Here is a 115,343-nt window from a genome sequence, read left to right on the forward strand (position 1 = left end):
AGGTAAAGAAACCTAACAGCGTAAGCTGTTTTATCATAGTGAAGTAGTGGTTAGGATCTTCAGGTTTTTTATTTTTTGAATACTCCTTAGCCTCTTTGTCTAACTCGGTAAGTAACTCGGTGCGTTGTTTTGCATCAGCTTCCATAAAGCCTTTGTTATACTTTTTCTTTGATGCATCATTAAGGTCTGTTAAACCCTTTTTGAAGATCTTTTGATCTGCATCAACATAACAATCGCGCACCATTACAGCCATAAAGGCACCCACTTTAGCAGCTTTTGCACCCGGGGTTGAGGTTTCAGGCAAGATGGTTTCTGCTACTTCGTCCATGTAAGCTGTAGTATCAGCATTGAACAGGTCTTCGGTATTTACCGACCCGCCCGATTTACAGCCAGACATGAAGAACTCGGCACCGATAACGGCACCACCAAGTATCAAACCCACTCTGCCTATCGCGTCTCTTCTATTCATTGTTTTATAGAATTAATGAGTTAATTTTTTAATTATTTAATGTTACGCTTTCAGCTCAAAACCCGCAGGGTATTGGCGTTTAACGTATTGGTTAACCTCGTCAAAGTTGGTAACCTTCATGGCTTTATTATCCCATGTGTATTTGAACGCACCATTTTTAAGGTCGTGGCCGCGTACAGCAAGGTTAGCCATTAATAATGCCTCGGTAAGCGGGCCTGCAACTTCAAACGGAGAGCTTACTTCCATTTTACCGTAACCTGCCAAACATGCCTCAACCCACTGCGCGTAGTGGCCGCTTGCACCGCCCGGAACGCGTTTGTATTTCTGCGGAGCTTTAGCATCTTTAGTGCGCTCTTTTGGTAACAAGGTAGCAGCATCAGAATAAGTGCTGGCGTACATTTTACCTTTTGTACCGATAAATAATGTACCGTTACCGTCTTCGCCGCCCCATTTCTCGTTAGGGCCAAGCTCCTCTGGTCTCTCCGGCTGTATGCCACCGTCCATCCAGTGAAGGGTAACATCACCTTTTGTTTTAGCAGTTTTAGGGAATGTTAACGTGATGTGGCTTGACGGAGGGCAGCTCTCAGGGAACACACCTTTCTTAAACTCATCAACAAATACGCTACCTACACTTGCCTGTACATCTTTAACATACTGAAGGCCTAACACGCGGAAAGGTGCTTCAACAAGGTGGCAACCCATATCGCCTAATGCGCCGGTACCGTAATCCCACCAGCCGCGCCAGTTAAACGGAACCAGTTTATCTACGTAATCTTTACGCGGTGCTGTACCTAACCACAGGTCCCAATCCAGCTCTTTCGGGATCTCGGCCTTAGTGGTTGGCCACTGGATACCTTGCGGCCATACAGGGCGGTTTGTCCAGCAATAAATGCTTTCTACATCGCCAATAAGGCCTGCATCATACCACTCTGCCATTAAGCGGGTACCATCGTTTGATGCACCCTGGTTACCCATCTGCGTAACTACTTTAAATTTCTTAGCAGCTTCGGTCAATAAACGTGCTTCCCAGATATCATGCGTAAGTGGTTTTTGCACGTAAACGTGTTTACCCAATTGCATAGCATGGTAAGCTATAACAGCGTGGTTATGGTCTGGTGTTGATACTGATACAGCATCGAAATTCTTATGATCTTTTTCTAAAAGTTCGCGCCAGTCTTTAACGTACTTAGCCTTAGGGAAAGATTTTCTTGAGTTAGCTGCACGACGGTCGTCAACATCACACAAGTAAGCAATATTAGCTTTACCGCTTTTTGCAAAAGCAGCAATATCGCTTTCACCTTTACCACCGGCACCAATGCCGGCAACATTCAGCATATCGCTTGGTGCAATAAAGCCTTTGCCGCCCAGCACATGGCGTGGTACGATCATAATTCCGGCAGCAGCAACAGAAGTTGATTTAAGGAAATCCCTTCTCGAGGCGCCGTTTGCAGTTGTTTCTTTTTTTTCAGTCATTGGTAGTCGAATTTCAATACTGTATTATAGGTTACCTTTTTTAAGTTCTTCAACAGCGTGGTTCGCAGCACGTGCGGTAAGCGCCATGTAAGTTAATGACGGGTTTTGGCAAGCGGCAGAAGCCATTGCAGCACCATCGGTAACAAACACGTTCTTAGCATCCCAAACCTGGTTCCACTCGTTCAGAACTGATGATTTTGGATCGCGGCCCATACGTGCAGTACCCATCTCGTGAATACCACGGCCCAACACAGGGTCTGATGTATACGTTTGTACATCTTTAACACCTGCATTTTCCAGCATCTCTTTTGCATCGTTCATCATATCGATACGCATTTTGCGCTCGTTTTCTTTACACTCCGCATCAATAGCCAGGATAGGCAAGCCCCATTTATCTTTCTTGGTTTTATCCAGGTAAACACGGTTCTCGTGGTAAGGAAGCGTTTCACCGAAACCACCCATACCAAAGCTCCAGCTGCCTGGTTCTGATAATGCATCTTTAAAGTCGCCACCGATGTTAAGCTCGGCAATATCACGGCTCCAGCTTGCGCGGCTGCCGCCACCCTGATAACCAAAACCACGGATATAATCGCGTTTTTCGCCGTTTAAGTTACGATAACGAGGGATGTAGATACCATTAGCACGACGGCCAAATGTGTATTTATTTTCAAAACCCTCAATACGGCCGCCTGCACCTACACCTAAGTGGTGGTCCATAACGTTGTGGCCTAACTGGCCGCTGCTGCTGCCTAAGCCGCCTTCCCAAACGTCGGTAGCCGAGTTCATTAACACCCATGCACTGTTTAGTGCCGATGCGTTAACGAAAACGATCTTAGCGAAGAACTCATAAGTTTTGTTGGTTTCAGCATCAAGTATTTCTACACCTTTTGCTTTCTTGGTATCTTTATCGTAAATGATCTTAGTTACGATTGACCATGGGCGAACGGTTAAGTTACCGGTTGCCATAGCTGCAGGCAAAGTAGCCGACTGCGTGCTGAAGTATGCACCAAACGGACAGCCTAACCAACACTTGTTACGGTACTGGCAGTTTGTACGGTTGTTATGCGGTACGGTGATATTAGCTGTACGGCCAATAACGAAGTGCCTTGCATCTTTATAAAATTCTTTAAAGCGTTTTTGAACGTCTTTTTCTACGATGTTCATATCCATTGGTGGCATAAAATCGCCATCAGGAAGGATCGGAACGCCATCGCGGTTACCAGAGATACCCGCAAATTTCTCTGCATGGCTGTACCATGGAGCAAGGTCTTTGTAACGGATAGGCCAGTCAGTTCCTATACCATCTTTTAAGTTTGCTTCAAAGTCGGTATCATGCCAACGGTATGATTGTCTGCCCCACATTAACGAACGACCACCCATGTGATAACCACGGAACCAGTCGAAACGTTTAATTTCGGTGTACGGGCTTTCTTTTTCGTTGGTCCAATAGTCAAGGTTGGTCTCATTCAGAGGGTAATCGCGCTTCAATACGGGATAATCCTCGATCATTTTTTGCGTGCGACCGCCACGGTGTTCAAATTCCCACGGACCTTTGTTGGCGTTAACATAGTCTTTGATGTGTTCTATGTTTTTACCACGCTCCAACATGATGGTTTTTAAACCCTTCTCAGTCAGTTCCTTTGCAGCCCAGCCGCCAGAGATACCTGAACCAATGACTATCGCGTCATAAGTGTTATTAGACATAAAAGTATAGCGTTTATATTAGTTTTTAACAATTGGTTGTCTCGCCTAATGTATGAATAAAATTGTTTTTACAAGCATTTTTTCATTGTGTTTTTTTTACACATTTAGCCCCCTATCCCCCTAAAGGGGGTAATCCCTATTTTGCTCCCCCTTCAGGGGGTTGGGGGGCTAAATATTCCCCTTCTTCATCTCTCCTACCGCGTGGTCAACTGCGCGGGCGGTAAAGGCCATATAGGTAAGCGATGGGTTCTGGCATGAGGTTGATGTCATGCTGGCGCCATCGGTTACATAAACATTAGGGCAGGCGTGTAAACGATGCCATTTATCTAACATTGATGTTTTAGGATCTTTACCCATACGCACACCGCCCATCTCATGGATATCTAATCCCGGAGCGCGTTTGTCTGAGCGTGTTTGTATATTGGTGAAGCCCGCCGAGGTGAACATCTCTGTCATCTGCTCAAGGTAATCCTTCTTCATTTTCTCGTCGTTATCATCATAATCAACCGAGATCTTTAACTGAGGGATACCCCAAGGGTCTTTCAAATTCTTATCAAGCGTAACGTAATTACTCTCTTTAGGGATGGTTTCGCCCATCATGTGCGAACCAACGTGCCAGCCGCTCAGCTCTTTTTTAACCAGGTTATCTTTCAATTCCTGCCCTATGCCATCGCCGCTTTGCATGCGGCCACGGTAAGCGTAGAAACCGGCAGCGTATCCGCGAAGGAAATCAGTCTCCTGCTTATATACGTTCCTGAAGCGAGGGATATAACCACCGCCTGCCGGGTTACGGCCATCGGTAGTCCATTCTTTAGCGCCATCATACTCTGCACTTATACCTGCCGAATAGTTATGGAAGGCCACGTATTTACCCAGCGTACCACTATCATTACCCAAACCATTAGGAAAACGGCTTGAGGTTGAGTTAAGCAGTACCAAGTTACTGTTCAACGCAGCAGCGTTCACGAAGATCACCGGTGCGTAGTATTCAATAGCTTCTTTGGTTTGTGCATCAATAACGCGCACACCGGTCGCTTTGCCTTTTTTATCATCATAGATAATAGATTCCACCACCGAATGCGGCCTTAAAGTACAAAGTCCTGTTTTTAACGCCCACGGGATGGTTGACGAGTTGGCGCTGAAATAGCCACCAAACGGACAGCCGCGCTGGCAAAGCGTACGCTCCTGGCACTGCCCCCTACCCTGATCCAGATGGATCTGGTTTGGTTTAGACAAGTGTGCACAACGCGCACTTATCACGTGCCTGTTCTTATACTTTTCCTTAACGTGATTTTTAAAATAGGTTTCTACTGCATTTAACGGAAATGCGGGCAGGAACTCACCATCAGGCAGTTCTGCCAAACCATCGTGATTGCCTGAGATGCCTGCAAATTTCTCTACATAGCTATACCATGGCGCAATATCTGCGTAACGGATAGGCCAGTCGACCGCGAAACCGTCACGGGCGGGGCCTTCAAAATCAAATTCGCTCCAGCGCTGGGTTTGGCGTGCCCAAAGCAATGATTTACCACCGGTTTGGTAGCCACGGATCCAATCGAAAGGTTTTTCCTGTACATAAGGGTGCTCGGCATCTTTCACAAAAAAGTGTGCCGCATCTTCGCCGAAGGCATAACAACGGTTTACTATCGGATTGGCTTTCTGCACTTCATCGGGCAAAACACCGTGGTGCGGAAACTCCCATGGATACAGGTTAGTGGTTGGATAATCTTTTAAGTGTTTAACATCGCGACCACGCTCTAAAACCAGGGTTTTAAGTCCTTTGCCGGTAAACTCTTTGGCAGCCCAGCCACCACTCATGCCCGAGCCTATTACAATGGCATCAAACGTGCGCTCTTTTATACTATCTATATTTAAGTTTGCCATTGTTATGCCATTGCTTTTTTAGCCGGATACATGGCATTATACCTGCCCGGCACCAGTTCATAAACTACCTGCTTGGTCATGAAATATTTAGATGTGGTATATCCAAATATGGTTTGGCCTTTCACCATCTGGTAAAACGCCAGCGACTTCGCATTATCCTTATAATTCTTGTCTTTGCTGTGCTGCTCCATTTGGGTTACAAAAGCAGTACGCTCTTTATCAGTACCTTCGGCAAATGGTTTGCCCATTTGTTTTTTCGCTTCATCCGCAAAGCCGGCAAGGCCGGTTATAAAGTCGGCCTGCTGCTCTTTGCTTGTACAATCATCAAGCATTTTAAACACAAAAAGGTTAATACCCAGCTCAGCAGCGCCGGGGGTATCTGTTTTTGGCAAAATGGTTTCAGTAAGGCTGTTCACCAGTTTTTCTTGGTCGGCATCTATTTTAAGATGCTTCAGCTCTACAACTGCTTTGCCCTTATCATCGTGCAGGCATGATGGCAATACCACTGCACTACCCATTATGAGTGCCATGTTGCGGATAGCCGCCCGCCGGTTCATGTTTAAATTCAACGTATTTTAAGTTTATAATTGTTAGAAATACAATTGCAAGGGTTAAGGTATGCTTTACTCCTTAATATCCCCATTTTTTCATGGTTTGTAAATCAATTTTTACACAATCCATTGGGTCGAGGCCTTGATATGACTCCTGCTCAATGATCAGGTAAACCGTTCCGCCAATCTTTTTCGCCACTTTCAACGTCTCCTTAACCGGCAATACACCTTTACCTAAAATGGTACTCTCGTAACCGGTGCCTTCGGTATTGGTAGCGCTTTTCACCTCGTCCTTAACGTGCATTGAGATAAAGCGCCCAGGGTATTTTTCTATCAGGGAGATGGCGTTGTTCTCGCGGCCGTACATGTTACCGATATCTAACTGCTGTGATACCTTGTCAGGATCGGTGTTCTGCATAATATAATCGAACAAACGCATATCGCCCACCATGGTGGTAAATTCAAAATCGTGGTTGTGGTAACCAAACTTCATGTTATACTTTTGGCACAGCTCGCCGCTTTTGTTAAACTGATCCATAGTGCGTTTCAGCAGATCTGTATCATGGCGAACTTTTTCATCCATCCATGGGCTTATCACAAACTTTTGGCCCATGTAGGCAGCATCCTCAACAGTTGCTTTCCATGCATCGGTAAAATCGTTGGTGGCGGCATCCCAATGGGTTGGCAGCATTACGGTGTGGCCGCTTGGCATTTGTAAACCCAGGTCATCCAGTACCTTTTTAAATTCTTTGGCTGTCCATCCGTAAAATTTACGGTTAACATAGTTGGCATGTTCTACTGTTGTGTAGCCCATGTCTGCCAGTTTCTTAAGAGTTGCCATCGGGTCTTTACCCATCGCATCGCGTACCGAATATAACTGTAAACCTACACGCTGCATTTTAGCAGGTTCGGCAAACAAGCTGTTTGGCAAAAGAGCGGTTGCGGCAACGGCTACAGCGCTGTTTTTTAAAAAGGTTCTTCTGGATGATGTCATCTTATTGAGATTTAGTTGATTGTTTAGTTTTTACTTAAAGGATACACCGGAAACAACAGATCGGTATTACTCACAAAGGCAATATGCTTGCTATCCGGCGACCATGACGGCGTGTTGATAGTGCCCTGCCCACCATATAAATAGGCCACCACTTTTGCAGGCCCGCCACCAATTGGCATTACGCGGATGTACACATGCTTATAAAAAGGATGATCGCCTGCAGCTACCTCGTTTTTAAGGAAAGTGATGAATACGATCTGCTTACCATCGGGTGAGATATGCGGGAACCAGTTGTTGTTATCGTCGTTAGTGATCTGCGTTTGTTCTGAGCCATCAGCTTTCATGCGCCATATCTGCATCAGGCCGCTGCGTACCGAGTTAAAGTAGATGTACTGACCATCGGGGGTGTACTCGGGGCCATCGTCAAGGCCGGGGGTATTGGTGAGGCGCTCTTCCTGGCCGCCCTCTGCCGGGATGCGGTAAACATCGTATTCTTTATTACGTTCGCCACAAAATACCAGCCACTTACCATCCGGCGACCAGCCATGCATGTATGATGCACCTTTACCCAACTGTGTAACCCTGCGGGCTTTGCCGCCATCAATTGGTACAACGTAACCAATTGATGGGCCACCATCGCCGCTGCTGATGGTTAACCACTTGCCATCAAATGATATCACGTGGTCGTTATTATTATTCTTAGCCGGATCAGTATTTAATGCGGTTGGCTTGTTGGTTGCAAGGTTAAATTTGTAAAGTGTACCATCGCTATTGTAGATAAGCGATTTATTGTCGGTAGTCCAGTTTGGGGCCTGCAGCGATTTTGGGGATTGGTAAACCACGCGGCTGTTTTGCGTGCCCATATCCAACAGTTCGATATTACTACCTAAGTATTGTTTATAAGCCACCAGATCAACCGGGGCTGGCTTTACTATACGAACGTTCCTGAAAACGGCTGTCTCGGTAACATCGGAGTTATGCGAACAGACAAAGATGCCTACATATACATCATCACCCAGAGCAATATCTACCTTTTCTTCAGGGCCGAACACATCACCATTGCGCGCCGCCGACATGGTATAGGTATTTCCGCGTCTTTCTAACTGGATGACATCGGCACCGGTAACGGCTAGCTTTTGTTCGCGGGTGCTATCGGCTTCGGCTTTACGGTATTGTAACGAGGTTAAACCGTCGCCGTGCACAACTGCACTTGCATGGGCAGATTTTGCATCGAGCGATTTACGCACCATTAACCCAAACTTGCGATGCGCCTCAACACCCTTACCTAAAAAAGCAGCATTGGTACGCAGAATAAAATCACCTTTGATCTTTCTCCATGCAAAATGGATATCATCGGCACTGAACCACATATTGCCGCCCGCGCTTTTTACGGTGTACTGCTGTGAAGTGGAATTATAAACAATGCTGCCTTTGCTTTTTGATTTGCCAACATCGGTACTTCCTTCAAAAATACCGGTAGCTGATTGGGCAAAAACACTTGCAGCAGCAAGCATATTCACCAGCGTTACAGCGAGCAAACAAACCTTAATTTTAGGCATGGGCGTTTATGTTTTATAATTGGGTTCACTAAGTTATTATTTCATTTGATAAAAACGCAGCCTAAAACGGTTTTTTAAACAAAAAAGGCGCATACCGTAATGGTATGCGCCTTTTTGATGAAATTTATATAAGGATTATTCTGTCGCAAATATTTGCTTACCGGTTACCGGGCAAAAAACAGGCTCCACAATATTTTTAATATCGGGCCTTACATAGTCTTTATAAAACTGTGGTTTGGCATCATGGTAATGACTTACCGCGCCAATAAAGCTCATAAACTTTATGTAGTACCAGGCACTATCAACCTGGTAAGGTTTAAAACCCGAGCGTGCACTTTTTGGATAAAGGTGATGGTTATTATGCCACTCGCCTGCTACGATGCCCGGCCAAACCTGGTTTATCGACATATCCTTCTTATTGTAGTCTACCCCCTCGCGGCGCTTATCTTCGCCTTTGCCATGGCCTTCGTAATTAAAAGTACGCACACCAACAGCCCAAACGCCTGCCGCACCAAATATGGCACAAACCAAACCAATGCCGCCCAACAGATAAAATACAGCAAACCAAAATGCCCAATTGGCAATTACACCCAATATCATGTGAAACGGATGTGCAATTGAACCCCATTTCTGGTATTGTTTGTAGTTATTAGTAGTTACGCCGGTGTGTTTCATCAGTTTAACACAACGCTCAAAATGTTTTTCGCTAAGGCTACGGTTTACAGGCTGATGATTAGCATCGGCCAGGAAACAATAAAGAAAACCGCCCTGCGCGTTGTAAGGGTCGCCCGGGGTATCTGAAAGGGCATGATGCACGTGGTGCGATATAGCATAGATCTCCTCAGGAATGATCTTTAGCGTAAGATTTTGCGTAACAAAGCGCCAAAAGTTATTACTGAATTTGTATGCGCCATGAGTACAGTAACGATGGTACCAAATGGTACCGTGCGTGCCCATTACCATCATGCTATACACAAAAGCGATGATCAAACCGGTTAAACTAAAATACTTGAATATAAAGAGATAAAGGAACGGAGCCAGGGCTACTACCATCATCCAGGCGGTAAAAGACAACCAGTTCTTTTTATTTTTAAAGATGTTTAATCGTGATGTAAATTCCTTGAAAATTTGTTTGTTGGTTGGCTGGGATAATTCGCCATCAGCGTTCTTCCAGCCGTAAGATGGTGCCTCAAGCACATCGTGTATAAATGCCATTAAAGAGAGAGATTAGTTTATTAATCGGGGTTTTGAGGATATACGGATGTAAGGTATGGTTTAGTTTTCAGATAACTTTAATTTTTTTAATAAATAATTAATTTGTCATTAAAATGTCTGTTAAATTGCAACATTTGTATGACATTGGCTAAACCGTTAAACTTACTGATACATTGAAGGTCATTAAGGCAAACCCACAATTGTCATGACCAGATATTTACTGCTCCTGTTGCTTATACCATTTATAGCATTAAAAGGTTACGCACAACAACAATCACCACGTGCCGTAACCGGCACTGTTGCCGATAGCCTCGGCGCTGCGCCGGGCGTTACTATTAGATTAAAAACAAGTACCGACAGTGCTGCAACTACCAGCGATGCTAACGGCAAATTCACCTTCCCGACGGTTAGCAGTAAAAACTTCAGCATTACCGTAAGTGGTATTGGCTATCAGGCTATCACCCGTAAATATGTAATGGATAACAATACAGGGCCGGTAGTTTTAGACCCCATAAAACTGAAATTACAGCTTAATTTTCTGCAGGCGGTTAACATTATCGCTATTAACCCCATCACTATTAAGGAAGATACAATAGAATACAAAGCATCGGCATATAAGGTGCGCGAGGGTTCGCCGGTTGAGGATGTGCTGAAAAAGCTGCCCGGGGTATCAGTAGATAAAGATGGCAACGTTACCGCCCACGGCAAGCAGGTAACCAAAGTGCGCGTAAATGGCAAAGATTACTTTAGCGGTGATGTGCAAACCGCTACTAAGAACTTACCGGCAGATATTATTGAGAACATACAGGTAATTGACGATTACGGCGATCAGGCCAATCTAACCGGTATCAAAACCGGCGACCCGGAGAAGATCCTGAATATTACTATTCAGCCCGGCAAACGCACGGGGCACTTTGGGCAGGCCAGTGTGGGCGTGGGTAACCAGGAACGCTATGAGGCCCGTATATCGGCCAATACTTTTAAAGAAGACAGGCAATTATCTGCCTTAGGTACATGGAACAATACCAACAACAACTCCTTTAACCTGGGCAGCCAGGGCGGCGGCGGTGGGCGCGGCGGGCGTGGTGGCGGCGGCGGATCTACGGGTGGGGTAAGTACGGCTAATGGTGTTACCACCAACCGCTCGCTGGGTTTTAACTATCGTGATGATTGGAGCAAAAAAGTAACAGCTTATGGCAGCTACAGCTTTGCCGACCGCGACAGGCTCATCAGCAGCACATCGCAAACGCAAAACCTTTTCCAGAGCGGGGCTTTATTAAATGATGATAACACCGTTGGCCGCAACAATACCATCAATCACCGTTTTGATTTTAACATCGAATACAAAATTGATACGGCCAATTACCTGAAGATAAACCCCAACTTCTCTTACAGCAGTTCAAGCGATAATACCACCGATATTTTCACCAATACCCGTAATGGCAAAATCATAAGCGGCAATGAATTAGCGTTAACCAACTCCACCTCGCCGAGTGGTGGAGTGAGTGTTTTGTATAACCATAAGTTTAAAAAGAAGGGCCGCAACTTCAGCATCAATACCGGCATCAGCCTATCCAAAAGCGACCAGGAACTTAACGATCAATACACTACCAAACAGGACAGCGTTATTACCCCGCTCTTCCAGCAGATAAATACAGATAATAAAACCTCGAGGGTTAATGTTAATGTGAGTTATATTGAACCCTTGGGCAAAACCACATTCCTTGAAGGCAACTATACGTTCAATCGCAGTAATACCGATAACAACCGCTACAACTACCGTATAGACCCTGAGACCGGCGCACAAACTTATATTGATAGCCTGAGCACACTTTATAATTACCAGTTTACTACCAATAAATTTGGACTGAACCTGCGCGGCATTAAAACCAAGTACAACTATACCATTGGTATGGCAGTGCAGCCAGCTACGTTGAGCGGGCAATCGCATAATTTTTCTACATCAACCAATACCTTCAATTACATCCCTACTGCAAGGTTTATTTACAACTTTAAACGTAACCATTCGCTATCATTCAACTATACCGGCAGCAACAACCAACCAAGCTTTACGCAACTGCAACTGCAGCCAGATTTCTCTAACCCGCAAAACCGTATCTACGGCAACCCCGACCTGAAACCTGAGTTCAGCAATAACATCGCTTTGCGGTATAACCAATTTGATATAGCCAGCGGTAACTCGTTGTTTGCCAACCTGTCGTTCAATTCAACACAAAATAAGATAGTTACCAATACGCAGCCTATTACCGGCACGGGCTTAGATACTACACGTTTTATACAGGAAACACGCTATTTAAATACCAGCGGTTTTTACAGCGCCAATGGTAACTACTCGTTCTCTAAACCATTTGCCAATCGCAAGTTTACGGCTACACTTAGCGGTGGTGCAGGGTTCAATAACAACATCAATTTTATTGAGGGCCAGCGCAACGAAGGCAAAAACTGGGTATTTAACCAGGGAGCTAAGCTGCGGATAGATATAGACAGCCTTATGGATACCGAGGTGAGCGGCAACTACAGCATCAACTCTACCCGCTATAGCCTGCCATCGTCCATTAACACCGATGCCAAAACCTGGACTTTAGGTTTGGATGGCCGCAGCTATTTCTTTAAGGATATAGTATTGGGATACAATCTCACCCAAACCATTAACCATGGCTTCAGCGCCACGGTAAAGGCCAACCCTACCCTGCTGAGCACTTACGTGGAATACCAGTTTATGAAGAACCACCTGGCAGCGCTACGTTTCCAGGCATTTGATTTGTTTAACCAGAACACAGGCGTATCGCGCGTGGTATCCGGCAACCAGATCATCGATACGCGCAGCAACCGTTTGGGCCGGTATTTCATGGTATCGTTCAGCATGCGTTTGCAAAAGTTTGCGGGCAGGCAGGGCGGCCGCGGAAACTTTGGCGGCGGTGGCGGCAGGCGTGGCCGTAACGGGGGGTAACAAATAAAACCTTATATTTAGGTCATGACAGCAAGCGTACAAATTTATCAGTCAAAAAAAGGCTGGGTGATCTATATCCCCTTTCTTATAACAATAGCCGTAGTAGTGCTAAGCATAGCGAGCGGTAAATATTTACCGGCAATTATTTGCCTGGTGGTAGTACTGGGCTTAACACTACCTATGTTACTGAACACCAAGTATACCATCAGCAATAACAACCTAAACGTACGCTGCGGTTTCATGATAAACATTAATGTAGATATAGCTGCCATTACTAAAATAGAACATACCCGCAGCCCGCTGAGCGCACCTGCCCTGTCACTTGACAGGTTGGAGATATTTTATAATAAGTTTGATTCGGTAATGATATCTCCGCAGGATTCTGATAATTTTATAGCCGAGTTAAAGAACATAAACCCCGTTATAGAGGTTAAATAATTACAATTATACCAAATGCGTTACCGCTTCTACCTCGTTTTATTTTTTGCCTTATCACATTTAAAAGTTTCTGCGCAGGAAACCACAAAAGTAACCCGTAAACTAACCAACACTATTACAGAAAATTTCCTTGTACTTAATAATGGCAATACACGCCATGGAATGTACCAGGCGCTGTATAAAAAGAAAATTGCAATTGCCAGTGGCGCCTACAACAATGGCAAACGGGTGGGTTTATGGCAGTTTTACAATAACCGCGGCACGGTAGTACAAAGCTATAATTTTGATAAGCAGCAATTTGTATTTGAAGCACCGGAAGACTCAACTTCAAACATACATTACTTTATCGACCGCACTTTTGATACCATTCAAGTGGCTAACGCCAAAGCCGATAAGCCTTTGCGTATTGGCGGTTGCTATTACGGATATATGCCTTATGTTTCCTTATTCAGGATACCGAAAAGATATACCCGTGCCGATTATGATTTCAGTAAGATAAAAGTTGTTGTTGAATTACTGGTGAGCCAGGGCGGCCGCCTTGCCGATTATACGGTGCACCTGGTTTATCAGCCAACAAACGAACTGATGGAGGATATTCGTATGAACCTGAAACTTCCCAACCCTGATGACCTTATTTTTACGCCTGCAACCTACAACGGGGAACCTGTGGCATGCAGGATCATGATAGAATGTACATTGAATGATAACGGTACAATAGATTTTCTGAAATAACAATAACGGCGCTATATAGCGCCGTTATTGTTTAATATTAATTGAGTTCTTTCTCTTAGTGACCGTGATGACCATCCGGGCCATGTGCATGGCCGTGAGATAGCTCTTCTGGAGTAGCCGGACGAACGTTGATGATCTCGCCTTTAAAGTGTAACTCCTGGCCTGCCATTGGGTGGTTAAGGTCAACAATTACCGAGTCTTCTGTGATAGAAACCACCTGGCCCTGGAAACGGTTACCATTATTATCCTGCAGAGGCAATATTTCGCCTACCTGTGGTAGATCTGCACCCTGACCCTGGAACATTTCTTTTGGTAGGTTAGCAACAGCTTCCTGATCGTACTCGCCGTAACCATCCTGTGCTGATATGCGGAAATCATAAGCATCGCCGGTTGATAGCGTACTTAAATTCTCTTCAAATTTTGGGATCATCTGGCCTGCGCCAAACAAAAATGTAAGCGGCTGCTCTTGCGTTGCGCTTTCTACAAGACCTTCTTCACCGTCCTCTTTCTTTACATACAGATCGTATGTTAGTGACACTACGTGTTGTGGTTGAATTTTCATGCAATTGATAGTTTTGGCCGGCAAGGTGCTAATTTTTTTTAACACCGCCTATTTATTATTAAATACTAATTAGTTGGCTATTTGTTTTAGTGCATCGCCCACGCTAAAGGTTGGCAGGCCACAGGTACGGTCGCGGCAAATGAAGATACGCGTGTTGTCGCCCAAACGGCCCTCAAGCAACGGAAGTGTGCCTGTTTCGCCGCCCAACATCACCTTATTGGGTAGGTAATGCTGTTCAAATTCGCGGCGCACAGCTTCATTTTCGGGGCCGGTAATGGCCACCTCATTTACGCCGAAAATCTCATCCAACAACAACATTGTCCAGTTTGGATAAGCGGTACCGTATTTAGCCAGATGCGGAATAATATTACGCAGTAATTGCGCCGACACTTCATGGTAACCATCGTTATCGAACAGCAAGCCCAGCTTTTTAAGGTTACGTGCCATTACAGAGTTTGACGCAGGTATCACCCCATCCATAATTTCAGATTTACGGGCAATGAGCTGCTCATCGTTATCAGCGGTATAATAGAATATCCCACCTTCTTCATTATAAAAATGCTGCAGGGCATAGTCGGTTAACTTTTGTGCCTGGATCAGCCAATGCTCGTTAAAGGTGACCTCATATAAGGCAATGAAAGCGTCGGCAACGTTAGCGTAGTCATCAAGGAAAGCTACAGCCTCTCCCCGGCCTTCTCCAAAGGAGAGGGAGTTGTTGTAAACACGGGCAAGTTTACTTCCGCTCATCATTTCGGTGCTGATAAATGCAGCATTCTGCAAAGCCAGTTCAAGGTAAGCCGGTTTGCTAAACGTGCGGTAAGCCTCGCAAAGGCCTTTCAGCATAAGGCCATTCCACGATGCAAGGATCTTGTTATCCAGACCCGGCCTTATGCGTTGGCTGCGGGCGGCTAATACTTTTTGTTTGGCTGCATTTACACGGCTGCGTAACTCATCGGTTGTGATATCAAATTGTGCTGCAATGGCATTCTCATCATCCCTGCGGAAAAACACATTACTCTGCTCCTCTTCCCAATTACCTTCTTCGGTTACGTGATAGTAAGCATTAAATAAGGGTGCATCATCGCCTAAAATGTCGGCCAATTCATCCTGAGTAAATATATAGAACTTGCCTTCTTTTCCTTCGCTATCCGCATCAAGTGCCGAGTAAAAACCGCTTTGGGGCGATGTTAATTCGCGTTTCACAAAGCTGATGATTTCTTCAGCTACTTCTGCATAAAGAGGGTCGGCATTCCAGGTATAAGCTTCGGCGTACAGGCTCAGTAACTGGCCGTTATCATACAGCATTTTCTCGAAGTGCGGTACGTGCCAAACACCATCAACCGCATAACGGGCAAAACCGCCGCCTATGTGGTCGTAAATACCACCATAGGCCATTTTTTGCAGGGTGAGTTTTACGTTTTCGGCAATGCCTTCATCTTTCATCAGGTGGGCATAACGCATCAGGAAGATCCAGTTGGCCGGCATCGGGAATTTTGGCGCGCCGCCAAAGCCACCTTCAACGGGGTCGATATATCGGCGCCAGGTTGCCATGATAGGCTCCAGCATTTCTTTGTTGTATTCTGCCGACTGTGCCACAAAAGGCACTGATTCATATTGTTTGATACCCTCTGTGAGTTTTACGGCATAATCTTCAGCTTCCTCGGGCTTGGTTTTGAAAAAATCGGCGAGGTTAAGCAGTAATGACGCCCAGTCGTTTTTACGGAAATAGGTACCGCCGTAGATAGGCCGCTGATCTGGCAGGCAGATACAATTAAGCGGCCAGCCGCCTCTGCCGCTCATGAGTTGCACAGCACTCATATATATCTGGTCGATGTCCGGGCGCTCTTCGCGGTCTACTTTTATACAAACGAAGTACTCGTTCATCAGCGCGGCTACGCCATCGTCCTCAAAGCTCTCATGCTCCATTACATGGCACCAATGGCAGGCCGAGTAGCCTATGCTCACCAGTATCAGTTTGTTCTCTTCTTTAGCCTTTTGCAAAGCCTCGGGTCCCCATGGGTACCAGTCGACCGGATTATTGGCATGCTGCAAAAGATATGGCGAAGTAGCATTGGCGAGGCGATTCATAAGCGGTGGATGATTTAATAAACAAAGCCCGAAATTGTTAATTGTTTTAGGGATATGCAAAGGTGGCCGCTTTATTATTTTACTCACCCCGCGACACTTCGTGCGCGACCCTCTCTTCGCTGCTCGAAAAGAGGGTTTTAATAAATCAAAACTTCTTCACCCTCCTTGCGAAGCAGAGAGGGTCGACAATCCGCCACGGCGGAGATGTCGGAGTGAGTTCAGTTGCCTGCGTTATTTAAGACATTTTATAATATTAGTAACTGAGAACGTATACTTGTACAAACAACCTTTGCATGAATCGCAGCACCTTATCATCCTTAGTCTTAACTTTCTTTATATTGACCGCTTGCCAACACACAGCAACCAAAGCACCGGTAAATAAAGCCGCCAAAAGCAACTCGCAAAAAGTTCTCGACGCCGAAATTCTTGGGCTTGTACTCAATCCAACGATTTTTGATCATCATTATATAAGGGTAAGAGGTTATTTACATATCGGACAGGAACAAAATGTTTTATATGACGATAAATATGATTACGACAAATCAATACAAGAAAATGCTTTGTGGATTGACACAACGACTCTAAAAAGTAAGTTTCCAAATTTTAAGTGGTTTTCAGCAAAGTATGTATTGATAGAAGGGAAATTTGACGCTCGCAATGCTAACGATGCAGGTAGATGTGCCGGCAAATTAACCGACATAAAAAAGATAGAATTTTGGGCCCCGGCTAAGTAGCTGCAAATTCAAAACTGCCCGAAACGAATAACCTAAATTAGTGCTAAATGGAAGAAACTATATTATTTGGAGATAAAGAAAAGTTTGCTATAGAATTAGGATTTGCTAAAAAGAAAAGCAGATACAAACTACGATTTTGGACGGAAGGAATAGCGTATGGTTCATTCACGAAATCTTCGGAATTGGGAGATTCAATTACCCAATACCAAAAGTTTATAAATGAAAAAGAAAAATATTACCGGGCTGTATTCGATGATTTTTCACCAAAAGAGATAATGTATTTTCTCGTTGATTTCTTTTTACTTGGCGATACAGATGGCATCACCGATGAGGAGATAGAAAAACGCATTGAATTATACATTTTTTTTGGTGAACAGTTTACCAATCAGACAAGTAGTTTGTTATTGCTTTATAAAAAGCCGAACGTGATTTTCATCATACAACGCCCAAACGACGGCCCGGTTGACCGGTATAACATTTCATTTGATACATTCTGTCAGGTTTTTGAAGAATATATCGTTTATGCTCAAAATAATAACTTCGTTTAAACGACACCTTTTTAAGAAACCTCACTCGTCATCATGCACACCAAACTCAAAATTGCCAAAATCATCATGTATCTGGCGGCTGCGTACAATATTTTCTGGGGAGCAGTGATATCACTCAAACCGGAGATTATCCTGTTTGGCAACCCGCCTACTGATTTCCTGCTCATTATTTTGCAATGTGTGGGTATGCTGGTGGGCGTTTACGGTGTGGCCTACTACTTTGCCGGGCGCGATCCGCAGGCATATTGGCCGCTCATATTGGTGGGCTTTATTGGTAAACTGCTGGGGCCTGTAGGCTCAGTTTATTATATCTGGTTGGGTAAGCTTGCTCCCGCTTTCTTTTGGGTAAATGTTTGGAATGATATAATCTGGCTGGTACCATTCGGGTGGATAATTTACCAGGCCGTAACAGGTAAACTGAATGAGGTAACGCAAAGCGATAAAAGTTTATATCAACAATTGCTGGGCGACGCTTTTGACAGCCTGTCTCAAAATCTGAAAGCATTTCATCAATCAAAAAAACCGATAAAAGCGTTAGGCCAATTTAAAGTTACAAGGGGGACTAATCCTGTTTGTAAAGCGCTTGCTTACATTGCCGATATGCCAGCAAACGCTGAAGCAGCCGTAGCAGAGTTAATAGTTACGCCTGCACCTGCCCATGAAATATGGAGCCGTAGGCTTGGCGATAAAAGGGTGATATCTAAACAATGGCTTACCGGAAAATTCCTGACAGAGCGATTCAAAATTGTAAATATATACCTCAAGGCAGATGTAATAAATGGCGATCTTATTATTTATGATACAGCCACCAGCATTTTAGGTATCCCGATGCCGCGTTTTTTCACACCCTGCGTATACGCCACAGGTACCGATGCCGGCGACAGCATAGAAATAGAGGTTGAAATAGGTTTTAAACCTTTCGGGCGTATTGTAAATTACAAGGGGCCGGTAAAAATTCAACAACTTATTTGATAAGTGGAAAATTTGCCTTACCAATTTTGTTAGCTTTCCCTGCCAAAGTGTTAATTTCGCAGACACAGAAAAGAGGAACTGGATTTGGATTACTTACAGGGGTTAAATCCCGAACAAAAAGCTGCCGTTTTACAAATTAAAGGCCCGGTGATGATCATTGCGGGCGCAGGATCGGGCAAAACACGTGTTATTACCTATCGTGTGGCGCACCTTATCCGCAGCGGTGTAGATTCTTTTAACATACTGGTACTTACCTTTACCAACAAGGCCGCCAAAGAAATGCGCGAGCGTATCAACCACATTGTTGGCCCCGAGGCCAAAAATATCTGGATGGGTACCTTCCACTCCGTGTTCGCCAAAATATTACGTGTAGAGGCCGATAAACTGGGCTACCCAAGTAATTTTACCATTTACGATACCGACGACAGCAAGAGCGTTCTGCGTGCCATTTTGAAAGAGATGCAATTAGACGACAAGCTTTACGCTGTAAACTTTGTACTCAACCGTATCTCGGCCGCAAAAAGTGCGTTGCTAACGCCGGCTGCTTACCAGGGCAACCCGCAGATACAAGCCGAAGACGATTCGCAAAGGCGCCCGCTGTTGGGTAAAATATATGAGACCTACGCCCAGCGCTGTTACCGTGCCGGTGCCATGGATTTTGACGACTTGCTGCTAAAAACCAACGAATTGCTTAGAGACCACGCCGATGTTAGAAATAAATATCAGCATAAATTCAAGTACATCATGGTTGATGAGTACCAGGATACCAACCACTCGCAATATAGCATTGTTAAGCGCCTGGCATCGGTTAACGAAAACCTTTGTGTGGTGGGCGATGATGCGCAGAGTATCTACGCATTCCGCGGAGCCAATATTCAGAACATCTTAAACTTTGAGAAGGATTACCCTGACCTAAAAGTTTTCAAATTGGAGCAGAACTACCGCTCTACCCAAAACATTGTAAATGTTGCCAACAGCATCATCGCCAATAATAAAGATCAGCTGAAAAAGAATGTTTTCTCTGAGAAAGATACCGGCGATAAGATAAAGATAATGCGCGCCTTTAGCGATAACGAGGAAGGTAAAATGGTGGCCGATGCGATTATGCACCAGCGCAGCACCAACGGTTTAAAATGGAAAGATTTTGCCATTCTTTACCGCACCAATGCACAATCGCGCTCAATGGAAGAGGCTTTGCGTAAGCTGAACATTCCTTACAAGATCTACGGGGGCATGTCTTTCTATCAGCGTAAGGAAATAAAAGACATGATAGCCTATTTCAGGCTTACATTTAACCCTAACGATGAGGAAGCGCTAAAACGTGTTATCAATTACCCAAAACGCGGCATCGGCGATACCACGGTTGACCGTGTTATTGTTGCGGCCGATCAACACCAGATAACACCTTTCGAGGCAATTTTGGATGCGCCACGCTATGTAGAAAAAGCACCGGCATCACTGATGGCATTTGCCACCATGATCCAGAGTTTCCAGGTGATAACCAAAACTTTAAGTGCGTATGATGCAGCATTACATATTGCGCAACATTCGGGTTTATTAAAAGACCTATATGCCGATAAATCTGTTGAGGGACTTAACCGGTACGAAAACATCCAGGAGTTATTGAATGGTATAAAAGAGTTCTCAGAACGGGAAGATATTGAGGAAAAAGGCCTCGATATTTTTATGCAGGATGTGGCCCTTTTAACCAATGATGATAACGACAAAAACAAGGATGCAGATACCGTTTCATTGATGACCATCCACTCCTCAAAAGGGCTCGAATTTCCGCAGGTGCACATTGTGGGATTAGAAGAAAACCTGTTCCCGTCGCAGATGTCATTAAACTCGCGCAGCGACCTTGAGGAAGAGCGCCGCCTGTTCTATGTGGCCATTACCCGCGCCGAGTACAAACTCACCATCAGCTACGCTACATCGCGCTTTAAATTTGGTACGCTCATTAACTGCGAGCCAAGCCGTTTTATTGACGAAATAAACGCCAAATACCTTGAGCTCGACTTTTCTGCCAAGCCTGCCCCTGCCGCAAGTTCATCTTTTGGCGATGAGCGCAGTGCCTGGAGTCGCAAGCCCGCTGATAGTTTTTCTAAACCAAAACCCGCTACCGCACCGCCTGTTAAAACCACATCGATGCTGGCCAAAGCGCACGTACCATCGGCTGGATTTAAGCCTTCTGATACTTCAAATTTACAGGTTGGTATGCAGGTAGAACATGAACGGTTCGGTTTTGGTAAGGTAATAAGTCTTGAGGGTAACAAACCGGATATAAAAGCAACCATTTTCTTTAAGGAAATTGGTCAGAAACAACTACTTCTGAAGTTTGCAAAACTGAGTATTGTTACTGAGTAAAATAGTGGAAATACCCATTTTTTGGGGAACATATTCCACATCAAAAAATCGCCATCGTTAACTAAACGTTAATTTGACGCAATAGAGGCACTTTTCGCCATTGGCATCCATATTGGTTAAAGGTTAATACCCTTATTCCCTTAATTAACTATTATGTACATGATGAGCGAGACTATTAAGAAAAAGACCAACAAATCGGCTGGCAAGAATATAAGAGCGTTACGCCACGAGCACGGTTGGAGTCAGGAAGATGTTGCGAACCGTTTAGGTATCTCTATCCCGGCGTTTTCAAAAATTGAAACCGGTGTTACCGACATTAACCTGTCGCGTTTAGAGCAGATCGCAAACATATTTGAAGTGAGTGTGGTAAACCTGCTTTCGCTTGACCATGCAGAAGAAGCTCCCGTGCAGGACCAAAGCCTTAACATTGTTCAGAAGAAATTGCTTGATCGCGAGACCGAAATTGCAAGCCTGCAGCGTAAAGTGATATTGCTTTACGAAGAATTGTTGAACAAAAACGGTGTTGCCCATTGATTATAGATACCCCTGCTATAGTTATAAGCACCCCTACTGTTCAAAAAACAAAACAGGTATCCTGTTTTTTAGTTCGGTAACAGATTCTCAGTATTTTACGTTAGTGGTAATAAATTTAAGCCAGTCTTAATTTTTTACATTAAATGAAATAAAACGAGGTTCTGTTACCGTTTTTTTATTCAATCTGGTTTTAAGCTATAAAGTTTGGCCTATTTGGTTGCATTGTTGTAATATACAGGTACATCTATAAAAATGCACTGTATGTCTAACTACATGATATCAATACCAAACACTGCTAAAAACAACAACGGCACTATACACGACCGCCGCAGCAATTTAAAAGTGAAGGTATTTGATATGTTTAAATCAAAGGCAAAACAACGTGCTGGCGAAGTAAGGTTTTTTGTAACCGCCGGCGACCAAACCCTGGCCTTTGAAACCGAAGGCTACAAACGCCACAGGCAATTACTCATTCTGCAAATGATATCAAGGTATTGCGTATACTTGGGCTTAATGGAAGCACAGATCCACAGTAGTTATCCGGCTGCATAATTAGCCGCAATTCATCACTTATTGTCTTTCTCCATTACCTTGCGCACATAGCCGATCTTGTCCTTCTCACCGGCGTCGATCTTTACATCGGGTTTTACACCGATATTATCGATCGGATGTTCGGGCAATCGCATAGAGCGTGCGATCGGGATTACGAGATTGAATTCTTTAGCAGGAATATCAAAGAACTGGGTATTGCTATAATCTAACGTACCTGCTGAGTGTTCGCCATATACTTTTACCTTCTTACTTTGAACAGCACTTAGCAGAAATGATTCGGCAGAGCTTGCGGTGTAGCGGTCGATAAGTATTGCTATCCGTGCGGGATATTGGTGAACCGAATCCATTTTTATCTCAAATTCATCTTTCCCTGATGGGTTGACAAATTGGTTTGGATGATTCTTCATTAGAGCAATCAGATTTCCTAAAAAGTCTTTACCCGCTTTAGACATATCATCGCCTTTTAGGTTTTCGGTCAAGATCCGGATGTTCTCTTCTGAGGAAAGATACTCGTCGGGTTTTATCTTTATCGGGTTTGTATAAACATACGGCATCAGGCTACTGAAGGCATAGTCGGTACCGCCGGTGTTTTCACGCAGGTCAATTATCCAGTTAGCAGAGTGCTTCAACTCTTTCTCGTACAGTTTAAACAGGCTGTCAATACTTTTCTTTTCAGACCACTCAAACGAGGGCAGCCTTAATAACATCATTTGATTATCAAGTACCTTGAAATTAGTTTCGGGATCGGGTTTATCGGCTGATGATGTGGCTACGGGTTTTGCAAACTGCTGATTAAGTTTCTTTGCCACCTCTGGATATGCCTTCCTGTATCGCCAATCTAACTGCACGCGAAGGTGATTATCTTTGAAGTAGTTAGTCCAGGTTCTTAAAAGCACGTAGCAAGAATCAACACTGTTTGTTGTTAGCGCTTTACTCCTCAGCAAAGCTGTAAATTTCTCAAACGCCTTAATGTTGCTTTTTTTGACCTTATCATTAAAGCCGGCATAATCAGTTCTTACATGATTTACGGTATAATCAAAATTTACCTTACAATCGCATTGCTGGGCAAGCACAATATTGGGGATAGATAAAATGAGGATTACAAGAAGTATTTTCATGGATATGCAGAATGTACTATAATGACGCTGCAATGCCTATTTTAGTTGCAGGCAAAAAAGCAGGTTTTGATAAATATGCGTTTTTAAACAATGGTCTTAGGCCCATCGTTAAGCATTTCGCTCATTTCGATGATCTTTTGGTCGATATCTGATACACATTTATCCATCATGGTAATGCATTCTTTCTCGTCAACAAGGCCTTCTTTCTCGAGGTTCATTAAACCGCGCAAAGTGGCTATAGGCCCACGGATCTGGTGTGAGAGATATGAAGAGTAATCGGAAAGCTTTTTATTCTTCACCTGCAGGTCTTTAGTACGCTCATCAATAATCTCCTCGAGGTGATGGTTAACCCTGTCAAGGTTATCCTTTTGGCGCGATACTTCCTCGTTAAGGCCGGTAAGCTGCTCGTTGGTGGCTGCTTTGCGTTTTACATTGCTAACCAGCAAGCCAATTACTACCAACAGCAGGCCCGCAACAACGGTTACTGCCCAAAATTTTATACGATCGTTTTGCTGGTTTACCAGCAACAACTCAGTGTCGCGCTGTTTGGCTTCCTGTTTAAACTGCTCTTGAATGAGGTTTATCTGGGTCGATTCGTTTGACTGGTGGATAGAACTATCCTGCTTAAAAATGAGTTGAAGGTAATGCAATGCCTTCTCGTAGTTCTTCTTTTTTGATTCTAACTGGTAAATGGTGTAGTTATAATCGTTAGTCAGCTTTTCATCTTTAAGAGCCACGGCATAAGCTTCGCCCTCGCGTACAATGCGCTCGGCTTCGTCAAACTTACCCTGGGCTATGTAAAGCGAGGCAAGCGTGAGGTTTGTGCTGGCCACCGGCTTATTCAGGTCAAGCTGTTTGGCCGATTTATTTGCGGCTAACAGCAGTTTCTCCGCCGCATCATACTGGTTAAGCCAATAGTATATCACCCCCCTGTTTTGCAAACACTGCACCAGGTTGGCCGAGTCTTTAAGGCTTATGAAAAGCGCATTACTCTTATCGTAGTAGTTAAGTGCCTGGTTAAAACTTTTCTTGCGGTAATAAACGTTACCAATGTTCATATATAGCGAAGCTGTAAGGCTGCTATCATTTAAACGTTCGGTTATAACAAGCGATTTTTTGAAATACTCTAAAGCCTTTGTAAGGTTATTATCAAGGTAAAGGTTACCAATATTGTTATCTACCCGTGCTTCGCTGCGCAGGTCTTTTGCTTTCTCGAAAGTGCTTAGGGCATTAAGGTAATCATTAATAGCGGCGGTGGCCTGGTTTAAGTAGTAATAACCAATACCTCTAACACGGTAAGCTTCGCCTATACCTGCCTTATAATCAAGCTTAACTGCCATATCCAAAGCTTTGCTTGCATCGGCTATGGTTTGCTCGGGGCTGGTTAAGCGATTGGCATAGGCCTGCTTGTTGAGTTTTATAATTTCAGTAGTATCCTTCAGCGTAACATCATCATTACCCTTCGCGTATACGATAAACGTAGTTAACAGGAAAAAGAGAAGAGTAAAGGTTTTATTCATCAGCACTCTATACGGTAATATATGGGTGAAAGTTATGAAATTAATTGCACATAATTATAGTGGTTAAAATTAACGAAAATTTGGGCAATAATTTTTTTTTAACAGTTGCTTGAAAATTAAAAAACATATTTATATTTGTATTGTTAATTTATTGATTGTTAATAAGTTAGACTGATATTGGCGTATTATTACGTTGCCGAAAATAATATTCCATACGGTAAACTTTATCAACCTATAATTACATCAGGAATTAAAAGTGTGTAGTTAGGCAAAATGAAAAAGTATTAGCAAGCAAGATAGTTAAATAAAAATGTTAATCAATACTAAAATGAAAAAAACTGTACTTGGATACATCTTACTCCTCAGCGGAATATTCTTGACGTCTTGCATTAAGCACACAAGCGTTCGTACAAGTATGGATGTGCTGCTAAAGGCAACCATTGGGATGAGAAAAGACGTGGGTACAGCAGATTAATTTTTTAACACAACAACAAAGACCATTAAAATTCAACACGATATGAAAAAGGTAATAGCAGCAGCAGTAATAATCATGGCAACAAGCGGCCTACTGGCATCAACCTCAAAACAGGATGACAACAAAGTGCAAAACACTGCAAAAATTGAACAGCCTACATCAGCTTTCAGAAAAGAAGTAGGTACAGCCGACTAATTGCCCAAGCATACCATTCATACAACCGGATAACAGAACTTAAGAACTTAGAAATTATGAAAAAGATCATTATAGCAGCAATCATCGTGGCAACATCAGGCATACTGCCTTCATGCACCAAACAAGCAGATCTTAAATCAACTGCACGTTACGAGCGCAGCACGTCATCAAACCTTAAAGATATTGGCACTGCCGACTAATAACGATACCGGATCATAATTAACAAAAGAGATTATTCAATACCCCTGATAAAAGAAACTTAAAAATTTAAAACATGAAAAAGTCAATCATTGCAGCAGCCGTAATCCTATCAACCGGCATCCTTTCAGCAAATGCATTTATGCACCGCGATACTACCCTCGCTACCCCTTCTATCCCGCAGAAAGAAGAAAACGCACCGGTAGCAACAAATGCTGACCAGGTTAGCAAAATGACTAAAAAAGATATCGGTACTGCCGACTAATTACAACAAAGCCAATAACAAACAACAGATATAAAAACATTTAAAATATAAAAGACAATCATGAAAAAGTTCATCATAGCAGCAGCAGTAGTTTTATCAACAGGTTTATCAGTAGCTAACGCAACCATCACTAAAAAAGATATCGGTACCGCTGATTCAACCAAAAAAGACATTGGTACTGCTGATACTAAGAAAGACATCGGTACTGCTGATACCAAAAAAGACATTGGCACTGCAGATACTAAAAAAGATATCGGTACTGCTGACTAATTATCGCAACCACAGCCTTATTCCAAAACAAGAGATTTCAATTAACAACAGATATAAAAACATTCAAAATATAACAACATGAAAAAGTTCATCATAGCAGCAGCAGTAGTTTTATCAACAGGTTTATCAGTAGCTAACGCAGCAACAGGCACTAAAAAAGACATTGGCACTGCAGACGTAACCAAAAAAGATATCGGCACTGCTGACACTAAGAAAGACATAGGTACTGCTGATACCAAAAAAGACATTGGCACTGCAGATACTAAAAAAGATATCGGTACTGCTGACTAATTATCGCAACCACAGCCTTATTCCAAAACAAGAGATTTCAATTAACAACAGATATAAAAACATTCAAAATATAACAACATGAAAAAGTTCATCATAGCAGCAGCAGTAGTTTTATCAACAGGTTTATCAGTAGCTAACGCAGCAACAGGCACTAAAAAAGACATTGGCACTGCAGACGTAACCAAAAAAGATATCGGCACTGCTGACACTAAGAAAGACATAGGTACTGCTGATACCAAAAAAGACATTGGCACTGCAGATACTAAAAAAGATATCGGTACTGCTGACTAATTATCGCAACCACAGCCTTATTCCACAATAACAAATAGCATTAACAACAAATAACAATCCCCCAATAAAAGACAACATGAAAAAGTTCATTATAGCAGCAGCAGTAATTTTATCAACAGGTTTATCAGTAGCTAACGCAGCAACAGGCACTAAAAAAGACATCGGCACTGCAGACGTAACCAAAAAAGATATCGGTACTGCTGACACTAAAAAAGACATAGGTACTGCTGATACCAAAAAAGACATTGGCACCGCAGATACTAAAAAAGATATCGGTACTGCTGACTAATTATCACCGCAGCCTTATTCCACAACAAAAGATTTCAATAACAACAGATATAAAAACATTCAAAATATAACAACATGAAAAAGTTCATCATAGCAGCAGCAGTAGTTTTATCAACAGGTTTATCAGTAGCTAACGCAGCAACAGGCACTAAAAAAGACATTGGCACTGCAGACGTAACCAAAAAAGATATCGGCACTGCTGACACTAAGAAAGACATAGGTACTGCTGATACCAAAAAAGACATTGGCACTGCAGATACTAAAAAAGATATCGGTACTGCTGACTAATTATCGCAACCACAGCCTTATTCCACAATAACAAATAGCACTAACACAACAAATAACAATACCCCTAACAAGACATAACAACATGAAAAAGTTCATTATAGCAGCAGCAGTAATTTTATCAACAGGTTTATCAGTAGCTAACGCAGCAACAGGCACTAAAAAAGACATTGGCACCGCAGATGTAACCAAAAAAGATATTGGTACTGCTGATACAAAGAAAGACATAGGTACCGCTGATACCAAAAAAGACATTGGCACTGCAGATACTAAAAAAGATATCGGTACTGCTGACTAATTGTTTCCCGTACTACTATATATAATAAGATATACTCTACATGAAAAAGATAATCATAGCAGCAGCATTAGTTTTAACTTCGGCCGTTACAGCATATTCACTATCAAACAAAAATGATAGCGCACAAAAAACGGTTAACGCCAAAGAAGAGATCAGCAACCTTAAGGTAAAAGTTACCTCTGCTACTCCTAAATCAGACATTGCTACCGCCGACTAATTAAGGGCGACCTACATAAATAAAAATGCCCCGTTGTTTTGAACGAGGCATTTGAGAAAGCCGCAAGGCCCATAGTAACTTTTACTTACAATGCCGGTTTACCAGCTGTTTTAAATTGACTGCAATTATCCAGCTTATATATTAAGGTATATCCGGCAGTTTCATCAGTAACCTGCCTGCCGTCTGCAGCATTAACCTTAAGTGGTTTTTGGGCCAGTTCCTGGGCCGATAATTTAAAGGCTACATTAATTGAATCTTTCATCCCCTCTTGCATAAAGCTCCAAACAGCTTTTATTTCGTCGCCGGTTATTGTACCGTTTAAGGTGCCTTTACGGCTATCCTTTTCTTTTGGCAACCATTTCATTTCGCCGGTTACTTTGCCACTCTTTAATAATAGGTGTACAGCTGTAGTATCCTGGTTACTTGTACCCTCGGTGTGTATAAAGCAATAATCCATATCCTGGGCGGGTGCTTTCATCCCAGATGTTGCGGCGGTATCACCGGTGGCAGTTGCGGTTGTATCAGCTTTTTTATCGCCATTGCCGGCACATGAGGCCAGTGCAAGCGCACATATAATTACATAAGGTTTCATTTGCCCTGTTTTGTTTGTTTATCTTACAACAGCAATAGTTATCAAATGTTCGCCAACGTTATTTATGCAAAACATCAACCTCAAATATCTGCCCACCATACGCACGCCGAACATAACCCTGCGACCAATAAATATTAATGATGCAGAACAGTTGTATAAGTTAAGGAAAGATCCCAAGATAATGCGCTACATAGACAGGCCATTAATGGAGTCGATTGATGACGCCGGTAAACTCATCAATCTGATACTTGATCTGCAACAACGCCACGAGGCTGCCATGTGGGCTATTACTTTGCCCGGAGATGAGGACATGATAGGTAACATCGGCTTTTGGGAAGTTACGCCCGAGCATTACAGATCTGAGATTGGTTATATGCTATCTCCCCAATACCAGGGCAGGGGCATTATGAGCGCCGCTATCAAAGAAATAACAAAAGTTGGTTTTAAAACACTGGGCTTCCATTCTATTGCAGCAAATGTAAACCCGCATAATCAGGCATCTATTAAACTGCTCAAAAATGCTGGTTTTGTGCAAGAAGCCTACTTTAAAGAAAACTATTATTTCGAGGGGAAATTTCTGGATAGCATAGTCTTTAGCATAGTGGATAACAATAGTTGAATGTGCTTTAAAATTTGTTAGTTGGACATTTATCTATATATTGCCTTCGTTATGGCTTTAAGCATGCATTTTATGTGTAAGCTTAAGCAAAAACAGAATTAATACATTACTTACAGAAAACAAAAAACTTAAACATGGCAGCAAAAAGTGAAGGCGCAATTACCGCCTATTCAGTAAAAACCAAAACCAAGAACGTTCCAATGATCGATCCTGTGATCGATGTAAAATCAGGCAGATACATTGCTACCGGTACAGATGCAGCAGGCAACAAAATGGCTGCTATTATGGGCAAAGCTGCTGCTGAAGAGCATATCAAAAACGGCAACGCTAAAAAAGGCTCTGGCTGGTAAATAATAATGATATTATTAAAAAAGCCTCACCAAATTGGTGAGGCTTTTTTGTTACCAGGTAGTATATGGTTTTACTGATAACAGCGCATTGGTATATCTGCTATCGTAACTTACCTCTTCAGCCACCCAGTCGGGCTTTTCAAATGCCTCATCCTCTTTATCCAATTCAATCTCGGCTACGATAAGGCCCTGGTTAGCGCCTTCAAAAACATCAACTTCCCATAAATGGCCGGCATAGTTAATATTGTAGCGTGTTTTCTCTAATGATGTTGTGGCAAACTCTTTTAGTATCTGCTCGCCATTAGCTTTTGGTATCTCATACTCAAACTCGCTCCTGCTTATACCTTCGGCCGCTCCTTTTAGGGTAATGTAGGCGCTGGTATCAGTTACGCGGATGCGAACGGTACGTTTTTCTTCGTTTAAAATATAGCCTTGTTTGTATACATTACCTTTTGGCTTATTTACTTTGTCCCATTTATTATGGTCAACTAAAAACTTTCTTTCTATCTCGGTGCCCATTGTCTCTTAATTTTTACAGTATCATTTTTTGCCTGTTTGCGTTCAAAACTAAAGTTTTTAAACGTGCTAAAGTTAATGAAATGTTAAAACGGGCTTTGTTGAGGGTAAGCGCTTAAGGTAAATGTTTATATTAGCCCAGCTACATTTTATTGAGATATGAACCCTAAGAAATTTGCGTTGTTTTTGCTGTTGTGTGCCTGTTCAGTTTCAACCGCTTTTGCACAAAGAGATACCATTGGAGTAAGAACTATAGTTGCTAAAACCGCCCAGTATATTAACGCTTTCCCTTTTGAGAAAGTTTACCTGCACCTTGATAAACCTTATTACACAGCAGGCGATACGATATGGTTTAAAGCTTATGTAACTATTGATAAACACCAGCCAACCGTATTAAGTAACGTTGTTTACGTTGATATTGCCAACAGCAAAGATTCGTTAATAAAGATATTGAAGCTGCCGGTTGCAAACGGCGTAGCGCATGGCAATATACTTTTGCCTGCAAATATTTACCGCCAGGGCAACTACCATTTAAGGGCATATACCCAATATATGCGTAATTACGACCCTGATTACTACTTTAATAAAAACATCACCATTGGCAACTCCATACAAGAAGGTATTAATGCCAATATTAAGTTTAAAAATGCTGGCACAAAACCAGTTGCCGAAATAAGTTATAAAGAAACCGGTGGAACCGCCATCAGTAACAGAAGGGTTAACTGGAGTATAGCCAACGCCAACGGCGACGAAGTGGCAAAAGGTAAAGCCACAACAGATGCCAACGGCAACATATCTGTACCGCTTACCGAGGCAGCAAATATTAACCTGCAAAAAGCCACCCTGATAGCCAACCTGGAAACAGCAGATCGTAAAGAAAAACTTGACAGGTTTCCGTTACAGGGGGCAGCTACCCGGCACGATGTTCAATTTTTCCCGGAAGGTGGAGAGCTTACCCTGGGTGTAGGTTCTAAAATAGCCTTCAAAGCTATTGACGAAAGTGGGCTGGGTGCCGATATAAAAGGTACACTGGTTGATAATACGGGCGCTACCGTTGCTCAGTTGCAATCGCAGCATTTAGGTATGGGTGTATTTACACTTACACCAGAAGATGGCAAAACGTATAAAGCTAACATAACATTTGCAGATGGCTCAACAGCTTCTTATGATATGCCACGTATTAAGCCATCGGGCATAAGCCTTTCTATTAATAATGCCGATGCCACCAATATAGCTTTAAAAATTACTGCCAACGAGCCGTATTTTAGCGCCAACCAGGGCAAGCTGTATTATATTTTAGCGCAAAGCGGTGGCGCCGTTTATTTTGCTGCCCAAACGGCTTTAAACGAAAAAACTGCTGTTTCTACCATCCCTAAAGAAAAATTCCCTACAGGTATTGTGCAATTTAGCCTGATGAGCGAGCGCGGTGTTATACTGGCAGAGCGTATAGTTTTTGTGCAACGTAATGATGCACTGAACATATCGCTCTCATCAGATAAAAAAACATATACTACCCGCCAGAGGGTGCACCTGCAGGTAGCTGCTAAAAAAGGCATAGCACCGGTTGCCGGCGATTTTTCTATCTCTGTAGTTGATGAAAGTAAAGTACCTTTTGATGAGGAGAATGAGACCACCATCCTTTCAAACCTTTTGCTCACTTCAGATTTAAAAGGATATATCGAAAAACCTAATTACTATTTCCTCAGCAAAAACGCAAATGCATCAGCAGATCTTGATGTGCTGATGCTTACGCAAGGCTACCGCCGCATATCATACCGAAATATTATATTGAATAAGTTGCCGCAAATTACCCTGCAGCCAGAGCAAAACGGACTTGAGCTTACCGGTATGCTGCGCAACAACTCGGGGATGCCTATCTCTCGCGGAAACCTGCGTATACAGATCCCATCAAAAAGGTTTGTAACCGAGACCTTCACCGATATGGAAGGAAACTTTAAAGTATCCAAACTGGATTACGCCGATTCGGCAGAGATTGTTCTTAATGCGCGTGGTAACGTAAACAGCCGCAACCTGGTTATATCTGTTAACGGCGATCCTTTTCAGCCGGCCACCAAAAATGTATACGGGCTTGATGAAATAACTAATATTGACAGCGCTTTTAAAACCTTGCTGGTAAACAGTAAAAGGCAATATGATAATACGCATACCTTAAAAGAGGTAACTATTAAGGCAACATCATTGGTTAAAAAGCCAAGTTACAGGGATTATAGCATGCTTACGGGCCTGCCCGGCATGGCCGACCAAACACTTAACGGCGATAGGTTTAAAGACTGCCCTAACCTATTTGTTTGTTTACCCTCTAACCTGTTAGCAGTAACAGCGCAGGACAATAACCTTTATTTCAGTAAAAACATGTCAAACCCCAACAAATTACCTATACAGATATTTGTGAACGGTAAGGTGGTTGATTACCCATATCTTAACAGTATAGCGGGGCGCGATGTTGAAATAATTGAAATGTTTAAATCAGACGGAGTAAGCTCGATCAACAAGAATTACCAGTCAGACGGTATTATATCTATCATCACCCGCAAACCGCCAAAAGGCGAAAAAATAACATTCCAGCAATTGCAGGATATGTTACCAAAAGGCAACGTGTTAAATTATAATGGTTTTGGTTACGCTGTTGCCAAAGAGTTTTATTCGCCTAAGTACGATGCACTTAAACAAGGCACTTTTGGCGGCGATCTGCGCAGTACCATTTACTGGAGCCCTAAGGTTAAAACTGATAAAGTTACGGGCGCTACCTCGGTAGATTTCTTTAATGCTGATGGCCGTGGTACCTACCGCGCCACTATTGAAGGTTTTGATGCCGAAGGAAATCTGGGTAGATATATTTACAGATATACGGTAAAGTAAGTAGTTAATTACAAGCCAATTATTCATACATTTAAGTGATTAAACCTAAATGTTATGGATATTTCACAAATCAATTTTCCGGCTGTTTTGATAGCCGCATTATCCGGCTTTGCCGTTGGCGGTATTTGGTACGCCCGTGCTGTTTTCGGCAACGCTTGGATGGCCGATAGCGGCCTCACTGCTGATGAGATCGAAAAAGGTAGCAAAGGCAAAATCTTTGGCTTTACTGCTTTCTTTTCGCTGCTAATGGCAGTTAACCTTGCCATGTTTTTGGCCGATGCAAAAACAGATGTAAGCTGGGGCGCAACTGCCGGCTTCCTCGCCGGCATCTGGACATTTAGCGCCATTGCCATCCACAGCCTGTTTGAGCTAAAAAGCTGGCGATTGATATTCATAAATGGTGGGTACAGCGTTGTTTCGCTTACGCTGATGGGCGCTATTATAGGCCTTTGGCGCTGATTATTGATATTTGTTAAAATTTTGTTTGTGCCGCGTAGTTAAATGACAGTTTTGTGAAGCACATTACCGAACAATAGCTTTTACTTAGCGTTATTCATTATATCGTAAAACACTATTTATGAGTAACGTAACAAGCATGTTCCCGCAAACATTTACACTTGGCGGCGAACTTACCGTAAACCGTTTGGGCTATGGTGCCATGCGCATTACCGGCAAAGGCATCTGGGGCCCACCAAAAGATAAAGACGAGGCTATACGCGTTCTTAAACGTGCAGTTGAGCTGGGTGTTAACTTTATTGACACAGCAGACAGCTACGGCCCGCATATCTCAGAAGAATTAATTGCCGAGGCGTTATACCCTTATGCAACCGGCCTGGTAATTGGTACCAAAGGCGGCCTGCTACGCACCGGCCCCGACCAATGGCCTGTTGATGCCAGCCCCAAACATCTTGAAAAAGCCTTAGAAGGCAGTTTAAAACGTTTAAAGCTCGATCAGATAGATCTTTATCAGCTTCACCGTATTGATTCTAACGTACCTGCCGAAGAAAGCTTTGAGTTTTTGAGAACAGCACAGCAAGAAGGCAAAATAGCGCATATTGGCTTATCAGAGGTTGATATTGATGATATCAAAAAAGCGCAGGATTACTTTGAGGTGGTATCGGTACAAAACATGTACAGCGTTGATAATCGCAAATGGGAAGGCGTTTTAAACTACTGCGAGGATAATGATATTGCCTTTATCCCGTGGTTCCCGCTTAATGCAGGTAACGTAGCCAGCCAGGAGATCTTGCAAAAGGTTGCCGAAAAACATGGCGCAACCGTGCACCAGGTAGCTTTGAACTGGTTGCTTAACCATTCAAAAAACATCTTGCTAATACCGGGTACATCAAGCGTGGCCCACCTGGAAGAGAACATGAAAACCGCTGAGTTGGCACTGGATGCTGATGATATTGACAAATTGGATGGCATATCGCCTCCAATAGGTTAATTGCAAAAGAACTTGTGAAGGATGCCCGCCCATGGCATCCTTTTTTATTTTATGCTAACTTTACCGTCGTGAAAAGCAAAGAAGATATCCTCGATAAATACTACAGCGCCGGTGCCGATGGCCTGCCCGAAATTTCTGCCGATGGTTTGCTTAAAGCTATGGAAGAATATCGTATCGAGGCAGAAGAAGCTGCCTTTGCAGCAGCCCGCCAAACCGATAACGGTGCACCGCTCTACCCTACCTTTGCCGATTATAAAACCAGCACCGAAGTAAAACCCGTTGAGCCTACCGAAAACGACCGCGTAAAATTTGTGGCCGATAGTATTGTTGAACAGTTTCTGCCATCAGACCCTACCGCGCAGCATTTCTCGTTCCAGTTTCGTACGGGTGGTAAAGAATACACCGCACGCTACATCCGCAATGCGCAGGGCTATTGGGAGTACGAATCTTTTGTGTAATTAAACCGCAGCTACTTTAAATGGCTTGATATCTACCGTTTCCCACACTTTTTGGGTAATGTAGGGTTCACCTTGTTTCCAGGCTTCCAGTTGCTCTTCGGTCTCAAACTGCATTACCATTACAGATCCTATCATTTTGCCGTCGTCATCTAACATGGCGCCACCAAGAACAAAATTGCCGCTGGCTTTTAGTTCTTTTGCGCCGTCTAAATGGTGCGGGCGTACATTCATGCGGCGCTCCGTGGCGCCTTCGTCGGTATAATCGTATGCGGTTATCAGGTATTGGTTCATTGGTATTTTTAAAAGGTCAATAAGGCAAATGTAAGCGATGTTTAATCTACCGAAAGCGCCTTTGAAAAATATTTTCAAAAGGATGCAAATAATAACTGTCGTTTTTACAATATTTGTTTTCCGATTATTAACCAATTTATGAGCGCTCAACTTCAACAGGAATTTGTAAACCATTACGGCAAACAAGCCACCAACACATATTTTTCTCCCGGCCGTGTTAACCTCATAGGCGAACACATTGATTACAACGGCGGTTTGGTAATGCCATGTGCTATCACTTTTGGCACCTACCTGCTTGTAGCGCCTAATAACGAAGGCGTTTTCCGGTTTAAAAGCATAAACTTTGATGAGCAGGCTGAAGTATCCCTGCAAGCCGACCATAAAAAAGAAGGTGAGGTTTGGTATAATTATCCGGTTGGCGTTATCAACTACTTTCAACAAGCCGGTAAAGAACTACAAGGCCTGGATATGCTTTATTACGGGGATATCCCTATCGGCTCGGGCCTGTCATCTTCTGCATCAATAGAAGTAGTTACAGCCTTTGCCTTGAATGATCTGTTCAATGCGGGTTACAGTCGCCTGGATTTGGTGAAATTATCACAATCTGTAGAAAATAAATTCATCGGCGTAAGCTGCGGCATTATGGATCAGTTTGCTGTTGCTTTTGGCGAAGAGAACAAAGCGTTAAAACTGGATTGCAACTCGCTGGATTATGAGGCAGTTGACAGCAACCTGGGCAATTACGTTCTGGCTATCATCAACACCAACAAGCCGCGCAAACTGGCCGAATCAAAATACAACGAACGCGTACATGAATGCCAAACGGCGCTTAAAGCCCTGCAACAGCAACTGAACATTAAATACCTGTGCGATATTGATACCGAAACCTTTAATAAATGCAAGGGCCTGATAGAGGACGCCACCGTGCTTAAACGCGCCCAGCATGTTGTTGAAGAGAATGACCGCGTTAAACTGGCCGCTGAAGCTTTGAACGATAACAACCTTGCCGAATTTGGCCGCTTAATGTATGCTTCGCATGATTCGTTACGTGACCTGTACGAGGTAAGTGGTAAAGAATTGGATACCGTTGTAGAATATGCAAAAACTAATCCTAACGTAGCAGGAGCCCGCATGACCGGCGCCGGTTTTGGCGGCTGTGCCATTGCTTTGGTAAAAAATACAGCTTTTGCCCAATTCAGCCAGGAAGTTACCGCATACTATACCGATAAAATTGGTTATGCCCCGTCTATTTATAGCTCGCTGATTGGCGATGGCGTAGGTACATTGAATGAAGTTGTAAAATCGTAGATTTGCAGCTTCATACCATCCAATGCGCAAACTAAAACTCGACGAACTTAACCGTGCTTCTGTAGAAGAATTTAAGGCCCAGGATAAACTGCCTGTAGCCGTAGTGCTTGATAATGTGCGCAGCATGCATAATATCGGCTCTATATTCCGTACATCAGATGGTTTTGCGGTTGAGCAGATCTGCCTTTGCGGAATAACGGCACAACCACCGCACCGAGAGATCGAAAAAACCGCGTTGGGCGCTACTAACTCTGTAAACTGGCAATATTTTGAAACACCTGTACAGGCCGTTGAACATCTGCGTGCAGAAGGTTATGTGATCATTGCTATAGAACAAGCCGAGAACAGCACCATGTTGAATACCTTTACCCCTGAGCAGGGCAAAAAATACGCGCTCATTTTCGGTAACGAGGTAAATGGTGTAAGCGACGAGGTGATGGAGCAGATAGATGCCTGTATCGAAATCCCCCAATTCGGCACCAAACACTCTTTTAATATCGTAGTATCGGCAGGTATTGTACTTTGGGATTTTTACTCGAAGATAGTTCATAGTTCATAGTTCATAGTTCATAGTTCATAGTGGGAATTTAAGTAAGTGCGCAAAGTTTATTAACTTGCATAGGCTATGAACCATTAACCATAATCTATGAACCCACCGAGCCCTCTTGCCAAAAAACTGCAAATGAAACCCGGCCAAACCTGGCTGATACTGAACGCCCCTGAAGATTACCTGGCTACGCTTGAACCTCTTCCTGAAAGTGTTGAGTTAACATTCGCTTTGGGCAAAGCCGTTAGTGGCATACAGGTGTTTGTTAAAACCAGTACTGAGTTGAGTGAAGTTTTAAAACAGTTACAAACTTCTTTAAAAGATGATACTGTGCTTTGGGTGATCTACCCCAAGAAAAACTCGGGCATTGAAACCGACCTGGAAATGATGAGTGGCTGGGAAGTGACCAAACCTTACGGCCTACGACCGGTAGCCTCTGCAGCCATCAACAACACCTGGACCACGCTGCGTTTCCGCCCCGAACACCTGGTAAAACACTCTGAAGCCAGCGCGGCATCTATCCGTAAAGAAAACGACTACTCGGAGTTTATTGATGTAGATAAAAAGCAAATAACACTACCACCCTACCTGCACGAGGCACTTGCTGCAGAACCTGCAGCAATGGCTTATTATGAGAAACTGGCATGGTCACACCGTAAAGAGTACGTGGTATGGATATTAAGCGCCAAACAGGAACAAACCCGTGCTAACCGCATCAGTAAAATGGTAGAGATGTTGCTGGCGGGAAAGAAAAATCCGTCGGAGAAATAAAAGGTAGCCCTTTTAAGATAGGTTCTTCGTTAGGAATGGCAGTAAGCAATATGAATCGGTAGTGGATGTTACTTTCTTTTCTCTCAAAAGAAAGTAACCAAAGAAAAGTCGCGGCTTGGTAACGCGCTACAATGGTTTTGCTACTGCAATGCCTGTGCTACCCGCACGTTACACTATGCCGCTGTGTTCGTTGGCGTTGGGTTCGGCTCTCTCTAAATCTCATTTTGTCATGCTGAGGAACGAAGCATCTATCTGCTGTAGAAATGAACGCGGTTAGATTCTTCGCTACGCTCAGAATGACAAGTTTGTAAATACGTCATTTCAAGGAGCAATAGCGACGTGGCAATCCCCGACTTGCAGAGCCGATTGTCCTAAAGAGATTATCGATGTGTTTAATTTCCTTCTAAGGTATCAATGAGCTCCCTTTTGTCAGTTGCCTTCTTACCTCGCAATGACGGGTGAAAAGTTCGCGTTGATTTAATACTCATTAATCCCCACAAATCCAACATCTTAAACAACAATTTCTCAATTATTATTCGTTCTAAATTATTAAAAGCCTGCGCATTATGTGGTAAAACATTTTATAGTACTTAAACTTGTGGCATGGATAATTTTATGGCCGCGAGGTCGCAGATGGCACTGTCACTGGGCTTCCACATCATTTTCTCGTGCATTGGCATGGTGATGCCGTTCTTTATGGCGGTATCACACTTTTTATGGTTACGCACCGGCAAACAGGTGTACCAAAATGTAACCAAAGCATGGAGCAAAGGTGTGGCCATCTTCTTTGCCACCGGCGCAGTATCCGGCACGGTATTATCCTTTGAGTTGGGGTTGCTGTGGCCTACCTTTATGAAACACGCGGGGCCCATCTTCGGGATGCCATTTTCATTAGAAGGCACTGCATTTTTTATTGAAGCAATAGCGCTTGGCTTTTTCCTCTACGGCTGGAAACGCTTTAACCGCTGGTTCCACTGGTTTACGGGCGTTGTGGTAGGCGTAAGCGGCTTAACATCCGGCATACTGGTTGTTGCCGCCAACAGCTGGATGAACAGCCCTACCGGCTTTGATTTTGTAAACGGACAGTACACCAACATTGATCCTATAAAAGCAATGTTTAACCCGGCGTGGTTCTCGCAAGCCCTGCACATGTGTATAGCGGCTTTTGCAGCTACCGGCTTTGCAGTAGCAGGGGTGCATGCACTAATGATGCTGCGCAAAAGCAGTGTTGACTTTCACCTGCGCTCGTTTAAAATTGCAGCCATATTTGGTGTGGTGGCGGCCATATTGCAACCGCTAAGCGGCGATGTATCAGCCAAAATGGTAGCCAAACGTCAGCCCGCTAAACTGGCCGCTATGGAAGCACATTTTAAAACAGAACCCTACTCACCCCTTATTATCGGCGGCATTCCTGATGTAAAGAACAAGAAAGTAGACTACGCCATCGAGTTGCCCGGCATGCTCAGCTTTTTGGTGTACGATGATTTTAAAACACCCGTAAAAGGCCTCGACGAGATACCAGAGCAGGACCATCCACCCGTTGCGGTTACCCATTATGCTTTCCAGATAATGGTAGCACTGGGTATGGCCATGATGGCTTTGGGAGTTATTTATATCATCGCCATTTGGAAAAAGAAAGGCTGGTTTGAGAAAGGCTGGTTCCTGAAATTATTTATCCTGGCCACTCCCATCGGTTTCATTGCCGTTGAGGCCGGATGGACAGTGACCGAGGTTGGCCGACAGCCATGGATAATACAAGGCGTAATGCGCACCGCCGATGCAGTAACGCCTATGCCAGGCATCCATTATTCCTTCTACCTGTTTACGGCGGTGTATTTCACGCTGAGCATTGCAGTTATATTTTTGCTGTACCGCCAAATAAAAATGGTACCCGTTATTTATGATGTTAACCCTCAAACCAAATAATAGCTTATGATCTACGTAGTGATTGTTTTTTTGTGGGTTTCGTTGCTGTTGTACCTCGTAATGGGCGGGGCGGATTTTGGCGCGGGTATTATTGAGCTATTTACCTCAACGCCCAATAAATCGCGTACCCGGCGCATCATGTATAATGCCATTGGGCCAATATGGGAAGCTAACCACATGTGGCTCATCATTGCCATAGTGATACTGTTTGTGGGTTTCCCTACCATTTACGCCACCATGTCAACCTACCTGCACATCCCGCTTACCGTGATGCTGATGGGGATCATTGCCCGGGGTACTGCCCTCACCTTCCGTAACTACGATGCGGTGAATGATAACATGCAGAAGATCTATAACAAGATCTTCGTTTATTCCAGCTTTATTACGCCGCTATTCCTGGGTATTATTGCCGGCAGCGCGGTAAGTGGTCGCGTAGATCCTCAGGCCAATAATTTTATGGATGCCTACGTTTACAGCTGGTTAAACTGGTTCTCGGTAGCTATTGGCTTCTTCACCACATCGCTTTGCGGCTTCCTTGCTGCCATTTATCTCATCGGCGAAGCGCGCGATGACGCCGAGCGCCGCAGTTTTATCCGCAAGGCACGTATTATGAATGTAGCGGCGGTTGTCTCAGGCGGGGTGGTGTTTATCGTATCTATAAAAGAGAATATCCCTTTGGTGCAATGGGTGTTCGGCAATTTTATCGGCATTGCAGCGGTGGGGCTGGCGAGTATATCGCTGGTATTGCTCTGGTATTTGATCAGTAAAGGTAAACGCTACATCATCCGTGTGCTGGCCGGTTTCCAGATGACCATGATCTTGCTTACCACTACTTATAAACACTATCCCAACATCGTTATATTAAAAGGCGGCGGCCACCTTTCGCTGATAGAACATCGCGGGGCTGATAAAGCCATCCAGGCATTGGGCATTGCACTATTGCTGGGCAGTATATTGATTTTACCGGCGCTGTTTTACCTGGTGTGGAGTTTCCAAAAGAAATCGGCCAATGGCGATGCTGATCTGCACCATTGAACTATCTTTGCCTGTAAAAATCATTTGCCATGCGTAAACTTGTATTGCTTACCTGTTGCCTGTTCTTTGGCCTGAGTGTATCTGCGCAAACCACTTTAAGGGAACAGATCACAGAGCTATCTAAAGATGCCAAAGGCAAAGTTGGTGTGGCCATGCTTGATCTAAAAACCGGCGATACGCTAACCATCAATGGTAAAAGGCCGTTAGTGATGCAGAGCACTTTCAAATTCCCTATCGCCGTTGCTGTTTTGCACAAGGCCGATAAAGGACTTTTAAAGCTTGATGATAAACTGCACATCACTAAAAAAGACCTGCCGGAGAATTATAGTCCGCTACGCGATAAACACCCGGATGGCAACGTAGATATCACCATCCGCGAACTGTTGGATTATATGCTGATATGGAGCGATAACGATGCCTGCGATATTCTGCTCAACCGTGTTTGCAGCAAGGCTGAAGTTGAAAAATATATGCATCAATTGGGCGGCCTGTCGTTCAGGATACGGGCTACCGAAGATGAGATGAAGCACAACTGGAAGGCCCAATTCACTGATGTATGTACCCTGTGGGATATGGCGAACCTGCTTAAAACGGTAAGGCACGGCAGCGCTCTTTCGGCCAAAAACACGGATTACATCCTCACAACCATGGCCAAAACCGAAGTGGGCAAAAAGCGCATAAAAGGTTTACTACCCGAGGGTACTGTGGTAATACACCGCACCGGCACATCAGCAACCGATCCAAAAACAGGTATCTCTCCCGCAACCAATGATGCAGGCATTATTAACATGCCCGGTGGAAGACAAGTGATTTTGGTAGTTTTTGTTACCGATTCAAAAGCAGACGACGATACCCGCGAAGCCGTTATTGCCCGCATTGCTAAAGCCGTTTACGATAACCGGTTAAAAAACTAAGCGCCAAATAGTTTCTCTACCAAAGCGTCCTTGCGTGATGCCGATACTTCTATCTCAGTACCATCGGCCATCTCGAGGGTGCCCCCATCGCCTTTGCGGTATTTTACAATATAATCCAGGTTAACTATCACAGAACGATTAATGCGCAGGAAATAGGCTTCGGTAAGTACGTTCTCATATTCCTTAAGCGTTTTTGAAACCACTATCTTTTTGGCATCGCTGAGGTAAAATGTGCTGTAATTGCTCATGGCCTCAACCCTTATGATGCTGGTTTTATCTACCAGGTAAACGCCTTCGGCAGTGGGTAGTGCCAGACGGTTGCGCGAGAGATCTTCAACCTTTTTTGTTTTATCCTGCTCAAAAACGCGCTTTTTTAAACGGAAGATGGCAGTGTGTAGTTCATCCTCATCAATAGGTTTCAGCAGGTAATCAACTGCGCTGAGGCGTAGCGCTTCGAGGGTGTAGCTGTCATAGGCCGTAGTGAAAATGACCTGAAAGTTAAACGCTCCCAGTTTTTCTAAAAACTGGAAGCCGTTCAGTCCGGGCATTTCAACATCAAGAAATAAAACATCAGGCTCCAGATCCATCATTTTAGACAGGGCCTTGTACGGATCGTTAAAAACAGCCATCACCTCAAGATCGCCCTCAAAGCCTTTCAGCTTGCGGTTTAGCAGGGAGCTGCCCCGCTCTTCATCGTCCAATATAACGGCTTTAAGCATAGGTAGTGTTTCGGCGTATTGCATATCTAAGATAAAGTTTATTTCTCAATAGTTTAAAAATTAATCACTTAGCGTTAAGTTCGGTGCTACCGAAACCCACCTCGCTACCGGTATTTACTACGGCAAGTTTCCCGTCCTTATACATCATGAACAAAGCAGAAGCGCTCGGAATATCATACATGTAAGTGGCTACGCCCGCATAAGGCACAAAGTCGTAAACCTGGGTTCCGGCTATTTTATCAAACGATACTGAATTAGCGCCCTTATTAAAATATACTGTCATCGGAGCATCGAAATTAAGCTTGGAATATTTTATAGTCCCTTCGAAATTTTTACCCCTTAACTGGTTTGCCCCTACAGGCAATAGCATAGCCGATGTAATATTCATGCCCGCTATTGTCCAGTCGGTTATTTGTTTGTTTTGCAGGTTAAAGTAGCCATTATCACTAAGTGTTATGCGGTCTTTTGTAACCGTATAATTTAAGTTGTTTATCCCGTTAATATTCACCAGCGATGCCTTCCTATTTGCATCAAAGGTCATCACAAAGGGGCTTTCGGCCCCGCCATCGGCAGCTATAACGCTTTTCATGGTACCGCGGATGTAGTAATTTTCGAGGCCGCTTGCTTTTTCACTTTTATCTTTCTTACATGCCGCCATCAACAACGGCAGCATGCACAGCATCATCAAAAACTTTCTCATGCCGATGCTTTAAAAGGTGTACTTAATACCAAACCCGCCGTTGGCCGATGTAAAGCCGCCGCCGTTGTTAACCACATAAACGGGCTGCCAGTCGGCACTGATGGCGATGGGTACATTCTTGATCTTGTATTCCAACCCTAATGCACCCACCACGCCGAAACTGGTTGTAGACGCTTCATCAGCAATAAACTGGTTATCACTGTCAACATTCAGATAGCCGAAGTAGCCACCGCCACCTACGTACCAGCGTAAGCCCGGCGCACCGGCAATTTTGCCATGATGCTCATAAAGTGCTGTGAAATTTATCTCAGAACCCAGATCGCCAAGGCTGTGGTATTGCAGGATACCCTCGAGTGCACCTTTCTCGTTCAGAAAATGCTTGCCGGTGATAGAGATGCCGTACAGGAATTTGATACCCAAGGCTGTTTTATAATAATCATCATACGACGGGGTAACGCTGTGTTTTGCAGGTGCTGCAGATGATGCTGATGTAGTTGTTGAACGCGTTTCTGTTACCACAGCTTTTTTATCATCCGGTTTAGTGACAGTTGTTGTTTGCGTAGCCACCTTTTTACGGGTTTTGGCTTTTTTGCTTTGTGCCGATGCTGTTACAGCAAAGGCGGTGATCATTATAATAATGAGTGTCAATATCTTTTTCATGGTTGTTGTATGATGTATTAATTAGTAAAATATTTTACCTGGTTACCGTTCAGGTGCGAAGCAAGCAGACCTTTGCCATCGGGCGTAAAAGCCATCCCGAATACATTTGTGCCGACTTGTAATTCTTTTGTACATCCGGTATAAGCATTGTTGCCCGCAGGGAGCTTGTCAGGATCTATCAGCGTAACTTTTCCGTCTTCGGGCGTGGCAATTGCAAGTGCACCATTCGTCAGGGCCACATCAACCGGGTGATTTGTCTTGTAAACACCCGTGATCTCGCTGAAATCGCCGTTAGATTTCAGGGTGCAGCGCATTACCGAACCATCAACATAAGAGGTTAAATACATGGTTTTGCCGCTGATGGCCATTCCCTTAATACTACCCAGATCGCTCGCTATGATCTGTACCGTAGCAGCGCCCATAGGGTTTGTTACGCGAACAAGGTTACCGCGGCCATCATTGGCTATGTACATGCGGCCATTATCGTCAAAAGCAATACCGCGTGGGTTTACAAAACCGCCGCTTATGCCGTTGCCCTGTATAAGCGAATTGTATTGGTAAGTTACCGCACCACCTTGTATCACTTTTCTATAGGTGCGGATGCCCGCCGTGCCTTCAGTTTCGGCTATATACAGGTTTTCGTCGTTATCAAAAGCCGCAGCCTCGGCACCACGACTTGAAAACTCAATAAGTGGTTGAGCTTTGGCCAGAAAATCGCTGTAGCTTTTCCAAACACTGGTGGGGCCGTACAAACCATATCCCGAGAAGCCGTTGTAAGTACTAACCGCCACCATGCCCGATTTTGAAATAGCAAGCCCACATGGTTTGGTATAATCTGCTGTTGTTTTTGCAACAAACTCCAGCCTGGCGCAAGGGTCGCTATCTTTGTTTTTATCTTTTTTACAGGCTGTAAAACTCCCTGCTGCTGCAAACATTAGCAGCAGGGATAGTATCATTTTCTTTTTCATGGTATTGTGTGTAAAGTATGTTAATTGGTTACTGCAGGTGTGCCATTATATTGGCCGGTTATATTGCCATTGGCAGTTTGTATGTTGAGGTCAATCTTGTAAGCACCATCTGTTTTGCTTACCGTAATGATACCACCGGTAGTGTTAATGCTGTTACCGCTTAAACCTATTGCAGTAGCCCAAAAGTTGGTTTGGGCATTATAGCCCTGGAAACGATCTCCGTGATAGGTTAATGTTCCTTCGGGGATGGCAGTTACGTTGGCAAAGCTTATCTGCAGGTAATCGCCGGGATCGGTTGAGGTAAGCTCCAGGAAGATGTCGCCGCCGATGTGTTTCTCGTTAGCACTGGCTACTTTGTAAGTAGTGCCATTGTAGATATAGCCCGATCCGCCACCACCCGGACCATCATTTTTATCTTTTTTACAGGCAGTGAATGAAAATAACAAGGCAACAATAATTGCCAATGCTGAGGTTAATTTTAAAGTTTTCATGAGGTTGTAATTTTAATTATGTAATAGATGTTATTTGTTTGTTGAACCAAATGTAGATGAGGTATTTAAGCTATTTTCTGAGGATGAGCCTCGCAGGGTTAGCGGATGAGTGAATAGGGATTTTAAGCGAGGGAGTGATTTTATTTACTTTAAGGAAACAGAGGGATGTAAAAGTTTTGACTCACCCCTGCCCCTCTCTGCTACGCAAAGAGGGGATTGCGCTCTTTTTTATTTTATTTACCCTCTTTTCGCGCAGCGAAGAGAGGGTCGCGCACGAAGTGTCGCGAGGTGAGTAAACTACTCCAACCAAGTCTTCAACTGCCCCATCATAGCCTGCGTCCATGTGCCGCCGCAGTGGGTATTGCAGCTGTTATCGGTTACGCCGCCGCTGCGGGCTTTTACGGGCGAGTTGGCCGGTATCTGATCGTATAGGGCTTTACCGTTAAAGTCGCCCTCGTTGTTACCGGCGCAATTGATACTAAAAACCGGGATCTTAAAATGCTGTGCCTTCCAGGTATCAGCACCGCCGCAGGCAGCCAGCACTCCCTTGCTGTATGATAGCGTGTTATTTACGGTTATATCTGTCAACAACATAAAGCTGGCATAAGAGAACCCCGCCACCGCCGACTTGCTCTTATCCACCCCATACTTCCCGGCAAGGGCAACAATACATTTATCATAATCCTGTGCTATTTGGGCGGCGCTATTATTCCAGTCGGCGTTGCCTGCTGTTTTGCGGTATTGTACAATGGCGGCCACGTAGCCGTTTTTTGCAGCAGTCTGGCAAAGGTCCGTTTCGGCGCCACCCTCAAGGCTGCCTGGGGTAGGATTATTCTCATCATTACCGCTGCCTACCACCAGTACGCCTTTGTACTGGCTTTGGCCGTTTGCTGTAAATACTTTGTAGGTGATACCGTTAGCGGTTTCGGTTTTCTGGCTTACACCATCGGCTTGTTGCGGTTTACCAGGGTCATTCCCGTTGTTTTTGCTGCATGCTGCTACCAGCAGTATGCAAGCGCTTAAAAGGTACTTTTTCATGGATGGTTACTGATTTGATGTACCTCAAAAGAGCGGTATAAAGAGCATCCTAAAATTCCGACTGAGTGAAACAACGTTTTGAATGAGCGAACAAGCCTTGCGGCTTAGCAAGGCATTAGTGCATTCTGTATAATTATTCAGTATTTTGGATGTAGATAAAACGTCCTGATTATGAAAGCATTCAAGCGATCGGTAATTGCCTTATTTCTATTTCCGTTTTTAACAAATACCATTGCTTATGCGCAATTGCGGGGCCTCGGCTACATTGATTCGATAAAAAAAGATCTCAAAAAAAATCCGGCGGTTGATACTAACCGGATCAAATCATATTACAGGATAGCTAATGATTACACCTATATAGATGTTGACTCGGCCTTGCATTATGCAGATATAGGAATGGCATTGGCACAAAAACTAAATTTTAAAAAAGCTATAGCAGCTTTTCATTCGCTTTACGCAGATGTGGCCAGCGACAGAGGCGAGTATGATAAAGCCATCGAATTGTATAACAAGGCTGTTTCCATTGATATCGAAATAGGCAACAAAAACAATCTCGCATCAGCGTACAACAATATAGGTACTGCAAACCAGCGCAGGGGCAATTTTATCGAATCGTTAAAATACAATTTCAGGGCACTGAAAATTGCCGAGGAAATAAAATCGTATTACTTAATGGGAACTTTGTATAACAATATATCAAAGGTTTTTATAGCCCAGGCCAATTATGACAAGGCACTTTATTATAGCTCAAAAGCGCTAAAATTACATACCCAACAGCATGATAAGGATGGAATGGCATCAGCCACTAACAGTATTGCCGACGTTTTTTATTTACAAAAAAATCGCAAAAAGGCTAACGAGTATTATCGAAAGGCGCATGAGCTTTACAAAGCAGTAAATAATACATTGGGAGAAGCGACGGCCCTTTCGCGTTTGGGCCTCATCTATGAAGGTGTTGATCGCGAAAAAAAGTTAAGCTATCTTTTAGAAGCTCAAAAAATGTTTGATGCGTTTTCGCCAAAGCATCCCTCATCAATCACAAATATTGGCAACATAGGTGATCTGTATGCAGAAACAATAATCACTAACAAACCCCTTACAGGTAAATTACCACCCGGCGTGCCGTCAGACAAAGAAAAGATCTCAGCCTTGGCCAAACAGTATTTAAACAGGGCTATATCATACGCTACTGAAACAGATGACACCGATGACCTGAGTTATTTTTCTGAAGATCTGGCTCTGCTACAGGAAAAAGAAGGCGATTTTAAAGGCGCGCTTCAAAACTATCGCAAAGCTAAAGGCATAAACGATTCGCTTTATTCGCAGCAAAGCAAAAACAAGCTGGCTATGATGGAAGCTCAATACCAGTTTCAGAAAAAGGAAGATGCTTACAAACAACAGCAGCAGATCTCGGCGCTTAAAATGCGGCAGATAGTATTAGTGAGCGTGCTGGTGTTTATTGTAGCGGTTGCGGTAATGATATTGCTGTTGAATCGTGCCCGTATCAAGCAACTTCGTTTAAAGAACGAGCTGCAGCGCAAAGAGGCCGAAGAACAAGCCCGCGAATTGCTTTATCGAAATAAACTATCTGAAAGCGAATTGAAAGCCATTCGCTCGCAAATGAACCCGCACTTTATTTTTAACGTGCTGAACTCTATTGAATCGTACGTTTTAGAGAACGATTCAAAAACCGCCAGCCGGCTGGTGCAAAAATTTGCTACACTAAGCCGTTTGATACTGGAAAACTCCACCCAAAGCATGGTGGTTGCCGAGCGCGAGTGGAAAGCACTGAAACTTTATACCGAACTGGAAGCCATTCGTTTTAACCACCAGTTCAGCTATGAGTTTTATGCCGATCCTGATCTGGACATGACCAAACTGATGCTGCCCCCTATGTTGGTACAGCCACTGATAGAGAACTCGATACACCACGGTCTGCGCAATTCTACTGCCGAAAAGCCTGCTGTTAATGTTAGGTTAGAGCAAACGGATGCCGTTATTTATTTCACCGTTGATGATACCGGTATAGGCATGGATGAAGCTGAAAAGTTTAAGACCCACTCTTCTGTAAAAAGTAAATCCATCGGGCTGAATGCCATCCGCGAACGTATTGAGATCATCAACGCCATGAACAACGGCAACCACGCCGCATTTGAAGTGCGCCCTAAAACTGTTGATGAAGGGACGGGTACGGTGGCCGTGCTTACGCTGCCAAAGGTTTTGAAGAGTACTTAACCTAAACTTTTATAATTGTGATGATACCCGCCTTTGTGCGGGTATTATTATTTTGCAACGTTTACCGGCTTACGAGAGTCTTGTATTTACATGATGAAAAAGTTTATTTGGTTTATCCTTCTGTTTTTCGCCCAACAATCTGTTGCACAGTATAAAGATCAATTGTCTGCAAAGGTTTCTGTGGCTATCAATGCAAATCTCGAAACCTATTTCTTCGCCGAGCGCCTTGCCGTAGAGCATATCAACAATATTGTTTTTGACCAAAAGGGCGGCGACTATGATCACCAGCCTATAGTGCATTTCGGGTATCAACATTTTAGCCCTAATGTAAATAGTCCGGTTATCATAAGGATCTCAAAACTGATAGAACAGGTTAGAAATACCTATTACGATAATGGGCCTATCCTGAATTATCTCATCAATCAAAAGGAGTTCCCGGCCACGGGCGCATTGTACAGTGAATTGCCTGCAGACCCTGCCCATCCCGAAATTAAACCTGTTTTGGCAGAACTTACCGATAGCTTGCGCAGCTTTTACAAACAAGCCAACGTTGGTGCTTTTCTTGCAGAGAATGCACGTTTCTATAAAGGCGCTATATATGAGTTTGCAAAAGATGTGGATGCACCGTCGTTTCCGGCACTTGAGAAATGGCATGGCAAAGCATTTAGCCAATACCGCGTCTTTTTAACGCCCGGCATGCCCGTAACAAAAGGCGAAGACAATTACCGCGGCTTTGGCCCGAGCATTATGTCTCCCGAAGGGCTTATCCCGGGCATGATCACCAGCTCTGACAAAATGTTACCATTGATGCCCTCGTTGGCCCAATATCAGCAATTTGGTTTCGATAATCCCAACGTTACACATTTTTTAACAAGGCATGAGATGGGGCACTCATTCGTTAACCCGCTGCTTGATAAATACCGGACTCAGATAGTCGGGGATTCTGTCTTGTACACCCCTCAACTTAAAGAAATACTTGCCCCTCATTATATTAACGATTGGTTTGTATGTGTAACCGAGCATCTGGTGCGCCTTGCCGAGATCCGTACGGCGGTATCCATGAAAAGTTTTAAGGAAGCTGAGCGTTTACGTAAATTCCATATCTACGAGGAAAAGTGCGTGCTGCTGCCCCTGCTCGAAGTAAAGATAAAGCAGTATGAAAGCAACAGGAAACGCTACCCAACCTTTGAAAGCTACCTGCCGCAACTGGTTGCTTATTTCCACTCGTTAACGCCTGAGATGATTAATGCGCAGATAAAGAAATACAAGTGATCTAACGACGCTATGGTTGCAAAAAGCATTCAAAAGCCCTTTTGGAACCTTAAAATTGCCCGTTAGACGCAGCTTTTTATTAAATTGCCCACTATGGGTATCAGCGAAATCATATCTATCACCGTAGTACTGGCCGCTTTATTTGCTTACGTAAATAACCGCATTATTAAATGGCCGCCTACCATCGGCATTATGGTCATATCGCTTGGTTGCTCTATCATTTTTGCAGTGGTGGGCAATTTTCATCCTATAGTTTCTGAGAAAGTATTGCGTTTGGTTGATTCTATAAACTTCAGGGATGTACTGCTGAACTTTATGTTGAGTTTCCTGCTTTTTGCGGGCGCCATCCATATTGATACCGATCAACTGCGTAAAGAACGCTGGCCGGTACTTGCACTTTCAACCATCGGCACTGTTATCTCAACTACGGTTGTTGGAACTGCTACCTTTTACCTATTCGGGCTTTTTGATATTCATATCCCATTTATTTATTGCCTGCTGTTTGGTTCGGTAATTTCACCAACAGACCCCATTGCTGTTTTGGCGATATTAAAAGAAGCAAAGATACCTTCATCACTCGAGCTAAAAATCTCCGGCGAATCATTATTTAACGATGGTGTAGCCGTAGTGATATTTGTGACCTTGTTAGATGCTGCTGGCACAGGCGCTGCGGTTGATGCACTTTCGGTAGCCAAATTATTTTTACAGGAGGCTGTTGGCGGCGTGCTATTTGGTGCAGTATTAGGGTATGCAGGGTATTACGCATTAAGACCTATAGACGATTACAAAGTTGAGGTTTTAGTAACCGTAGCTATTGTAATGGGTGGATATTTTTTAGCGGGGCTGCTACATGTATCAGGCCCGCTGGCTATGGTTGTGGCCGGTTTACTTACCGGCAACAAAGTTAAGCGCGAAGCAATGTCAAACGTTAGTCGCGATTATCTGGGCAAATTTTGGGAACTGGTTGATGAGATATTAAATGCTATACTTTTTATGCTGATTGGGCTTGAAATGCTCATCATAAAAATAGACACCACTATTTTAATTATCGGCGGTATATCTATATTGGTGGTATTAGCTGCACGTTGGCTGGCCGTATTTGTGCCGATAAGATTGCTGAAATTTAAGATAAAGTTTGAGCGTAATGCCATAGCCATTTTAACATGGGGTGGTTTGCGCGGCGGGCTTTCTGTTGCGCTGGCCTTATCATTGGGGCCGCAAATGTACCGCGAAGAGTTTGTGCTGGTTACCTACATCATTGTGGTGTTTTCTATACTTGTACAAGGACTTACTATTGGCAGTTTCACTAAAAAATTATTGCGCCAACCCGCCTAAGCAAACAAACCAATTACCAATTTATTGAAACAAAACCACAACTACGGGGTGTTATAAGCTAAAGTTCACCGCAGTTATAATTTAAACCCGTGGCGTTTTGCGGGTTAAATGTTTACATAATGAAGTTAACCGGCACATCTATAAAAGCAGCATTTCTGCTGTTCTTCAGCATCATAATTTCTACCGCGGCATTTACGCAGGCACCCACTTTAAAGAGCGATTCGGGCCAAACCATACCGGATACTTTGCTTTTTAGGATACAACGGGCGCAGGCAGCTATCACCGAGATCAATGCATCAAACAAAAAAGGTTATGCTACCGGCAATACGCGACAATCATTATCAGATATTAGGCAGAATATAGCGCCTATTAAAGCAGATCTGACCGCCACCGGAAGGGTTATCGAACCAAAAACATTAACCAGTTATGACCTCATTTTAAAAACCTCACAAGATAATTTGCAGGGCCTGCAGGATAAACTATCTAAAGCCAGTAACGATCTGCAGCGGATGGCCAACGAGGTGTTAAACCTAAGCAAGGACTCGGTTTTAATGGTGCAAGCCAATGATACTACCGCCCGGAAGTTGTATAAAGATCAACTGATCGACATAAAAGTTCGTTTGCAAAACGCGGGTAAACTTACTACCGCAAACCTTGATACGGTAAGCCGTTTACTGGCTGATGTATCGGCCTCAAACCTGCAGATAACCGAACTGCAGGCCAATATCAGCGACAGGATGCAGGTATCGGGCAAAAGCGCACTGAGGAAAGAATCGCCGTATATATGGGCGGCCCCTATCGATAATAAGGATGAGGATGTGGGCGAACTGCTGTCATCATCCATTCGCGGGCAAAACAAGATACTTGGCTATTTTATCAACTCTACCTGGGATAACCGCATTCTCGTGATTCTTTTTGGCGGCGTGTTCTTTTTGTGGGTGTTCCTCAATTATCGCAAGGCCCAAAAGCCCGATCTGAAGCAAAACCTCGGCACGCTTGATTTTAAATATATCAGCGCGATGCCTGTTATCCCTGCATTAATAGTGATGCTCATTATCACCCCGCTGTTTGAGCCTGATTCACCTTCGCTTTATATCGAAATTATTTCTTTTGGCATACTCGCCCTGCTCACTATTGATTTTTGGAAAAAACTGGAGCCCAAACAGCTGCGCCAATGGCTGTACATAGTGGGGCTATACATTTTGGTGATGGCAGTAACCGCCACCGTGCACGATGCTATTTTTGTACGCCTGTTGCTGATAGGTGTTAACGTGGCCTCATTATACATTGGTTACCGCTTCTATCAGAAACTAAAAGAGATCAATTTTAAAAAAGGTTTTATTAAGCCGGTATTGTATGTTTTCTTCTACCTCAATATTATGGCTATTATACTCAACGTATTTGGCCGTATAAGCCTGGCCAAAATATATTCTATCACCGGCATTGTTGGTCTTACGCAGGTAATAGGTCTGGCCATATTCATCCAGATACTAACGGATGCTTTGGAGCTGCAGATCAAGATAAGCTCATGCAACGGGGGCATATTCTCAAGGTTAGATGTTTCCAAAACCCGCCAGTCTTTTCAGCGGATGCTATCGGTTATTGCCGTAATACTTTGGCTGCTGGTATTCTTTATCAATTTGAATGTGGCGGGTGGCGTGTTCAGTTTCTTCCACCAGGTGCTGGTAAAAGAGCGTGTATTTGGTACGCTTAAATTTACGCTGGGGAATGTGCTGTTCTTTATTATCATCGTCTACGTATCCAACATCCTGCAGAAAAATATCGGCGTGTTGTTTGGCGAAAAAACAATCGGCTACGCCAATAACAAGGTAGAGCACAAAAGTTCTAAACTCACCCTCTTCCGCCTCGTAATTGTTTTATTGGGCTTACTGCTGGCCTTTACGGCATCGGGCATACCAATGGATAAGCTTACGGTAGTTTTGGGTGCGTTGAGTGTAGGCATTGGCTTAGGTATGCAGAACATTGTGAACAATTTTGTATCGGGCATCATCCTCATATTTGAGAAACCTTTTGAAATTGGCGACTTTATTGAACTGGCCGATAAAAAGGGAAAGATCCAGGACATTGGTATCCGCTCAAGCAAAATGCTTACGCAATACGGCTCCCAGGTAATTATCCCCAACGGCGATCTGCTCAGTAACCGTTTGGTGAACTGGACGCAGGGAGCATCGTACGTAAAATCAGAACTGATATTTAAAGTAAACATTGCTACAGATATCAATGCCCTCACCAAGATTATTGAAGACCAGATAAGCAAAACCGACCATACGGTAAAAAACATGTCGCCCGAGGTATTGATCAATGCCATAACTGCCGACTCGATGGAGATAAAAATACTGATTTGGGTAACCAGCGTTTATGTTGAGCCTGCCTTTAAGAGTAAATTATTGCTTGATCTGATGCCTCGCTTTACAGACGCGCAGATAAAAGTGATGTAATCAAGTGCGCGTGAGGCTTTAAGGTAGTAGTTGTAGCAACAGGTGCTGTTTTTGGCGCAGCTAAAGTGCTGATGTCGTCAAAATAGGTTTGCGCCAGGGCTGCCCAGCTTAACTGCGAAATATGTTTAATGCACTCAGTAGCAAAGTGGTGGGCCAATGGCTTGTTATCGAGCAAGGTTTCCAGCTTCTCCGCATAGTCGTCAGCGTCGAAAGGGCTGCACCTGAAACCGTCTTTGCCATGCTCTACAAAATCTTTTGAACCACCGCCGTCGGCCACTACACAAGGCAATCCTGAGGCCATTGCTTCGGCAACCACATTACCGTAGGTTTCTGATACCGAAGGGAACAGGAATACATCAGCAGATGCGTAAAGTGAAGCCAGCGAATGATGATCTACTGTACCCGTAAAAACTGCATGTTTCATGCGTTTTTCGCATATCTGGCGCGCACTGCCATCACCCACTATCAGGAAGTTTACCTGCCTGCCACGTTCTTGAAATTTTTCGTAAATGGCTATCAATGTCTCCAGGTTTTTCTCCCACACCAACCTGCTGGCAAACATAATAGTAGGGTTTTGATTGCCGGTTAGGCGCTCAATAACGCGCTTGTCGCGGTTAACGGGGTTAAACAGATGCGTATCAATACCACGTTTCCAAAGCTGCATATTATTATGCGTTACCCCCATATCTGCCAACTCTTGCTGTATACTGGTTGATGGTACATAAACTTTTGCGCACCGGTTGTAAAAGCTTTTATGGCCTTTTGCAATACGCCGTTTAATAGGGTTAACCAAAAAAGGCGTAAATTTAAAATAGTACTTAACGTATGATATAAAGTGCGTATGGTAAATACTAAGCACCGGCAGCTTGTTATCATCTGCATAAGTTAGCGCAAAATTACCAAGGTACGATGGTGTGGAAATATGAATAACCTGTGGTGCAAAGTGTTTTAACTTTTGATTAAGCTGGGCATTAACACGTTTTGGCAGGGCAAGCGAATAACCGGCATTAACAGGGATATTGATATAAGGCACTCTAAAAGTATCAAAGTTGCCTATGGCATTGGGGCCCGCCCCGTAGATAAATAAATACTCGAATCGAGATGTATCGATCCGGTTGATGAGCTGGTACATGGTACGTACGGCGCCATCAAAGTCTTCTGCCAATATATCGGCAAAAAACGCCACCCTTATTTTGTTCAAAGAAAAAGCCCTTTCAGCAGTATATTATAACGAATGGGAGTGCTGGTGCTTGCTTTTCAGTCTTGAACGCATAACGCGGCGGTGCGCATCTTCTTTCTTTACCGGTACACGGGAAGCTGCCCAGATAACCAGTCCGGCTATCAGAAGCATTACAAGATCAAGTGATGAGTAGCCCATTTCCATTGGTTTTATGTTATAATACAAATCTACCCGCTTAGTTTAAGGCTAATGTTAAAGCCACATTACCAGATAAACAATTTTCGGCCGAAAGTTAATTTTTATGTTAAGAGTTAATATTACTCTTCGTAGTTGTACTATTAAATGTTGCGTTCTAAGTAAATTAACAATACCTTAGTCGCGCATCTGTTTATAAAACGCCTGCTTGTTCTTTTTTGTTTTCCGCTTATTACGGAAAATCATAGCCCTTACCTTATTTTTTAAAAGCAGATCTACTGTACCCGATTAATTTTGTAATGGATAAAAGAAAGAATTACGATTCGGATTTCTGCGGAAGTCTGCCCCTTAATCATATCAACGTAATACAAGCCTACGGCTACCTGCTGGTGTTAGACAGCGATACGCTGGATATTATACAGGCCAGCGAAAACATCAGCGCACTGCTTAATAAACCTGCCAGCCAGTTGGTTAACACCAATTTTGAAGACTATGCCAATATTGCCGCAATCAGAAGCTTACAAGAGCAAGTTGGCGACAGCATAAAAGATAAAGTACCTGTAACACTTACTTTGGGCATAACTAAAGTGCAGGCTTTGGTACACTTTAAGCCTGGCTACCTCATACTGGAACTGGAGAAACCTTCTTCATCTGCCGAGCGCAGTTTCAGCAACGTTTTTGAAGAAGTAAAATATGCCATGGCCGCCATTGAGCAGGCCGATACCGTTGAGCAGGTAAGCCAGATTGCGATACAGGAGCTGCGCAAGCTTACCGGTTTTGACGGCATTATGATGTACCGCTTTGATGCCGACTGGAACGGCACCGTTATAGCTGAAGAAAAAGTACAAAACAAAGGTTTGGAAAACTATATGGGCCATACCTTCCCTGCATCTGATATCCCAAAACAGGCACGCCAGCTATATCTTAAAAACGCATACAGGCTAATCCCCGACCGTGATTTTACGCCGGTGCGCCTCTACCCTGTCATCAACCCAAAAACAAACGCGTTTATTGACCTTAGTGATTGTAACCTGCGTGGTGTTGCTGCGGTGCATATTGAGTATTTGAAGAACATGAATGTACAATCAAGCATGTCGTTCAGGGTGATACATAAGGGGCAGCTTTGGGGGCTTATAGCCTGCCATCACCTTACACCGCGCTATTTAAGCTTTGAGCTTTGCAGTGTTTGTGAGCTGATATCAGCTGTTGTATCAAACAAAATTACCACCATACTGTATAAAGAAAACTTTGAGTTTGAGGCTGATCTGCAAAAGAAACAAACTGCGCTTATTGCACAGGTTTATGCAGAAGGTGACCTGCTTGCAGGGATAATAGATAATACCGAGCATAATTTAATGCACCTGCTTAATGCCGGCGGCATAGCAGCATCAATAAACGGAAAGCTATATAAAGTAGGTAATACGCCGGATAATGGCTTTCTGGATAATATGATACTGTGGCTACAGGGTAAGAATATCGACAAGCTGTTTGTTACAGATCATTTCTCGTCAATTTATGATGAGGCTTTGCCTTATGCTGATGTGGCCAGCGGCGCATTGGTGATGCCCGTTAACAGCGATGCAGGCGACTATATCGTAGCTTTTAGGCCCGAGGTAAAACAAACCATTAAATGGGGCGGTGATCCTAACCAGGCTATAAATTTTGAGCCGGGCAGCAAAAACTACCACCCAAGAAATTCGTTTAAGCTTTGGCAGGAAACGGTGCACAACACCGCCGAGGCCTGGACAAAGGAAGAACTGAGTGTGGCAGAGGGCATGAGAAGTTTTATTTTTGAATTTACAACACTCAACGCGTAAATAATAATTGTGAAGGACAGCAGGACACAGTTTCCGGAAGAAAGAACACTTGAGCATTACATCATTGCTATCGGCGCATCTGCCGGTGGCCTTGAGGCAATACACGAGTTTTTTGACCACATGCCTGCCAACTCGGGTTTTACGTTCGTGGTAATACAGCACCTGTCGCCCGATTATAAGAGCCTATTGGTTGAACTGGTTTCCAAGCACACCCACATGAAGGTGTACGAGGCCGAAAACAACATGACCCTGCAGCGCGATTGTGTTTACATTATCCCCAACAAAAAATTGATGACCATTAAAGGTCATAAGCTTCGCCTTGCAGATAAGGTTGCAGATAAAGCGCCCAACACAGCTATTGATCATTTCCTGTTTACGCTTGCTAAAGATAAACGGGATAAAGCTATCGCTATCATCCTATCGGGCACCGGTACCGATGGCACCAAAGGTATTGAGGCGATAAAAGAGTGTGGCGGTATGGTTATAGTACAGGAGCCATCTACTGCTAAGTTTGATGGTATGCCTAACAGCGCCATCACATCGGGCAACGCTGATTTTATTTTGCCCCCCGATGCCATGCATGCCGAGGTACATAACTATGTAAATCAAAATCATAAGCCACCGCTTGAAGCAACGCACCCGGATGATGGCTTGATGAACGAAATTTTCAATCTGGTGCACAACGGCAGCGGCCAGGATTTTAACCTGTATAAAACGCCAACCATATTAAGACGTATTGACCGCCGCATGGTTGCTGTTGATGCCAAAAGCCTTAAAGAGTACGTTGACCTGCTAAATGATAAACCTGCAGAAGTAAAACTGCTGGCCAAAGATTTTCTGATCAATGTAACTAAGTTTTTCCGCGATAAGCCTGCTTTTGATATTCTCGCTAAAGATATCATCCCTAAGCTGGTTGAAACCAAAAATGACGGCGAGGTACTAAAAGTATGGGTATGCGCTTGCAGCACCGGCGAAGAAGCTTACTCTATCGCCATCCTCATTAATGAGGAAATGCAAAAAACCGGCAAAAAAATAGAGCTGAAGATCTTCGCTACCGATGTAGATGATTCGAGCATTGAGATAGCATCGCGTAACAGTTACCCACTAACTATTGCTAAAGAGGTACCTGCCAATCTGCTGAAAAAATACTTTGTAAAAGAGGGTAAAAATTACTCGTTAATACCTACAGTGCGCAGGCAAATTGTGTTTGCAAAGCACAATGTTATCAAGTCGCCGCCATTTATAAAGAATGATCTGGTAACGTGCCGCAACATGCTCATTTATATGAACAACCTGTTGCAGCAAAAAGTACTTTCAACCTTCCACTACTCGCTTAATAAAGATGGCTACTTGTTTTTAGGCTCGAGCGAAAATGCATCAAGCCTTAAAGATGGCCTTACCGAGATAAGCGGAAAATGGAAGATCTTCCAAAAAACAGGCACTATAAATTATGGCCTGCACCACACCTATACATCGGTAACACCCCACCTAAGGTATGCTGATAGCAGGAAGCTATCTTTTCAAAATAACGAATCCTCGCGCTCAATCGACGAGGAGTTCCGCGACCTTGTTCTGGAAGAATTTGGCACCGTTGGTATTTTTATTGATAAAACCTACATGGTTAAAGAAACCATTGGCAACTTTAACCAGTTTTTGAGCCTGCCCGATAAAAAGCTTGATCTGAATATCCTTAACATGCTAAGCAAGGATATATCAGTAGTATTAAACACCGCTATCCGCAAGGCTTGGAAAGAGAATAAAAAGACACATCTTAACCGTGTGCGCTTTAAACGTGGCAAAGATGAAATATTATTGCAGATAACGGTTAAACCACCAGATACGCGCTCGCCTAACGGCTACACGCTACTTATGTTTACCGAGGCTAAAGCAGAACATCAGCCTAAGGATGGTATTGAATTGCCACCTGCAGGCGAACATCAGACCGAGTACCTGATGGAGATGGAAGCCGAACTGAGCGAAACCCGCGTAAATCTGCAAATGGCCATCGAAGAGATGGAGACCACCAATGAGGAGTTGCAATCAAGCAACGAAGAGTTACTGTCGGCCAACGAAGAGCTGCAATCAGGCAACGAGGAGCTACAGTCGCTTAACGAGGAACTGCACACGCTTAACACCGAGCACCAGCTAAAGATCCGCGAGTTAATAGAGCTGAATGATGACCTTGATAATTATTTCAGGAGTACGGATATAGGCCAGATATTTATTGATGCCAACCTGCGTATCCGTAAGTTTAACCCTGCAGCCATCAAAATGGTGAATTTGATAGAGGCTGATATTGGCCGCCCTATTAACCACATCTCCAGCAATATTAAGTACGATAACCTCATTAACGATATTCATACCGTGCTGGCCCGCGGGCAGGTTATTGAAAAAGAGATAGAACTAAACAATGGGAAAAACAACCTGATGAGGATAATGCCCTACGTCAGGAAAGATAATAACGCCGACGGCGTGGTGATATCTTTTGTAGATATTTCTGTTATCACCCAGTTGAATAACATCATTAATGGGGTATTCAACGCCAGCTCGGCAGCTATACTGGCGTTTAAAGAGGTACGCAATAGCAACGGAAAAATAACCGACTTTAATTGCATATCATATAACAGCGCGGCACTCGATCTTTTGAAAAAAGATGCCGAGGCAATGGAACGCCACCCATCGCTAAAAGATTTTCCTGACCTGGCCAACCTGGTAAGTTTTGACCAATATGTAAAAATTGCAGGCGGCGCAAAAGCCCTTGAAACGGAATTAAAAACGGCCGAAGATCTTTGGTTCCAGGCAGTAGTGGCAAAAATGAACGATGGCTTTGTGATGAGCCTTACCAATATTACTGAACGCAGACGGGCCGAGCAAAGGCTTAAACAAAACTATAACGAACTGATACACGCCCGCGAAGGCCTGCGTAATTTAAACAACGACCTGGAGCAGCGCGTGCTTGACCGTACCCGTGAACTTAGCGAGAGCGAGGAACGCTTTAAACTGGTATCAAAAGCAACTAACGATACCATTTGGGACTGGAACCTGGCCACCAATACCATGTGGCGCAGCGAGAATTTCACAACTATGTTTGGTTACGAAATGAGCGATGATATCGCCAACGTAAACTACTGGTTTGAGAAGATCCACCCTGATGATCGTGAACGCGTGCAGAAAGGCATTTACGAGGCCATCAATACCAACCAAAAGCAATGGTCGGCAGAGTACCGTTTCCTTAAGGCTGACGGGCATTACGCCACTATTTTAGATCGTTGCAACATTCTTGAGGATGAGTTTAAAACCCCGTACCGTTTGGTAGGGTCTATTATTGATATAACCCGCCTCATAGAGACCGAAAAACGCCTTGACGAAAGCGAGAGCAAGTTCCGCAAGGTGTTTGAAAGTAACATGATAGGTATGGTGTTCTCTAACATGGATGGCCGCATTATTGAAACCAATGATGCTTTCCTGAACATGCTGGGCTATACACAGCAGGAAGTTGAACTCAACCCGCTTAACTGGAAAGAAATAACACCGGAAGAATACCATGAGGTAAGCTTCTGGGCTGTAGCACAACTGCAGGAATATGGTGTTGTAGCACCTTTTGAAAAGCAATATCGCAAACGCAACGGCGAACGCCTTTGGGTATTGATGGGTTCTGCGGTACTGATGCAGGATGATACCCCTATTAATGCAGTAAGCTACATTATCGATATCACTAAGCAGAAACAGGCCGAAAGCCGCCGCAAGGAATTGCTGCACCTGGTTAAAAAACAACAAGACGAGTTCTACAGTATTTTTACCAATGCCCCTGCCCTTATTACCATTAAACGCGGCCCCGAGCTGATATACGAATTTGTGAACAAAGCTTTTGAAAAGTTTGATGGGCAAAAGAGCTACCTGGGCCGCAAAAGCCTCGATGTTCATCCTGAAATGAAGGATTCTGAGTTGTTCAAAGTAGAGCGCCATGTACTTAAAACAGGCAAAACGATTGTTAAAAATGCCTTTAAGGTAGATCGTTTTGACCATAAGACCGGCGAGAAGAAAGATTGTTGGTTCGACTTTATCTACACGCCTGTTTTTGCCGAAGATGGCAGTGTTGATGGCATCGCCTTCTTTGGTTTTGATGTTACCGACCTGATAAAAGGCCGCCAGGCAGCTGAGGAGCTGATGCAGAAAAAAGACGAGTTCATGAGTATTGCCAGCCATGAATTAAAAACGCCTATCACCAGCATAAAAGGTTCCTTACAGATCCTTAAACGCATGGTAGATAAAACAGCTGCCAAAGATCCAACGCTATCAACGTTTATCGAAAAAGCAAATAAGCAAACCGGTAAACTCACCACGCTGGTTGAGGATCTGCTTGATGTTACCAAGATACAAGAAGGTAAAATGGTACTTAACTATGCTGAGTTTGATGCCGCCGCCATGGTAAAAGAATGCCTTGAGGAAGTACAAACCCAAAACGCCACACATAAAATTGAGTTTAAGGCCGATTGCGAAATGCGCGTACACGCAGATAAAGTACGCCTGGAGCAAGTAGTAACCAATTTCCTGACAAACGCCATAAAATACTCGCCCAAGGCTGATAGAGTGATCATTACCTGCGATATTGAGGGCAAAAACTTTAAGGTAAGTGTAAAAGACTTTGGTATAGGTATCCCCGATGATAAAAAAGACTTCCTGTTTGACAGGTTTTATCGTGTACAGGAATCATCCAGCCATTTCTCGGGCCTTGGCCTTGGTTTGTACATCTCTGCCGAGATCATCAAACGCCACAAGGGTAAAATAGGCGTTGAAAGTGTGAATAACGAAGGGTCGACCTTTTGGTTCACCATACCGATTAAAGAAAAAGTTTAGAACACGTAAAACCCTCTACATCAACGCACCCAAACAACCATAGGTAGTGTTTAATTTGTAACAATTGCCTTACTTTTTTATATAGATGTGTACAAATAACACATTTATGTATTAACTTCGCAATAAGCGAAACCAAATCTGCCGGTTTCTGTTTACAGGATGTTTCAAACAATGCTAAAAAAGTGGACCACATATTTACTTTGCGCATGGCTCATCAATGCTTTGGTGTGCTTCCATCCTACCAATCCGTTTGAAAACCACAGCTTTGGCGAAGAATGCAATATCAGCGAGTGTTTTAATGACGATACGCTGCTGGCTTTCCTCATCAATTATCCGGGCAAATGCAAAAAAGAAGATCAGGCGCAGCATAAAATAAATGTTCGCAGCCGTTACACCACCAGTAACGAGTTTAACTTTATTGCCAACCTGCCCGTTGCAGAGATATTTACCTGCACCAACTTTGTAAAATATCTGCGCATAAGCAGCTATAGCTTTTTTGAACATCGTACCTTTTCCCTTGCCCAGTACCAACACCTCTTCAGGTTAAGTCCTTTTTGATATTGCTGTAAATATCACCTAAGCTGCCTTATGCAGTTTTAACGCTTTGCGGTGCAAACCGCTTTACAACATCATTTACAGCACGATCATCAATGAGAAAAATATTTGCGCCGGTATACGCTATACTGGCAGCTTTAACCATATTTATATACGGTTGCGCAGGCGGTAATGCCAGCGATAAGAAAAAAGACGAGGCACCGGCCTTCCCGGTTTTCACCCTTCAGCAAAAAGATACGGTACTGCAAACCGGCTACGTGGCCGATATACAGGCTATCAAGAACGTTGAGGTACGTACCCGCGTTAAGGGTTTTATTGAAAAAATATTTGTAGACGAAGGTATGGCCGTTAAAAAAGGCCAGCTTCTGTTCAAAATAAACGACGAGGAGTTCCGCGTAATGCTGAGCAAGGCCAAAGCTGCGCTAAGCAACGCCAAAGCAGCAGCACGTGCTACCGAAGTAGAGCTGGAACGTATTAAAATACTCGTCAACAAAAACGTTGTCGCCAAATCTGAGGAAGACGTTGCGCTGGCAAAACTGAACGCAGATAAAGCCACTATTGAGGAAGCCCAGAGCGCCGTACAAAGCGCTAACAACCACATTGCCTACACCAGCCTGCGTGCCCCGTTTGATGGTATTATTGACCGCATCCCGCTAAAAGCAGGTAGTTTGGTTGAAGAGGGTGCACTGCTTACCAACATAAGCGATATTACGCAGGTATTTGCCTACTTCAGCTTCCCCGAGAATGAGTACCTTCGTTATGAACGCGCACGCCGCGATGCTACCAGCAAAGACGATGAACAGGTAAAACTGGTATTGTCTGATGGCAGTAAATACAAGTTTCCGGGTAAGATAGAAACCGTTGAGGGACAAATAGAACAGAGCACGGGCTCTATCGATTTCCGTGCGCGTTTCCCAAATCCAAATAAATTACTGAGGCATGGTGCATCGGCCAAGTTGTTCATCACTACAGGGATGGACAGCATTATACTGGTGCCGCAACAAGCCGTATTTGATATACAGGACAAAAGCTACGTTTACACTGTTGACGCTGCTAATAAATTACACATGCAGGCATTTGTGCCCATCACCCGCTTATCAAGCTATTACGTGGTGAAGGATGGCCTTAAACCGGGCGACAGGATATTGCTCGAAGGCGCACAAAACGCACGCGACGGCATGACCATCAAACCGGTTGCCCCGCCAAAAAACCTGCTTGCCATGAAAGCGCAGGACGAATAAGGTCTTTCCTTTTTTTGTGTAATTATTAGATAGCTTAAACATGTTTGATGTATTTATAAAACGACCGGTGTTATCACTGGTTATTTCCCTTGTAATAACCCTGTTGGGTGTGCTGGCGCTGATACAGCTGCCGGTTACTCAATTCCCTGATATTGTGCCGCCATCTGTAACGGTAACGGCCAACTACACGGGTGCCAACGCCGAGGTTTGTGCCAAGGCCGTTGCCACCCCGCTTGAGCGTGCTATTAACGGCGTACCCGGCATGACCTATATGAGCACCGTTTGTAGCAACAACGGCTTAACGGTTATCGAGATCTTCTTTAACGTAGGTATCGACCCTGACCAGGCTGCTGTTAACGTGCAGAACCGTGTCTCCACTATTATTGATGAGTTACCCGAAGAGGTTATAAAAGCCGGGGTAACTACCGAAAAAGAGGTGAACAGTATGCTGATGTACCTTAACGTAATGAGTAAGGACAGCACGCTTGATGAAAAGTTCATCTACAACTTTGCCGATATTAACGTACTGCAGGAACTGAAAAGGATAGATGGTGTGGGCCGAGCCGAGATCATGGGTGCCAAAGAATACGCTATGCGCGTTTGGCTGAAGCCCGATCGCATGTCGGCCTATCATATCTCAACTGATGAGGTGATCGCTGCCATCCGTGCGCAGAACGTTGAAGCCGCACCGGGTTCTACCGGTCAAAGTTCTGATAAATCGCCGCAGTTGCTGCAATATACACTGCGCTATCCGGGTAAATTCTTTGAGCCGGAGCAGTATAAGAACGTAGTATTGCGTGCCGATAGCAGTGGTACGGTATTAAAACTTTACCAGGTAGCCGATGTAGAATTTGGTGCCTTAACCTACGGGATGATCTCTAAGACAGATGGCCGCCCTTCGGCATCTATCATGATCAAACAACGCCCCGGTTCAAACGCGCGTGAGGTAATTAACAACATCAAAAACCGCATGAGCGAGCTGAAGGAAACGCAGTTCCCATCGGGAATGGAGTACAATGTTAATTATGACGTATCACGCTTTTTGGATGCATCTATCCATGAGGTATTGCGCACTTTAGTTGAGGCATTTATACTGGTGTTTATTGTGGTGTACCTCTTCCTGCAGGATTTCCGATCCACGCTGATACCGGCGTTGGCCGTACCGGTGGCTTTGGTGGGTACGCTGTTCTTTATGCAGGCGATGGGTTTCTCTATCAACCTTTTGACACTTTTCGCACTCGTCCTCGCTATCGGTATTGTGGTGGATAACGCCATTGTGGTGGTTGAGGCCGTGCACGTAAAAATGGAAGAAGAGCATCTGTCGCCGATGGACGCTACGTTGAGTGCCATGAAAAGCATCAGTGGTGCCATTGTGGCTATTACACTGGTAATGTCGGCTGTGTTTGTGCCCGTGGCATTCATGACGGGGCCTGTGGGCGTATTCTATCGGCAATTCTCATTAACGCTGGCCATCTCCATTGTTATATCGGGTGTTAATGCGGTTACCCTTACCCCGGCGCTTTGTGCCATTATGCTTAAACCGCATGACCCTAACAAGCAATCTAAAGGGCTTTTAGGGCGCTTCTTTAAAGGTTTCAACAAACGCTATGATGGCGTACAGAACAAATACTCAAGCCTGATCACCCGTATAGCCGGTCGAAGGGCAGTCACCGTTGCCATGCTGTTGTTCTTCTTCGCGGCTACATGGGGCTTGAGCGCTATTTTGCCAACCGGCTTTATCCCAACCGAAGACCAGGGCGTTATCTATGCCAACATTACTACCCCGCCGGGTGCAACGGTTGAGCGTACGGAGCAGGTTATGTCGGCCATACAGGCGCAGAGCAAAACCATTCCTGATATCGAATCGGTATCTACCCTATCGGGTTATAGCCTGGTGAACAGTGTTGCCGGTGCATCTTATGGTATGGTGATGATCAACCTGAAACCATGGGAAGAGCGCGATAAATCCATCACCAAAATAACCGAGGAGTTAACGCAGAAAACTAAACACCTTACGGATGCATCCATCCAGTTTTTCCCGCCGCCAACGGTGCCGGGCTTTGGTAACTCCAGCGGTTTCGAAATCCGAGTACTGGATAAAACCGGTACCGGCGACCTGCAGAAAACGGCATCGGTAACCAATAAATTCCTTGCCGATCTGAACGCTACCGACCAGGTAGATGGTGCCTTTAGTAGCTTTGATGCCAATTTCCCGCAATACATGATCTCGGTAGACCAGGTAATGGCGGCCAAGAAAGGCATCACGATAGACGAAGCCATGTCTACCCTGCAAACATTGATGGGTAGTTTCTATGCATCCAACTTCATCCGCTTTGGTCAATTGTATAAAGTAATGGTTCAGGCTTCGCCTGAGTTCCGTACTAAGCCCGAGGACGTACTGCAACTGATGATCAAGAACAAGCACGGCGAAATGGTGCCCTTCTCTACGTTCATCAGCATGAAGCGTGTTTTTGGCCCCGAGCAGTTAACCCGCTACAATATGTATACATCGGCCATGGTTACGGGCGATGCTGCGCCGGGCTATAGTAGCGGCGACGCCATCAGCACCATTAAAGCTGTTGCCGAAAAAAGCCTGCCAAAGGGTTACACCTTTGAATGGTCGGGTATGACGCGGGAGCAGATCCTATCAGGCAGCCAGGTGATCTACATTTTCATCATCTGTCTGATATTCGTATACCTGCTGCTATCGGCACAATACGAAAGCTTCCTGCTGCCTATCCCGGTTATCCTTTCATTGCCTACGGGTATTTTCGGGGCGTTCTTTTTCCTGAAGATCTTAGGTCTGGAGAATAATATCTACGCACAGGTGGCACTGGTAATGCTCATCGGTTTGTTAGGCAAGAACGCCATTCTCATTATCGAGTTTGCCGTACAGCGCCAGCGCGAAGGATTGACCGTTTTACAAGCCGCTGTTGAAGGTGCTGTATCCCGTCTGCGCCCTATCCTGATGACATCCCTTGCCTTTGTAGCTGGTTTAATACCGCTTTGTATTGCCAGCGGCGCGGGTGCCTTGGGTAACCGTTCTATCGGTACAGCTGCTGCCGGGGGTATGCTCTTCGGTACCATTTTCGGATTGATACTTATCCCTGGCTTGTATGTGATATTCGCCTCGATGGGTGGTAAAAAGAAGAAAACGGCACCACAAGTGGCCCATGTTATTGAAGTTCCTGAAAACGTAAATTAAAATGCACGTCAAACAATCAACTACACATAAATTGGTTTTCATCCTGCTGCTGGTCATAGCAGCGGGGTGTAAAACCTTTAAACCTATCGAGCCGAAAACAAATGAACCCCTGCCGGAGACATTTGACGGCAACACCGATACACTAAGCGCTGGTAATATGCCTGCCGCCAATTTCTTTAAAGATGCCCGTTTACTAAAGCTGATAGATACCGCGCTGAAGGCAAATCCCGATCTGCAATCGGCCCTGCAGCGTATTGATATGGCTGCGGCTAATGTGAAATACAACAAGTCGTTGCAACTACCTAAGCTGGACTTTAATGCCCGCGCCGGGTTAGAACGCTACGGCGACTACACCATGAACGGCGTAGGTAATTACGATACCAACCTATCGCCCAACATTAATGATAAGCAGCGTATTCCCAACCCTACTGCCGACCTTTTTGTAGGCTTCCGCGCCTCGTGGGAAGTTGACCTTTGGGGTAAGCTGAAGAACCAGAAGAACGCCGCTCTGGCGCGCTTTCTGGCATCGCGCAGCGCCTACCGGTTGCTAACGACCGAGCTTACCGGACAGATAGCTACGGCTTATTACCAGTTGTTAACGCTTGAGGTTGAACAGAACATCATCAACAAGAACATTAAACTGCAGGAAAACGCACTGGAAATTGTAAAAGTGCAAAAGCTTGGCGGCCGTGCTACCGAGTTGGCCGTGCAGCAGTTTGAGGCACAACTAAGTCATACCCGCGGCTTGCAATTTAGCACATCGCAGCAGATCACCGAGGCGGAGAACCAGTTGCGCCTGTTATCGGGCACTTTTAACGGCACCATTGAGCGCGATACCTCATTGCTGACACTCACCATGCCCGAGAAGCTAAAAACCGGTGTACCCTCGCAAATGCTGCTTAACCGCCCTGATGTAAAGCAGGCGGAGTTAGAGCTGGCTGCTTTGAATGCTGACGTTAAAAGCGCAAGGGCTGCATTCTTTCCGTCGTTGACGCTATCACCGTACACCGGGTACAATGCTTTTAAAGGCGCGTTGCTGTTTAACCCAGGCTCGGCGGTTTATGGTTTACTGGCCGATCTGACTGCGCCGGTATTGAACCGTGGCCGTGTGAAAGCCGAGTATGAATCGCGCATAGCGCAAGGTAAAGAGGCGCTTTTCAATTACCAGAAAACGGTGCTGAACGGCTACCAGGAAGTAATGAACAACCTGAAAGGTATGGATAACTACAGCAAATACTTCGACCAGAAAAAACTGGAAGTAAGTGCCCTTAAGAACGCCGTTAACGTAGCAAACGACCTTTACGTGGTTGGCCGTGCCAATTACCTTGAGGTGATCACCGCCCAGCGCGATGTACTGACCGCCGAGCTTGAACTGGCCAACATTAAGAAAGATATTTTTATCAGCGAGATAAACCTGTACCGCGCATTAGGTGGCGGCTGGAGATAGATTTTTTTCTCTACTCGTGTTTTAATGATAGAAGCCGTGCATCGCGAGGATGTGCGGCTTTATTATTTCTATCAGGATGGGTTTATGCTGCTAAGATCCCGCGCAGGCGATTAAAGTTCTGCTCATTGGCTGGCTCAACAAACTGGCGCACACGCGCCAGTTCTTCCGCATCTTCAAACGTCATAGTAAAGGTTACCTGGGTTTCTTCGCCTTTATCATCCAACTCATAGCTGCCTCTGAAGTTATGCCCATCCTGCAAATGATCGAACACAAATTTTTCGGGTTTGCTGATCTCCACAAAACGATGGTTGCAGTCAAAGTTATACCCGTCGGGGCTGTGCATGGTAAATTTCCATTCCCCGCCGTTCACAAAATCGAACCGGTAAAAGATATTGGTAAAACCATCCGGTCCCCACCATTTGGCCAGTACGGCTGGATCTTCAAAAGCTGAAAAAACTTTCTCGCGGGTGTAAGGGAATGTTTGGCTGATGCTTATCGTATTGCCCATGGTATTAAATATTTGATTTCGCTTTAATGCCTCGCAGATAAACCGCAAGTTTGTCCACGTTCTCTTTCTGGCCTTTTTTAGCGCCGTATTTTTTGGCTACGTCAATAAATACCTCAACGCTATCAAACAGCATGTGCCATTTTATTAAGGTTTTATCGCCCTGTGCTTCAAATTCAATGGTGGCAACAATATGCGGGTATGAGGTATGGTCATACACGATCTTTTTCATCGGCACCACCTCTTTAAATGTGCTTTCGTTGGGGTAATCGGTACCATCCGGGCCATGCATGGTCAATATCCATTCGCCATCGGGCTGCATGTCCATTTTATCAATGGTAGTGGTAAAACCGTTAGGCCCCCACCATTTGGCAATGTGCTCAGGCTTCGTCCATACTTCCCATACCAGATCAACGGGCGCGTCTAAAAGGCGCTCCAGGTACAATTCTCTGTCTTTAGTGTTGTTCTCCATGTCGTTCCTGTTTTAGTTTGGCTAAATATTTTTCTAATGAATCTAACTTACTCTCCCAATGCTGGCGGTACTGGTCAACAAATGCTGATACCTCGCTCAGTTGCTCCAAACGTGCTTCGCATACCCTGTCTCTCCCCTGCTTTTTAACAGCAAGCAAGCCGCAATCATTCAAAATTTTAATATGCAGCGAAATAGCCTGTCGGGTTACGTCAAACTTTTCGGCAATGGCATTTACATTTTGCGGTTGCGTGGCTATCATGTTAATGATGGCGCGGCGGGTGGGGTCGGCTATGGCCTGATATACGTCTCGTCTGGCTTCCATTATGCAAGTATATGCTTGCAAATATATAAGCAAGTATTTACTTGCGCAAATTTTTATGCAATAAAAAACGCCGCAAGGTTTTTGCGGCGCTCATACTGTTATTAATACGCCCTCTTAGCCAGTGAGCCTGTTTTTTTATGCCATAAAAAGTATGAAGCAAGTATCAATGCAAGGGTTACTATCAAAAATGCCAGGTTTTGCACCGGGTCTCCTGCCGCAACAAAAAGAAACATAGCCCCTAAAATATCGAAAGTAAAACCGGCGTAAGCCCATTCTTTTAACCGCGCAAAGCCCGGCGTTAAAATGGCTACAATACCTAATATTTTAAATACCGCCAGGAAAGGCATTATCTTAGGAGTGATACCAATGTGGGCCATCATTTTATCGCCCTCGGGGTTGTGCTGGAAGCTCATTACGGCCGAGAAGCCCATCATCAGAAGAAACAATACAGTACAGATCCAATACGCGATGTTTACCGTTTTCATATTACTTAGGGTTTTGGTGTTGATTAAAGTTAGCGTTTATGTTGTGTACTGCAAAGTTAATGCTGCTAACCTTTTGGATAGCGTGCAATTATGACAACTTAAGGGTGCAATTGCGACATAATTTATCATCCATACCCCTACCCAACGCTTTTGATATCAATAAATTAAAACTAAATTTACGTTCATGAAGAAACAAACTGCGGCCAAAGGCCCCGTTGCCGATACCGCTATGCTTATACGCCGGCCGGTGAACAGGGTTTTTGATGCCTTTATCGATCCTAAACATACCACCCAGTTTTGGTTTACCCACAGCACCGGTAAACTGGAAGAAGGCGTGGAAGTAGAATGGAAATGGGAGATGTACGGCGTAAGCAGTAAAGTTAAAGTACTCACAATTGAGCGCAATAAACGCATTGTGATAGAATGGGGCGACGAGAACCCTACCCTTGTTGAGTTTACGTTTACCCATTTAACCGATACGGCAACTTTTGTACAGATTGTAAACTCGGGCTTTAGCGGCACTAAGGATGCACAGATCACGAGTGCCATGGATTCGTTAGGTGGTTTTACCTGGGTGCTGGCGGGTCTCAAGGCATGGCTGGAGTTTGGCGTAAAGCTTAACCTGGTTGGCGACCGCTTTCCGCAGGGAAAGTAAGCACAGCGTTCTAAAACATTTATCCGTTTTAATGTTTATCTGTTATTTACGACTAACAAATGAGCTACCAAACCCAGCTGGACCAGGTTAAACAACACGTACTATCGTACTTTGCAACGCACAAGAACAAGAAACTGGTTTACCATAACCTGCAACATACCGAAGATGTGGTTGCCGCAGCTACGCAAATTGCCAACCACTACCAGCTAAACGATACCGATTTTTTCACAGTTATTGCTGCCGCCTGGTTCCATGACGTAGGTTATCTGGAAAGCCTGCAAGACCATGAGCAACACAGCGCTAAACTGGCCGGAGAATACCTGCGCACTATTGAAATTGAACAACCCGTTATTGAACAGGTTGAGAAATGCATAATGGCAACCCAAATGCCACAGCAGCCGCAAAGCTTTTTGGAACAGATAATTTGCGATGCCGATCTTTTCCATTTTGGCACAGCAGATTTTGCCGATAAAAGCAAAGCCATGCGCCAGGAAGTGAACACTCTTTACGGCAAAGACATCAGCAAGCACGACTGGCGCCAGAAAACCATCCGCCTGATGGAGCAGCACCATTACCATACCGATTATTGCCAGTTGTTGCTTGAGGCCGAAAAGCAGCGCAACCTGCTATTGCTGGTAAAAAAAGAAAGCGAATGGAATGTAGAAAACCCAAAAGAGGCAAAGAAAGAAGCTAAAAAGGAAAAGAAAACAGAACCTGTAGTCGACAAAAAAGAAAAGGAAAAGAAAGAGGAGAAACAGGATAAAGGTGTGCAAACCATGTTCAGGGTAAGCTCTACTAATCATCAGCGATTGAGCGATCTGGCGGATAACAAGGCCAACATCATGATCACCGTGAACTCCATCATCCTGTCGGCCATCATCAGTTTATTGTTGCGAAGGCTTGAGGATTACCCCTACTTTGTTATCCCAACTATCATCATCATTGGTATAAGTTTGGCAGCTATGATATTTGCCATACTGGCTACCCGTCCATCCATCCCTGACGGGAAATATACACAGCGTGATATTGACGAGCGCAAGGTTAACCTACTGTTCTTTGGTAATTTTTACAGCATGAGCCTGGATAATTACCGCACCGGCATGCACAAAGTAATGCACGATACCGAATATCTGTACGATAGCCTCATTACCGATATTTATGCGCAGGGCGTAGTACTGGGCCATAAATACCGGCTGCTGAGGTACTCTTATAACATCTTTATGTTTGGGCTGGTGATATCTGTTGTTGCGTTTTTGGTGATGGCCGTTATGAACATGAAACATTAAGCAAACGGCAAGGTTGATTACTGATATGCGCTTTAAAATCCATCCTATTATTTTTCTTTTTTCATTTATAATTATCGCCCTAAGTGCCTGCGATGGTGTTTTAAAAGGTACCAAAGTGGAAAGCCCCGCAGGCTACGATCTGAGTAAGCCGGAAAGATTCAGGATGCGCGAAAGCTTGCTGGAGATCTCGGGTATTACTTTTCACAACGGCAATCCCGAAACCATTTATGCCATACAGGACGAAGATGGCCGTGTGTATCATTTCCGCCCCGGCGATGATAAGCCTGCCTATACCCACTTCAATAAACAAGGTGATTATGAGGATGTGGCTATCCTTAACAACAACGTCATCGTGCTAAAAAGTAACGGCGTTTTCTACAGTTTCCCGCTGGCTAACGTTAAGCAGGAAGAACAGACCGATGTGAACGAAATAAAAGATCTGCTGCCCAAAGGCGAGTACGAAGGCCTGTATGCCGATGGCGATAAGCTTTATGTGCTTTGCAAGGATTGCGGCGGCAAAAAATCGGGCAAAATAGATGGCGGATATGTTTTTACAGCTAAGGGCGATAGTTTAACCCAATCGGGCACGTTTGGTATTACTATGCAAAAGCTGACCAGGAAGAATGGTAAAGAAGATCAGTTTAAACCATCTGCCTTAGCAAAAAATCCTTTAACGGGTGATTGGTATATCCTATCGGCCAATAACAATATGCTCGTGATAACCGATGGACAATTTAATGCTAAAGCCACCTACGATCTGCCTGCGTCAAAATTTTTGCAGCCCGAGGGAATTGCTTTTGATAAACAGGGAAATCTTTATATCTCAAACGAGGGTGACGAACTGGAGAACGGCAACATCCTCAAGTTTGCTTACAAGTCATCAGCAAAAAAATAGCTATTTATCTTCTAAACTTTTGGCGTAAACGCGGTTGTTGCGGTAAAACCATTTCTGCAGTTTCCAGCTCAGATAAGCCGTTCCCGAACCTACAATGATGCCGCCCAAAACATCGCCGGGGTAATGCGCCCCGCGGTACATTCTGGAGTATGCCGTGGCTCCCGCAAAAGCGTAAGACGGCGCTATTACATACCATTTAGGGTACGATAAGCTCAACGAAGTAGCCAGCGAAAAAGTAGTTGAAGTATGACCTGACGGGAACGAATAACCCGAGGTTTGCCCCTGTAAATGAATATAGCCCGGATTAGAAAGGAACGGGCGCTGCCTTTGGATAGTATTCTTTATCCCGCTTGTTATCAACCCGTTAGCTAATAAAGCAAAACCCGTATGCAGGGCATTCTTTTTCAGATTTTCATCGTGGCTTAGGCTGCCTACCGCAAACATAGCAAACGGCGTGGCTACCGATATAGGTATAGCATTGTTGGTCACAAACCGCCATGTGCCGCTTTCGCCCTGGTTTGGGTTGATGGAAGCCAATAGCTTCGCATCCCAGTTTTGAGCTAAGCAGGTTGATACCGATAAAAATAGCAGTGCAAATAGTAGTCTAAATCTCATTAAAGGGTAATCAATAGTAAGCTAAACAAATACTACTGTGATAAATTAGCCTAAGGGTTTATGGAAAGCTATAACGCTTTGTGGTACTGTATATTATACGGGTATCCGCAAAAAATAGTTATAGCGTTTCTCTAAGATAATAAATCTTATCCAACAACAACTATCTTTGGTAGCACTTGTTGCCTGTTACACATCTTCACAGTTCAGTATAAATGCGATACACCTGCCTGGTACTTCTTTTGCTCCTGCTGCCCCGCGTTTTATTTGCACAGCAAATAAAGAACGACAGCATTACCATTGCCGTAGCGCCTGAGTACGATAAGGTGGGTAAAGTACACCGCTTTTTGTTTGGCGAAAACTACCGCAAGCTTTGGGCGGTGCCGGTTAAACTGCGTGTATTTCATCTGGATAAAGAAAAAGGCGGCCTTACCATCGAGCAAAGAGGCGGCGGTATGCAATCATCATCGTTAAGGTTGATAGATAAAACCGGGCAGGAATGGGTATTACGTACGGTGCAGAAAGATGCAGAGCGGGTGCTCCCCCCCAACCTGCGCAAAACAGTTGCGGCCGATATTCTGCAAGATCAGGTATCAACTGCTAATCCTTTTGCCTCGCTGACCGTACCGCCATTGGCCGAAGCTGTGGGGATACGACACGCTAACCCCGAAATAGTTTACATGCCCGATGATCCGGCCCTTGGCCAGTACCGAAAAGATTTTGCCAACAGGGTTTTCCTGTTTGAAGAACGACAGCCCGAGGATGCAGCTAAAACAGATAACACCAAAAAGGTACAGCAAAAGCTGCGCAGTGATAACGACGTAAGCTTTGATGCCAAAATAGTGCTGCGTGCCCGCCTGCTGGATATGATACTGGGCGACTGGGACCGCCATGACGACCAGTGGCGCTGGGAAAAGATAAAAACCGGCAAACAAACCAGCTACGTACCAGTCCCCCGAGACCGCGACCAGGTGTATTATAAAACATCGGGCGTGTTTCCGTGGATAGTATCGCACCAATGGCTTAAGGCCAAATTTCAACCTTATGACGAACATATCCGCGATATTAAGGCCTGGAACCTGGGCGGGCAATATTTTGACCGTTACTTTTTAGCAGGGCTGGATGAGAACGACTGGAAAGAGGAGATCAGCTACGTACAACAGCACCTTACGGACAAGGTTATAGAGAAAGCCTTTAAGCGGTTGCCGCCATCTATATACGAACTATCGGCGCCTGAACTCATTAAAATAATGAAAGCGCGTCGCGATAATATGAGCCTTGAGGCGTTGGAATATTACCGCTTCCTGTCGCAAATTGTGGAGATACCCACTTCAGATAAGCGCGACCAGTTTATCCTGAATTATGAAGATGACGGCAAACTGAACGTCACCATTAATAAACTCAATAAAGAGCACGAATCAAAACAGGTGACCTACCAGCGCGTGTTTGACCCAAAGGTTACCAAAGAAATAAGGCTTTACGGCTTTGATGGTGAAGATCTGTTCAAAGTAACAGGTGAAGGAAAATCACCCATAAAAGTGCGTATGGTAGGCGGCGGCGGTACCGATACATTTACTGTTGCACCAAATGTAAAGAACAAGGGCAACCTCTACATCTACGACCGCAGCGATAAAAAGAACATCTATCCCGAAAAAGGCTTGGCCAAACTACGTCTTGGTAAAGATAGCAGCGTAAACAGCTACGAAAAAGACAGCTACAAATTCGACAGGTTTGAACCCATCATCCTTGGGCAGTATAATAACGACTATGGCGTGTCACTCATAGGTGGTTTTGCCATCACCAAACATGGTTTCAGGAAAGGGCCTTATGCTTCGCGGAATGAGTTTTTGGTGGAGTATTCGCTGGCAAGGCATTCGTTCGAGATCACTTACAAGGGCGATTTCAGAAAGGCCGTAGGGAATAATGACCTGAAGATAAACGTCAAATCGCGCGGGCCGAATAACGTGAGCAACTTCTTTGGCATCGGTAACGAGACCACGTTCGAGAAAGACCACATTATTACCGATGATGACGGCGATGCCAAAAAGCCTATTGAATATTACCGCAACAGATATGATCTGGTTAACGCTGATGTGCGCCTTTCGCATACCTACAACAAATTAACCGTTAACGCGGGGATAGCAGGGCAATATTACACCAGTTCGGCAGATAATAATGCGGATAAATACCTGGCAGCTTATAATGCAGCCAATCCGCAGCAAAATGTGTTCTCAAACCGCGCTTATGCAGGTTTGGTAGCGGGCTTTGATTACGATACCCGCAACGGCCCCCGCCCTACCAAAGGCATTTACTGGACCACCAATTTAGCCGGCCTGCAGCAACTGAATGGCGGCAGCAACCGTTACGGCCAGGTGTTCACCGAGTTTAACTTTTACCTCAATCCCGGCGGCGATTCTACGTTCATCATCGCAAACCGCACTGGCCTCGGCACCACTATCGGTAACGCCGAATACTTTCAGCAGTTAAAACTTGGCGGCCTTCAAACCTTGCGGGGCTACCATACATGGCGCTTCACCGGTAAAACCATGGCTTATAACGGACTGGAGTTTCGGTTAAAGGCGCTTGATTTTAATTCGTACCTGTTCCCCGGCTCTATCGGCATCATGGGCTTTAACGATATCGGCAGGGTTTGGACACCCGGCGAAACCTCATCAAAATGGCATGATGGCTATGGTGGTGGTGTTTATATTAACCCGGCAGAGATGCTGTCTATACAGTTTTCAAGAGGATACTCAACCGAGGGCTCTATCAGCTATTTCTCGTTGAACTATAAATTCTGACAAGGTTTCGGTATAAAGTTTTTCACGCCAAAGGGTTCATTTTCAAATCAATTGTGCTAATTTTAAACAAACAATTAACGCACAGCACTATGCTGTAAAACCAGCAACCCTAAATTATCCTACCATGAGAAAACTACTTATCGCATTGTTAACCGTCACGGTAACAAGCGCCTCGGCACAACACTCACTTGAAAAGATCTGGCAGTCTGATTCTACCCTAAAAACGCCCGAATCGGTATTGGTTGATGCTAAAAGCAAAACTCTGTATGTATCAAACATCGGCGAAATGGGTAAAGAAAATACCGGTTTTGTAAGCAAACTGGATATGAGCGGCCGCGTAACTGCCCGCGACTGGGTAACCGGTTTAAATGCAATCAAAGGCCTCGGCCTGCACAAAAACATGCTTTATGCCGCCGAGCTGAATGCTGTTGCCGTAATTGATGTAACCAAGGCAGCAATAGTAAAACGCATCCCTATCGAAGGTTCAAAAATGCTGAATGATATTACCGTTGATGCCAAAGGCATAGTATATGTAAGCGATACCCAAACCGGTACGATCCACCGTATTGAGAATGGCAAGCCATCTGTTTATATGGAGAATCAAAAGAGCGTAAACGGCTTATTATCTGTAGGCAGCAACTTATTTATACTGGCCGATGGCTCACTGATAAAAGCTGATGCCGCTAAGAAAACCACTGTTTTAGCTACCGGTATTGAAGGTGGTGCCGATGGCATTGTTGAAGTAGCGCCAAATGAGTTTATTGTATCAGGCTGGCAGGGAATTGTTTACTACATTAAAGCTGACGGCACCAAACAGGTACTTTTAGAAACCCGCCAAAATAAACGCAGCACAGCCGATATTGGTTACGATGCGCAAACCAAAACGCTGTACATCCCAACCTTTGCAACAAATGTTGTGGATGCGTATAAGGTGAAATAATACCTATAGCTACCACAAGCGTCCCGCTCGTGGTAGCTATAATTCTTCGCTTATTTTTTGGCGGATCAACTTCGAAACAAATCACAGAGATGAGTAAAGCTTCAGAAAGCTCTTATCGGGATATAGGTAAAAACTGCTTTATCATACAACACATAACCTCAACGCTATTTTGAAATTATATTGATAATGACACGCGACACAAGACCCATCAGTGACAAAGACAAGCGCCAGATACTGCTGTTCAAGATCATATTGTCATCTGTTCTGATAATTGTCGTAGTCCTTATAAATCATTCCCTCGATGCTAACTTCGAAAAACGTCAGCAATTTCTTACAGCGCTCAATTTACAGATGAAAATTAAAATTCATGCTGTTAAACCCACAAACAACCACGGCATGGGGGTTGTTTACGGGCATCTGATCTCTTCAAATAAATCAGATGATTTTGCAGCGGTATATAACCAAACGGATACTTTTTGCAAAGTCGCGGGAAACCAGGTTCTTCTTATAACCGATTTTGACTTTGTGCAGCCTGATGACATTTTCGCGATCGATTCAAAAAAACTGAATTACAAGGTTTACAGGGATAATAAACTAAATCTCGAAAACAAGTTAACATTTACGCCGGATGCATCCTTATTTTCTGATATTGAAAATCAACGCCTTTTTGATTTCGATACCTATAAAAAGTTCAATCGTAAATAGTCGAAGACACCACAAGCGGGAAGCTTACTGTATCGATACTTTTTGACTTCTATCCTTTTGTAAACCGCTTCTTAAACTCCATAGGCCCCATACCTTCCAGTTTGTTAAAAAGCTTGTTAAAGTAAGAGAGGCTTTTAAAACCTACACTGTAGCAGGCTTCTGATACCGTAATATCTTTCAGCAACATGGTCATGGCTTGGTTTATGCGGTATTGGTTCACAAAATCGGTAAAGGTCATGTTGGTTTGGCGCTTAAAATAGCGGCAGAAGGCAGCAGTGCTGAGTCCTACCCTGTCGGCTATTACGTTTACGTCGGTCTGTTCCTGGTAATGTTTGTGGATGTAATCGTAAATGGTACTGATGCGCAGCTTATCGTTCAGATAAAGGCTCACGCTGGTATCATGGTCGTTCAGTTGCTCGCCATCATTGCTTAGGGCCAGTAGCTGGAAGATCTCCATCAATTTCATCAGCCGTTCAAAATTATCCAGTGAGTTTATCTCTTTCAGCATTTGCGCAGCTTTTGCCTTTGTTTCGCCTTTAAAAGAGATACCGTAGCGGGCTTTGCTGAACAACTGTTCAACCAGCGCAAACTCATCGGCACCGGCCAGCATCTTTTCAGGGAAATCCTCTTTTATTTGCACTACAATCTGATGGTACTCGGTCTGCAGCCCATAATCGAAATTTAGGTGGGGTACGTTGGAGCCTATCAGCACCAGGTCGCTATCCATAAAGTTGGAGATATGCTGACCCACGTGCCTTATACCGGTAAGGCCTTCAATGTAGATCAGCTCAAACTCGGGATGATAGTGCCAGTAGAAATAATTCTTTAAACTGGGCGAGAAGATCCTGAAAGATCGACCCGGCTCTATCAACACTTTTTCTTTCTGAATTTGCATCTGTTGCTTCTATTTGTAACGATACCGGAATTAAAAATTACAATATAGTCAATACAGAGCAAAAATTAGTCATTTAAGAATAAAGCAACGCTTGTTTATTGCAGCACTTTTGTATTGTTAACCAACAATAAACCAATTATGCAACAAGCAACCATGGCGCCTACAATGGGTAATACGGCGCATAAAGAGATTCCCGGCAATCCATCAACTGCTACCAGTAGTCAGCTTAAACTGAGAACAGGTATCGGCGATAAACCGCTGCAGGTATTGTCTGAAGATGATTGGAATTTCTGGATAGAGAACGGCTACGTAGTGATCAAAAATGCTGTACCGCGCGAACAGGCGCTAAAAACCGCAGCGTTTATATGGGACTTTGAAGGTAAAGATTCTAACGATCCTGAAACATGGTACACCGCTCCGTTATCAGAAATGAAGATGAAAGAACTCACCAATACCGGGATGGTTGAGGTGTACAATAACCAGGCGCTTTGGGATAACCGCCAGTGGCCTAAGGTTCACCAGGCGTTTGCAGATATTTGGGGTACCGAAAAACTTTGGGTTACTATTGACCGCGCTAACCTCAACTTCCCTATCCGCCCCGGCCACGAGTACAAAGGATTTATCCATTGGGATTACGACCCTGAAACCAAACCACAAAACGTACAGGGTGTATTGGCTTTGGCTGATCAAACAGACGAAAATATGGGCGGTTTTCAATGCATCCCGGAGTTGTTCAGAAATTACGATACCTGGAAACTATCGCAACCAGACGACCGCGATCACTTTAAACCCGATACCACAGGCTTTACCCCTACCAAGGTAAAAATGGAAGCCGGCGACCTGCTGATATTTAACAGCGCCCAGCCACATGGCATCCGCGCTAATAACAGTGATAAGGTGCGTGTGGCACAATACATATCTATGATGCCCGCCGAAGAAGACAACAATGATATCCGCGACTGGCGCATCATGTCGTGGAAGGAACGCCGTTCGCCTGAAGGTTATGCCTTCCCCGGCGACCCGCTGCAGAGAGAACAAAAGCACCCTGTTGCCAAACTGAGTACTTTGGGTAAGAAACTGTTAGGGCTTAAGGATTGGTAATATGCTGATTGATAAAACGCTTCGAGTTAAACCGGGGCGTTTTTCTTATATCATATCCAAACCTGCTGATGTTGCAAAATGGCCGGATTATAAGAAAGGTACTGTACAAAGCGTGGCCTGTCTGATCTGTTAGGACTGGCACCATGTGGCAGTGCTTGCTGCCATATTATAAGGTCGCCGGCGTTGGCGGCGATGGGTTGACTTCCTAAACCATTAAGGTTTTGGCTGCGCGGGTTGGAACCGGCAGGCAGCGACTGCAGCCAATCGCCAATTTTGTGCTGAAAACCCGGCACCAGCGTAAAAGCCCCCTGATGAGCCTCAGTATCGGTTAAGTAAATCAGTCCCTGCAGCGCAAACGGGATGGGCTGCTGTAGGCTTACATCCCAGTGCAACCCATCGCCTTTGTAGGGATGGGTTACTGTTGCGGGCGGGTTAAAGCCTACCCGATCTAACGAGGGCCAGATATCCGTGCGGTTCCAAAGCTGCTCAAATGCCCGGCGTATACGCAGGTTATCGCGGGTTTTCTGCAAAGCCGGATGCTGAAAAAGCTGTATCATAATCGCCTGGCTATTCTGCACATCGTACCAGGTTTGCGGATCATCTTTGTCAATTGCTGCAAAATTGCAGAGGGCATCAATAATGCTATTGCATTCATCTGCCGAAATGGCGTTTCGTAAGATGATGTATCCATCACGGTTAAAACCGTCCATCTCCTCATCGGTAAATATTTTGTGGATGGCTGTGGTGTTAGTGGTGTTGCCTGTTATTTCGTTATTAAAACGCTGTGTGGTTTCGGCTATCGGGGTTCCGGCAACAGTTGTTATCCAATCCTCAAAATCTTCAAAACTATTGGTTTGGAAAGTAGCCTTTATTCCCTGCTGAAGCCCCACCCCTACTGCAAATAAAACAGTTTTATCTAACTGCACTTCTATGCTGGGTATCTCAACACCATGGGTACCGTTTTTGGTCTTGTACCAAAAGCGTTTTAGGTGCATTATTCCAAGCTTTCCGGTTTCGGTTGATGGCGGCAGTGCGGTTTGCATAATCGTGATAATCAGGTTATGCAATATCTTAAAAAAATATCATACTAAACACAAATGGCGTTTTTCTGTTAAATTTAAGTACCAACCTTAAAACATTACCTATGACAACCGAAGAGTATAAAGCACAATTTAATGAGGATGAAGCGGTAGGCTGGCTGGCCATTGATAAACCTTTAGAGCAACTGTACCCCAATCAGGAGCCTCAGCATTACGCACCCAACCTGCATTTTATAGCCGGCGGCACCGAGCCGCTTGATGGCATAAGCGTTTACAAAAGCGACAAGCAGGAGCCGCATTTTCACTACGTTACTTACGGCTTCTCAGACTTGTATTATAACCCCGAACAGGCCGGTAAAGATTTCAGCAAGTATGGTTTTGAGCTTACCTTTCGCCTTAAGAAAAAAAGCGACGATGATAACGTAACCTGGGCCTGCAACTTGATGCAAAACCTGGCTAAATATGTGTTTAAGTCGGGAAAATGGTTTGAGGAGTATCATGTGATACCTGCTAACGGCCCCATCCGTTTAGATTATGATACTGATATTGTTGCCGTAGCCTTTGTGTTAGACCCCGAACTGGGCGAGATAGATACCCCAAACGGCCATGTACAATTTCTGCAGATGGTGGGGTTAACTTCTGCCGAGTTTGACGCCTTTAAAACCAACCCCACTTTGGGCGAAACCGAAAAGATCATTAACCTGCTGCGCGATGGCAATACTCTGTTGATCACCGATCTGGACAGGAAGACAAGTGTGCTATAAGAATACCAATGCGTATTCTGCTAAAAATAAAAGGACGGCATAACGCCGTCCTTTGTTATTCATATCGTTTCGGTTTTACCAGCCGCCGCCACCGCCACCGCCGCCACCACCGCCGGATGAACCACCACCGCTGCTCCCTGAGCTCCAGCTTGAACTGCCCGACGAACCTGAAGATGACCCTGTTGAAGTTGAAGGCGGCGTAATAGACACCGAATTATAAAAACTGCTGGGTACCGAATAAGCAAACCTGCGGTAATCATCTTCGCCGGTGTACCAGTCGGGTTCATAACCAGCGGCATCAAGCACGGCGCTGAATTTATTGCCCCAGGCATTTTCTAATCCTAAAGCTATGGCATAAGGCAAAAACTTTTCAAACACCTGCGGGGTAAGCTCGGGCGGGTTAAGCAGGTTTAAACGGTTTTCTTCGGCGGTAGACAGGTATAATTTAAAACCATCAACCTGGCTTTTTATCTCAATACCTTCAAACGTTATATTTTTAATGGCTTTAAGGAAAACGATGTACATAACTACCATCCCCAATATTACCACCATAGTTACCGGCGATGAAAACCCGATAAGCAATACGGCCATCACCAAAGGCACACCGCCAAAGATGAGACCAAAAATTATCATGATAATACTCCCCCCTATTGAATCTTTAAAGCCTTTAATGCCATTGATAAAGAACGATACCCCAAAAGCAATAAATGGCAACAGGAAGAGTAGAAATAATGGTTTGCCTTCCCCTACACTTATCAGGTATGCAATAAGGGCGATCACTGCAAAAACCGCCATCCATATCGAAAAACGCGAATTGCTTACAAAATAGTCGGTAAGTTTTAATTGCGATACCACGCTATCGCGATGATCTTTACGGGCAGCGGTAAACTTGCGGGCGTTTGATGATGTGGTTTTGATAGATTGCTGCTTTGAAAATATCTCGTTAAAAAAAGCCCGTTCTTCATTAGCAAGGCTGTCAGTATCTTCAGTAAGCTTTACAAACTGGTATTCCTTACTCCCCGCATCTGTGGCGTTTATTTTTACCGTTTTCTTAACCGCCATATTGATGATGGATATGGCTGAGCCTTTATCATCATAGCCTTTCCTGTCAAAATAACGCAGTAACGCCGGCGACCAGCCTTGCGGAATATGGAAAGTGGGCACCACAACAGGTTTCACCGGGTCGCGGCCGTATTTGTTCCATAAGGCATAATAAATACCCGCGAAGATCAATAGCATAGCGGCACCGGCAATTACGTTAAAGTAATCCTGGTACATTAGTTCCCACTTGCCGGGGCGTTTGATGATGCCTGCCGTAAATGCCGCTGCAACGGTAAAACCTTCGCCCTGGTTTAGTTGATGGGCGGCTTTAAAGGTAACAGAGCCATCTGGGTTAAAATTACTGTTACAGTCGGTTGCTGTAGAGCCGCTAACACCTGTATAGCAAGATACATTGCCACCTTTAGCTCCACCGGGAAAAGTAATTGTAGCAGATGCCTGCTCAATATTAAAGTCCCAGTCGTTACCGGTTACGTTCCAATAAAGTTCGTCGTAGCCGTCAAAAAAACCTATATGTCCGCGGCTTTGGTAGGTAATGGCGTATTCATAAATACCTTTTTCCAAATAAACATCTGCACTGCCTACATAAATATTACGGTTGCCACTTTCCTCTTTAGTTTTGTATGGCTCTTTAACATTGTTCTTCTTAACGTCGGTTATTTCAAAATCAACTTTTTTACTGGTACCCAATCTATCGGTACGGTAAAGCGGGATCTTACGCAGTAATCCGTGCTGTATTCTATCGCCGGCGGCATACACTTTTATATGCTCAGTAACCTTAACCAGCCCGGTGCTGTCAATACTGATATCCGAATGGAAATTAATGATCCGTTCCGTTTGCACGCTATCTTGCGCAAAGGCATGCAGCCCCAAAAACACCAGACTGCAGATGATAAGGGAGATTCTTTTTATCATGTTTAGGTTTTAGAAAGAAACGGTTGGATTTTCGCGCTGTGCGGAGTTATCTATCTCAAAGAAAGTACCTTTCTCAAATTTGAACATACTGGCCACCACATTACCGGGGAAGCTTTCAATAGCGATGTTATTCTCGCGCACCGTACCATTATAGTAACGGCGGCTCATCTCCAATTCGGTCTCAATATCGTTAAGGCGGCCCTGCAGATCGCGGAAGTTTTCGCTGGCTTTAAGATCAGGATAGTTCTCAACAGAAACGAGCAGTTTACCCAAAGCCGGGCCAAGTTCTTTCTCAATACCTATCTTTTGTTCAACAGATGTAGACTGAAGTGCTTTTGTACGTAATGAAGTTACTTCCTCAAGCAATTGCTTCTCATGCGTGGCATAACCTTTAACCGTGTTTACCAGGTTGGGGATAAGGTCATACCTTTTCTTAAGGCTCACATCAATACCGCTCCATGCTTCCTGCATCATGCTGCGTTTGGTAACCAGGCCGTTGTAAAGTGAGATAATAAAAAAAATGGCGATAACAATTAAGCCAATAAGGATGTAGGCAAGTGTCATAGTGATTGTTTAAAGTTCAGTTATTAGATAACAGTAATGGAGGCAATATGTTTGTTTTGAGCTTTGTCAAACATATCTACCATTTACAGGTGTTATATATCTTTTACGTTGCGGGTTCAATCTCTAAAAGGTCAAAATCGTACCAAAATGTTGTACTACATTTTAGTAGACCCTCGCGCTATAAGGGTTGAGGGTATCTCAACACTTTCATCGGCAAGCAACAAACTGCTGTTTTTTAAAGCCTTTAACAATGCCCTTGCCGCTGCCCTGCCCATTTCAAATGCTGGCTGATTAATGGTACTTAAACCCGGATCAAATATTAATGCCGATGGCTGGTTAGAGAAACATATCACCTTTACGTCTCTTGGTATATTGATATTCTGGTCTCTGCATGCGAGGTAGATCTGGATGGTTAGTTTCTCAACTGTGGCAATAATCCCATCCGGGCGATCCGGTTGGCTCATCATCGCTTTAATTATCTCATAATTTTGAGCTGCATCTTCGTTACAATCAACTACCCGGCAAAAAACTCCATTTAATTGATGCTCTAAAACAGCTTTTTGAAACCCCTTGGCCCGTTCTGATGTAATAGACAAATTGTTTGATACTGATAACAGAACAATTTTACGGCAACCGGCCTGGATCAAGTGTTCTGCAGCGAGATAGCCACACTCAAAATCGTTGGTCGTGATTTGTGCGGTTTCAATCTCGGGGCAAACTCGGTCAAAAAATACTACGGGCAATTGCTTGTTAAATTCGCGGATGTGATCAAAAGTACCGGTCTCAACCGTTACCGACATTAACAGACCATCTACCCTGCCGTTAGCAAGTTCTTTCAAGATCGCCTTTTCACGCTCCAGTTTTTCGTGTGTGAGGTAGATGAGGGTATGATAACCGTGTGCCAAAGCAACTTCTTCGATACCGTTCAAAGCCAGCGAAAAAAAGCTATCGGCCACCTCGGGGATCACTACGGCTATGGTTTTGCTTTTATGGCGGCGTAAACTACCCGCGTAGGCATTGGGAACATAGTTAAGCTCTTGTGCCAGTTGTAAAACTTTTTGCTTTGTTGCAGGGCTTATTTCATGGCTATCTGCTAATGCCTTTGAAATAGTGGCAGTAGACAGGTTGAGCTTCCCGGCAAGCATTTTAATAGTAACGGTAGCCATATCTATGTAACCGGTGCCCCGTGAACCGACGCACAGCATTTGGTTTATATGTGCAAAGTATCAATTTTACTTAATCGTTTAAGTAAATTTTATGCGGCTTAAAGAAAAATACCGGGTTTTAATTGTTCAATTTAGTAGTAAACCAATTGTAACATCGAAACCAAAAACCACCAATACCTGGTTTCATACTTAACGCTATTATTATGAACGCTACAAAGAGCACTTTAGCGGGCGATAATATTTCGCCACTTGCCGACCTCGATGAATGGGAAGATGATATATTACGCCGCTACCCCGACCCGGCATCAATAAATGAGGATAAAAAAGAAGAGGACTTTAGGAACTACCAGGAAACTGAGAAAGATGGCGTAAGAGAGTTTTATCGCCTTAACCATCATTACCAAACGTATGATTTTGTACTTCAGCATAAAGCAAAATACCTCGCGTTCGATAAAAAAGAAATGCCTATATGGGATGCCTTTGATTTCCTGAACCAATTGGTTGACGACTCTGACCCGGATACAGATCTGGACCAGATGCAGCATCTTCTGCAAACTTCTGAAGCTATACGCAATGATGGCCACCCCGATTGGATGGTGCTGGTTGGCCTTATACATGATATGGGTAAAGTGCTATGCCTTTTTGGCGAACCACAATGGGCTGTTGTAGGCGATACCTTCCCGGTTGGATGCGCTTTTTCTGACAAAATAGTTTACTCAGAATTTTTTAAAGATAACCCTGACTACAACGACCCGCGTTACAATACCGAACTGGGTGTTTACACCCGCAACTGTGGCTTAAATAATGTGCACATGTCATGGGGGCACGATGAATACGTTTACCACATGATGAAAGATTATATTCCTGAGCAAGGCTTATATATGCTGCGTTATCACTCATTTTATGCACAACACCGCGAACAAGCTTACAACCATCTGATGAGTGAGCATGATCATAAAATGTTTGAATGGGTAAAGTTGTTTAACCCTTACGACCTTTACTCAAAAAACCCTAACCAAAAAAGCTGGGAAGAGCTAAAGCCTTACTACCAGGCTTTGGTAGCTAAATACCTGCCACCAACGCTGAGATTTTAGAAGCTTATATGATTGATTTAACAAAGCCGCCAAACTGCGTTTAGCGGCTTCTTCATTTCTTTAAAAAATGTAGCCTTGATTTTCAAATCATTACACCATCCGTCAAAAACTTTCAAAAAATCAGAGTTAGCTTTTTGTTAATTGGCTTCAAATGCGTAATATTGCGCCTCGAAAATAACCAACATTTTCAGCGCCTATAGCTCAGTCGGTTAGAGTAGAAGACTCATAATCTTTTGGTCCCTGGTTCGAGCCCAGGTGGGCGCACTGAGAAAGCTTAAATGCTTTAACCCTGTAAATCAACAATTTACAGGGTTTTTTTATTTTTCTACACCGTACTTCAATCAAGGGAGGATTGTCATTAACTCAATTTACAAAGTACTTATTAATTTGAGAATAAGATACATTGCCTTCTGCGCTGCGGGTAGCAACCCGCCAATAATAAGTTGTTTTACTTGTTGCCGGAACAACCAAGTTGTTTTCAGAAATGCCTGTTTTAAACAGTGGTGGCGTTGAACTGGTACCCCAATATAGATCATAGTTCAAAATATTTCCGTTTGCAGGTGCATTACCTACCCAAGACAAATCGACATTCCCGCTGCTGATAACAGAACTATTGGAAGGAGCGATCAAATCAGCCGGAAAGGGTGCATAAGACGTTACGCCAGGCCCGGCGTTGTAAAACTTCCAGGTTTCACTTTTCGCGGTTGCACCGGAAGCCGACGACTTAGAGATCAAAGTCCAAGAATATGGTGTGCCTTTAATGAGAATTATCGAGGCTTTATTTTCCTTAGTGCTTTGCGTTGTGGTTAAACCGTCGGTCAGGTTGGTTACTAACAGATCATAGCTGGTAGCATTTAACGCAGGTTTCCATGTGAATTTAACCGAACTTTGCGTTTCACTAATTTCAGTTCCTGTTGTACAAATCTCATTTTCACCTGGCAAAAGCATAATCGCGGCAACAGGTTCATTATTGCTGTTTGGCTTGGTATCATTGCCACTTTTTCCGCACCCTGTAAGTATAATGAACGGTATAATAAACGTTAAATATTTTTTCATTACTTAGTGACCTTAAATATTTTTTTTACCCCGTCAATGGTCAAATAAAGTGCATAAACACTTGTTTTTAGATTGCTAACCTCTAATTGGATAACACCAGTTTGATTGTCGAAGTTCTTTTGATATACCAGTTTGCCATCCGTTGCATCATACAATGCAATAGATACTTTTTTTACGAGTGCAGTGCCAACATTTACATTTAAAATATCCCGGAAAGGAACAGGATAAGGACTTACTATCCCTGAAAGATTGATCGTTTTTTCAAAAAGCCCCTGGCAATCCCTATCGGTGGTAACCATAATTCTGTTATTTCCGCTATTTAAAGGCAGCTCTATAGCTCTGTTTCGAGTAGTATAAATTGAACCGTTAAGATCAATCGTATAAGCTGAACCACCATCAAGTTCAAGACTTACGGTTTTATACTTTTCATTAACGGTTGAGAAAACTACCAGGTCTTTAGGTTCACTTATTAAAATATCATAACATTGTTCGCGGTCCGGCTGTTCTGCCGAACTGATGCAAACCCGGTAAGTGCCCGCCGCAAGATCTTTGAATTTTGCAGTATTATCAAACTTCAGCTCCTGGTTTACATTTTTTGCAGTTAGTTTTGCAGTGTAGCTAAACTTTTGGGTAGCAGTTATGCTGATAGCTCCATTGCTGGTGCCTTTACATGTTGCGCTTATTGCTGATATTAAAAAATTATCATTGGGGAGACTACTCTGTTTAATATTGTTTTTAAAAATGGTAACGTTATCGCCAATATAGTTAGTTACTACAAGTTCCGGCGCCTGATCGCCGTCAAGATCTGCGGCAGCAATACTCCCGGGCTGAAAGTCGCTGTCATAATCAATTCTCTGATCAAAATTTATAAGGCCGTTAGAACTTGTATTTTTAAAAACAGATATTGCCTTTTTATTTGCCTCACCAATATTTGCAGTAGCCAGGTCTAAAAAGCCATCCCCATCAAGATCGGCCGTGCAAATGGCGTATGGTTTTTTTGCGGTTGCGATGTTTATTGCCTCTGCAAACTTAACATCATTAACGCCGCTGGTATTTCTGAAAACAGAAATGGTATTGGCGTTCTGATTGATAACTATGACGTCTGGCTTTCCATCATTGTCAATATCGGCTATTATCGGTTTGGTGGCGCCATCACCGGCCAAAAGATTTTGTGATAAATTTGTTCGTTCAAAAGATACTTGATTGCCATTACTTGTATTCCTGAAAACGGCTAAATATCCTTTAGGACCCGATGCTGTGTACGTTTGCATTATAACGGCAATATCCGCTTTGCCATCACCATCCACATCGGCAATGGCTGCACCACTAAATTGATTCTCTATTTCAAAAATAAATGGTTCCTCAAAATAGCTATAACCGCTCCCTGTTCCAGCGTTTCGGTACAAAGCAAATTGAAGGCCGGCGTTAGCCATCGATAAAAAATCAGGCTGACCATCACCGTCAATATCACCGGTGGCGGTGGTAAATGAATAATAGGGCTGCTGCACATATTGCTTGTTAGGCATAAATGTGATACTACCCGGGGTACTTGTATTTTTCAGAATGCCTACAGGGCCTGTGGGTAACAATAGGTCTGGTTTACCATCGCCGTCCAAATCTTCTGCTTCTACGCCGTATGAGGTCATATCCGTTTCAGTTTGTGTAGCAAACGAAAAACCATCTTTGCTACTTTGGTTCACAAAAATAGCATCGTTCACAAGTATGTCTGCCTGCCCGTCTCCATCCATATCTTTTATATCGATAGCAATGGGAGAAAGGCTTTTCTTACCAATTCCGGTTTTGTTACTAAATGTAGTTGCAGTAAAACTGTTACTTGATTTAAAGGTAACAATAAACATGTTTGCTGCGTAGGCAGTGCGCTGTTTGGTAGTTACCGTAATGATAGAAGATGTTGCATTTACAGGCACTTTTACCGTAAGTGTGCTATCATTTGCGCTGAGCACCTGGCCTGCTACCGCCCCAAAATAAACAATATTCTGTTGGCTTGAGGGAGAAAAGTTTTTACCCTTGATTGTTACCGATGATGAAACATCGCCCGCATGTGGGGAAAATGATTGTATAATTGGGGGGCCTGCCAGATATTCAAATTTTTCGATAGATGTACTGCCGTTAGGCGTAGTCACCGAAACATTGCCCGAGCCACCGTTTCCAACAACTGCATTGATCAAAGTTGGGGAGATAACCTTGAAAGAACTTGCTTTAACCTGCCCTATCTTAACATCTGTTGCATTAGTTAAGTTGAAACCTCTTATAGCTACCTGTGTACCTTTAGCCCCAACAGCAGGAGATATGCTATTTATTACCGGATTTGCCTTCTGATCGTCGCTGCTATTTGTACGAACGAATACTTGTGAATTAAGATAACCATAAATGATATCTCCGTTTTGCGCAAAAGCAACCGAATGCACGTATGTTCTCAGAGGCAACATTTGCTCGCTATTGACCGCTATCCATTGGCCTTTGTCTAATTTTCGTATCTGCGCTGAATAACTAATAGAGCCGTCTGCTTCCGTAAATGCAAGGTGCAGTTCCCCAAGCGGGTTGTAAAATAATTTTGGAAAAAATTCTCTTTTGAGAGAATTGCTTGTTGTACCTGCTGTTTTCCAACTGTCATTTGCAAATGCATCTACCTGGATCCGATTGGTATTTTTATTTGAATAGGCCAGGTAGGGCATGCCATCCGGAGTTATCAATAAACTGATATCACTTGCGGGTTCTGTGAAATTTTTGCTACCCAAGTATTCCCAGGAAGTGCCGTTAAAGCGTTTTACATTCGCTTTGCTGGTAATATTATCTATGAAAGCAATGTAAGGCACATTGTTTTTATCTACGACCAGGTTCAAACTGCTGAGTGATGCGTCTGCAACATCGCCTTCGCCAACAAATTGCCAGTTGCTGTTGCTATACTTTTTCACCGTAAACCTTTTACCGTATCCGCCATCAGCAAATGCTACGTAAACCGTTCCGTCTGGCGCTATGGCTATTTTAAACTGAGCCCCACTGTACGGCGAAATATCAGACCCCAATTGTATCCACGATGTTCCGTTATATTTTTTAACAACACAGCTAAATTTGCTTGAATCCTGGTAAAGTACATACGGCAAACCGTCGGGCCCGAGATCCATATCCAATTCTGACCTGACAACGCCTGCTACCGATAAAGTAGGGCTTCCGAAATATTTCCATTCGCCCGAGATATATTCCTTTACTGAAAGTTTTCCTGAATTTAGATCATCAGTATAAGCAGCGAAGATCTTGCCATTCTTGTTGGTTTTGATCACTACATTTTTTGAGCCTTGAACTGATATATCACCCATCCCTACGTCTATCCATTTTCCGCTGCTAAACATTTTCACCACTGCTTTACCACCATAGTTATTGTCCTGGTAGATAAGGTATGGGGTGCCATTTTTTGCGATCGTAATGTCAGTAAACCGAGCCTCGCCCGTTATTAGCGTAGAGGAGCCAATAGCAGACCATTGACCATTACTATTCAGTTTTTTTACAGTCGCCCTGTTTTTATCGCCCCCATCGCGAAAAGCAAGGTAAGGAAGATCATCTGTCCCTATCGCAAAGCTAATGTATCTGGCTTCGCCTTTTGAAAGATCTGGCGGACTGACAACGGCCCAGGCATTATTGCTGAACTTTTGCACCACCACAGCCCCGTTGGCAGTTGAATCGCAGTAAGCAACATAGGGAGTACCTGCGCTGCTTACAACTAACTTTACATCTGCTGCCCGGGTATTGCTAAAACCGTCTTTACCTATTTGTTCCCATTTACCTGCTACAAGTTTCTTTGCCGATACTCTATTCTGGTTTAAAGGTGCAGCATAAGCAGTAAATAGCGTACCATTCTTTGACATTGCTATCTCACCTAATGCTGCTCCGCCTGAAACATTGTCGACATCGCCCGCAGAGACAAATCCATTTGTGAATTTCCTGATCCTGAAACCTTCGCTGTAAGGCAGTGTGAATTTTAAATAAAGCGTATTATCAGGTGCGAATGCCAAAGCCGGATAAACGCCGGTTTCATTGCCCATCCTTACCCAATTGTCTCCTATTAGTTTTCGCACTACACCCGATGGGCCAGGTAGCATATGTGTAAGATACGGGATGCCGTTGTTATCAAACGTTATCTTTGGATAATAACCGGCAACAAGGGTGCGGCCAACCTGTACCCATTTAGTGCCATCAAATTTTTTAACGGTAATGGAATCTTTCGTCCCCTCGTAGAAAGCGATGTAAGGGACGCCATCAGGAGATACAGATATACTATTGTAAGTGGAGAGCTCCAACCCGGGCGTATTGACTTCATCTTTCCCGAGGGCCTTCCAGGTTTGAGCTAACAGCAGATTTGGAACTATTGCAAAAAGCAATAACGTGAGAACTATGTAAGGTTTAGTCATATCAATAATTGACATAAAAATATGTAAATTAATTGATTATGCTATAGGCTTATTAATGAAATAAGCCGTCAAGACAGTTCAATCGATTATTAACGTTCTATATCCACCCCAAATTCCGGATAAGAAAGTTTGAAAGGCTCTGTCTGTTTTTGAAGGCGATGAAAGTTAATAAAATGTAGCTGATAAATCTGTTTTGGTTGATGACAGGTTTCTGATCTCGTTTTAGAAAGCCTCGCCTAAGCCAAACATAATTGAACGGTACCCCTGGCTAAATCCGTAATCAACGCCAATGTTGGTGTTGGTGCCTTTATTGAATTTGATACGTAAACCCGTACCAGCCGCAGGATGCCACGAGGTGAACAGGCTTTTAGAGCCACTTACGGTATTGATGTTGCTAAACAACACAAACCCCAAAAGGCCATTACTGGTAATATCGCGGCGATACTCGGTCTCAAAATAAAACAACGTACGGCCTCGGTAGCGGTTTTGGTCTATCCCGCGTGCCGAGCGGTTATAAGGGTCCCAGCCGGTACTCGGCAAGTCGAGATATGGTGTTTTATCAGAAAATGCTTTCCACAGATAAGACCAAAAGGCAAGCGTGTTTTGCTGATTGGGGTTACCGGGGTTCAGTGACATATATTTCCTCACATCAATATATAGCGATGTCCAGTTTTCCTGGCTACCCAAAAACTTAGGATTAACACGATATACTACATTAGCATAGGCACCGGGGAGCGGGTTAATAGAGTTATTACGTGTATCGTACAATAAATTTAACGTTACGCCCGACGAGAACGAGTTACCACTTGTGCCGTAGTTATATCCTGTAAATGTTGGCAGATCAATATTATCCTCTTCGCTTTTTATGCCTATACGGTAATCGAGGTTGTAACCTACCCCGGCAAACAAGTAAGGTTTTATACGTTTTAAAACGCTTTGATAAAAGCGGATGTACTTGTAATCAACAAGGCTGCGGTCGAGGTAGCCATTCTTACTGCCCAGGCCCCAGGTATATTGCGGGTAAACCAGGAAACGCGTATCACCTTGTATGGTCCACTCGTTATTTGGCAGCCAGATGCTGTTACGCAATGGCAAACCAAAGCGGCCTTTAAAATTTAAATACGGTGTAAATGTGGCACTTGATATATTGGTAGTTTGCCGTGGCCCCAGGTAAATACCGGCATTGGTACTGGTAACAAGCGCACGGCCTGTACCACCCGGTACCTGCCCGCCAAATGGCAGGATGGAGAAGTACACCGTTTTATCCTCAGAATAACGTTTTTTGGTTTGCTTAGGTTTAAATATGTTACGGTAAATATCTATCAGGTCGGTTTGGTTGGCCGTATCTCTTACAGTATTATTATCAGGGATAATAGTGGTTGCATTTTGCGCAAACGAACCAACAGAAAACAAACAAAGGACTGCGGCGATAGATATTTTATACATAAGCAGATAGAAGTGCCTTTAAGCAAGGCTTTAATTTAGATAACAGCAGAGGTTTTAACAAACTTATGCCGCAATGTTTTTTAATTTACGTAAACAAAAACAACATCGTTACACATTGCCACCAATCGTGCCAAAAATTAAAATTCATTTAACACTTAAAGCAAAGCCAAACTTTTAATATTGTAACAGCTAACCTATTAACATGCAGAACATCAAAAACATCATTTTCGATTACGGTAACGTAATTTTTTCAATCGATTTCAGGCGGGCACAGGATGCTTTCAAACAATTGGGAATCGCCAATACTGAAGAGTTTTTTGGTCATCGCCAACAAGACCCCATATTTGATAAATTTGACCGTGGCGAAGTTACTGCAGATGAATTTCGTGCTTATGTAAAAGGAAAGATAGGTAATGCTGATATTACCGACCAGCAAATTACCGACGCCTGGAACAGCCTGTTGATAGGTATTGCCCCCGGCAATCATGAGCTACTACTAAAGTTGAAAGATAAATACCGTACGTTTTTGCTCAGCAACATTAATGATATCCACTACAACTACATTATGAATTATCTGAAAACCGATTTCGGTTTTGATGATAACGAACATCTGTTTGAGAAAACGTACTATTCGCACCTGGTAGGTAAACGCAAACCGCAGCCGGATATTTTTGAACAGGTATTAACCGAGAATAACCTAAAGCCGGAAGAAACTTTGTTTATCGATGATAGTCCGCAACACCTGGAGACTGCCAAAACTTTAGGCATCCAAACTTTTTTGATGACCGTGCCTGATACTATCCAAAAATTTGCCGCACGCGAACACCTTGTAGATTAATGGTTTAATTATTGATACCCCTACCAATATGCACACCACATTGTTACACCAATACCGCTTAGTTTTATCATCAAGAGAAACGTTATTTGATTATTGCGAAGGCATCAGCAGGCAACACTTTTGCCAGCAGGTACCGCAATTTAATAACGAAAGCATGTGCAGCATGATGGCGCATGCAGCAGCCACCTACCTCAACTGGCTGGTTAACTTTGCACAACGCGAAAAGATACCCTATTTTGAAAGTAACGATTGCCGCGACATACGTGCAACCCGCGCCATGTTTAACCAGATCAACATTGTGGTAAACGATTTCCTGGACAGGTTTAAAGACGCGCTTGATGTACCGCTTACCTTACCCAAACGCGAAGGTGTTGAGCTAACTCTTACCCCTTTAGACCTTTTCATGCATGTTATCACCCATGAGTTCCATCACAAAGGGCAACTGGTAAATATGAGCAGGCAACTGGGCTATATCCCCGTTGATACTGATGTTATCCGCAGTTAGCATTAACCATTTCTGCGCTTGCGCTCTTTGCTTATCAGGCTAAGCTCGCGGCTCATCTGTCCGGCAATAGCGGTATTCTCCTGTGCACGCCTGAACAAGTATGGCAATACCGCTTTAACAGGGCCATAAGGCACATATTTGGCCACGTTATAGTTAGCATTGGCCAGGTTAAAGCTCAGGTTATCGCTCATGCCTAAAAGCTGAGAGAAATATACGTGCGGGTTTTTGTGCTCTATTTTCTTTTCGTTTAAAAGATCGGCCAGTAAGCGACAGCTATCCTCGTTGTGGGTTCCGGCAACAAAAGCAATATTGTCTACATTATCTGTACAGTAAATAACAGCGTCATTATAATCGCGGTCTGTAGCTTCTTTGTTAGGCTGTATAGGCGATGGATAACCTTTTTCTTCGGCGCGCTTACGCTCTTTTTCCATGTAAGCGCCACGTACTATTTTCGCACCAAGGATAAAACCTTCTTGTTCGGCAACGGTATGGTCGGCAATTAATGATGCCAGTTTATCGTGGCGATACAGTTGATAGGTATTATAAACGATGTTGGTTTCTTTATTGAAAAAGCGCATCATGTTCAGCGCCAGATGATCGATGGTTTTCTGAATCCAGCTTTCCTCGGCATCTATCATTACCGGCACACCTTCAGAATGGGCCATTTCGCAAATAGCCAAAACGCGATCTTGCGCGGTTTGCCATTCAATTTGTTCTTCAGTGCTCAGTTTTAAACCGGCATCCAATTTCTCTAACAACGCAAAACGGGCAACACCGGTAACTTTAAAAACCGTAAGCGGGATGTTCTTGCTTTTGGCAGCAGTTAATATAGTGCGGATGATCTCGTCGCGGGTACTGTCAAATACCTGCTCGCTGTCCTCACCCTCTACTGAATAATCAAGAATGGTACCTACACCACCTGCTGCAAGGTTGGCAGTTGTTTTAGAACACTCTTCAATGGTTTCGCCACCACAGAAATGTTTAAATATGGTTGATTTGATAATACCTTTTATAGGCAAACCAATCTTCATGGCAAAGTTGGTCATAGGCGGGCCTATTTTTACCAGGAAGTTTACATTGATAACCTTAAACAGCCAGTAAGCACGACTAAGGTCTTTATTTGATGAGTGGCCGAAAGCGATCTCGGTATTTTCGAAGGACAGTTTCTCGTTCATTTAATGGGGCGTTCGGGATGAAACACAATGGCAACCGCAAACCTGGTGAATTTTTCACTAAGTGTGCGCCATTTTCTATTAACTCCTAACCGGGTGCAAAATTATAAAATGATAACTCATTATTGTATGAATAGTTTAATTTTGCCCATCATGATTGAATTTAAGGTAGAGGGCGATTATATCCCAATGATACAGCTGCTTAAAGCAGTTAATTTGGTGCAAACCGGCGGCGAAGCACAAATTGTAGTAGCCGAAGGCGAAGTGAAGCATAACGGCCAGGTTGATTACCGCAAACGCCTTAAAGTAAAAGCCGGCGACATAGTTGAATTTAACGGCCAGCAAATAAAAGTGATCTGAGAATCTGCCCATGCAAACTATCCAAAGCGACAGCTACCCTATATTTTTCGAGAACAGCATTCAGGAACTGGTAAACTTTGTTGAGCGCGGTAACTACTCGCGCTTGTTTATCCTTACAGATGAAAACACCGGCGAATTTTGCCTTCCGGCGATACAAACCGCGTTGGCCCATCTCGATAAAACCGACATTATTGAAGTGAATGCCGGCGAAGAAAGCAAGAACCTTGATTTTTGCATGGGCATATGGAAAATGCTTATCGATTTTGGTGCCGACCGCAAAGCGCTTATGATAAACGTGGGTGGCGGTGTGATAACTGATATGGGCGGCTTTGTAGCCTCAACCTATAAACGCGGTATCGATTTTGTGCAGGTACCCACTACCCTTTTAGCCCAGGTTGATGCCTCGGTAGGTGGCAAAACCGGTGTTGACCTTGATGGTGTAAAAAACATCATCGGCACATTTACGCAGCCAAAGGCGGTGTTTATGGATGTCGAGTTTTTAAAGACCCTTCCGCCCCGTCAGATCTTATCTGGCTTAGCCGAAATGCTTAAACACGGTTTGATAGTAGACCGTGCTTACTGGGATGATCTAAAAAACAGCGATCTGAGCTTGCCATCGGTAGAATTGGTACACCGTTCGGTTGAGATCAAAAATGAGGTGGTGATAGAAGATCCGCATGAGAAAGGCATCCGCAAAGCGCTGAACTTAGGCCATACTATCGGCCATGCTATAGAAACCTATTCGTTACTAAACGATGACAACCCGCTTACCCACGGCGAAGCCATTGCTGCAGGCATGGTATGCGAGGCTTATCTATCGGCTCAAAAAATTGGCTTACCTAACGAGGAACTGCGCGAAATAAGCAGCGTTTTTGATAAACTATACCCTCGTTATACACTTAACGAAGCCATGTTTCCGGCTTTGTTAGAGATAATGCAGAACGATAAAAAGAACGAGAACGGAAATATCAATTGTACTTTATTGACACGGATAGGACAATACAGTATTGACAATGTATGCACACCTGACGAAATTTGCGACAGCTTAAGGTATTACGCAGCGTTGTAAAAAATGTCGTCTTTAGATTCACGTTCAGAAGCAGTTATCGTACTGGTAAGTTTATTGATATTACTTACTCTTACCGAGATGTATTTCAGCTATCGCGAAAACCGTAAATATTACGAGAAACGCGACACGTTGACCAACATCTATCTTACCTCGCTGGCTTTTATCCTAAATCTGGCTGTGAATGGTGGTACATTCTTCTTGCTGCATTTTACGTGGCAATACCGTTTATTTGAGATTGAGAACCCGTTCTGGTACTGGTTTATACTGGTTGTAGTACAAGATTTCCTTTATTGGGTACTTCATTATACGGGCCATTACTGCAGGCTGTTTTGGGCCATGCATGTTACTCACCACTCGTCAGAGCATTTCAATTTTACTACCGGTTTCCGCTCAACAGTATTTGAACCTTTGTACCGTACCTTCTTTTATCTGCCGCTTGCGTTGATGGGTTTTAACGCGGTTGATATCCTTTACGCTTATTTGATTACGCAACTTTACGGCAATATGGTGCATACCCAATACCAGATCCCTTTGCCAAAATGGTACGGCTGGATCTTTGTAACCCCCGCACATCACCGCGTGCACCACGCATCAAATATCCCATACCTTGATAAAAACATGGGTATGGTTCTGATCCTTTGGGATAGGATGTTCGGTACCTTTCATGACGAGGATGCCGATGAACCCGTTAAATACGGCCTCACCCACCAGCCTGAAGATATGGGCCCGGTGAACGTCATCTTCCACGAATGGAAGGCTTTGATAGCCGACGTAAAAAAAGCGCCCGGGCTTGGCAATAAACTCAAATACCTTTTTAACCCACCCGGCTGGAGCCATGATGGCAGTACCCAAACAGCAAGGGTTTTGCAGAAGGAGTATAAGAAAGTTTCTTAAGCCGGATTTAAAGCTAATCTACGCTTTTTTATAAACTGCAAAATCAGGATTGTGGTTACCGCTATATTCACAAAACTCCAAGTCCAAAGCAAGTAGGTTATTGCTTTGTCAAATCCAGACATTGGCGAGGTATCCCCATATTTATCCAGCGGGCCATAGTATCTATCATCATCCGCCATCATCATTATACCGATGACTATATAAACGCCAATATCAATCAACACAGCAAGTGTCCATAGTATAATAAGCCAGCTCTTTTTCATTTGATTTAAATATAAAATAATTATTTGTCAATAAAGCCTATTAAAAGAATAGAATAAGTAGTTGTATAACGTTTAAACACATCCAACCAAATAAAATTTGGTTGGACCTATTTATTTTTAGAAAAATAAAATTATCTATTGACAAAACAATTTTTACTTGTACATTTACGCCATAACAAATACAATGAACACACAACGTGCATATTTCTGGGGTTTCTACTTTTACTTTAGCAGTAAGAGCCGGGACTGATATGTACAAAAAACATAAAAGAAAAAACTGAAAAGTCCCGGCCCAACAAGCCGGGACTTTTTGCTTTACAGGGCATTATGAAAACTGATAAACCGAGGGTTGCCATACAAGGGATACGCGCTTCTTTCCACGAAGAGGCTGCTTTCAGATACTTTGGTGAAAACATTGAAACCATTGAGTGTAACTCTTTTAAGCAAACCTTTGAGGCGCTTAAAAACAAGGAAGCCGATTACGTAGTGATGGCCATCGAAAACAGTATTGCCGGCAGCATTTTGCCCAACTACTCGCTAATGATGGGCTACAGCTACCCGGTAGTTGGCGAGGTATACGTACCTATCCAACTGCACCTGATGGCGCTGCCAGGTGTAAGGTTTGATGATGTTAAATATGTAACCTCACACCCTATCGCTATCCGCCAGTGTATCGATTTCTTTGACGAGTATCCTCACCTTAAAATTGTTGAGAGTAACGATACAGCAGCCTGCGCAAAGCGTATCCGCGATGAGCAACTGACCGATACCGTTGCCATTGCCAACACCCTTGCGGCACAGCTTTATGGTTTGGATGTTTTGGAACGCCGTATAGAGTCTAACAAGCTCAACTTCACCCGTTTCCTTATCCTCACCACACACGAGAACAACAAGAAGAAAGGCCCTGCTAACAAAGCATCCCTTTGTTTCCAGGTAAACAACGAAGTTGGTGCGTTGGCCAAAGTGCTTAATGTTTTCTGCCACGAGAACGTGAACATGAGCAAAATTCAAAGCATGCCGGTTTTGGGCAAACGAAACGAGTATAACTTTTATGTAGATATTGAATGGGAAGAGGCTAAGCAGTTTGATAACTCCATTCGCCAGATACTGAAGTATACCCACAACTTTAACATACTGGGCGAGTATCAGCAATACATTGAGGACGATTCGCCAAAGCCCCAAACAAAGCCGGATAATACTAAACGATATATCACGGTGAAAAAGATCGAATAAATCTTAAGTCCGGAGTCAGAAGTCATCAGGCTAAAAATAAAATTGAACTAACAAACTAACAATAATATAAAAACACCAGCCGGCATAACCGGCACTAACACAAAAACACGATATGAAACTGAATTTAAACATACAGCCCCTAAACACCTGGATAAACAAAGAAGGTAAACAGCCTTTGTTAATTGCAGGCCCGTGCAGCGCCGAAACTGAAGATCAGTTGGTTGCAACTGCTCACTTATTAGCTAAAACCGGTAAAGTAAGCGCACTGCGCGCAGGTATCTGGAAACCACGTACCCGCCCGGGCGAGTTTGAAGGTATCGGCAGCATTGGTTTAGAGTGGTTAAAACGCGCCAAAGCAGAAACAGGCTTACCTACTGCTGTTGAGGTTGCTACTGCAAAACACGTTGAAGAAGCGTTAGCGGCTGGTGTGGATATCCTTTGGGTTGGTGCACGTTCAACTGCAAACCCTTTCACCGTACAGGAAATTGCTGATGCCCTTAAAGGTGTTGACGTACCTGTAATGGTTAAAAACCCTGTTAACCCTGATCTTTCATTATGGGTTGGTGCTTTAGAGCGTATCAACAACGCAGGTATCACCAAATTGGCTGCTATTCACCGCGGTTTCTCATCATACGAAAAATCAGCTTTCCGTAACGAGCCAATGTGGGATGTTGCCATCAGCCTGAAAACTTTGGTTCCTGAGTTGCCTATCATCAACGATCCAAGCCACATCACCGGTAACCGCGACCTGATCGGCTACATTTCTCAAAAAGCGATTGACCTGGATATGCAAGGTTTGATGATCGAATCACACATCGACCCAACTGTTGCATGGACTGATGCTAAACAACAGGTTACCCCTGCTGCGTTATCAGATATCATTGATAACCTGGCACTGCGTAAAGCTGAAGTTAAAAACACCGAGGTGAAAGATAAACTGGCTGAACTGCGTGCACAGATCGACAAAATTGACGACCTGATCATCCAGAAAGTTGCTGAGCGTATGACCATTGCCGAGCAAATTGGTAAATACAAAAAAGATAACAACATCACCATTTTACAGGTTAACCGTTGGGAAGAGATTCTGAAGAAAACCACAGATTATGGTAAAGCACTAAAATTAAGCCCGGAGTTTACCGAGAAATTATTGGAGCTTGTACACACTGAGTCTATCCGTCGCCAGGGTTTGATCCTTAACGAAGGTATTGAGCAACCAAAAGAAAACTTAACGCACGCGTAAATAGGTTATTAGTGATTGGTTGATCAGAGATTAGTTAAATTATAAATTTCTTGAGTGGCGGTGTCCTCACCGCCACTTTGTTACCATCACTAAATAATCGGTGAATTATGGCAAAACATAACATCATACTTACTAAACAAGGCAAAACGGCCAACGGCACCATACAACTTACCGGCTCAAAAAGCGAGTGTAACCGCGCTTTAATTATTGAGACGTTAAGCGATGGTAAGGTTAAGGTTGAAAACATGTCTGATGCTGCAGACGCGGTTTTACTAAGAGATATCCTACAACTACAAGCGCGTGGCAATGAGCTGGTTTTGGTATATACCCACACCGTAAAAGATAACGGCGAGATAGTTGAAAGCGGCCCTGAAGAAGCAATAGGCACTCATGTTAAGTCCGAAATCAACATCGGCCCGGCTGGTACTGCCATGCGTTTCTTAACAGCTTTTCTTCCCTTGCTTAATAAAAACATCGTATTAACCGGTTCTGAGAGGATGCAGCAGCGCCCTATCGGTATCCTGGTTGACGCTATGCGTAAGCTGGGGGCTACAATTGATTACGAGAAGAACGATGGTTATCCGCCGATCAATATCCAACCCGGGTTTGAGCAGCAAACAAACATCATCGAAATAAAAGGTAATATCAGCAGCCAGTATATCACTGCGTTGTTGCTGATAGCTGCAAAATTACCGCAGGGTTTAGAGCTACATATTCAGGGCGAGTTAACCTCGAAACCTTATGTGGAGATGACACTGGCCATGCTTAACCAGGCAGGTATCAGGCATACATGGACGGATAACGTTATCTCTATTGAGCACCAGGACTTTGCTGAAACCACCCTACTGGTTGAGCCGGACTGGAGCGCTGCTTCATACTGGTACGCCATCGCCGCATTAAGCGACGAAGCGGAACTTTTCCTGCCGGGATTAACATCATACAGCCTACAGGGCGACAGCGTTATCACCGAGATTATGGCCAACTTTGGCATCACGTCGGTATTTAAAGATGGCGGCGTTTATTTGACTAAAGAGGCTAAACCTGTAGTGCGCAAGATATTTGACATGAAGGAATGCCCGGATCTGGCGCAGACCGTCATCGTAGTATGCGCAGCTTTAGGCCACGAAGCTACCTTCACCGGCCTGGAGACTTTAAAAATTAAAGAAACTGACCGCGTACTGGCCCTGCAAACCGAACTTGCAAAAATTGGCGTTAAGCTGATAGAAAAAGGACAGGTTTACAAGCTGGATTGCAGCGAACGCAACCTACCGCAGCGCATGTTCATCAGCACGTATGATGATCACCGCATGGCAATGGCCTTCGCACCACTCGCTATCCTGATACCCGAACTTGAGGTAGAAGATGCCGAAGTGGTAAGCAAATCATACCCGGCGTTCTGGATAGATCTGGCGAAAGTTGGGTTTCAGTCGGAACCGATAGCATAAAAATATAGTTGTCATTGCGAGCGATAGCGTGGCAATCTCATCGCTGACATAAACGCGAAGAGATTGCCACGTCGCTACGCTCCTCGCAATGACATCGTAATAATTATACATTAAACAATCAAACATTCCCCCTTCAGGGGGTTAGGGGGCTAATATGGCAGGCAACTCATTTGGGCAATTATTCAGGATAACAACATTTGGCGAATCACACGGCGAGGCTATCGGCGTCATCATTGATGGCTGCCCCTCGGGCGTTGAGGTAGATCTGGACTATATACAGGGCGAGCTGGATAAACGCAAGCCAGGCCAGTCAAAGATCACTACGCAGCGTAAAGAGAGCGATACGGTTAAAATACTTTCGGGCACGTTCGAGGGTAAAACTACCGGCACACCTATCGCCATGATCATCCCGAACGAAGATCAGCGCTCAAAAGATTACAGCCATAACGTAGATGTTTTCCGCCCGTCGCATGCAGATTACACCTACGCCACCAAATACGGCATCCGCGACCACCGCGGCGGTGGCCGTTCATCAGCCCGCGAAACAGCTGCACGCGTTGCTGCCGGTGCTTTAGCTAAGCTATTATTGAAAAGCCAAGGCATTGAAATTGTTGCCCATGTAAGCAGTGTGGGCAAAATTGATGCACCAAACGTATTCATCGATAACGCAGACGAGTTTATCGCCCAGCGCGAGCAAAACATCGTCCGTTGCGCCGATCCTGCCACTGCCGAAGAAATGATCGCTTTCATTGATGGCGTTCGTAAGGATGGCGATACCGTTGGCGGCAAAGTAAGCTGCTATATAAAAAATGTACCGGTTGGCCTTGGCGAGCCTGTTTTTGATAAACTCCACGCCGACTTAGGTAAAGCCATGCTAAGCATCAATGCCGTTCACGGTTTCGAGTTTGGCTCGGGCTTCAGCGGCAGTGAAATGCGCGGTTCAGAGCATAACGACATCTTTATGAAAGATGCCGAAGGCAAGGTGATCACCCGCACCAATTTCTCGGGTGGTATCCAGGGCGGTATCAGCAACGGTATGCCTATAGAGTTTAAAGTAGCCTTTAAACCGGTGGCCACCATTATGCACAACCAGCAAACTATTGATGGCGAAGGCAACGCTGCCGAGATCTCGGGCAAAGGCCGTCACGATCCTTGCGTAGTACCACGCGCCGTACCCATTGTTGAAGCCATGGCCGCGCTGGTTATTGCAGATCATCTGCTAAGAAACCGTTCGGCTAAAATATAATGTGCAAATTTCAAATGTGCAGATGTGCAAATTTTAGAATTGAACACATAGTTCTGATTCATTTGCATATCTGAAATCTGCACATCTGAAATCACCGAAAAAATGCCTTCCCTTCTCCAACTCTATAAAAAAGCCTACAGCGGGCTTGCGCGGTACAACTGGTATCTGAGTATTGTTATGCTCATTAACCGTAGCGGTACCATGGTTGTGCCTTTCATGACCATCTATTGCATCAACCAGTTGCACTTCTCGGTTGCGCAGGCTGGTTATATAATGGCTTTGTTTGGGGCGGGTTCTATCATCGGCGCCTACATTGGCGGCTGGATAAGCGATCGTATTGGCTTTTACGATATGCAGGCCGCTACCCTGCTCAGCGGCGGCGTAATGTTCATCATCGTAGGGTATCAAACTACCTTCCTGTCGCTGGGTATAGCTACATTTATTTTAAGTTTCTGTAACGAGGCTTTCAGGCCGGCCAACTCTATGGCGGTGGCACATTTCAGCGCACCGGAAAATAAAACACGTTCCTATTCGCTCCACAGGTTGGCTACCAACTTAGGCTGGGCTGTGGGCGCAGCTTTGGGTGGTTTGCTGGCTTCGTTCAATTTCCATTTATTGTTTTGGGTAGATGGCTGTACCAACATCTTCGCGGCCCTGGTATTGATGAAGCTGATACCGCGTTCAACCGTAAGTAAACCGGCAAAAGCACATCCTGATGAAGTAAAACCCGTATCGGCGTACAAGGATAAAGTGTACATCATATTCATATTACTCGTCACCTTTTTTAACCTGTGCTTCTTCCAATTCTTTGTAATGGAGCCGGTATTCTTTAAACTCAAATGGCATTTTGATACCAAGCTGATAGGCCTGCTACTGGCATCTAACGGCGTCGTTATCGCCCTGGTTGAGCTGGTGATGGTAAACTACATGGAAGGCCGCAAGCATGCGCTCCAATACATCATCTACGGCGTATTGGTTACCGGCGGTGGGTTTACACTTCTTAATATATTGCCACCAAACGCGGCATCAGGTGCATTCGTCGTGCTCATTGTAACCTTTGGTGAAATGGTGAGCATGCCGTTCATGAATTCGTTCTGGATCTCGCGTTCGGGCGAGCGCAACCGTGGGCAGTACGCGGCGTTGTACACCATGTCGTGGTCGGCGGCGCAGGTATTGGCGCCAGTTTTGGGTGGGCAAATAATTTTATGGGGCAGTTTTGCGTTGTTGTGGTATACCCTCGGTGCCATCTGCCTCGCGGTAGCAATTGCCCTGTGGATATTGTATCGGTTAAATTACAGTCACAAAAGCACAAAGCACTCTAATTTAACCTTTTAAACCCCTAATATTACCCTATGAAACGCGTCCTGATCCTTGATCTTGATAATACTATCTATCCGGTTAAATCCATTTCAGAAAATCTGTTTGCGCAGCTTTTTAAATTGGTTGATGATAACACGGACGAGCTAACGGCCACCAAAGCCAAAGAAGAACTTACGCGCCGCCCCTACCAGCATGTTGCCGATGAATTTGGTTTTAGCGCCGAATTGAAAGAAAAAGGCATGCAACTTTTACGTAATGCCACCTACGAACAACCCATGCAAGCCTATCCTGAATACGACAGGCTCCGCGCCATTAATGCCGATAAATTTTTGGTGACCACAGGCTTTACCAAATTGCAGCACAGTAAGGTAAAGATGCTGGGTATTAATGATGATTTTAAAAAAGTTTACGTGGTTGACCCCGAGCTATCTAAAATAAACAAAGGCGATGTTTTCCAACAGATCATGATGGATAACGGTTACGTGGTTGAAGAAATGCTGGTAATTGGCGATGACCCGCAATCTGAGATCAAATTTGCCAACGAACTGGGTATCGATACTTTCCTTTTTGACCCGGATAATAAATATCCCGAAGCACCTGTAACCTATCGCGCTATCGATTACCGCGATGTGGCAGGCATCGTGAATCAATAAGACTACTTTCTATCCTGCAAAACTTTTACAGTTACTATCAATTGCCCCAAATGCCGCATGGTGTGCTCTGCCGAGTGCGTGTAAAGGCCAATAACGGTTGATGGCATCTGCTTGCGCCCTACCCCTCTAAAATCTGTCAATGCGCTCTCATCTGTTGCTGATAACTGTTTAAGAGCAGCATCCACTTCGGCGTTAAAAGCACTCACCAGTTGGGCTGTGGTGTATGTTTTATTGGTCGGCTTACCTTCGGCGGCAAGGTAATTAAGCTGCCCTTCACTTAATTGCACACCTTGTGCATAACTAAATAAACGGTTAAGTACACCAGTTAAATGCTGCAAATGAAACCCTGCCGATGCCATACCGGCCACATTTTCCCAAAGCAAGTCATCAGGAAAGTTCTCCATCAAACGATTTAGCTCTTCCCTGGCCTGCAATAAGGCATGCGCAACGGGTTGCAATAACGGCGGCATATCATTAAGCGGGCCGCGCAGCCAAACCTCGGGCAGGTTATCTTCTTTCATATTCAAATATAAAAATTGCGCATAAGGCTATTGTCGGCCATGGGCAATAAGTTTTTTGGAATGAGGATTGCATTTATGCAGGCATCTACCCATAATATAAAAATGAAACACACATCTACTATTAAAAATCCTATACCTGTTTTAGTTATCTGCCTGCTGTTTGCAGCGGCTTTGGTAACCCAAAGCTGTACCAAAAAGAAACGTACCGAACTGGGCGAAGAGCTTTTTAAGAAAAGCCAGAACAAGGTACTTAAAGATGCCGACCCTGATAGCCTCGCCATCGTTTTTAAAGAAATGCTGCAGACCGAAAAAGGCAAAATGACCCAGCCTCAAATTATAACATCCTTTTACGAGCAAAATAATTACGATCCCGTTTTTGTGATGGACCATATTTTTAACGGCGACGTTGACCTTATTGCCAACTACTTTGAAAAAGCAGGCCAGCACGGCCTCGACCCAAAAATGTTTAAAGCCGATCAGATCAAACAACTGGTAGCAAAATTTAAAGATAAAACGGCTATTAAAACCCTTAAAGAAGGGTATCACGATATTGCCTTGCTGGAGATCTTGACAGCAAACTCATTAGTCAACTATTCAAATGCGCTGCAGTACGGCATGATCAGCCCGCGTAAGATCTACCAGCGTTATTTTATGGCCACCAAAAGGCCTGATAGCGTATCGATGTTTGCCACACTTCGCGCAAGCAATCTGAAAGCATTGTTGGATAGCATCCAACCCAAAAACCCGCAATACCTGATGTTGCAAAAAGCGCTAATTGCCGGCGGCACCGCCCAAGGCATGAGCAAAGAAGAAACGCAACGCTACCTTGCCGTGAATATGGAACGCCTGCGCTGGAGAAATAAGCCATACGAGCCCAAATACGTGATCGTAAACATCCCCGATTACCGTTTGGACGTGATGGAAAACGGCCAATCAACGCTTAATATGAAGGTAATTGTGGGCGAGGGCCGCAATACCGATAATTCAATATCGCTTAAAGAATATAACGAGAGCTATAAAATAGACCGCCCTTTCAGTCGCGAAACACCGCAGCTGAACAGCCAGATCTACGCTGCACAGGTAAACCCGGTTTGGAACATCCCACAAAGCATTGCCAGCAAAGAAATAATGGTTGAGGCCGATAAAGACCCGTATTATCTGGAGAATAAAGGTATTGACGTTTATAAGAACGGCAAAAAGGTTGAAGACCCTGAAACCATTGACTGGCTAAGCGCCAAACCCGGCGATTATGAGTTTAAACAGCGTCCCGGCGACCAAAACTCATTAGGCAAGATCAAATTTTTGTTTAACAACAACAGCAGCGTTTACCTGCATGATACCCCTGCTCGTAACAAGTTTAACGAAAGCATGCGCGCCCTTAGTCATGGTTGCGTACGTGTTGGCGACCCGCTGGCATTAGCTAAGAACTTGTTTGGTGAAACCGCATCTTATGACACCATAGCCAAAGATATGGCCGAGCCAAAACCATCGCCTACTACTTTAGATCTGCCTAAAAAAGTACCGGTATACCTTACCTACGTTACTTGCTGGGTTGATGCCAACGGCACCCTGCAATACCGCCCCGATGTTTACGGGCTGGATGTTGTACTGTACGGTCACCTTAAAAAGTTTTTGGCTGATAGCGATACTTTAGCCGGTTTAGCTGCACTTTAACAAAACCATATATAGGAAAGGCCCGTTGGAAACATCCTTCGGGCCTTTTACAATTGGTTAGTTTAGCGCGTTATAATTTAGCTACTGCAGCTATCGCAGTAGAATCTGGCGTTAAGGTATCCTGCATTATCGAGTTTGCAGGAATAGTTTCATCAAGCAGTTTTGACAGGTAATGGCTGTCGTTACCATTAATGTACAGCAATGAACCACCTTTAATGGTATCAATGATCTGGTTCGATAACTCGGGCGATACCGCCGGGCAACCGAAACTGCGGCCTAAACGGCCTATCTGGTTAATAGAATTTTGGCTCACATAATCAGCAGCGTGGATAACAATACCACGTGCACGTGCAGCGCTGTTAATACCTTCTTCCAAGCCATCTAAACGTAACGAGCGGCCGTGTTTGCCCATGTACACATCGTCAGTAAGATAAAAACCTAAACTGCTTTGGTGCGACTCGTTGGTATTTGAGAAGCGGCTGGCCATATCATCGCCACTACCCTGCCCGTGGGCAACCCACGTGTTCAGCACCAATGCTTTGTTCACCACATCAATTATCCACATGCGTTTTTCACGGCTCGATTTACCGAAATCAACCACAGTTAAATAGTTAACGCTATGTAGCTTGTTGCTTAGTTTTAAGTTCAGATAACCGGTAAAAGCTTTCTGAAAAACTGACAAATCCATACCGGTTTGCTGCAGGTTGGCTGTGTTGTAAACATTAGCCACGTACTGCGCAAACAGCTCTTTTGTTGTGAAAGCTTTTGACGATTTTAAGGAATTGTTTTTAAGTGCGTTGGCAGGTTTCCAGCTGATTACAGCTACGGAGAATATAAATAATACGCACACAATCCACCACAAGTGTTTTCTCATACTTTATCCGGTTTAATCAATAAGTTTAACGTTCGGGTAATGCAGATTAGGTTGCTGCTACTCGCTTGGAGTTATGCAAGTATACGATTATAAATTAAAAAAGTTGTCACAAAAGTCTAATTAATTACTTTTACGACAACTTTTTTCTTAAAAATAAACAATAAGCTTGGAATTATTTATTCCAGGTAATCTTCTCTTCAAGCGGAGTTTTGCGTTTTCCTTCAGGCTGCTGATCGGTATAGCCAAGGAACAGTACGCCTAAAATGGCATCCTCAGCACCTAAACCGAAGTGACCTGCGAAAGATGGTTTCAATACCATACCGCCGGTGCTCCAAAATGCGCCGATGTTTAATGCAGTAGCGCCCAAAAGCAGGTTTTGTACCGCACATGAAGTAGCAATTACCTCTTCAAAAACAGGGATCTTTGGCAGATCGCCGCGTTTTTGGTAAGCTATTATCACGTGCGAAGCTGCGTTGGCCTGGTTGCTAAGGTTGTTGTAAACCGTTTCATTAAAGCTTTCGCCCGGGTTAGCTGCTTTGTAAAGCTCAGCATGTTGCTTGCTGTATTCGGCAGGTTCCTCAAAAACGATAAAGCGCCAAGGCTCAGTATTACCGTGGTTTGGTGCCCAATCAGCCAGTTCTAAAATAGATGCAATGTGGCCGTTTGGTATTTTATTGCCATTCATGGTTGAAGGCTTAATGGTACGGCGGGCCTTTATGTTGTTTGCTATTACTGAAAAGTTGTTATCCATAAGAATTATGATTTGAAGTGGGCGAAATTATGGAAATAAGTTCATTTTTGCATTATAAGCCTTACACATGAAAATTCTTATTTTCTTTTTCTCCTGTGTTGTTGCCCTGTACTGTTTCTCTTGCCATCAGCAGCCAAAATCAAAGCCGGTAGCGGTTGTAAAAAAGAATGTTGATAGCAGCAAACTTAAAACAGCCGATACTCTACATAAAGTTTTAATAATCGAGCCCGACCTGCGTGCGTTGGTAGATGAGCTTAACTATTACCTGAGAGCTAATGATTCTATTGCAGCATTTGGTTACTATGATCCCAAAGTTTATCGACTGAGAAAAAGTGAAATTGACAGCCTTTTGAAAAACGATGAAAGCGCTGAAGCAAAAGGAAAGGTACAAGGTTCGTCATTAAATCCTTATCTGCAATATTATGCTGATAGTTTACTGAGGAAAGTTCTGAACAATAAGGCTATTGTTAAATACAGCCTTGATAGTATACTGGATATGGCGGTAGCTGTTTCTCCTGATAAGAGACTTTTTTCGCTGAGTTATGCAGCCAACACAGGCGGTTCTTACAAAGAACGGCGTTCGTATATCCATTACAGGCCGGCGCATGCTCCAGTATTAAATTATTATGCCGAAGAACAAAATACCGACTCCCTGATATTTAATACCGATGGTTTTTATTATATAGATACTATATCTGCCAAAGGCGGCATCAAATACCTTTTATTCGGTACAATACAAGGTTGTAACAGTTGTTTGGGTGAATATGTGCAGCTTGCTCATTTCAAAAACGGTAAGGCGGCAATTGATTTTTCATATAACATTGATCACGGGCTGTATTCAGAAGAAGAGGCTATTGAATTTGATGCAAAAACAAAAAAAATCTCTGTAAATCTTGTCCCTACAAAAGATGAGCTTTTTGATTGCGACTGCAATACCAGTGATGCACGGGCCGCTCTCCATTCCGGTTATTCCCCAAAAGCAGATTCACTGGATGTAAGCTCCAAACTTAAAACTGCAAAGTTCCTGAAATGCATTTTCCGCTTTAACGGCAATACTTTTGTGCTGGATAAGAAACAAAGCAGGGTACCTCAGTAATACAAAGCCCGCAATATCAGTTGTGGGCTTTGTATTTATTAGTACGGTTACACCACCGGCAACGAGCCGCCATCAATAGCGTAGGTAGTACCGGTAAGGTATTTTGCCGCAGGCGATACCAGGTAATGTACCAGTGAGGCCACTTCCTCAGGTTCGGCCATCCGGCCCATCGGAATGCCACCGGTTTGGGCCAATAGTTGCTTGAATGCTTCTTCGACAGTAATATTGGAAGACTGGGCATAATCACTAACAAATTTCTCCATTGGCGGCGTTTTGGTTGCGCCGGGTGCAACGGTAAGTACGCGCACACCTTTGCTTGCCAGCTCTGTAGCTAATGATTTGCTGTAACTGTTCAAGGCCGCTTTTGATACCGCATAAGCCATGTTCAGGTTCCATAGAGGTTGTTTCGCCGCTACGGATGAGATGTGGATAACCACACCGCTTTTCTTTGCTATCATGCCGGGTAAAAATATCCTGTCGAGGCGGGTTGCGGCCAGCAGGTTCAGTTGCAGTTCACTTTCCCAATGTTCATCGGTCAGGGCGCTGAAACCACCGGGAGGCGTGGTTAAGCCACCTACGTTATTTATCAGGATATCGACACCGCCAAATTTCTGTTTGATCTCCTGCTCCAGTTCGGCTACGTCGGCAGGGTTGGTTAAGTCTGCTGCAATGAAATGATGGCTATTATCTCCTTCGGGCTGGTTACGTGCTGATACGATCACGGTTGCGCCAGCCTGGGCCAGCTCATTTGCTATTGCCCTGCCTATGCCTTTGGTGCCGCCTGTTACTATGGCGGTTTTGCCTTTAAGGTCTGTTAAGATCTGATTGTTTTCCATTTTCTGTTTTGTTTATCTATTTCTGAATTGTTTGTTTCAAAATAACTCAAGCAGACACTATTCTTTTCTGAAACAAATGTTTCAGAAAATTTCAAAAAATTTTATTTGGAGATCTGCTTAATAAAAAATTGTGCCATGCGACGGATCTTATCCCCATCCTTATGCAGGATGTACGACTCATACCAGCCCGTCCAGGTGCTGTTAAAGTAATCGGCTAAAAGCTCGGGTTCTTCATCTGCGGATATACGCCCCTCTTTCATCGCACTTTTGATCAGGTCGCGTAAAAAACTGAAGGCGAAATCGCTATCGGCTTTCAGTACATCGGCTACGCGTTTATCGGTGTTACCTACCTCAAAAGCCATTTTAACGGCCATACATCCATTTTTTTTGGCGATGATAACATCCACGGCATCGTTAATATATTCTATCAGGATATCGAAGGCAGATTTACCGCTTTCCAGGCGGCGTTTGCTGTCTTTTCTGCGGTCATCAGCGTAACGTTGCACACTCCTCAGAAACAATTCCTTCTTATCGCCAATAGTGTTATAGAGGCTGCTGCTGTTGATCTGCATGGCCTCTGTAAGGTCGCGAAGAGAAGCGCCATTATAGCCCTTCTCCCAAAAAACTTCCATTGCTTTTTGGATAGCCTGCTCTTCGTCAAATTCTACACTACGTGCCATGATCTATTACTTGCGACAAACATAGAACAAATTCTGAAACAAACAATTCAAATAAAAGTCATTTTAATAATCCGGCTAACATTGTAGTAGCGATGATCAACGCAAACAGCGAAAAAAAAATCACCACATCTTTGGTAAAAAACCAAAAGCGTTTTTGTACTGCACCCGATTCGGAAAGCTTTTCTTTTAACAGTGCCACCTGCGCCTGGTTGTGTGCCAGTTCTTTATTCATTCGCTCTACATCGGGCAGTTTCCGGTTATCCTGAGAGGTTACGGGATATACTATCCAAAGTTTACCTGCTGATTTAAAATAGATAAACGTATACCGTGCCGAAAACTCTTTAATTTGATAGCTGTCGACATCAACAGGATTATCATCTACTCGCAGGCCATTGTACCAGGTGATGCTCTTACGGGCAAACGCAAAATACATTATAGTGCCCAACACGATCACCGGCCCTGTCATAAATGCCTTAGGATCGCTAAAGAAATGGCTTAATTGCTTTGCAGGTTCAGCTAAGGTTGGGTTATCGCTGTAACGCGCCACCAGGCCCAGGAAAAAAAGCGTGAACATCAGAAAAAGCAGATCAAACGCGAGGAAAGCTATGCGCAGGTTGGCGCAATTGAGCTTTACGCTTTGGTGGTTATCGCCAGGCATATAGGTTGACCTCATACCTGTTAAACTGCGTATAGACTAAAACAGCCATAGTCACTGCGGATGCCGAGGAGTTCGCCTGCAAATTTTGCTTTCAAGGTTTTCACCACGTGGTCTGCCTTAAACTTATGTAGCAGTTTTTTGCCTACGAAATCGTACACGTACACCCAGCTACGCTGAATAAGCACGAGTTTAGATTGGTTGGCGTTAAGGCAAAAACCATTTACTTCTTTGGTGTATTCCGGCACTTCCAGTTCATTAAAAGCTATCTCTGTAAAAGTATCGGTATCAAAATAGCGCATACCCCACCTACCGTATTCCTCACGGACAATCAACAATCTGCTATCCTTAGAAAATTCCATTTGCGCCACACCGACAAAATCGGCGGTGATGGTGCCTTTAATCATACCTTCGGCAGTATTGAAGATTATGATCTCGCCATCGCGCTGATGCAGGGCCAGCAATTGCCCATCTGCTGATAATTGTGCACAAAAGCGAACGCTGCCTCGCACCATTTCTGGTTGATAAGGATAACTCATCAGGACATCGTTATTATTATCGGTAACAAAGGCTGTATCATCAGCAGCATAAGCCTGAGTATAGTCTGCAACGGTAATAAAACTTGTAATGGAGTTGCCTCTTTCGGCTAATTGTTTAAAAGTATCTCCCTCAATACCATACTCGTAAATGCTGTAATCCAGATCCATCAGCAGTGAACTATTCACGGGGTTATAAGCAATATCCCAGGCAAGCTTCTCAGGCAGGTTTACATCTCCTATCCTATCGCCTTTTGCGCTTAATACAACCAGACTATCCGGCGCGCTGTTGGCACTGTAGTCGCCGTTATTTTTGTAGATATAAATATTATCCGCTGTTGCGGCAAAGGATAGCGCACCAGTGTAACCGCCACCTATGTAATAATGCAGGGCAGGTTCGCCAGGCCCGGCATTATCATTATGCAATACGTAGCCCTTTTTGAGCAGCTCCCATTCCTTTTTGATAAACTCTTTTGAAGCGGCTTCTTTGTCGTTAAAAGTCTTTTCGGTGGTTTTTAGTTTCCCCTCTGACCCTGTCTCAACGGTAAGCGCAGTGCCGGATAACGTTAAGATTGAAAGCTTTTTGGTATTTGGATCGGTTAGTTGGTGTGATAGTTTCTGGCTCATGGTGGTTGTTTGGTGCATTTATAACAATCCAAACGCCGTTAGGTTGAGCAAAAGTTTTACGAATGGCGGTGGAGACACCGCCTTAGGGGGAATATATACCGGCAAACATCCTCCGGTTGGCGGTGTCCTCTCCGCCAACGAAAGTTTAATATCACATTTATGGCTTCTTTGCCGCAGCTATCAGATCAACATCTACCAGTTCTAATGATTTTACCATGTTTTGCACCGTAGCTTTATACTCTTTAAAGTGAGGTGTTTCGATATGTTTCTTATAGGCAGCTTCATCAGCATAAATTTCCAGAATGGTGATATGTGAAGCATCTGTTTTATCGGCAACGGCATAATAGGTTAATACGCCCGGCTCTGTGGCTACTGCGGTGGTCATTTGCTTTTTTAGTGCAGCATTATAACTTGCCAGTTGCGCAGGATATACCGTTATTTTTGCCAGTCGTACCATTTGTTTTGAGGTTTGTGCTGATGCATTTAGGTTTAAGAATAACGTGCATACAGCTAATATTGTGATCACCGTTTTCATAAGTATAATATCAACAAAAAAGCCCGACATACATCGGGCTTTTCTTATTTTAAAACAACGCGGGATATTTACCCGGGTTGGCTTCGTTCATCATTTGGTAAACCTTTTCTATCACATCATCAACAGAAGGTTTGCTGAAATAATCACCGTCAGAACCATAAGGCGGGCGGTGCTCTGCTGCAGATAAGGTTTTAGGCTGCGCATCAAGCAGGTAATAACCGTTTTGTGCTTCCAGTATTTTCTGAAGGATATAGGCAGATCCGCCACCCGGCAGGTCTTCATCAACCACCAGCAGTTTATTGGTTTTTTGCAGCGATGCGCCACAAACATTATCGGTATCAAACGGATACAGTGTTTGCGGATCGATCACCTCTATATTGATACCTAACTTCTCCAACTCGGGCGCAGCTTCCATCACCACACGTAATGTAGAGCCGTAGCTTACTACGGTGATATCTTTTCCCTCTTTTAATACTTCGGCTTTGCCAAGCGGTACGGTAAACTCACCAACGTTGGCAGGCAATTTTTCTTTTAAGCGATAGCCGTTCAAACATTCTATCACCAAAGCAGGCTCATCGCCGCGTAACAGGGTGTTGTACATACCGGCAGCCTGGGTCATATCGCGCGGAACGCAGATATGCATACCCCTTAATGCACCCAGTATTAAACCAAGTGGCGAACCTGAATGCCATATACCCTCTAACCTGTGGCCGCGGGTACGCACAATAACCGGTGCACGCTGCCCGCCTGCAGTGCGATAGGCTAAGCTGGACAGGTCGTCACTTAAAACGGTGATGGCATACATCAGATAATCAAGGTACTGGATCTCGGCAATTGGCCTTAAACCACGCATGGCGAGGCCCATGCCCTGACCAATTATGGTTGCTTCTCGGATACCGGTATCGGTAATACGCAGATCGCCGTACTTGCCCTGTAAACCGGCAAAGCCTTGGTTTACATCGCCAATGGCACCTACATCCTCACCGAAGGCAACAATGCTTTTATCGCGCTCAAAGTTGGCATCAAAGC

110 protein-coding genes and 1 tRNA gene (2 of these 111 only partly in view) are annotated in these 115,343 nt (G+C 44.1%); 64 read left to right on the forward strand and 47 right to left on the reverse strand.

Annotated features, from left to right (window positions below; genetic code table 11):
* The 8 genes from D0C36_RS04005 to D0C36_RS04040 form a co-directional block, all read right to left on the reverse strand.
* Positions 1-469 carry the 5' portion of a gluconate 2-dehydrogenase subunit 3 family protein gene (locus tag D0C36_RS04005; protein ID WP_117390272.1) on the reverse strand. It extends 104 nt beyond the left edge of the window, so only the first 469 of its 573 coding nucleotides appear in the window; its start codon is at positions 467-469; its stop codon lies beyond the left edge, outside the window.
* Between the two features lie 42 nt (positions 470-511).
* On the reverse strand, positions 512-1,942 hold the full coding sequence (locus D0C36_RS04010) for a Gfo/Idh/MocA family protein (RefSeq protein ID WP_117390273.1): 1,431 nt from the start codon (positions 1,940-1,942) through the stop codon (positions 512-514).
* A 24-nt stretch (positions 1,943-1,966) separates the two neighbouring features.
* Entirely contained in the window at positions 1,967-3,646 is a 1,680-nt protein-coding gene (locus D0C36_RS04015; protein ID WP_117390274.1) for a GMC oxidoreductase, read from the reverse strand.
* Between the two features lie 168 nt (positions 3,647-3,814).
* Positions 3,815-5,530: a GMC oxidoreductase gene (locus D0C36_RS04020; RefSeq protein WP_117390275.1), complete on the reverse strand. Its 1,716-nt coding sequence runs from the start codon at positions 5,528-5,530 to the stop codon at positions 3,815-3,817.
* Positions 5,531-5,532: 2 nt separating this feature from the next.
* On the reverse strand, positions 5,533-6,087 hold the full coding sequence (locus tag D0C36_RS04025) for a gluconate 2-dehydrogenase subunit 3 family protein (RefSeq protein WP_117390276.1): 555 nt from the start codon (positions 6,085-6,087) through the stop codon (positions 5,533-5,535).
* A 73-nt stretch (positions 6,088-6,160) separates the two neighbouring features.
* Positions 6,161-7,075, reverse strand: a complete 915-nt coding sequence (locus D0C36_RS04030; protein WP_117390277.1) for a sugar phosphate isomerase/epimerase family protein — start codon at positions 7,073-7,075, stop codon at positions 6,161-6,163.
* Between the two features lie 23 nt (positions 7,076-7,098).
* On the reverse strand, positions 7,099-8,634 hold the full coding sequence (locus tag D0C36_RS04035) for a TolB family protein (protein WP_117390278.1): 1,536 nt from the start codon (positions 8,632-8,634) through the stop codon (positions 7,099-7,101).
* Between the two features lie 135 nt (positions 8,635-8,769).
* The gene (locus D0C36_RS04040; protein ID WP_117390279.1) at positions 8,770-9,849 is read right to left on the reverse strand and encodes a fatty acid desaturase; all 1,080 of its coding nucleotides are present in this window, start codon (positions 9,847-9,849) and stop codon (positions 8,770-8,772) included.
* Between the two features lie 205 nt (positions 9,850-10,054).
* Here D0C36_RS04040 and D0C36_RS04045 point away from each other — a divergent pair, with 205 nt between their 5' ends.
* The 3 genes from D0C36_RS04045 to D0C36_RS04055 are packed head-to-tail and all read left to right on the forward strand — an operon-like array spanning position 10,055 to position 13,990.
* Positions 10,055-12,820 carry a TonB-dependent receptor gene (locus D0C36_RS04045; protein ID WP_117390280.1) on the forward strand — a complete coding sequence of 922 codons (2,766 nt, stop codon included), beginning with the start codon at positions 10,055-10,057 and terminating at the stop codon, positions 12,818-12,820.
* A 24-nt stretch (positions 12,821-12,844) separates the two neighbouring features.
* Complete coding sequence (locus tag D0C36_RS04050; protein WP_117390281.1) at positions 12,845-13,258, forward strand: PH domain-containing protein; 414 nt, start codon at positions 12,845-12,847, stop codon at positions 13,256-13,258.
* A gap of 15 nt (positions 13,259-13,273) precedes the next feature.
* A complete protein-coding gene (locus tag D0C36_RS04055) occupies positions 13,274-13,990 on the forward strand; it encodes a toxin-antitoxin system YwqK family antitoxin (RefSeq protein WP_117390282.1) in 717 nt (238 codons plus the stop codon).
* A gap of 55 nt (positions 13,991-14,045) precedes the next feature.
* Here D0C36_RS04055 and D0C36_RS04060 read toward each other — a convergent pair whose 3' ends face one another.
* Both D0C36_RS04060 and D0C36_RS04065 read right to left on the reverse strand, forming a co-directional pair.
* Entirely contained in the window at positions 14,046-14,552 is a 507-nt protein-coding gene (locus tag D0C36_RS04060) for an FKBP-type peptidyl-prolyl cis-trans isomerase (protein WP_117391364.1), read from the reverse strand.
* Positions 14,553-14,621: 69 nt separating this feature from the next.
* Positions 14,622-16,640, reverse strand: coding sequence for a thioredoxin domain-containing protein (locus tag D0C36_RS04065; protein ID WP_117390283.1), 2,019 nt, complete (start codon positions 16,638-16,640; stop codon positions 14,622-14,624).
* 293 nt (positions 16,641-16,933) lie between these two features.
* On the opposite strand from D0C36_RS04065, the gene D0C36_RS04070 reads away from it, so the two are divergent.
* The 6 genes from D0C36_RS04070 (at position 16,934) to D0C36_RS04095 (ending at position 22,347) form a co-directional block, all read left to right on the forward strand.
* Entirely contained in the window at positions 16,934-17,374 is a 441-nt protein-coding gene (locus D0C36_RS04070; protein WP_147321923.1) for a hypothetical protein, read from the forward strand.
* Between the two features lie 47 nt (positions 17,375-17,421).
* Positions 17,422-17,922: a hypothetical protein gene (locus D0C36_RS04075; RefSeq protein WP_117390285.1), complete on the forward strand. Its 501-nt coding sequence runs from the start codon at positions 17,422-17,424 to the stop codon at positions 17,920-17,922.
* A 33-nt stretch (positions 17,923-17,955) separates the two neighbouring features.
* Positions 17,956-18,894 carry a DUF4166 domain-containing protein gene (locus D0C36_RS24450; protein WP_158557067.1) on the forward strand — a complete coding sequence of 313 codons (939 nt, stop codon included), beginning with the start codon at positions 17,956-17,958 and terminating at the stop codon, positions 18,892-18,894.
* 84 nt (positions 18,895-18,978) lie between these two features.
* Complete coding sequence (locus D0C36_RS04085; protein WP_117390286.1) at positions 18,979-21,261, forward strand: ATP-dependent helicase; 2,283 nt, start codon at positions 18,979-18,981, stop codon at positions 21,259-21,261.
* A gap of 159 nt (positions 21,262-21,420) precedes the next feature.
* Positions 21,421-21,795: a helix-turn-helix domain-containing protein gene (locus D0C36_RS04090; RefSeq protein ID WP_233524403.1), complete on the forward strand. Its 375-nt coding sequence runs from the start codon at positions 21,421-21,423 to the stop codon at positions 21,793-21,795.
* A gap of 273 nt (positions 21,796-22,068) precedes the next feature.
* On the forward strand, positions 22,069-22,347 hold the full coding sequence (locus D0C36_RS04095) for a hypothetical protein (RefSeq protein WP_147321924.1): 279 nt from the start codon (positions 22,069-22,071) through the stop codon (positions 22,345-22,347).
* Between the two features lie 14 nt (positions 22,348-22,361).
* Here D0C36_RS04095 and D0C36_RS04100 read toward each other — a convergent pair whose 3' ends face one another.
* Complete coding sequence (locus D0C36_RS04100) at positions 22,362-23,465, reverse strand: S41 family peptidase (protein WP_117390288.1); 1,104 nt, start codon at positions 23,463-23,465, stop codon at positions 22,362-22,364.
* 83 nt (positions 23,466-23,548) lie between these two features.
* Positions 23,549-24,985, reverse strand: a complete 1,437-nt coding sequence (locus D0C36_RS04105; protein WP_117390289.1) for a tetratricopeptide repeat protein — start codon at positions 24,983-24,985, stop codon at positions 23,549-23,551.
* A gap of 517 nt (positions 24,986-25,502) precedes the next feature.
* On the opposite strand from D0C36_RS04105, the gene D0C36_RS24455 reads away from it, so the two are divergent.
* The 10 genes from D0C36_RS24455 to D0C36_RS24465 all read left to right on the forward strand — a co-directional run bounded on the left by D0C36_RS24455 (position 25,503) and on the right by D0C36_RS24465 (position 28,058).
* A complete protein-coding gene (locus D0C36_RS24455) occupies positions 25,503-25,655 on the forward strand; it encodes a hypothetical protein (protein WP_158557068.1) in 153 nt (50 codons plus the stop codon).
* Positions 25,656-25,711: 56 nt separating this feature from the next.
* On the forward strand, positions 25,712-25,855 hold the full coding sequence (locus tag D0C36_RS24460; protein WP_158557069.1) for a hypothetical protein: 144 nt from the start codon (positions 25,712-25,714) through the stop codon (positions 25,853-25,855).
* A 74-nt stretch (positions 25,856-25,929) separates the two neighbouring features.
* On the forward strand, positions 25,930-26,118 hold the full coding sequence (locus D0C36_RS04110; protein ID WP_117390290.1) for a hypothetical protein: 189 nt from the start codon (positions 25,930-25,932) through the stop codon (positions 26,116-26,118).
* A gap of 60 nt (positions 26,119-26,178) precedes the next feature.
* On the forward strand, positions 26,179-26,388 hold the full coding sequence (locus D0C36_RS04115; protein WP_117390291.1) for a hypothetical protein: 210 nt from the start codon (positions 26,179-26,181) through the stop codon (positions 26,386-26,388).
* Positions 26,389-26,466: 78 nt separating this feature from the next.
* Positions 26,467-26,679, forward strand: coding sequence for a hypothetical protein (locus D0C36_RS04120; protein ID WP_117390292.1), 213 nt, complete (start codon positions 26,467-26,469; stop codon positions 26,677-26,679).
* A 78-nt stretch (positions 26,680-26,757) separates the two neighbouring features.
* Positions 26,758-26,970: a hypothetical protein gene (locus D0C36_RS04125; protein WP_117390292.1), complete on the forward strand. Its 213-nt coding sequence runs from the start codon at positions 26,758-26,760 to the stop codon at positions 26,968-26,970.
* A 76-nt stretch (positions 26,971-27,046) separates the two neighbouring features.
* Positions 27,047-27,259, forward strand: a complete 213-nt coding sequence (locus D0C36_RS04130) for a hypothetical protein (RefSeq protein WP_117390293.1) — start codon at positions 27,047-27,049, stop codon at positions 27,257-27,259.
* 74 nt (positions 27,260-27,333) lie between these two features.
* Complete coding sequence (locus tag D0C36_RS04135) at positions 27,334-27,546, forward strand: hypothetical protein (protein ID WP_117390292.1); 213 nt, start codon at positions 27,334-27,336, stop codon at positions 27,544-27,546.
* Positions 27,547-27,628: 82 nt separating this feature from the next.
* On the forward strand, positions 27,629-27,841 hold the full coding sequence (locus D0C36_RS04140; RefSeq protein ID WP_117390293.1) for a hypothetical protein: 213 nt from the start codon (positions 27,629-27,631) through the stop codon (positions 27,839-27,841).
* A gap of 40 nt (positions 27,842-27,881) precedes the next feature.
* Positions 27,882-28,058 carry a hypothetical protein gene (locus D0C36_RS24465; protein WP_158557070.1) on the forward strand — a complete coding sequence of 59 codons (177 nt, stop codon included), beginning with the start codon at positions 27,882-27,884 and terminating at the stop codon, positions 28,056-28,058.
* Between the two features lie 85 nt (positions 28,059-28,143).
* Here D0C36_RS24465 and D0C36_RS04145 read toward each other — a convergent pair whose 3' ends face one another.
* The gene (locus tag D0C36_RS04145; protein ID WP_117390294.1) at positions 28,144-28,650 is read right to left on the reverse strand and encodes a hypothetical protein; all 507 of its coding nucleotides are present in this window, start codon (positions 28,648-28,650) and stop codon (positions 28,144-28,146) included.
* A 64-nt stretch (positions 28,651-28,714) separates the two neighbouring features.
* Here D0C36_RS04145 and D0C36_RS04150 point away from each other — a divergent pair, with 64 nt between their 5' ends.
* Positions 28,715-29,269, forward strand: a complete 555-nt coding sequence (locus tag D0C36_RS04150) for a GNAT family N-acetyltransferase (protein ID WP_147321925.1) — start codon at positions 28,715-28,717, stop codon at positions 29,267-29,269.
* Between the two features lie 134 nt (positions 29,270-29,403).
* Positions 29,404-29,619: a hypothetical protein gene (locus D0C36_RS04155; RefSeq protein ID WP_117390296.1), complete on the forward strand. Its 216-nt coding sequence runs from the start codon at positions 29,404-29,406 to the stop codon at positions 29,617-29,619.
* Positions 29,620-29,670: 51 nt separating this feature from the next.
* Here D0C36_RS04155 and D0C36_RS04160 read toward each other — a convergent pair whose 3' ends face one another.
* A complete protein-coding gene (locus D0C36_RS04160; protein WP_117390297.1) occupies positions 29,671-30,138 on the reverse strand; it encodes a CYTH domain-containing protein in 468 nt (155 codons plus the stop codon).
* A gap of 156 nt (positions 30,139-30,294) precedes the next feature.
* Between D0C36_RS04160 and D0C36_RS04165 the strand changes: the two genes are divergently transcribed.
* The 4 genes from D0C36_RS04165 to D0C36_RS04180 all read left to right on the forward strand — a co-directional run bounded on the left by D0C36_RS04165 (position 30,295) and on the right by D0C36_RS04180 (position 34,920).
* Positions 30,295-33,015 carry a carboxypeptidase regulatory-like domain-containing protein gene (locus tag D0C36_RS04165; RefSeq protein ID WP_117390298.1) on the forward strand — a complete coding sequence of 907 codons (2,721 nt, stop codon included), beginning with the start codon at positions 30,295-30,297 and terminating at the stop codon, positions 33,013-33,015.
* A gap of 54 nt (positions 33,016-33,069) precedes the next feature.
* Positions 33,070-33,474, forward strand: a complete 405-nt coding sequence (locus D0C36_RS04170; RefSeq protein ID WP_117390299.1) for a DUF1761 domain-containing protein — start codon at positions 33,070-33,072, stop codon at positions 33,472-33,474.
* A gap of 118 nt (positions 33,475-33,592) precedes the next feature.
* Complete coding sequence (locus D0C36_RS04175) at positions 33,593-34,462, forward strand: aldo/keto reductase (RefSeq protein ID WP_117390300.1); 870 nt, start codon at positions 33,593-33,595, stop codon at positions 34,460-34,462.
* A 68-nt stretch (positions 34,463-34,530) separates the two neighbouring features.
* Complete coding sequence (locus D0C36_RS04180; RefSeq protein WP_147321926.1) at positions 34,531-34,920, forward strand: hypothetical protein; 390 nt, start codon at positions 34,531-34,533, stop codon at positions 34,918-34,920.
* Here the strand turns inward: D0C36_RS04180 and D0C36_RS04185 are convergent, their stop codons facing one another.
* Positions 34,921-35,289, reverse strand: a complete 369-nt coding sequence (locus D0C36_RS04185; protein ID WP_233524404.1) for a YciI family protein — start codon at positions 35,287-35,289, stop codon at positions 34,921-34,923. It abuts the gene before it with no gap.
* 60 nt (positions 35,290-35,349) lie between these two features.
* Here D0C36_RS04185 and D0C36_RS04190 point away from each other — a divergent pair, with 60 nt between their 5' ends.
* The 6 genes from D0C36_RS04190 (at position 35,350) to bla (ending at position 41,712) form a co-directional block, all read left to right on the forward strand.
* Complete coding sequence (locus D0C36_RS04190; RefSeq protein WP_117390302.1) at positions 35,350-36,519, forward strand: galactokinase; 1,170 nt, start codon at positions 35,350-35,352, stop codon at positions 36,517-36,519.
* A 22-nt stretch (positions 36,520-36,541) separates the two neighbouring features.
* Positions 36,542-37,078 carry an RNA methyltransferase gene (locus D0C36_RS04195; RefSeq protein WP_117390303.1) on the forward strand — a complete coding sequence of 179 codons (537 nt, stop codon included), beginning with the start codon at positions 36,542-36,544 and terminating at the stop codon, positions 37,076-37,078.
* 87 nt (positions 37,079-37,165) lie between these two features.
* Positions 37,166-37,837 (forward strand): YdeI/OmpD-associated family protein, encoded by a 672-nt coding sequence (locus tag D0C36_RS04200; RefSeq protein ID WP_117390304.1) that lies wholly within the window; start codon positions 37,166-37,168, stop codon positions 37,835-37,837.
* A gap of 603 nt (positions 37,838-38,440) precedes the next feature.
* Positions 38,441-39,763, forward strand: coding sequence for a cytochrome ubiquinol oxidase subunit I (locus D0C36_RS04205; RefSeq protein ID WP_117390305.1), 1,323 nt, complete (start codon positions 38,441-38,443; stop codon positions 39,761-39,763).
* 6 nt (positions 39,764-39,769) lie between these two features.
* Positions 39,770-40,798: a cytochrome d ubiquinol oxidase subunit II gene (locus D0C36_RS04210; protein WP_117390306.1), complete on the forward strand. Its 1,029-nt coding sequence runs from the start codon at positions 39,770-39,772 to the stop codon at positions 40,796-40,798.
* A 29-nt stretch (positions 40,799-40,827) separates the two neighbouring features.
* Entirely contained in the window at positions 40,828-41,712 is an 885-nt protein-coding gene (gene bla, locus D0C36_RS04215) for a class A beta-lactamase (protein WP_117390307.1), read from the forward strand.
* Here the strand turns inward: bla and D0C36_RS04220 are convergent.
* The 6 genes from D0C36_RS04220 to D0C36_RS04245 form a co-directional block, all read right to left on the reverse strand.
* Positions 41,709-42,455 (reverse strand): LytR/AlgR family response regulator transcription factor, encoded by a 747-nt coding sequence (locus D0C36_RS04220; RefSeq protein ID WP_233524406.1) that lies wholly within the window; start codon positions 42,453-42,455, stop codon positions 41,709-41,711. The two genes, bla and D0C36_RS04220, sit on opposite strands and share 4 nt — an antisense overlap.
* 40 nt (positions 42,456-42,495) lie before the next feature.
* Positions 42,496-43,131: a hypothetical protein gene (locus D0C36_RS04225; RefSeq protein ID WP_147321927.1), complete on the reverse strand. Its 636-nt coding sequence runs from the start codon at positions 43,129-43,131 to the stop codon at positions 42,496-42,498.
* 9 nt (positions 43,132-43,140) lie between these two features.
* On the reverse strand, positions 43,141-43,791 hold the full coding sequence (locus D0C36_RS04230; RefSeq protein ID WP_117390309.1) for a hypothetical protein: 651 nt from the start codon (positions 43,789-43,791) through the stop codon (positions 43,141-43,143).
* 17 nt (positions 43,792-43,808) lie between these two features.
* The gene (locus D0C36_RS04235; RefSeq protein WP_117390310.1) at positions 43,809-44,759 is read right to left on the reverse strand and encodes an NHL repeat-containing protein; all 951 of its coding nucleotides are present in this window, start codon (positions 44,757-44,759) and stop codon (positions 43,809-43,811) included.
* A 20-nt stretch (positions 44,760-44,779) separates the two neighbouring features.
* The gene (locus tag D0C36_RS04240) at positions 44,780-45,250 is read right to left on the reverse strand and encodes a hypothetical protein (RefSeq protein ID WP_117390311.1); all 471 of its coding nucleotides are present in this window, start codon (positions 45,248-45,250) and stop codon (positions 44,780-44,782) included.
* A 297-nt stretch (positions 45,251-45,547) separates the two neighbouring features.
* The gene (locus D0C36_RS04245; RefSeq protein ID WP_117390312.1) at positions 45,548-46,288 is read right to left on the reverse strand and encodes a hypothetical protein; all 741 of its coding nucleotides are present in this window, start codon (positions 46,286-46,288) and stop codon (positions 45,548-45,550) included.
* A 171-nt stretch (positions 46,289-46,459) separates the two neighbouring features.
* On the opposite strand from D0C36_RS04245, the gene D0C36_RS04250 reads away from it, so the two are divergent.
* The 4 genes from D0C36_RS04250 (at position 46,460) to D0C36_RS04265 (ending at position 53,589) form a co-directional block, all read left to right on the forward strand.
* Positions 46,460-48,523 (forward strand): tetratricopeptide repeat protein, encoded by a 2,064-nt coding sequence (locus D0C36_RS04250; protein ID WP_117390313.1) that lies wholly within the window; start codon positions 46,460-46,462, stop codon positions 48,521-48,523.
* A gap of 93 nt (positions 48,524-48,616) precedes the next feature.
* Positions 48,617-49,795 (forward strand): DUF4932 domain-containing protein, encoded by a 1,179-nt coding sequence (locus tag D0C36_RS04255; RefSeq protein ID WP_158557071.1) that lies wholly within the window; start codon positions 48,617-48,619, stop codon positions 49,793-49,795.
* A gap of 93 nt (positions 49,796-49,888) precedes the next feature.
* A complete protein-coding gene (locus D0C36_RS04260; RefSeq protein ID WP_117390315.1) occupies positions 49,889-51,130 on the forward strand; it encodes a cation:proton antiporter in 1,242 nt (413 codons plus the stop codon).
* Between the two features lie 119 nt (positions 51,131-51,249).
* The gene (locus tag D0C36_RS04265; protein WP_117390316.1) at positions 51,250-53,589 is read left to right on the forward strand and encodes a mechanosensitive ion channel family protein; all 2,340 of its coding nucleotides are present in this window, start codon (positions 51,250-51,252) and stop codon (positions 53,587-53,589) included.
* Here the strand turns inward: D0C36_RS04265 and D0C36_RS04270 are convergent.
* Positions 53,561-54,790: a glycosyltransferase family 4 protein gene (locus tag D0C36_RS04270; RefSeq protein ID WP_117390317.1), complete on the reverse strand. Its 1,230-nt coding sequence runs from the start codon at positions 54,788-54,790 to the stop codon at positions 53,561-53,563. The genes D0C36_RS04265 and D0C36_RS04270 overlap by 29 nt on opposite strands.
* 24 nt (positions 54,791-54,814) lie before the next feature.
* Positions 54,815-54,973 carry a hypothetical protein gene (locus D0C36_RS24470; protein WP_158557072.1) on the reverse strand — a complete coding sequence of 53 codons (159 nt, stop codon included), beginning with the start codon at positions 54,971-54,973 and terminating at the stop codon, positions 54,815-54,817.
* A 290-nt stretch (positions 54,974-55,263) separates the two neighbouring features.
* On the opposite strand from D0C36_RS24470, the gene D0C36_RS04275 reads away from it, so the two are divergent.
* The 6 genes from D0C36_RS04275 to D0C36_RS24750 all read left to right on the forward strand — a co-directional run bounded on the left by D0C36_RS04275 (position 55,264) and on the right by D0C36_RS24750 (position 68,086).
* Positions 55,264-56,781, forward strand: a complete 1,518-nt coding sequence (locus tag D0C36_RS04275; RefSeq protein ID WP_117390318.1) for a GAF domain-containing protein — start codon at positions 55,264-55,266, stop codon at positions 56,779-56,781.
* 9 nt (positions 56,782-56,790) lie between these two features.
* Positions 56,791-61,638, forward strand: coding sequence for a chemotaxis protein CheB (locus D0C36_RS04280; RefSeq protein ID WP_233524407.1), 4,848 nt, complete (start codon positions 56,791-56,793; stop codon positions 61,636-61,638).
* Between the two features lie 171 nt (positions 61,639-61,809).
* Positions 61,810-62,196 (forward strand): hypothetical protein, encoded by a 387-nt coding sequence (locus D0C36_RS04285; protein WP_117390320.1) that lies wholly within the window; start codon positions 61,810-61,812, stop codon positions 62,194-62,196.
* A 92-nt stretch (positions 62,197-62,288) separates the two neighbouring features.
* Entirely contained in the window at positions 62,289-63,434 is a 1,146-nt protein-coding gene (locus D0C36_RS04290) for an efflux RND transporter periplasmic adaptor subunit (RefSeq protein WP_117390321.1), read from the forward strand.
* A gap of 40 nt (positions 63,435-63,474) precedes the next feature.
* Positions 63,475-66,639, forward strand: coding sequence for an efflux RND transporter permease subunit (locus D0C36_RS04295; RefSeq protein ID WP_117390322.1), 3,165 nt, complete (start codon positions 63,475-63,477; stop codon positions 66,637-66,639).
* A 1-nt stretch (position 66,640) separates the two neighbouring features.
* A complete protein-coding gene (locus D0C36_RS24750; protein ID WP_117390323.1) occupies positions 66,641-68,086 on the forward strand; it encodes an efflux transporter outer membrane subunit in 1,446 nt (481 codons plus the stop codon).
* Positions 68,087-68,168: 82 nt separating this feature from the next.
* Here D0C36_RS24750 and D0C36_RS04305 read toward each other — a convergent pair whose 3' ends face one another.
* From D0C36_RS04305 to D0C36_RS04320, 4 genes are all read right to left on the reverse strand, one after another.
* Positions 68,169-68,594, reverse strand: coding sequence for an SRPBCC domain-containing protein (locus D0C36_RS04305; RefSeq protein ID WP_117390324.1), 426 nt, complete (start codon positions 68,592-68,594; stop codon positions 68,169-68,171).
* Positions 68,595-68,598: 4 nt separating this feature from the next.
* Positions 68,599-69,063: an SRPBCC family protein gene (locus D0C36_RS04310; protein WP_117390325.1), complete on the reverse strand. Its 465-nt coding sequence runs from the start codon at positions 69,061-69,063 to the stop codon at positions 68,599-68,601.
* Positions 69,047-69,385 (reverse strand): ArsR/SmtB family transcription factor, encoded by a 339-nt coding sequence (locus D0C36_RS04315; protein ID WP_117390326.1) that lies wholly within the window; start codon positions 69,383-69,385, stop codon positions 69,047-69,049. Before D0C36_RS04315 ends, D0C36_RS04310 begins: the two co-directional genes overlap by 17 nt.
* A 101-nt stretch (positions 69,386-69,486) precedes the next feature.
* Positions 69,487-69,870 (reverse strand): DoxX family protein, encoded by a 384-nt coding sequence (locus D0C36_RS04320; RefSeq protein WP_117390327.1) that lies wholly within the window; start codon positions 69,868-69,870, stop codon positions 69,487-69,489.
* 184 nt (positions 69,871-70,054) lie between these two features.
* Here D0C36_RS04320 and D0C36_RS04325 point away from each other — a divergent pair, with 184 nt between their 5' ends.
* From D0C36_RS04325 to D0C36_RS04335, 3 genes are read left to right on the forward strand one after another with little or no spacing between them, the layout of a single operon-like run.
* Complete coding sequence (locus tag D0C36_RS04325; protein ID WP_117390328.1) at positions 70,055-70,525, forward strand: SRPBCC family protein; 471 nt, start codon at positions 70,055-70,057, stop codon at positions 70,523-70,525.
* A gap of 59 nt (positions 70,526-70,584) precedes the next feature.
* Entirely contained in the window at positions 70,585-71,811 is a 1,227-nt protein-coding gene (locus D0C36_RS04330) for a Pycsar system effector family protein (RefSeq protein WP_117390329.1), read from the forward strand.
* Positions 71,812-71,836: 25 nt separating this feature from the next.
* Positions 71,837-72,706 carry an SdiA-regulated domain-containing protein gene (locus D0C36_RS04335; protein WP_233524408.1) on the forward strand — a complete coding sequence of 290 codons (870 nt, stop codon included), beginning with the start codon at positions 71,837-71,839 and terminating at the stop codon, positions 72,704-72,706.
* Here D0C36_RS04335 and D0C36_RS04340 read toward each other — a convergent pair whose 3' ends face one another.
* Positions 72,707-73,321: a phosphatase PAP2 family protein gene (locus D0C36_RS04340; protein WP_117390330.1), complete on the reverse strand. Its 615-nt coding sequence runs from the start codon at positions 73,319-73,321 to the stop codon at positions 72,707-72,709.
* 212 nt (positions 73,322-73,533) lie between these two features.
* Here D0C36_RS04340 and D0C36_RS04345 point away from each other — a divergent pair, with 212 nt between their 5' ends.
* The 3 genes from D0C36_RS04345 to D0C36_RS04355 all read left to right on the forward strand — a co-directional run bounded on the left by D0C36_RS04345 (position 73,534) and on the right by D0C36_RS04355 (position 77,764).
* A complete protein-coding gene (locus D0C36_RS04345; protein WP_117390331.1) occupies positions 73,534-76,119 on the forward strand; it encodes a BamA/TamA family outer membrane protein in 2,586 nt (861 codons plus the stop codon).
* Positions 76,120-76,243: 124 nt separating this feature from the next.
* Positions 76,244-77,059 (forward strand): SMP-30/gluconolactonase/LRE family protein, encoded by an 816-nt coding sequence (locus tag D0C36_RS04350; protein ID WP_117390332.1) that lies wholly within the window; start codon positions 76,244-76,246, stop codon positions 77,057-77,059.
* 351 nt (positions 77,060-77,410) lie between these two features.
* Positions 77,411-77,764 carry a hypothetical protein gene (locus D0C36_RS04355; RefSeq protein ID WP_117390333.1) on the forward strand — a complete coding sequence of 118 codons (354 nt, stop codon included), beginning with the start codon at positions 77,411-77,413 and terminating at the stop codon, positions 77,762-77,764.
* A gap of 49 nt (positions 77,765-77,813) precedes the next feature.
* Here the strand turns inward: D0C36_RS04355 and D0C36_RS04360 are convergent, their stop codons facing one another.
* Positions 77,814-78,659 carry an AraC family transcriptional regulator gene (locus D0C36_RS04360; protein WP_117390334.1) on the reverse strand — a complete coding sequence of 282 codons (846 nt, stop codon included), beginning with the start codon at positions 78,657-78,659 and terminating at the stop codon, positions 77,814-77,816.
* A gap of 138 nt (positions 78,660-78,797) precedes the next feature.
* On the opposite strand from D0C36_RS04360, the gene D0C36_RS04365 reads away from it, so the two are divergent.
* On the forward strand, positions 78,798-79,760 hold the full coding sequence (locus D0C36_RS04365; RefSeq protein WP_117390335.1) for a phytanoyl-CoA dioxygenase family protein: 963 nt from the start codon (positions 78,798-78,800) through the stop codon (positions 79,758-79,760).
* 50 nt (positions 79,761-79,810) lie between these two features.
* Here the strand turns inward: D0C36_RS04365 and D0C36_RS04370 are convergent, their stop codons facing one another.
* Positions 79,811-80,803, reverse strand: coding sequence for a phytanoyl-CoA dioxygenase family protein (locus tag D0C36_RS04370; RefSeq protein WP_117390336.1), 993 nt, complete (start codon positions 80,801-80,803; stop codon positions 79,811-79,813).
* Positions 80,804-80,904: 101 nt separating this feature from the next.
* Here D0C36_RS04370 and D0C36_RS04375 point away from each other — a divergent pair, with 101 nt between their 5' ends.
* The gene (locus tag D0C36_RS04375; RefSeq protein ID WP_117390337.1) at positions 80,905-81,564 is read left to right on the forward strand and encodes a suppressor of fused domain protein; all 660 of its coding nucleotides are present in this window, start codon (positions 80,905-80,907) and stop codon (positions 81,562-81,564) included.
* Between the two features lie 75 nt (positions 81,565-81,639).
* Here the strand turns inward: D0C36_RS04375 and D0C36_RS04380 are convergent, their stop codons facing one another.
* The 3 genes from D0C36_RS04380 to D0C36_RS04390 all read right to left on the reverse strand — a co-directional run bounded on the left by D0C36_RS04380 (position 81,640) and on the right by D0C36_RS04390 (position 85,268).
* Positions 81,640-83,538 (reverse strand): DUF2207 domain-containing protein, encoded by a 1,899-nt coding sequence (locus D0C36_RS04380; protein ID WP_117390338.1) that lies wholly within the window; start codon positions 83,536-83,538, stop codon positions 81,640-81,642.
* Between the two features lie 9 nt (positions 83,539-83,547).
* A complete protein-coding gene (locus D0C36_RS04385; RefSeq protein ID WP_117390339.1) occupies positions 83,548-84,102 on the reverse strand; it encodes a LemA family protein in 555 nt (184 codons plus the stop codon).
* A 155-nt stretch (positions 84,103-84,257) separates the two neighbouring features.
* Positions 84,258-85,268 (reverse strand): LacI family DNA-binding transcriptional regulator, encoded by a 1,011-nt coding sequence (locus tag D0C36_RS04390; protein ID WP_117391369.1) that lies wholly within the window; start codon positions 85,266-85,268, stop codon positions 84,258-84,260.
* Between the two features lie 203 nt (positions 85,269-85,471).
* Here D0C36_RS04390 and D0C36_RS04395 point away from each other — a divergent pair, with 203 nt between their 5' ends.
* Together D0C36_RS04395 and D0C36_RS04400 are read left to right on the forward strand one after the other, a co-directional pair.
* On the forward strand, positions 85,472-86,362 hold the full coding sequence (locus tag D0C36_RS04395; RefSeq protein WP_117390340.1) for an inositol oxygenase family protein: 891 nt from the start codon (positions 85,472-85,474) through the stop codon (positions 86,360-86,362).
* A 190-nt stretch (positions 86,363-86,552) separates the two neighbouring features.
* Positions 86,553-86,626 (forward strand) — tRNA-Ile (locus tag D0C36_RS04400).
* 99 nt (positions 86,627-86,725) lie between these two features.
* Here D0C36_RS04400 and D0C36_RS04405 read toward each other — a convergent pair.
* The 3 genes from D0C36_RS04405 to D0C36_RS04415 all read right to left on the reverse strand — a co-directional run bounded on the left by D0C36_RS04405 (position 86,726) and on the right by D0C36_RS04415 (position 93,291).
* Positions 86,726-87,418 carry a hypothetical protein gene (locus D0C36_RS04405; protein ID WP_117390341.1) on the reverse strand — a complete coding sequence of 231 codons (693 nt, stop codon included), beginning with the start codon at positions 87,416-87,418 and terminating at the stop codon, positions 86,726-86,728.
* Positions 87,418-91,845: an FG-GAP-like repeat-containing protein gene (locus D0C36_RS04410; protein ID WP_158557073.1), complete on the reverse strand. Its 4,428-nt coding sequence runs from the start codon at positions 91,843-91,845 to the stop codon at positions 87,418-87,420. Before D0C36_RS04410 ends, D0C36_RS04405 begins: the two co-directional genes overlap by 1 nt.
* 222 nt (positions 91,846-92,067) lie before the next feature.
* Positions 92,068-93,291: a BamA/TamA family outer membrane protein gene (locus D0C36_RS04415; RefSeq protein WP_117390343.1), complete on the reverse strand. Its 1,224-nt coding sequence runs from the start codon at positions 93,289-93,291 to the stop codon at positions 92,068-92,070.
* Positions 93,292-93,493: 202 nt separating this feature from the next.
* Between D0C36_RS04415 and D0C36_RS04420 the strand changes: the two genes are divergently transcribed.
* Together D0C36_RS04420 and D0C36_RS04425 are read left to right on the forward strand one after the other, a co-directional pair.
* A complete protein-coding gene (locus tag D0C36_RS04420) occupies positions 93,494-94,129 on the forward strand; it encodes an HAD family hydrolase (RefSeq protein ID WP_117390344.1) in 636 nt (211 codons plus the stop codon).
* Between the two features lie 28 nt (positions 94,130-94,157).
* Entirely contained in the window at positions 94,158-94,634 is a 477-nt protein-coding gene (locus D0C36_RS04425) for a DinB family protein (RefSeq protein WP_117390345.1), read from the forward strand.
* A gap of 2 nt (positions 94,635-94,636) precedes the next feature.
* Here D0C36_RS04425 and D0C36_RS04430 read toward each other — a convergent pair whose 3' ends face one another.
* Entirely contained in the window at positions 94,637-95,809 is a 1,173-nt protein-coding gene (locus D0C36_RS04430) for a proline dehydrogenase family protein (protein ID WP_117390346.1), read from the reverse strand.
* A gap of 150 nt (positions 95,810-95,959) precedes the next feature.
* Between D0C36_RS04430 and D0C36_RS04435 the strand changes: the two genes are divergently transcribed.
* Genes D0C36_RS04435 through D0C36_RS04445 form a run of 3 tightly spaced genes read left to right on the forward strand, consistent with a single transcriptional unit; the run spans position 95,960 to position 98,129 of the window.
* Positions 95,960-96,166 (forward strand): RNA-binding S4 domain-containing protein, encoded by a 207-nt coding sequence (locus tag D0C36_RS04435; protein WP_117390347.1) that lies wholly within the window; start codon positions 95,960-95,962, stop codon positions 96,164-96,166.
* Positions 96,167-96,176: 10 nt separating this feature from the next.
* Positions 96,177-97,235, forward strand: coding sequence for a 3-dehydroquinate synthase (gene aroB / locus D0C36_RS04440; RefSeq protein WP_117390348.1), 1,059 nt, complete (start codon positions 96,177-96,179; stop codon positions 97,233-97,235).
* A gap of 3 nt (positions 97,236-97,238) precedes the next feature.
* Positions 97,239-98,129: a sterol desaturase family protein gene (locus D0C36_RS04445; protein ID WP_117390349.1), complete on the forward strand. Its 891-nt coding sequence runs from the start codon at positions 97,239-97,241 to the stop codon at positions 98,127-98,129.
* Here the strand turns inward: D0C36_RS04445 and D0C36_RS04450 are convergent.
* Positions 98,126-98,392 carry a hypothetical protein gene (locus tag D0C36_RS04450; protein ID WP_117390350.1) on the reverse strand — a complete coding sequence of 89 codons (267 nt, stop codon included), beginning with the start codon at positions 98,390-98,392 and terminating at the stop codon, positions 98,126-98,128. The two genes, D0C36_RS04445 and D0C36_RS04450, sit on opposite strands and share 4 nt — an antisense overlap.
* 327 nt (positions 98,393-98,719) lie before the next feature.
* On the opposite strand from D0C36_RS04450, the gene D0C36_RS04455 reads away from it, so the two are divergent.
* The 6 genes from D0C36_RS04455 to D0C36_RS04480 all read left to right on the forward strand — a co-directional run bounded on the left by D0C36_RS04455 (position 98,720) and on the right by D0C36_RS04480 (position 105,529).
* A complete protein-coding gene (locus D0C36_RS04455; RefSeq protein WP_117390351.1) occupies positions 98,720-99,625 on the forward strand; it encodes a prephenate dehydratase in 906 nt (301 codons plus the stop codon).
* 112 nt (positions 99,626-99,737) lie between these two features.
* Positions 99,738-100,865, forward strand: a complete 1,128-nt coding sequence (locus D0C36_RS04460; RefSeq protein ID WP_117390352.1) for a chorismate mutase — start codon at positions 99,738-99,740, stop codon at positions 100,863-100,865.
* Between the two features lie 107 nt (positions 100,866-100,972).
* The gene (gene aroA / locus D0C36_RS04465; protein WP_117390353.1) at positions 100,973-102,310 is read left to right on the forward strand and encodes a 3-phosphoshikimate 1-carboxyvinyltransferase; all 1,338 of its coding nucleotides are present in this window, start codon (positions 100,973-100,975) and stop codon (positions 102,308-102,310) included.
* A gap of 154 nt (positions 102,311-102,464) precedes the next feature.
* Entirely contained in the window at positions 102,465-103,556 is a 1,092-nt protein-coding gene (aroC, locus tag D0C36_RS04470; RefSeq protein ID WP_117390354.1) for a chorismate synthase, read from the forward strand.
* 102 nt (positions 103,557-103,658) lie between these two features.
* A complete protein-coding gene (locus D0C36_RS04475; RefSeq protein WP_117390355.1) occupies positions 103,659-104,891 on the forward strand; it encodes an MFS transporter in 1,233 nt (410 codons plus the stop codon).
* A 17-nt stretch (positions 104,892-104,908) separates the two neighbouring features.
* Positions 104,909-105,529 carry an HAD family hydrolase gene (locus D0C36_RS04480; protein ID WP_117390356.1) on the forward strand — a complete coding sequence of 207 codons (621 nt, stop codon included), beginning with the start codon at positions 104,909-104,911 and terminating at the stop codon, positions 105,527-105,529.
* A gap of 2 nt (positions 105,530-105,531) precedes the next feature.
* Here the strand turns inward: D0C36_RS04480 and D0C36_RS04485 are convergent, their stop codons facing one another.
* A complete protein-coding gene (locus tag D0C36_RS04485) occupies positions 105,532-106,050 on the reverse strand; it encodes a DinB family protein (RefSeq protein WP_117390357.1) in 519 nt (172 codons plus the stop codon).
* A 102-nt stretch (positions 106,051-106,152) separates the two neighbouring features.
* On the opposite strand from D0C36_RS04485, the gene D0C36_RS04490 reads away from it, so the two are divergent.
* Positions 106,153-107,724: a L,D-transpeptidase scaffold domain-containing protein gene (locus D0C36_RS04490; protein ID WP_117391370.1), complete on the forward strand. Its 1,572-nt coding sequence runs from the start codon at positions 106,153-106,155 to the stop codon at positions 107,722-107,724.
* 70 nt (positions 107,725-107,794) lie between these two features.
* Here the strand turns inward: D0C36_RS04490 and D0C36_RS04495 are convergent, their stop codons facing one another.
* Together D0C36_RS04495 and D0C36_RS04500 are read right to left on the reverse strand one after the other, a co-directional pair.
* Positions 107,795-108,598 carry a murein L,D-transpeptidase catalytic domain family protein gene (locus D0C36_RS04495; protein WP_117390358.1) on the reverse strand — a complete coding sequence of 268 codons (804 nt, stop codon included), beginning with the start codon at positions 108,596-108,598 and terminating at the stop codon, positions 107,795-107,797.
* Positions 108,599-108,770: 172 nt separating this feature from the next.
* Complete coding sequence (locus D0C36_RS04500; protein ID WP_117390359.1) at positions 108,771-109,349, reverse strand: nitroreductase family protein; 579 nt, start codon at positions 109,347-109,349, stop codon at positions 108,771-108,773.
* Between the two features lie 67 nt (positions 109,350-109,416).
* On the opposite strand from D0C36_RS04500, the gene D0C36_RS04505 reads away from it, so the two are divergent.
* Positions 109,417-110,445, forward strand: a complete 1,029-nt coding sequence (locus D0C36_RS04505; RefSeq protein WP_117390360.1) for a hypothetical protein — start codon at positions 109,417-109,419, stop codon at positions 110,443-110,445.
* Between the two features lie 47 nt (positions 110,446-110,492).
* On the opposite strand, the gene D0C36_RS04510 is transcribed toward D0C36_RS04505, so the two are convergent.
* The 6 genes from D0C36_RS04510 to D0C36_RS04535 all read right to left on the reverse strand — a co-directional run.
* A complete protein-coding gene (locus D0C36_RS04510; protein WP_117390361.1) occupies positions 110,493-111,281 on the reverse strand; it encodes an SDR family oxidoreductase in 789 nt (262 codons plus the stop codon).
* Positions 111,282-111,382: 101 nt separating this feature from the next.
* Positions 111,383-111,961 carry a TetR/AcrR family transcriptional regulator gene (locus tag D0C36_RS04515; protein WP_117390362.1) on the reverse strand — a complete coding sequence of 193 codons (579 nt, stop codon included), beginning with the start codon at positions 111,959-111,961 and terminating at the stop codon, positions 111,383-111,385.
* A 58-nt stretch (positions 111,962-112,019) separates the two neighbouring features.
* A complete protein-coding gene (locus D0C36_RS04520; RefSeq protein WP_147321929.1) occupies positions 112,020-112,634 on the reverse strand; it encodes a hypothetical protein in 615 nt (204 codons plus the stop codon).
* A gap of 5 nt (positions 112,635-112,639) precedes the next feature.
* A complete protein-coding gene (locus tag D0C36_RS04525; protein WP_147321930.1) occupies positions 112,640-113,779 on the reverse strand; it encodes a hypothetical protein in 1,140 nt (379 codons plus the stop codon).
* Between the two features lie 157 nt (positions 113,780-113,936).
* Positions 113,937-114,314 (reverse strand): putative quinol monooxygenase, encoded by a 378-nt coding sequence (locus tag D0C36_RS04530; RefSeq protein WP_199501963.1) that lies wholly within the window; start codon positions 114,312-114,314, stop codon positions 113,937-113,939.
* Positions 114,315-114,363: 49 nt separating this feature from the next.
* Positions 114,364-115,343: the 3' portion of an alpha-ketoacid dehydrogenase subunit alpha/beta gene (locus D0C36_RS04535; RefSeq protein WP_117390366.1), read on the reverse strand. The gene runs 1,453 nt beyond the window's last position; 980 of the gene's 2,433 nt are visible here — the last part of the coding sequence; its start codon lies beyond the right edge, outside the window; the stop codon is at positions 114,364-114,366.

Origin of the sequence: Mucilaginibacter conchicola (genome assembly GCF_003432115.1) — a bacterium.
In the GTDB taxonomy this organism is placed as follows: domain Bacteria; phylum Bacteroidota; class Bacteroidia; order Sphingobacteriales; family Sphingobacteriaceae; genus Mucilaginibacter; species Mucilaginibacter conchicola.

Excerpts from the sequence above, each read along its gene's own strand:
- D0C36_RS04315 (WP_117390326.1), bottom strand. The coding sequence starts at position 69,385 with ATGGAAGCCAGACGAGACGTATATCAGGCCATAGCCGACCCCACCCGC.
- D0C36_RS04055 (WP_117390282.1), top strand. The coding sequence starts at position 13,274 with ATGCGTTACCGCTTCTACCTCGTTTTATTTTTTGCCTTATCACATTTA.
- D0C36_RS24450 (WP_158557067.1), top strand. The coding sequence starts at position 17,956 with ATGCACACCAAACTCAAAATTGCCAAAATCATCATGTATCTGGCGGCT.
- D0C36_RS04365 (WP_117390335.1), top strand. The coding sequence starts at position 78,798 with ATGCAACAAGCAACCATGGCGCCTACAATGGGTAATACGGCGCATAAA.
- D0C36_RS04360 (WP_117390334.1), bottom strand. The coding sequence starts at position 78,659 with ATGCAAATTCAGAAAGAAAAAGTGTTGATAGAGCCGGGTCGATCTTTC.
- D0C36_RS04510 (WP_117390361.1), bottom strand. The coding sequence starts at position 111,281 with ATGGAAAACAATCAGATCTTAACAGACCTTAAAGGCAAAACCGCCATA.
- D0C36_RS04205 (WP_117390305.1), top strand. The coding sequence starts at position 38,441 with ATGGATAATTTTATGGCCGCGAGGTCGCAGATGGCACTGTCACTGGGC.
- D0C36_RS04455 (WP_117390351.1), top strand. The coding sequence starts at position 98,720 with ATGAAAACTGATAAACCGAGGGTTGCCATACAAGGGATACGCGCTTCT.
- D0C36_RS04210 (WP_117390306.1), top strand. The coding sequence starts at position 39,770 with ATGATCTACGTAGTGATTGTTTTTTTGTGGGTTTCGTTGCTGTTGTAC.
- D0C36_RS04525 (WP_147321930.1), bottom strand. The coding sequence starts at position 113,779 with ATGAGCCAGAAACTATCACACCAACTAACCGATCCAAATACCAAAAAG.
- D0C36_RS04430 (WP_117390346.1), bottom strand. The coding sequence starts at position 95,809 with ATGAACGAGAAACTGTCCTTCGAAAATACCGAGATCGCTTTCGGCCAC.
- D0C36_RS04325 (WP_117390328.1), top strand. The coding sequence starts at position 70,055 with ATGAAGAAACAAACTGCGGCCAAAGGCCCCGTTGCCGATACCGCTATG.
- D0C36_RS04195 (WP_117390303.1), top strand. The coding sequence starts at position 36,542 with ATGCGCAAACTAAAACTCGACGAACTTAACCGTGCTTCTGTAGAAGAA.
- D0C36_RS04225 (WP_147321927.1), bottom strand. The coding sequence starts at position 43,131 with ATGAGAAAGTTTTTGATGATGCTGTGCATGCTGCCGTTGTTGATGGCG.
- D0C36_RS04480 (WP_117390356.1), top strand. The coding sequence starts at position 104,909 with ATGAAACGCGTCCTGATCCTTGATCTTGATAATACTATCTATCCGGTT.
- D0C36_RS04500 (WP_117390359.1), bottom strand. The coding sequence starts at position 109,349 with ATGGATAACAACTTTTCAGTAATAGCAAACAACATAAAGGCCCGCCGT.
- D0C36_RS04095 (WP_147321924.1), top strand. The coding sequence starts at position 22,069 with ATGATATCAATACCAAACACTGCTAAAAACAACAACGGCACTATACAC.
- D0C36_RS04265 (WP_117390316.1), top strand. The coding sequence starts at position 51,250 with ATGAAGTTAACCGGCACATCTATAAAAGCAGCATTTCTGCTGTTCTTC.
- D0C36_RS04155 (WP_117390296.1), top strand. The coding sequence starts at position 29,404 with ATGGCAGCAAAAAGTGAAGGCGCAATTACCGCCTATTCAGTAAAAACC.
- D0C36_RS04415 (WP_117390343.1), bottom strand. The coding sequence starts at position 93,291 with ATGTATAAAATATCTATCGCCGCAGTCCTTTGTTTGTTTTCTGTTGGT.
- D0C36_RS04350 (WP_117390332.1), top strand. The coding sequence starts at position 76,244 with ATGAGAAAACTACTTATCGCATTGTTAACCGTCACGGTAACAAGCGCC.
- D0C36_RS04250 (WP_117390313.1), top strand. The coding sequence starts at position 46,460 with ATGAAAGCATTCAAGCGATCGGTAATTGCCTTATTTCTATTTCCGTTT.
- D0C36_RS04015 (WP_117390274.1), bottom strand. The coding sequence starts at position 3,646 with ATGTCTAATAACACTTATGACGCGATAGTCATTGGTTCAGGTATCTCT.
- D0C36_RS04425 (WP_117390345.1), top strand. The coding sequence starts at position 94,158 with ATGCACACCACATTGTTACACCAATACCGCTTAGTTTTATCATCAAGA.
- D0C36_RS04235 (WP_117390310.1), bottom strand. The coding sequence starts at position 44,759 with ATGAAAAAGAAAATGATACTATCCCTGCTGCTAATGTTTGCAGCAGCA.
- D0C36_RS04385 (WP_117390339.1), bottom strand. The coding sequence starts at position 84,102 with ATGACACTTGCCTACATCCTTATTGGCTTAATTGTTATCGCCATTTTT.
- D0C36_RS04420 (WP_117390344.1), top strand. The coding sequence starts at position 93,494 with ATGCAGAACATCAAAAACATCATTTTCGATTACGGTAACGTAATTTTT.
- D0C36_RS04475 (WP_117390355.1), top strand. The coding sequence starts at position 103,659 with ATGCCTTCCCTTCTCCAACTCTATAAAAAAGCCTACAGCGGGCTTGCG.
- D0C36_RS04460 (WP_117390352.1), top strand. The coding sequence starts at position 99,738 with ATGAAACTGAATTTAAACATACAGCCCCTAAACACCTGGATAAACAAA.
- D0C36_RS04035 (WP_117390278.1), bottom strand. The coding sequence starts at position 8,634 with ATGCCTAAAATTAAGGTTTGTTTGCTCGCTGTAACGCTGGTGAATATG.
- D0C36_RS04140 (WP_117390293.1), top strand. The coding sequence starts at position 27,629 with ATGAAAAAGTTCATTATAGCAGCAGCAGTAATTTTATCAACAGGTTTA.
- D0C36_RS04030 (WP_117390277.1), bottom strand. The coding sequence starts at position 7,075 with ATGACATCATCCAGAAGAACCTTTTTAAAAAACAGCGCTGTAGCCGTT.
- D0C36_RS24460 (WP_158557069.1), top strand. The coding sequence starts at position 25,712 with ATGAAAAAGATCATTATAGCAGCAATCATCGTGGCAACATCAGGCATA.
- D0C36_RS04395 (WP_117390340.1), top strand. The coding sequence starts at position 85,472 with ATGAACGCTACAAAGAGCACTTTAGCGGGCGATAATATTTCGCCACTT.
- D0C36_RS04145 (WP_117390294.1), bottom strand. The coding sequence starts at position 28,650 with ATGAAACCTTATGTAATTATATGTGCGCTTGCACTGGCCTCATGTGCC.
- D0C36_RS04355 (WP_117390333.1), top strand. The coding sequence starts at position 77,411 with ATGAAAATTAAAATTCATGCTGTTAAACCCACAAACAACCACGGCATG.
- D0C36_RS04110 (WP_117390290.1), top strand. The coding sequence starts at position 25,930 with ATGAAAAAGTCAATCATTGCAGCAGCCGTAATCCTATCAACCGGCATC.
- D0C36_RS04490 (WP_117391370.1), top strand. The coding sequence starts at position 106,153 with ATGAAACACACATCTACTATTAAAAATCCTATACCTGTTTTAGTTATC.
- D0C36_RS04135 (WP_117390292.1), top strand. The coding sequence starts at position 27,334 with ATGAAAAAGTTCATCATAGCAGCAGCAGTAGTTTTATCAACAGGTTTA.
- D0C36_RS04260 (WP_117390315.1), top strand. The coding sequence starts at position 49,889 with ATGGGTATCAGCGAAATCATATCTATCACCGTAGTACTGGCCGCTTTA.
- D0C36_RS04065 (WP_117390283.1), bottom strand. The coding sequence starts at position 16,640 with ATGAATCGCCTCGCCAATGCTACTTCGCCATATCTTTTGCAGCATGCC.
- D0C36_RS04125 (WP_117390292.1), top strand. The coding sequence starts at position 26,758 with ATGAAAAAGTTCATCATAGCAGCAGCAGTAGTTTTATCAACAGGTTTA.
- D0C36_RS04070 (WP_147321923.1), top strand. The coding sequence starts at position 16,934 with ATGAATCGCAGCACCTTATCATCCTTAGTCTTAACTTTCTTTATATTG.
- D0C36_RS04445 (WP_117390349.1), top strand. The coding sequence starts at position 97,239 with ATGTCGTCTTTAGATTCACGTTCAGAAGCAGTTATCGTACTGGTAAGT.
- D0C36_RS04025 (WP_117390276.1), bottom strand. The coding sequence starts at position 6,087 with ATGAACCGGCGGGCGGCTATCCGCAACATGGCACTCATAATGGGTAGT.
- D0C36_RS04295 (WP_117390322.1), top strand. The coding sequence starts at position 63,475 with ATGTTTGATGTATTTATAAAACGACCGGTGTTATCACTGGTTATTTCC.
- aroC (WP_117390354.1), top strand. The coding sequence starts at position 102,465 with ATGGCAGGCAACTCATTTGGGCAATTATTCAGGATAACAACATTTGGC.
- D0C36_RS04045 (WP_117390280.1), top strand. The coding sequence starts at position 10,055 with ATGACCAGATATTTACTGCTCCTGTTGCTTATACCATTTATAGCATTA.
- D0C36_RS04165 (WP_117390298.1), top strand. The coding sequence starts at position 30,295 with ATGAACCCTAAGAAATTTGCGTTGTTTTTGCTGTTGTGTGCCTGTTCA.
- D0C36_RS04190 (WP_117390302.1), top strand. The coding sequence starts at position 35,350 with ATGAGCGCTCAACTTCAACAGGAATTTGTAAACCATTACGGCAAACAA.
- D0C36_RS04245 (WP_117390312.1), bottom strand. The coding sequence starts at position 46,288 with ATGAAAAAGTACCTTTTAAGCGCTTGCATACTGCTGGTAGCAGCATGC.
- D0C36_RS04370 (WP_117390336.1), bottom strand. The coding sequence starts at position 80,803 with ATGCAAACCGCACTGCCGCCATCAACCGAAACCGGAAAGCTTGGAATA.
- D0C36_RS24470 (WP_158557072.1), bottom strand. The coding sequence starts at position 54,973 with ATGGAAATGGGCTACTCATCACTTGATCTTGTAATGCTTCTGATAGCC.
- D0C36_RS04090 (WP_233524403.1), top strand. The coding sequence starts at position 21,421 with ATGATGAGCGAGACTATTAAGAAAAAGACCAACAAATCGGCTGGCAAG.
- D0C36_RS04290 (WP_117390321.1), top strand. The coding sequence starts at position 62,289 with ATGAGAAAAATATTTGCGCCGGTATACGCTATACTGGCAGCTTTAACC.
- bla (WP_117390307.1), top strand. The coding sequence starts at position 40,828 with ATGCGTAAACTTGTATTGCTTACCTGTTGCCTGTTCTTTGGCCTGAGT.
- D0C36_RS24465 (WP_158557070.1), top strand. The coding sequence starts at position 27,882 with ATGAAAAAGATAATCATAGCAGCAGCATTAGTTTTAACTTCGGCCGTT.
- D0C36_RS04530 (WP_199501963.1), bottom strand. The coding sequence starts at position 114,314 with ATGAAAACGGTGATCACAATATTAGCTGTATGCACGTTATTCTTAAAC.
- D0C36_RS04200 (WP_117390304.1), top strand. The coding sequence starts at position 37,166 with ATGAACCCACCGAGCCCTCTTGCCAAAAAACTGCAAATGAAACCCGGC.
- D0C36_RS24750 (WP_117390323.1), top strand. The coding sequence starts at position 66,641 with ATGCACGTCAAACAATCAACTACACATAAATTGGTTTTCATCCTGCTG.
- D0C36_RS04390 (WP_117391369.1), bottom strand. The coding sequence starts at position 85,268 with ATGGCTACCGTTACTATTAAAATGCTTGCCGGGAAGCTCAACCTGTCT.
- D0C36_RS04405 (WP_117390341.1), bottom strand. The coding sequence starts at position 87,418 with ATGAAAAAATATTTAACGTTTATTATACCGTTCATTATACTTACAGGG.
- D0C36_RS04255 (WP_158557071.1), top strand. The coding sequence starts at position 48,617 with ATGAAAAAGTTTATTTGGTTTATCCTTCTGTTTTTCGCCCAACAATCT.
- D0C36_RS04075 (WP_117390285.1), top strand. The coding sequence starts at position 17,422 with ATGGAAGAAACTATATTATTTGGAGATAAAGAAAAGTTTGCTATAGAA.
- D0C36_RS04120 (WP_117390292.1), top strand. The coding sequence starts at position 26,467 with ATGAAAAAGTTCATCATAGCAGCAGCAGTAGTTTTATCAACAGGTTTA.
- D0C36_RS04450 (WP_117390350.1), bottom strand. The coding sequence starts at position 98,392 with ATGAAAAAGAGCTGGCTTATTATACTATGGACACTTGCTGTGTTGATT.
- D0C36_RS04170 (WP_117390299.1), top strand. The coding sequence starts at position 33,070 with ATGGATATTTCACAAATCAATTTTCCGGCTGTTTTGATAGCCGCATTA.
- D0C36_RS04380 (WP_117390338.1), bottom strand. The coding sequence starts at position 83,538 with ATGATAAAAAGAATCTCCCTTATCATCTGCAGTCTGGTGTTTTTGGGG.
- D0C36_RS04285 (WP_117390320.1), top strand. The coding sequence starts at position 61,810 with ATGCTAAAAAAGTGGACCACATATTTACTTTGCGCATGGCTCATCAAT.
- D0C36_RS04050 (WP_117390281.1), top strand. The coding sequence starts at position 12,845 with ATGACAGCAAGCGTACAAATTTATCAGTCAAAAAAAGGCTGGGTGATC.
- D0C36_RS04435 (WP_117390347.1), top strand. The coding sequence starts at position 95,960 with ATGATTGAATTTAAGGTAGAGGGCGATTATATCCCAATGATACAGCTG.
- D0C36_RS04240 (WP_117390311.1), bottom strand. The coding sequence starts at position 45,250 with ATGAAAACTTTAAAATTAACCTCAGCATTGGCAATTATTGTTGCCTTG.
- D0C36_RS04495 (WP_117390358.1), bottom strand. The coding sequence starts at position 108,598 with ATGAGAAAACACTTGTGGTGGATTGTGTGCGTATTATTTATATTCTCC.
- D0C36_RS04485 (WP_117390357.1), bottom strand. The coding sequence starts at position 106,050 with ATGAAAGAAGATAACCTGCCCGAGGTTTGGCTGCGCGGCCCGCTTAAT.
- D0C36_RS04335 (WP_233524408.1), top strand. The coding sequence starts at position 71,837 with ATGCGCTTTAAAATCCATCCTATTATTTTTCTTTTTTCATTTATAATT.
- D0C36_RS04275 (WP_117390318.1), top strand. The coding sequence starts at position 55,264 with ATGGATAAAAGAAAGAATTACGATTCGGATTTCTGCGGAAGTCTGCCC.
- D0C36_RS04220 (WP_233524406.1), bottom strand. The coding sequence starts at position 42,455 with ATGCAATACGCCGAAACACTACCTATGCTTAAAGCCGTTATATTGGAC.
- D0C36_RS04130 (WP_117390293.1), top strand. The coding sequence starts at position 27,047 with ATGAAAAAGTTCATTATAGCAGCAGCAGTAATTTTATCAACAGGTTTA.
- aroA (WP_117390353.1), top strand. The coding sequence starts at position 100,973 with ATGGCAAAACATAACATCATACTTACTAAACAAGGCAAAACGGCCAAC.
- D0C36_RS04020 (WP_117390275.1), bottom strand. The coding sequence starts at position 5,530 with ATGGCAAACTTAAATATAGATAGTATAAAAGAGCGCACGTTTGATGCC.
- D0C36_RS04305 (WP_117390324.1), bottom strand. The coding sequence starts at position 68,594 with ATGGGCAATACGATAAGCATCAGCCAAACATTCCCTTACACCCGCGAG.
- D0C36_RS04105 (WP_117390289.1), bottom strand. The coding sequence starts at position 24,985 with ATGAATAAAACCTTTACTCTTCTCTTTTTCCTGTTAACTACGTTTATC.
- D0C36_RS04310 (WP_117390325.1), bottom strand. The coding sequence starts at position 69,063 with ATGGAGAACAACACTAAAGACAGAGAATTGTACCTGGAGCGCCTTTTA.
- D0C36_RS04515 (WP_117390362.1), bottom strand. The coding sequence starts at position 111,961 with ATGGCACGTAGTGTAGAATTTGACGAAGAGCAGGCTATCCAAAAAGCA.
- aroB (WP_117390348.1), top strand. The coding sequence starts at position 96,177 with ATGCAAACTATCCAAAGCGACAGCTACCCTATATTTTTCGAGAACAGC.
- D0C36_RS04100 (WP_117390288.1), bottom strand. The coding sequence starts at position 23,465 with ATGAAAATACTTCTTGTAATCCTCATTTTATCTATCCCCAATATTGTG.
- D0C36_RS04340 (WP_117390330.1), bottom strand. The coding sequence starts at position 73,321 with ATGAGATTTAGACTACTATTTGCACTGCTATTTTTATCGGTATCAACC.
- D0C36_RS04060 (WP_117391364.1), bottom strand. The coding sequence starts at position 14,552 with ATGAAAATTCAACCACAACACGTAGTGTCACTAACATACGATCTGTAT.
- D0C36_RS04115 (WP_117390291.1), top strand. The coding sequence starts at position 26,179 with ATGAAAAAGTTCATCATAGCAGCAGCAGTAGTTTTATCAACAGGTTTA.
- D0C36_RS04010 (WP_117390273.1), bottom strand. The coding sequence starts at position 1,942 with ATGACTGAAAAAAAAGAAACAACTGCAAACGGCGCCTCGAGAAGGGAT.
- D0C36_RS04505 (WP_117390360.1), top strand. The coding sequence starts at position 109,417 with ATGAAAATTCTTATTTTCTTTTTCTCCTGTGTTGTTGCCCTGTACTGT.
- D0C36_RS04330 (WP_117390329.1), top strand. The coding sequence starts at position 70,585 with ATGAGCTACCAAACCCAGCTGGACCAGGTTAAACAACACGTACTATCG.
- D0C36_RS04320 (WP_117390327.1), bottom strand. The coding sequence starts at position 69,870 with ATGAAAACGGTAAACATCGCGTATTGGATCTGTACTGTATTGTTTCTT.
- D0C36_RS04175 (WP_117390300.1), top strand. The coding sequence starts at position 33,593 with ATGAGTAACGTAACAAGCATGTTCCCGCAAACATTTACACTTGGCGGC.
- D0C36_RS04230 (WP_117390309.1), bottom strand. The coding sequence starts at position 43,791 with ATGAAAAAGATATTGACACTCATTATTATAATGATCACCGCCTTTGCT.
- D0C36_RS04345 (WP_117390331.1), top strand. The coding sequence starts at position 73,534 with ATGCGATACACCTGCCTGGTACTTCTTTTGCTCCTGCTGCCCCGCGTT.
- D0C36_RS04520 (WP_147321929.1), bottom strand. The coding sequence starts at position 112,634 with ATGAGGTCAACCTATATGCCTGGCGATAACCACCAAAGCGTAAAGCTC.
- D0C36_RS04040 (WP_117390279.1), bottom strand. The coding sequence starts at position 9,849 with ATGGCATTTATACACGATGTGCTTGAGGCACCATCTTACGGCTGGAAG.
- D0C36_RS24455 (WP_158557068.1), top strand. The coding sequence starts at position 25,503 with ATGAAAAAGGTAATAGCAGCAGCAGTAATAATCATGGCAACAAGCGGC.
- D0C36_RS04150 (WP_147321925.1), top strand. The coding sequence starts at position 28,715 with ATGCAAAACATCAACCTCAAATATCTGCCCACCATACGCACGCCGAAC.
- D0C36_RS04160 (WP_117390297.1), bottom strand. The coding sequence starts at position 30,138 with ATGGGCACCGAGATAGAAAGAAAGTTTTTAGTTGACCATAATAAATGG.
- D0C36_RS04375 (WP_117390337.1), top strand. The coding sequence starts at position 80,905 with ATGACAACCGAAGAGTATAAAGCACAATTTAATGAGGATGAAGCGGTA.
- D0C36_RS04410 (WP_158557073.1), bottom strand. The coding sequence starts at position 91,845 with ATGACTAAACCTTACATAGTTCTCACGTTATTGCTTTTTGCAATAGTT.